The organism is Sporosarcina thermotolerans, from assembly GCF_042658975.1.
GTDB lineage: Bacteria > Bacillota > Bacilli > Bacillales_A > Planococcaceae > Sporosarcina > Sporosarcina thermotolerans.
Map to the genome: position 1 here is coordinate 1 of NZ_JBHSRM010000013.1, position 115343 is coordinate 115343.

At 40.4% G+C, this 115343-nt stretch carries 121 protein-coding genes and 2 pseudogenes (1 of these 123 running past the window's edge); 102 read left to right on the plus strand and 21 right to left on the minus strand.

Annotation, left to right across the window (positions count from 1 at the left end; genetic code table 11):
- Nucleotides 1–150 precede the first annotated feature (150 nt).
- From ACFPZG_RS07785 to ACFPZG_RS07840, 12 genes are all read left to right on the plus strand, one after another.
- Nucleotides 151–540 (plus strand): hypothetical protein, encoded by a 390-nt coding sequence (locus ACFPZG_RS07785; protein WP_283732009.1) that lies wholly within the window; start codon nt 151–153, stop codon nt 538–540.
- Nucleotides 541–643: 103 nt separating this feature from the next.
- A complete protein-coding gene (locus ACFPZG_RS07790; protein ID WP_317939955.1) occupies nt 644–1084 on the plus strand; it encodes a DUF3221 domain-containing protein in 441 nt (146 codons plus the stop codon).
- Between the two features lie 204 nt (nt 1085–1288).
- Complete coding sequence (locus ACFPZG_RS07795; protein ID WP_283732007.1) at nt 1289–1720, plus strand: hypothetical protein; 432 nt, start codon at nt 1289–1291, stop codon at nt 1718–1720.
- 85 nt (nt 1721–1805) lie between these two features.
- Nucleotides 1806–2756, plus strand: a complete 951-nt coding sequence (locus tag ACFPZG_RS07800) for a hypothetical protein (protein ID WP_317939956.1) — start codon at nt 1806–1808, stop codon at nt 2754–2756.
- A 29-nt stretch (nt 2757–2785) separates the two neighbouring features.
- A complete protein-coding gene (locus tag ACFPZG_RS07805) occupies nt 2786–2971 on the plus strand; it encodes a hypothetical protein (RefSeq protein WP_317939957.1) in 186 nt (61 codons plus the stop codon).
- Between the two features lie 79 nt (nt 2972–3050).
- Nucleotides 3051–3560, plus strand: coding sequence for a YfiT family bacillithiol transferase (locus ACFPZG_RS07810; protein WP_283732004.1), 510 nt, complete (start codon nt 3051–3053; stop codon nt 3558–3560).
- A gap of 447 nt (nt 3561–4007) precedes the next feature.
- Nucleotides 4008–4463: a hypothetical protein gene (locus tag ACFPZG_RS07815; protein WP_283732003.1), complete on the plus strand. Its 456-nt coding sequence runs from the start codon at nt 4008–4010 to the stop codon at nt 4461–4463.
- Nucleotides 4460–5074, plus strand: a complete 615-nt coding sequence (locus ACFPZG_RS07820) for a hypothetical protein (RefSeq protein WP_283732002.1) — start codon at nt 4460–4462, stop codon at nt 5072–5074. Before ACFPZG_RS07815 ends, ACFPZG_RS07820 begins: the two co-directional genes overlap by 4 nt.
- An 11-nt stretch (nt 5075–5085) precedes the next feature.
- Nucleotides 5086–5424: a hypothetical protein gene (locus tag ACFPZG_RS07825; RefSeq protein WP_283732001.1), complete on the plus strand. Its 339-nt coding sequence runs from the start codon at nt 5086–5088 to the stop codon at nt 5422–5424.
- 20 nt (nt 5425–5444) lie between these two features.
- Entirely contained in the window at nt 5445–5648 is a 204-nt protein-coding gene (locus ACFPZG_RS07830; protein WP_283732000.1) for a hypothetical protein, read from the plus strand.
- Nucleotides 5649–5731: 83 nt separating this feature from the next.
- The gene (locus tag ACFPZG_RS07835; RefSeq protein WP_283731999.1) at nt 5732–6358 is read left to right on the plus strand and encodes a Type 1 glutamine amidotransferase-like domain-containing protein; all 627 of its coding nucleotides are present in this window, start codon (nt 5732–5734) and stop codon (nt 6356–6358) included.
- Between the two features lie 503 nt (nt 6359–6861).
- Nucleotides 6862–7338, plus strand: a complete 477-nt coding sequence (locus ACFPZG_RS07840; RefSeq protein ID WP_283731998.1) for a GyrI-like domain-containing protein — start codon at nt 6862–6864, stop codon at nt 7336–7338.
- Between the two features lie 72 nt (nt 7339–7410).
- On the opposite strand, the gene ACFPZG_RS07845 is transcribed toward ACFPZG_RS07840, so the two are convergent.
- On the minus strand, nt 7411–7893 hold the full coding sequence (locus tag ACFPZG_RS07845; RefSeq protein WP_283731997.1) for a general stress protein: 483 nt from the start codon (nt 7891–7893) through the stop codon (nt 7411–7413).
- A 151-nt stretch (nt 7894–8044) separates the two neighbouring features.
- Here ACFPZG_RS07845 and ACFPZG_RS07850 point away from each other — a divergent pair, with 151 nt between their 5' ends.
- Entirely contained in the window at nt 8045–8755 is a 711-nt protein-coding gene (locus ACFPZG_RS07850) for a DUF421 domain-containing protein (protein ID WP_283731996.1), read from the plus strand.
- A gap of 77 nt (nt 8756–8832) precedes the next feature.
- Nucleotides 8833–10122: a purine/pyrimidine permease gene (locus ACFPZG_RS07855; RefSeq protein WP_317939958.1), complete on the plus strand. Its 1290-nt coding sequence runs from the start codon at nt 8833–8835 to the stop codon at nt 10120–10122.
- A 218-nt stretch (nt 10123–10340) separates the two neighbouring features.
- Here ACFPZG_RS07855 and mnmH read toward each other — a convergent pair whose 3' ends face one another.
- Nucleotides 10341–11390 (minus strand): tRNA 2-selenouridine(34) synthase MnmH, encoded by a 1050-nt coding sequence (gene mnmH / locus ACFPZG_RS07860; RefSeq protein WP_283731993.1) that lies wholly within the window; start codon nt 11388–11390, stop codon nt 10341–10343.
- A gap of 22 nt (nt 11391–11412) precedes the next feature.
- Complete coding sequence (selD, locus tag ACFPZG_RS07865; protein WP_283731992.1) at nt 11413–12462, minus strand: selenide, water dikinase SelD; 1050 nt, start codon at nt 12460–12462, stop codon at nt 11413–11415.
- Nucleotides 12463–12630: 168 nt separating this feature from the next.
- Here selD and ACFPZG_RS07870 point away from each other — a divergent pair, with 168 nt between their 5' ends.
- From ACFPZG_RS07870 to dacB, 5 genes are all read left to right on the plus strand, one after another.
- Nucleotides 12631–14052: an NAD-dependent succinate-semialdehyde dehydrogenase gene (locus tag ACFPZG_RS07870; RefSeq protein ID WP_317939959.1), complete on the plus strand. Its 1422-nt coding sequence runs from the start codon at nt 12631–12633 to the stop codon at nt 14050–14052.
- 110 nt (nt 14053–14162) lie between these two features.
- Complete coding sequence (locus tag ACFPZG_RS07875) at nt 14163–14525, plus strand: SMI1/KNR4 family protein (protein ID WP_317940236.1); 363 nt, start codon at nt 14163–14165, stop codon at nt 14523–14525.
- A 37-nt stretch (nt 14526–14562) separates the two neighbouring features.
- Nucleotides 14563–14754 carry a hypothetical protein gene (locus ACFPZG_RS07880; protein WP_283731990.1) on the plus strand — a complete coding sequence of 64 codons (192 nt, stop codon included), beginning with the start codon at nt 14563–14565 and terminating at the stop codon, nt 14752–14754.
- A 16-nt stretch (nt 14755–14770) separates the two neighbouring features.
- Entirely contained in the window at nt 14771–15286 is a 516-nt protein-coding gene (locus tag ACFPZG_RS07885; RefSeq protein ID WP_283731989.1) for a GNAT family N-acetyltransferase, read from the plus strand.
- 88 nt (nt 15287–15374) lie between these two features.
- A complete protein-coding gene (gene dacB / locus ACFPZG_RS07890) occupies nt 15375–16853 on the plus strand; it encodes a D-alanyl-D-alanine carboxypeptidase/D-alanyl-D-alanine endopeptidase (RefSeq protein ID WP_317939960.1) in 1479 nt (492 codons plus the stop codon).
- A gap of 250 nt (nt 16854–17103) precedes the next feature.
- On the opposite strand, the gene ilvA is transcribed toward dacB, so the two are convergent.
- Nucleotides 17104–18375 (minus strand): threonine ammonia-lyase IlvA, encoded by a 1272-nt coding sequence (gene ilvA, locus ACFPZG_RS07895; protein ID WP_283731986.1) that lies wholly within the window; start codon nt 18373–18375, stop codon nt 17104–17106.
- Between the two features lie 470 nt (nt 18376–18845).
- Between ilvA and ACFPZG_RS07900 the strand changes: the two genes are divergently transcribed.
- Complete coding sequence (locus ACFPZG_RS07900; RefSeq protein WP_317939961.1) at nt 18846–20279, plus strand: amidase; 1434 nt, start codon at nt 18846–18848, stop codon at nt 20277–20279.
- Between the two features lie 142 nt (nt 20280–20421).
- On the plus strand, nt 20422–21396 hold the full coding sequence (locus ACFPZG_RS07905; protein ID WP_283731984.1) for a proline dehydrogenase family protein: 975 nt from the start codon (nt 20422–20424) through the stop codon (nt 21394–21396).
- Nucleotides 21397–21451: 55 nt separating this feature from the next.
- On the opposite strand, the gene ACFPZG_RS07910 is transcribed toward ACFPZG_RS07905, so the two are convergent.
- The 3 genes from ACFPZG_RS07910 to ACFPZG_RS07920 all read right to left on the minus strand — a co-directional run bounded on the left by ACFPZG_RS07910 (nt 21452) and on the right by ACFPZG_RS07920 (nt 24486).
- Nucleotides 21452–22468, minus strand: a complete 1017-nt coding sequence (locus tag ACFPZG_RS07910; RefSeq protein WP_283731983.1) for a DUF1646 family protein — start codon at nt 22466–22468, stop codon at nt 21452–21454.
- Between the two features lie 156 nt (nt 22469–22624).
- Complete coding sequence (locus ACFPZG_RS07915; protein ID WP_283731982.1) at nt 22625–24115, minus strand: peptide MFS transporter; 1491 nt, start codon at nt 24113–24115, stop codon at nt 22625–22627.
- A 206-nt stretch (nt 24116–24321) separates the two neighbouring features.
- Nucleotides 24322–24486 carry a hypothetical protein gene (locus ACFPZG_RS07920; protein WP_381426606.1) on the minus strand — a complete coding sequence of 55 codons (165 nt, stop codon included), beginning with the start codon at nt 24484–24486 and terminating at the stop codon, nt 24322–24324.
- Between ACFPZG_RS07920 and ACFPZG_RS07925 the strand changes: the two genes are divergently transcribed.
- The 19 genes and pseudogenes from ACFPZG_RS07925 (at nt 24485) to ACFPZG_RS08015 (ending at nt 41844) form a co-directional block, all read left to right on the plus strand.
- Entirely contained in the window at nt 24485–26374 is a 1890-nt protein-coding gene (locus ACFPZG_RS07925) for an ABC-F family ATP-binding cassette domain-containing protein (RefSeq protein ID WP_317939962.1), read from the plus strand. The two genes, ACFPZG_RS07920 and ACFPZG_RS07925, sit on opposite strands and share 2 nt — an antisense overlap.
- A 139-nt stretch (nt 26375–26513) precedes the next feature.
- Entirely contained in the window at nt 26514–27644 is a 1131-nt protein-coding gene (locus ACFPZG_RS07930; RefSeq protein WP_283731981.1) for a virulence factor, read from the plus strand.
- Nucleotides 27645–28018: 374 nt separating this feature from the next.
- A complete protein-coding gene (locus tag ACFPZG_RS07935; RefSeq protein WP_283731980.1) occupies nt 28019–29059 on the plus strand; it encodes an NAD(P)/FAD-dependent oxidoreductase in 1041 nt (346 codons plus the stop codon).
- Nucleotides 29060–29228: 169 nt separating this feature from the next.
- The gene (gene paaA / locus ACFPZG_RS07940) at nt 29229–30179 is read left to right on the plus strand and encodes a 1,2-phenylacetyl-CoA epoxidase subunit PaaA (protein WP_381426612.1); all 951 of its coding nucleotides are present in this window, start codon (nt 29229–29231) and stop codon (nt 30177–30179) included.
- 19 nt (nt 30180–30198) lie between these two features.
- Entirely contained in the window at nt 30199–30546 is a 348-nt protein-coding gene (gene paaB, locus ACFPZG_RS07945; RefSeq protein WP_283731979.1) for a 1,2-phenylacetyl-CoA epoxidase subunit PaaB, read from the plus strand.
- Nucleotides 30543–31361, plus strand: coding sequence for a 1,2-phenylacetyl-CoA epoxidase subunit PaaC (gene paaC, locus ACFPZG_RS07950; RefSeq protein WP_283731978.1), 819 nt, complete (start codon nt 30543–30545; stop codon nt 31359–31361). Before paaB ends, paaC begins: the two co-directional genes overlap by 4 nt.
- A gap of 24 nt (nt 31362–31385) precedes the next feature.
- The gene (paaD, locus tag ACFPZG_RS07955; RefSeq protein ID WP_317939964.1) at nt 31386–31886 is read left to right on the plus strand and encodes a 1,2-phenylacetyl-CoA epoxidase subunit PaaD; all 501 of its coding nucleotides are present in this window, start codon (nt 31386–31388) and stop codon (nt 31884–31886) included.
- A 17-nt stretch (nt 31887–31903) separates the two neighbouring features.
- Entirely contained in the window at nt 31904–32206 is a 303-nt protein-coding gene (locus ACFPZG_RS07960; protein ID WP_317939965.1) for an EthD family reductase, read from the plus strand.
- Nucleotides 32206–32985, plus strand: coding sequence for an enoyl-CoA hydratase/isomerase family protein (locus ACFPZG_RS07965; protein ID WP_317939966.1), 780 nt, complete (start codon nt 32206–32208; stop codon nt 32983–32985). The genes ACFPZG_RS07960 and ACFPZG_RS07965 overlap by 1 nt, the downstream gene beginning before the upstream one ends.
- A 12-nt stretch (nt 32986–32997) precedes the next feature.
- Nucleotides 32998–33771: an enoyl-CoA hydratase-related protein gene (locus tag ACFPZG_RS07970; protein WP_283731977.1), complete on the plus strand. Its 774-nt coding sequence runs from the start codon at nt 32998–33000 to the stop codon at nt 33769–33771.
- Nucleotides 33772–33784: 13 nt separating this feature from the next.
- The gene (locus tag ACFPZG_RS07975; RefSeq protein WP_317939967.1) at nt 33785–35302 is read left to right on the plus strand and encodes an aldehyde dehydrogenase family protein; all 1518 of its coding nucleotides are present in this window, start codon (nt 33785–33787) and stop codon (nt 35300–35302) included.
- Between the two features lie 105 nt (nt 35303–35407).
- Nucleotides 35408–36280, plus strand: coding sequence for a 3-hydroxyacyl-CoA dehydrogenase (locus tag ACFPZG_RS07980; RefSeq protein WP_317939968.1), 873 nt, complete (start codon nt 35408–35410; stop codon nt 36278–36280).
- Nucleotides 36277–37482 (plus strand): acetyl-CoA C-acyltransferase, encoded by a 1206-nt coding sequence (locus tag ACFPZG_RS07985; RefSeq protein WP_317939969.1) that lies wholly within the window; start codon nt 36277–36279, stop codon nt 37480–37482. Before ACFPZG_RS07980 ends, ACFPZG_RS07985 begins: the two co-directional genes overlap by 4 nt.
- Before the next feature lie 13 nt (nt 37483–37495).
- Nucleotides 37496–38272 carry an enoyl-CoA hydratase-related protein gene (locus ACFPZG_RS07990; protein ID WP_317939970.1) on the plus strand — a complete coding sequence of 259 codons (777 nt, stop codon included), beginning with the start codon at nt 37496–37498 and terminating at the stop codon, nt 38270–38272.
- A gap of 105 nt (nt 38273–38377) precedes the next feature.
- A complete protein-coding gene (paaX, locus tag ACFPZG_RS07995; protein ID WP_283734646.1) occupies nt 38378–39238 on the plus strand; it encodes a phenylacetic acid degradation operon negative regulatory protein PaaX in 861 nt (286 codons plus the stop codon).
- A gap of 208 nt (nt 39239–39446) precedes the next feature.
- Nucleotides 39447–39632: a hypothetical protein gene (locus ACFPZG_RS08000; protein ID WP_381426622.1), complete on the plus strand. Its 186-nt coding sequence runs from the start codon at nt 39447–39449 to the stop codon at nt 39630–39632.
- Between the two features lie 94 nt (nt 39633–39726).
- Nucleotides 39727–40077 (plus strand): VOC family protein, encoded by a 351-nt coding sequence (locus tag ACFPZG_RS08005; protein WP_283731975.1) that lies wholly within the window; start codon nt 39727–39729, stop codon nt 40075–40077.
- A gap of 195 nt (nt 40078–40272) precedes the next feature.
- Nucleotides 40273–40758: pseudogene (locus tag ACFPZG_RS08010) on the plus strand (hypothetical protein); the annotation flags it as partial.
- Nucleotides 40759–41268: 510 nt separating this feature from the next.
- A complete protein-coding gene (locus tag ACFPZG_RS08015) occupies nt 41269–41844 on the plus strand; it encodes a BclA C-terminal domain-containing protein (RefSeq protein ID WP_283731974.1) in 576 nt (191 codons plus the stop codon).
- 442 nt (nt 41845–42286) lie between these two features.
- On the opposite strand, the gene ACFPZG_RS08020 is transcribed toward ACFPZG_RS08015, so the two are convergent.
- Nucleotides 42287–42814 (minus strand): gamma carbonic anhydrase family protein, encoded by a 528-nt coding sequence (locus ACFPZG_RS08020; protein WP_317939971.1) that lies wholly within the window; start codon nt 42812–42814, stop codon nt 42287–42289.
- Between the two features lie 135 nt (nt 42815–42949).
- On the opposite strand from ACFPZG_RS08020, the gene ACFPZG_RS08025 reads away from it, so the two are divergent.
- From ACFPZG_RS08025 to ACFPZG_RS08135, 23 genes are all read left to right on the plus strand, one after another.
- Nucleotides 42950–43924, plus strand: coding sequence for an NAD(P)H-dependent flavin oxidoreductase (locus ACFPZG_RS08025; RefSeq protein ID WP_283731973.1), 975 nt, complete (start codon nt 42950–42952; stop codon nt 43922–43924).
- A 256-nt stretch (nt 43925–44180) separates the two neighbouring features.
- Nucleotides 44181–44576: a thioesterase family protein gene (locus ACFPZG_RS08030; RefSeq protein WP_283734645.1), complete on the plus strand. Its 396-nt coding sequence runs from the start codon at nt 44181–44183 to the stop codon at nt 44574–44576.
- A gap of 40 nt (nt 44577–44616) precedes the next feature.
- Nucleotides 44617–45765, plus strand: coding sequence for a Leu/Phe/Val dehydrogenase (locus tag ACFPZG_RS08035; RefSeq protein WP_283731972.1), 1149 nt, complete (start codon nt 44617–44619; stop codon nt 45763–45765).
- 14 nt (nt 45766–45779) lie between these two features.
- Nucleotides 45780–46835, plus strand: coding sequence for a pyruvate dehydrogenase (acetyl-transferring) E1 component subunit alpha (gene pdhA / locus ACFPZG_RS08040; RefSeq protein WP_317939972.1), 1056 nt, complete (start codon nt 45780–45782; stop codon nt 46833–46835).
- Nucleotides 46836–46838: 3 nt separating this feature from the next.
- The gene (locus tag ACFPZG_RS08045) at nt 46839–47855 is read left to right on the plus strand and encodes an alpha-ketoacid dehydrogenase subunit beta (protein WP_283731971.1); all 1017 of its coding nucleotides are present in this window, start codon (nt 46839–46841) and stop codon (nt 47853–47855) included.
- A 12-nt stretch (nt 47856–47867) separates the two neighbouring features.
- A complete protein-coding gene (locus ACFPZG_RS08050; RefSeq protein ID WP_283731970.1) occupies nt 47868–49091 on the plus strand; it encodes a dihydrolipoamide acetyltransferase family protein in 1224 nt (407 codons plus the stop codon).
- Nucleotides 49091–50548, plus strand: coding sequence for a dihydrolipoyl dehydrogenase family protein (locus ACFPZG_RS08055; protein ID WP_317939973.1), 1458 nt, complete (start codon nt 49091–49093; stop codon nt 50546–50548). Before ACFPZG_RS08050 ends, ACFPZG_RS08055 begins: the two co-directional genes overlap by 1 nt.
- A gap of 25 nt (nt 50549–50573) precedes the next feature.
- Nucleotides 50574–51560, plus strand: a complete 987-nt coding sequence (locus tag ACFPZG_RS08060) for an ABC transporter substrate-binding protein (RefSeq protein ID WP_283731968.1) — start codon at nt 50574–50576, stop codon at nt 51558–51560.
- A 17-nt stretch (nt 51561–51577) separates the two neighbouring features.
- Nucleotides 51578–52597: an ABC transporter permease gene (locus ACFPZG_RS08065; RefSeq protein WP_317939974.1), complete on the plus strand. Its 1020-nt coding sequence runs from the start codon at nt 51578–51580 to the stop codon at nt 52595–52597.
- Nucleotides 52598–52602: 5 nt separating this feature from the next.
- A complete protein-coding gene (locus ACFPZG_RS08070; protein ID WP_317939975.1) occupies nt 52603–53400 on the plus strand; it encodes an ABC transporter ATP-binding protein in 798 nt (265 codons plus the stop codon).
- A gap of 36 nt (nt 53401–53436) precedes the next feature.
- Complete coding sequence (locus ACFPZG_RS08075) at nt 53437–54225, plus strand: fumarylacetoacetate hydrolase family protein (RefSeq protein WP_283731967.1); 789 nt, start codon at nt 53437–53439, stop codon at nt 54223–54225.
- Nucleotides 54222–54980 carry a fumarylacetoacetate hydrolase family protein gene (locus tag ACFPZG_RS08080; RefSeq protein ID WP_317939976.1) on the plus strand — a complete coding sequence of 253 codons (759 nt, stop codon included), beginning with the start codon at nt 54222–54224 and terminating at the stop codon, nt 54978–54980. Before ACFPZG_RS08075 ends, ACFPZG_RS08080 begins: the two co-directional genes overlap by 4 nt.
- Nucleotides 54981–55001: 21 nt before the next feature.
- Complete coding sequence (locus ACFPZG_RS08085; RefSeq protein ID WP_283731966.1) at nt 55002–55388, plus strand: 5-carboxymethyl-2-hydroxymuconate Delta-isomerase; 387 nt, start codon at nt 55002–55004, stop codon at nt 55386–55388.
- A gap of 30 nt (nt 55389–55418) precedes the next feature.
- On the plus strand, nt 55419–56900 hold the full coding sequence (gene hpaB / locus ACFPZG_RS08090) for a 4-hydroxyphenylacetate 3-monooxygenase, oxygenase component (RefSeq protein ID WP_317939977.1): 1482 nt from the start codon (nt 55419–55421) through the stop codon (nt 56898–56900).
- A 37-nt stretch (nt 56901–56937) separates the two neighbouring features.
- Nucleotides 56938–57429 carry a flavin reductase family protein gene (locus ACFPZG_RS08095; RefSeq protein WP_283731965.1) on the plus strand — a complete coding sequence of 164 codons (492 nt, stop codon included), beginning with the start codon at nt 56938–56940 and terminating at the stop codon, nt 57427–57429.
- 66 nt (nt 57430–57495) lie between these two features.
- Nucleotides 57496–58419 (plus strand): 2,4-dihydroxyhept-2-ene-1,7-dioic acid aldolase, encoded by a 924-nt coding sequence (hpaI, locus tag ACFPZG_RS08100; protein WP_283731964.1) that lies wholly within the window; start codon nt 57496–57498, stop codon nt 58417–58419.
- Between the two features lie 24 nt (nt 58420–58443).
- Nucleotides 58444–59961 (plus strand): 5-carboxymethyl-2-hydroxymuconate semialdehyde dehydrogenase, encoded by a 1518-nt coding sequence (gene hpaE, locus ACFPZG_RS08105; RefSeq protein ID WP_381427183.1) that lies wholly within the window; start codon nt 58444–58446, stop codon nt 59959–59961.
- A 21-nt stretch (nt 59962–59982) separates the two neighbouring features.
- Nucleotides 59983–60966 (plus strand): 3,4-dihydroxyphenylacetate 2,3-dioxygenase, encoded by a 984-nt coding sequence (gene hpaD, locus ACFPZG_RS08110; protein ID WP_283731962.1) that lies wholly within the window; start codon nt 59983–59985, stop codon nt 60964–60966.
- Between the two features lie 242 nt (nt 60967–61208).
- A complete protein-coding gene (locus ACFPZG_RS08115) occupies nt 61209–61646 on the plus strand; it encodes a BrxA/BrxB family bacilliredoxin (RefSeq protein ID WP_283731961.1) in 438 nt (145 codons plus the stop codon).
- The gene (locus ACFPZG_RS08120) at nt 61643–62422 is read left to right on the plus strand and encodes a class I SAM-dependent methyltransferase (protein WP_317940237.1); all 780 of its coding nucleotides are present in this window, start codon (nt 61643–61645) and stop codon (nt 62420–62422) included. Before ACFPZG_RS08115 ends, ACFPZG_RS08120 begins: the two co-directional genes overlap by 4 nt.
- Before the next feature lie 471 nt (nt 62423–62893).
- A complete protein-coding gene (locus tag ACFPZG_RS08125) occupies nt 62894–63493 on the plus strand; it encodes a YpjP family protein (protein ID WP_283731958.1) in 600 nt (199 codons plus the stop codon).
- Nucleotides 63494–63572: 79 nt separating this feature from the next.
- Nucleotides 63573–64517, plus strand: coding sequence for a thymidylate synthase (locus ACFPZG_RS08130; protein ID WP_317939978.1), 945 nt, complete (start codon nt 63573–63575; stop codon nt 64515–64517).
- Nucleotides 64518–64541: 24 nt separating this feature from the next.
- Entirely contained in the window at nt 64542–65027 is a 486-nt protein-coding gene (locus ACFPZG_RS08135) for a dihydrofolate reductase (RefSeq protein WP_283731956.1), read from the plus strand.
- 187 nt (nt 65028–65214) lie between these two features.
- Here ACFPZG_RS08135 and trhA read toward each other — a convergent pair.
- A pseudogene (gene trhA, locus ACFPZG_RS08140) lies at nt 65215–65850 on the minus strand (PAQR family membrane homeostasis protein TrhA).
- Between the two features lie 80 nt (nt 65851–65930).
- Between trhA and ACFPZG_RS08145 the strand changes: the two are divergent.
- The 13 genes from ACFPZG_RS08145 (at nt 65931) to ACFPZG_RS08205 (ending at nt 77427) form a co-directional block, all read left to right on the plus strand.
- On the plus strand, nt 65931–66770 hold the full coding sequence (locus tag ACFPZG_RS08145) for a DegV family protein (RefSeq protein WP_317939979.1): 840 nt from the start codon (nt 65931–65933) through the stop codon (nt 66768–66770).
- Between the two features lie 44 nt (nt 66771–66814).
- Nucleotides 66815–67627, plus strand: coding sequence for a GDSL-type esterase/lipase family protein (locus ACFPZG_RS08150; protein WP_317939980.1), 813 nt, complete (start codon nt 66815–66817; stop codon nt 67625–67627).
- Between the two features lie 12 nt (nt 67628–67639).
- Nucleotides 67640–68212: a YpmS family protein gene (locus ACFPZG_RS08155; RefSeq protein WP_283731953.1), complete on the plus strand. Its 573-nt coding sequence runs from the start codon at nt 67640–67642 to the stop codon at nt 68210–68212.
- A gap of 12 nt (nt 68213–68224) precedes the next feature.
- Nucleotides 68225–68755, plus strand: coding sequence for a peptide-methionine (S)-S-oxide reductase MsrA (gene msrA, locus ACFPZG_RS08160; RefSeq protein ID WP_283731952.1), 531 nt, complete (start codon nt 68225–68227; stop codon nt 68753–68755).
- Complete coding sequence (msrB, locus tag ACFPZG_RS08165) at nt 68752–69177, plus strand: peptide-methionine (R)-S-oxide reductase MsrB (RefSeq protein WP_283731951.1); 426 nt, start codon at nt 68752–68754, stop codon at nt 69175–69177. The genes msrA (ACFPZG_RS08160) and msrB overlap by 4 nt, the downstream gene beginning before the upstream one ends.
- Nucleotides 69178–69191: 14 nt before the next feature.
- Nucleotides 69192–69413 (plus strand): YozE family protein, encoded by a 222-nt coding sequence (locus ACFPZG_RS08170; protein ID WP_283731950.1) that lies wholly within the window; start codon nt 69192–69194, stop codon nt 69411–69413.
- Nucleotides 69414–69485: 72 nt separating this feature from the next.
- Nucleotides 69486–70187 (plus strand): purine-nucleoside phosphorylase, encoded by a 702-nt coding sequence (deoD, locus tag ACFPZG_RS08175; RefSeq protein WP_317939981.1) that lies wholly within the window; start codon nt 69486–69488, stop codon nt 70185–70187.
- Nucleotides 70188–70268: 81 nt separating this feature from the next.
- Complete coding sequence (locus ACFPZG_RS08180) at nt 70269–71768, plus strand: lmo1851 family serine protease (RefSeq protein ID WP_283731949.1); 1500 nt, start codon at nt 70269–70271, stop codon at nt 71766–71768.
- A 78-nt stretch (nt 71769–71846) separates the two neighbouring features.
- Entirely contained in the window at nt 71847–72740 is an 894-nt protein-coding gene (locus tag ACFPZG_RS08185; protein WP_317939982.1) for a CobW family GTP-binding protein, read from the plus strand.
- Between the two features lie 196 nt (nt 72741–72936).
- Nucleotides 72937–73812, plus strand: coding sequence for a CAP domain-containing protein (locus tag ACFPZG_RS08190; RefSeq protein WP_283731948.1), 876 nt, complete (start codon nt 72937–72939; stop codon nt 73810–73812).
- A 98-nt stretch (nt 73813–73910) separates the two neighbouring features.
- A complete protein-coding gene (locus ACFPZG_RS08195; protein WP_317939983.1) occupies nt 73911–75341 on the plus strand; it encodes a spore germination protein in 1431 nt (476 codons plus the stop codon).
- A complete protein-coding gene (locus ACFPZG_RS08200; protein ID WP_283731945.1) occupies nt 75341–76351 on the plus strand; it encodes a GerAB/ArcD/ProY family transporter in 1011 nt (336 codons plus the stop codon). The genes ACFPZG_RS08195 and ACFPZG_RS08200 overlap by 1 nt, the downstream gene beginning before the upstream one ends.
- Entirely contained in the window at nt 76348–77427 is a 1080-nt protein-coding gene (locus tag ACFPZG_RS08205) for a Ger(x)C family spore germination protein (protein WP_317939984.1), read from the plus strand. The genes ACFPZG_RS08200 and ACFPZG_RS08205 overlap by 4 nt, the downstream gene beginning before the upstream one ends.
- Nucleotides 77428–77443: 16 nt before the next feature.
- Here ACFPZG_RS08205 and ACFPZG_RS08210 read toward each other — a convergent pair whose 3' ends face one another.
- On the minus strand, nt 77444–78811 hold the full coding sequence (locus tag ACFPZG_RS08210) for an MATE family efflux transporter (RefSeq protein WP_283731941.1): 1368 nt from the start codon (nt 78809–78811) through the stop codon (nt 77444–77446).
- A 176-nt stretch (nt 78812–78987) separates the two neighbouring features.
- On the opposite strand from ACFPZG_RS08210, the gene ACFPZG_RS08215 reads away from it, so the two are divergent.
- The 8 genes from ACFPZG_RS08215 to ACFPZG_RS08250 all read left to right on the plus strand — a co-directional run bounded on the left by ACFPZG_RS08215 (nt 78988) and on the right by ACFPZG_RS08250 (nt 88446).
- Entirely contained in the window at nt 78988–80064 is a 1077-nt protein-coding gene (locus tag ACFPZG_RS08215) for an undecaprenyldiphospho-muramoylpentapeptide beta-N-acetylglucosaminyltransferase (RefSeq protein ID WP_283731940.1), read from the plus strand.
- Between the two features lie 196 nt (nt 80065–80260).
- On the plus strand, nt 80261–83077 hold the full coding sequence (locus ACFPZG_RS08220) for a 2-oxoglutarate dehydrogenase E1 component (protein ID WP_317939985.1): 2817 nt from the start codon (nt 80261–80263) through the stop codon (nt 83075–83077).
- 71 nt (nt 83078–83148) lie between these two features.
- Complete coding sequence (gene odhB / locus ACFPZG_RS08225; protein WP_283731939.1) at nt 83149–84384, plus strand: 2-oxoglutarate dehydrogenase complex dihydrolipoyllysine-residue succinyltransferase; 1236 nt, start codon at nt 83149–83151, stop codon at nt 84382–84384.
- 202 nt (nt 84385–84586) lie between these two features.
- Nucleotides 84587–84784 carry a DUF6501 family protein gene (locus ACFPZG_RS08230; protein WP_283731938.1) on the plus strand — a complete coding sequence of 66 codons (198 nt, stop codon included), beginning with the start codon at nt 84587–84589 and terminating at the stop codon, nt 84782–84784.
- A gap of 60 nt (nt 84785–84844) precedes the next feature.
- On the plus strand, nt 84845–85708 hold the full coding sequence (locus ACFPZG_RS08235) for an AAA family ATPase (RefSeq protein ID WP_283731937.1): 864 nt from the start codon (nt 84845–84847) through the stop codon (nt 85706–85708).
- A 10-nt stretch (nt 85709–85718) separates the two neighbouring features.
- The gene (locus ACFPZG_RS08240) at nt 85719–87611 is read left to right on the plus strand and encodes a vWA domain-containing protein (RefSeq protein ID WP_317939986.1); all 1893 of its coding nucleotides are present in this window, start codon (nt 85719–85721) and stop codon (nt 87609–87611) included.
- A gap of 122 nt (nt 87612–87733) precedes the next feature.
- Nucleotides 87734–87880, plus strand: a complete 147-nt coding sequence (locus ACFPZG_RS08245) for a hypothetical protein (protein WP_283731935.1) — start codon at nt 87734–87736, stop codon at nt 87878–87880.
- A 68-nt stretch (nt 87881–87948) separates the two neighbouring features.
- A complete protein-coding gene (locus ACFPZG_RS08250) occupies nt 87949–88446 on the plus strand; it encodes a hypothetical protein (protein ID WP_381426667.1) in 498 nt (165 codons plus the stop codon).
- A 57-nt stretch (nt 88447–88503) separates the two neighbouring features.
- Here ACFPZG_RS08250 and ACFPZG_RS08255 read toward each other — a convergent pair whose 3' ends face one another.
- The gene (locus ACFPZG_RS08255) at nt 88504–89706 is read right to left on the minus strand and encodes a toxic anion resistance protein (protein ID WP_283731934.1); all 1203 of its coding nucleotides are present in this window, start codon (nt 89704–89706) and stop codon (nt 88504–88506) included.
- The gene (locus ACFPZG_RS08260; protein WP_283731933.1) at nt 89693–90355 is read right to left on the minus strand and encodes a 5-bromo-4-chloroindolyl phosphate hydrolysis family protein; all 663 of its coding nucleotides are present in this window, start codon (nt 90353–90355) and stop codon (nt 89693–89695) included. Before ACFPZG_RS08260 ends, ACFPZG_RS08255 begins: the two co-directional genes overlap by 14 nt.
- 198 nt (nt 90356–90553) lie before the next feature.
- On the opposite strand from ACFPZG_RS08260, the gene ACFPZG_RS08265 reads away from it, so the two are divergent.
- Together ACFPZG_RS08265 and ACFPZG_RS08270 are read left to right on the plus strand one after the other, a co-directional pair.
- Nucleotides 90554–90859: a DUF1033 family protein gene (locus tag ACFPZG_RS08265; protein ID WP_283731932.1), complete on the plus strand. Its 306-nt coding sequence runs from the start codon at nt 90554–90556 to the stop codon at nt 90857–90859.
- A 184-nt stretch (nt 90860–91043) separates the two neighbouring features.
- The gene (locus tag ACFPZG_RS08270; RefSeq protein ID WP_060210432.1) at nt 91044–91244 is read left to right on the plus strand and encodes a cold-shock protein; all 201 of its coding nucleotides are present in this window, start codon (nt 91044–91046) and stop codon (nt 91242–91244) included.
- 77 nt (nt 91245–91321) lie between these two features.
- Here the strand turns inward: ACFPZG_RS08270 and ACFPZG_RS08275 are convergent, their stop codons facing one another.
- The 4 genes from ACFPZG_RS08275 to ACFPZG_RS08290 all read right to left on the minus strand — a co-directional run bounded on the left by ACFPZG_RS08275 (nt 91322) and on the right by ACFPZG_RS08290 (nt 94847).
- Nucleotides 91322–92002: a hypothetical protein gene (locus ACFPZG_RS08275; protein ID WP_317939987.1), complete on the minus strand. Its 681-nt coding sequence runs from the start codon at nt 92000–92002 to the stop codon at nt 91322–91324.
- 295 nt (nt 92003–92297) lie between these two features.
- Nucleotides 92298–93905: an ABC-F family ATP-binding cassette domain-containing protein gene (locus tag ACFPZG_RS08280; RefSeq protein ID WP_283731929.1), complete on the minus strand. Its 1608-nt coding sequence runs from the start codon at nt 93903–93905 to the stop codon at nt 92298–92300.
- Nucleotides 93906–94068: 163 nt separating this feature from the next.
- Nucleotides 94069–94599, minus strand: coding sequence for a peptide-methionine (S)-S-oxide reductase MsrA (gene msrA, locus ACFPZG_RS08285; protein ID WP_283734642.1), 531 nt, complete (start codon nt 94597–94599; stop codon nt 94069–94071).
- Between the two features lie 149 nt (nt 94600–94748).
- Entirely contained in the window at nt 94749–94847 is a 99-nt protein-coding gene (locus ACFPZG_RS08290; RefSeq protein ID WP_283731928.1) for a YjcZ family sporulation protein, read from the minus strand.
- Nucleotides 94848–95010: 163 nt separating this feature from the next.
- Between ACFPZG_RS08290 and ACFPZG_RS08295 the strand changes: the two genes are divergently transcribed.
- The 5 genes from ACFPZG_RS08295 (at nt 95011) to ACFPZG_RS08315 (ending at nt 99374) form a co-directional block, all read left to right on the plus strand.
- Nucleotides 95011–95970, plus strand: a complete 960-nt coding sequence (locus ACFPZG_RS08295; protein WP_317939988.1) for an LCP family protein — start codon at nt 95011–95013, stop codon at nt 95968–95970.
- Between the two features lie 64 nt (nt 95971–96034).
- Nucleotides 96035–97204 carry an AI-2E family transporter gene (locus tag ACFPZG_RS08300; protein WP_283734641.1) on the plus strand — a complete coding sequence of 390 codons (1170 nt, stop codon included), beginning with the start codon at nt 96035–96037 and terminating at the stop codon, nt 97202–97204.
- Nucleotides 97205–97256: 52 nt separating this feature from the next.
- On the plus strand, nt 97257–98021 hold the full coding sequence (modA, locus tag ACFPZG_RS08305) for a molybdate ABC transporter substrate-binding protein (RefSeq protein ID WP_317939989.1): 765 nt from the start codon (nt 97257–97259) through the stop codon (nt 98019–98021).
- Between the two features lie 56 nt (nt 98022–98077).
- The gene (modB, locus tag ACFPZG_RS08310; protein WP_381427186.1) at nt 98078–98734 is read left to right on the plus strand and encodes a molybdate ABC transporter permease subunit; all 657 of its coding nucleotides are present in this window, start codon (nt 98078–98080) and stop codon (nt 98732–98734) included.
- Between the two features lie 4 nt (nt 98735–98738).
- A complete protein-coding gene (locus ACFPZG_RS08315) occupies nt 98739–99374 on the plus strand; it encodes an ATP-binding cassette domain-containing protein (RefSeq protein WP_283731925.1) in 636 nt (211 codons plus the stop codon).
- A 38-nt stretch (nt 99375–99412) separates the two neighbouring features.
- Here ACFPZG_RS08315 and ACFPZG_RS08320 read toward each other — a convergent pair whose 3' ends face one another.
- On the minus strand, nt 99413–100030 hold the full coding sequence (locus ACFPZG_RS08320) for a nucleotidyltransferase family protein (protein WP_283731924.1): 618 nt from the start codon (nt 100028–100030) through the stop codon (nt 99413–99415).
- A complete protein-coding gene (locus tag ACFPZG_RS08325; protein WP_317939991.1) occupies nt 100006–101016 on the minus strand; it encodes an XdhC family protein in 1011 nt (336 codons plus the stop codon). The genes ACFPZG_RS08320 and ACFPZG_RS08325 overlap by 25 nt, the downstream gene beginning before the upstream one ends.
- Nucleotides 101017–101165: 149 nt before the next feature.
- Between ACFPZG_RS08325 and ACFPZG_RS08330 the strand changes: the two genes are divergently transcribed.
- The 11 genes from ACFPZG_RS08330 to ACFPZG_RS08380 all read left to right on the plus strand — a co-directional run bounded on the left by ACFPZG_RS08330 (nt 101166) and on the right by ACFPZG_RS08380 (nt 110094).
- Entirely contained in the window at nt 101166–102584 is a 1419-nt protein-coding gene (locus tag ACFPZG_RS08330) for a xanthine dehydrogenase family protein molybdopterin-binding subunit (protein ID WP_317939992.1), read from the plus strand.
- Nucleotides 102577–103143 carry a molybdopterin cofactor-binding domain-containing protein gene (locus tag ACFPZG_RS08335; protein WP_317939993.1) on the plus strand — a complete coding sequence of 189 codons (567 nt, stop codon included), beginning with the start codon at nt 102577–102579 and terminating at the stop codon, nt 103141–103143. The genes ACFPZG_RS08330 and ACFPZG_RS08335 overlap by 8 nt, the downstream gene beginning before the upstream one ends.
- Nucleotides 103127–103366 carry a (2Fe-2S)-binding protein gene (locus tag ACFPZG_RS08340; RefSeq protein WP_317939994.1) on the plus strand — a complete coding sequence of 80 codons (240 nt, stop codon included), beginning with the start codon at nt 103127–103129 and terminating at the stop codon, nt 103364–103366. The genes ACFPZG_RS08335 and ACFPZG_RS08340 overlap by 17 nt, the downstream gene beginning before the upstream one ends.
- A 122-nt stretch (nt 103367–103488) precedes the next feature.
- Entirely contained in the window at nt 103489–104196 is a 708-nt protein-coding gene (locus tag ACFPZG_RS08345) for a YwaF family protein (protein WP_283731921.1), read from the plus strand.
- Nucleotides 104197–104274: 78 nt separating this feature from the next.
- Nucleotides 104275–104451 (plus strand): hypothetical protein, encoded by a 177-nt coding sequence (locus ACFPZG_RS08350; RefSeq protein WP_283731920.1) that lies wholly within the window; start codon nt 104275–104277, stop codon nt 104449–104451.
- Nucleotides 104452–104652: 201 nt separating this feature from the next.
- Complete coding sequence (mvk, locus tag ACFPZG_RS08355) at nt 104653–105588, plus strand: mevalonate kinase (protein ID WP_283731919.1); 936 nt, start codon at nt 104653–104655, stop codon at nt 105586–105588.
- Nucleotides 105589–105620: 32 nt separating this feature from the next.
- Nucleotides 105621–106601 (plus strand): diphosphomevalonate decarboxylase, encoded by a 981-nt coding sequence (gene mvaD, locus ACFPZG_RS08360; protein ID WP_283731918.1) that lies wholly within the window; start codon nt 105621–105623, stop codon nt 106599–106601.
- Nucleotides 106591–107748 (plus strand): phosphomevalonate kinase, encoded by a 1158-nt coding sequence (locus ACFPZG_RS08365; RefSeq protein WP_317939995.1) that lies wholly within the window; start codon nt 106591–106593, stop codon nt 107746–107748. The genes mvaD and ACFPZG_RS08365 overlap by 11 nt, the downstream gene beginning before the upstream one ends.
- The gene (fni, locus tag ACFPZG_RS08370; protein WP_317939996.1) at nt 107732–108766 is read left to right on the plus strand and encodes a type 2 isopentenyl-diphosphate Delta-isomerase; all 1035 of its coding nucleotides are present in this window, start codon (nt 107732–107734) and stop codon (nt 108764–108766) included. The genes ACFPZG_RS08365 and fni overlap by 17 nt, the downstream gene beginning before the upstream one ends.
- A gap of 144 nt (nt 108767–108910) precedes the next feature.
- Complete coding sequence (locus ACFPZG_RS08375; protein WP_283731916.1) at nt 108911–109711, plus strand: LAGLIDADG family homing endonuclease; 801 nt, start codon at nt 108911–108913, stop codon at nt 109709–109711.
- 5 nt (nt 109712–109716) lie between these two features.
- The gene (locus ACFPZG_RS08380; protein WP_283731915.1) at nt 109717–110094 is read left to right on the plus strand and encodes an rRNA methyltransferase; all 378 of its coding nucleotides are present in this window, start codon (nt 109717–109719) and stop codon (nt 110092–110094) included.
- 140 nt (nt 110095–110234) lie between these two features.
- Here ACFPZG_RS08380 and ACFPZG_RS08385 read toward each other — a convergent pair whose 3' ends face one another.
- The 3 genes from ACFPZG_RS08385 to parE form a co-directional block, all read right to left on the minus strand.
- Entirely contained in the window at nt 110235–111461 is a 1227-nt protein-coding gene (locus ACFPZG_RS08385) for an MFS transporter (protein WP_317940238.1), read from the minus strand.
- 134 nt (nt 111462–111595) lie between these two features.
- A complete protein-coding gene (parC, locus tag ACFPZG_RS08390) occupies nt 111596–114028 on the minus strand; it encodes a DNA topoisomerase IV subunit A (RefSeq protein ID WP_317939997.1) in 2433 nt (810 codons plus the stop codon).
- Nucleotides 114025–115343 carry the 3' portion of a DNA topoisomerase IV subunit B gene (gene parE, locus ACFPZG_RS08395; protein ID WP_317939998.1) on the minus strand. The gene runs 655 nt beyond the window's last position, so 1319 of the gene's 1974 nt are visible here — the last part of the coding sequence; its start codon lies beyond the right edge, outside the window; it ends in the stop codon at nt 114025–114027. The genes parC and parE overlap by 4 nt, the downstream gene beginning before the upstream one ends.

The window sequence follows — 115343 nt, forward strand, 5'->3', positions numbered from 1 at the left end:
GAGGGTTAATGAATTTTCCTATATTCCGAAACGGGCGCAATTGTCGTTTATTTAACTAACGGGTGCTTTACTTCAGGAAGGAGTAAAGCCTTTTTTCTTATTGAACCAACGTAGCAGACTAGGAATGTCTAATATATCGGAGGTGTGCCTATGCAAAGGATTTTAATAGTAACAATTCTTGGAGTTGTTATATTAGCAGGTTGTTCTTTGGTTGATGGAAAATCAGAGAATGAAATACAAACTGTTTCGAGTGCAAGCTGGGTAACTGAATTCGTTACATGGGGGAATGAATCTTATGTTGTTACAGAAGAGGAAGTTAATGAAGAGGAAATAGGTGCTGAAATTGGCGAAGTTACTTTCTATTCTCAACAAGAAATTTCTGACACTAGTGGGAACTTCTCAAATAAATATAAAGAAGGAACAAAGTATTATGAGATAACCGATATTAATAAAAAGGAAGCAATAGCTATCGAAGTCAAAGAGGGAAAGTTTCTTAAAGCTGTTATATTTGAAATATGGAAAGAAGAAACTTTTAATTAGATAGGATTTCTTCTTCAACTAACGAGGTGCTTTAGTAAAATAGAGAAACGCCTTCTGTTGATTCTTAATATTGGTACTCATAACCAGGAGAAAAGATATCCTCGTGAATAAAAATGGTGAAAGGGGTGTTTTCTTGGTTACGTATCGGTATCCATCATATAAAAGGTTATTAGTTACCTGTTTACTTGTTTTGGCATTATCATTCCTCTTCAACGGACTCTTATCCAATCAAAGATCTTCAGTTGATGTAATCGATATGCCAGATGATTATATAACCATAGAGGGTTATGTGGTTTCCAAAAGAATTGATACTGTATGGTTAGCGAAAGAACCAGTAAGCGTATGGGGGAGATTAACAGGATACTTTACCTCGAACTATGGAATGGATAGTATCATCGTGTCAAAACACAATGTTGCTGAGAATCACAACATATTTGATGACCTGAAGATAAACCAAGAAGTACGTGTTTATGGTGACAACCTAAGAGAATCGCTTCCAGGTAAAATTGCAGCTTATTACATTGAAATTATCAGTAATGATTAGATATGGCTATCAACAAGTATCAATTTATATTGGAAATCATTAAGCTATCGGAACAGGATATTTGAAATACAATGATGAGCAGGTGCAACGGAGTGTACTCTTTCTTCTTCAACTAAAGCAGAATAATTATGAAAATATGGATTTAAAAAGGGGATGTGTCTGTGATCTATCTAACCGTTCAGAGTTCTGAGCGTAAAAGGAGGCATGAATTTTAAGACGTTAAAATTACTCATTAGCTTAATCGGGATATTTTCAATTTTATTAGTAGGTTGTTCAAACGATTTACAAAACACGGAACTAAGTATAGTAGTCGAAAAGCGTATTGGCGATGAAAATAACTATGAAGACTTTAGAGAGGTCACTGATAATGAGCAGGTTCAAAAATTGAAAGAAATCTTAAAAGATGCAAATTGGATAAATGCAAAAGCAGAAATGGTAACCCCACCTGATTACAGATTTGCATTTCGTTTTAAAAATCCTAACATTGAAGCCAAAGCGGTATTATATGAACTATGGATCACTCCAAACATAGATAAAGTAGTACTCATTGGAGGAAATCAATATGTCAAATTAGACATAGACAAGTCAGCAGAGCTATTTAAAATCGTTACAGGAGAAGAATTAACGGACCAGTGAAGCATCAGCAAATTGAACTTGTATTAGCTATTCCACTAACGGGTTTAGTTAAATAAGGACATCTATACAATGAGCTCAAAAAAGTATGACGTCAATCCATGAAGGGCAGCTGAATATGATGAAACCAATACTTAATATACCGGTGACCCCTATAGCAAATCTGCACGAAGAGTTGAAACAGTTGATTCCACGTTCAATCGCAATCGGACATCATAATGATGTATTCGTCTTACTGGCGGAAGAAATTCCTCCTTTAATTAATGGTAGTTTCCCCTCAACGGTTACGGAGAAGAGCTACAGTTATCATGTCGTACATTTGAAGGACGGAAAGAAGAATGTGATCCAATTGCCAGAAGAAACGTGGAATTATCATTTTATACAGCCGATTGATGACGAGCATTTCATGCTTGTCTGTGCTCGTTCGTATTATCACGATGCGCAGAATATTGAAGAAAATGCAAGGGTGTATGATTTGAATGGACGTTTTATCCGATCTTTTTGTTTAGGCGATGGGATTGAGCATGTGTATGTGACAAGGAATCAGGAGATTTGGACCGGATACTTTGATGAAGGGGTTTTTGGCAATTACGGCTGGGAGAAACCGGTCGGCAGGAGCGGGCTCGTTGGCTGGGATTCTATGGGTCGTAAGTTAGATTCCCTTGAGGAGGATAAGGAATATCACATTTTTGAGTGTCTTGCGCTGAATGGTGATTCTAACGGTGGGATTTGGTTTTTCTTCAGTATTGAATCGAAAATTGGAATGCGAAAAGAAGGGCAGTCAGTGTATTATTCACCCGAAGATATAAGTTTCAACTCGTTTGCGGTAAGCGGAGAGAAGATTGTTGCATATTTGAATAGATGGGGGCAGCAGGCAATGATTGAGCTGCAGCGCGAAGGAGAAATCTTTAAGAAAATCCATAAAATCGAGTTGATTAAACCGAATGGAATGGTTGTTGAGGCACAATTAGTCAGTAACCGGGAAAATATGCTGCTGTTTTTAGACCGTGATGAATTGTATATGTATGAAGCGAAATAGGGAAAATAATAGGACGAAGGAGTGGGAAAATGACTCTATTGTATATGTTAATAGGAGCATTACCGGGATTACTCTTTCTTGGGATTCCGGGTGCAGTGATCGGTGGGCTGATAGGGTTTGTGTATGGAGCCACTCAATCAAATCATAGAAGAATTGTAGAATTGGAAAAGGAAGTAAATGAGCTGAAAGAAAATAAAAATAAATCGGGAAATTGAATTGATAGGAACAAATATATTGAAATATTTGTTATAATAAATATATGAAAAATATTAAAGTGGAAGAGGGGTAGTGAAAATGGACGTAAGATTTCCAATTGGGGAGTTGCAAGTTCCTGAAAATGTAACTTTAGAGAATGTACAAGAATGGTTAAAGGATATCGAATCTTATACGACTCGGTTAAGGGAAACTGTTGACCATTTGGGTGACGAGGATTTAAATAAAACATATCGCGATGGTGCTTGGACAGTACTGCAACTTGTACATCATATAGCGGATTCACAGCTAAACATGTATCAACGTCTAAAGCTTGCATTAACAGATGAAAATCCAACAGTACCAGGATTTGATGAGGAAAAGTGGGCTATCCAACCGGATACGCAGCTTCCTGCTGAAAGCTCCATTAAAATGCTTGAAGGTATAAACGAGCGTATCGTATATTTAGGAAATCATCTAACTGAAGATCAATTAGATCGGACTTTCACCCATGGGAAGAACGGGAAAATTACCGTTGCTACAAAACTTAGGAAATTAGCTTGGCACGAAGAGCACCACTTGGCGCATATAAAAATAGCTTTATCTAAATGATTTTATTCGCTTTTACCGACTAAAAATCCAAATACACCTTTTCTACAGAGGTGTATTTTTTATTGGAATGAATTTTTTGAAAAGTATTAATATCTTCATGGTATAATAGATTAAATGGAATAATCAGGGTTTTTGGACGTTCAAAAGAAAGTTGTCAATCAGATTAGATTCGGCATTAAAAAAGGGGATGTTAATTTTGTTCAATAGAAGAAGGTCAGTGGTATTAATATTCACGTTAGGTGTTCTAACATCAATATTAACACTTCCGTTTCTGTATGCTTTAGGTGTCCCTTCCTTTGACGTTGTTCTCACGTGGGCCTTTGGAGAGGTGAATATCTGGGCAATAATTCTCTCTATATTGCTGTTCATCGCGGTCTTGTTTGGCGTAGGAAAGGCACTAAAAACTTCAAACTAATAGCGTCGGTATGTAAAGAGGGGTTGGAATAAATGAAAAAAACAATAATGTGTTTATTGATAATCACCCTTTTAGTTAATTCGTCTGCTCACGCGTTGAGTTGGGCTATTGAGTTTGTCGTTTGGAATGGAAAGGTATATGAGGTCACGGATGAAAAAGTAATTGATAGTTTGATTGGCAAGCGAATAGGAGAGGTCAAAACAAAGCCCAATGATATGACGGGTAGCCATTATGGGAATGCATCCAATTATTATCCTATTGGGACAGGGTATTTTAAAATAAGTGGTATATCTCCGAGGGATGCTATTGCAGTCGAAGAAAGTGCGGGTAAATGGGTAAAAGCAGTCTATGCCCATAAGGCGCCTTTTCATTGGATGAATGTATTCAATGGTATCTTCCCGTTTTTAGTTTTATTTGCAATAGTATTGCTTTTTGTATTGTGGAAACGAAAAGTGAGAAGACACGAGGGGGATAATGGGGAGTTATGATAACCTCAACAATGATTTTGGGTTGGATAGGCGTTTTATTGTTTTTGATCATAATCTTAACATTTAAGTCGATGACAAAGAAAAATGAGTATGCTTTCCTCCATTTGTTGATGGCAATTATGTACGCCATGTGGTTTCCTTTGCCATTGGCATTAAACCATCTAATCGAATCCGATATAGTATTAGTAGGAACCGTATTTGGCTTTGCCTATTTGTTTTTGTTAGTGAGCTCCATGGTACTTCAAACTGGTCATATTGCATTTATCGAAAAGCATGACAAGGAACATTCCATTCCCGAAAAACATGCGGAATATATGATGGCAACATTGACGAAGCCTTTTGAGAGTTTCCTTGGTGTGTTTAAAAGTATATGGGCCATTTTTTTAGGAATTTCCTTCTGGCAAAGTGGAGAATTGTTGATGGCGGGTTTGATGCTCCTATTTGGTTTATTTATTTTTTATTATTTATTTATTTCGATAGACGCCAGTTTGATGAAGCGAGTAAAACTGTTCTCAAAAGTGAAGCCTAATATATTTATAGTAAACCTTGAAACATTGGCTTTCTTCATAACTTTGATGTGTTACGTCACGTACAGGTCTTTTTCATTGTGAGGAGTGAACTTGTGAAGGTTAAATCATTCGTATTCAGTATATGCATTTTTTCATTCATTTTAGTTGCGGGCTGTTCTTCAAGTGCTGACTGGAATTCAAGATTTGTTGTATGGAACGGCTATTTGTATGATGTGAGCGAAGAGTATATAACTGAAACTGATGATGAGATTGGTCGGGTTACAAAGTATTCAGATAAGGAAGGAACATATTCTGGAACCTATTCGAACAAGTATAAAAAAGGTACTAAGCTTTATTCAATAAAAGGTGTTCATACGGATGAAGCGATTGCGGTTGAGGAAGATGGTAAGTACCGAAAATTAATTAATAATGGAAAGTATGGGGAAAAGTGATTTTTTTAGGGGATGAATAAATGAGTGATGAAATTTTAGAACAAAGAAAAGCAGAGCTAGCAGAAAAATTGGGGTTAGGCAAAACAGAACCGTTGAAAAGCACGTTTTTTAAAGGAGATTTTGGTTACAGTATTAATCTCACAGAACTGCTTTCGATATTGATACTTTTTATATTGGTCGTTTTTCTTTTTGTTTATCGAAAAAAGAAAAAGAAACAATTATAAACAGGTGAGTAATGAGTATAAAACAGAACCGATGATGTGGTTGGTCGGGTTATAAAGTATTCGGATAAGGATAGGTGAAGAATATGAAATTATACTTATCGTCCTATAAGATTGGGAACGAGGAAGAAAAACTGAAAGAAATGACGAAAAATGGGAACCGAAAAGTTGCATATATCAATAATGCTTTGGACTTTGCAACCGATTTAGAACGGAAAAATAAAAGCGACTCACTGGATATATTGGATCTTGAAAGATTGGGTTTTACTGTTGATATCTTGGACCTGAAACAGTATTTCGGTAACAAAGAAGGATTAAAAGAAAAACTTGATCGGTATGATGTTCTCTGGGTAAGAGGTGGAAACACTTTTGTTCTTGCGCAAGCCATGAAGTTAAGCGGATTTGATGAAATTATAAAGAAGTATTACATTGAAAAGAAGGATATTTTATATGGAGGATATAGTGCAGGTGCTTGTATCCTTGGGCCAACATTAAAAGGCATTCACTTGGCGGATAATCCGAATCAGAAACCATATGGGGAAGAGCATCAAACCATTTGGGAGGGATTACACCTAATTGATTATGTAATTGCCCCTCATTATAAATCAGACCATCCTGAATCCGAAGATATAGATAGATCTATCGAATATATGATTGAAAATAAAATACTTTTTAAAGCGCTGAAGGATGGGGAAGTAATTGTCATCGAATGAATAGAGAGAGGTATTGTATTCAGATGCGTAACTGGACGTATACGTTTTATATGCTTTGATTTTAGGTATTGTGGCATTTTTTACAGGTGAAATTGTTACTTTCATTATGCTTGGTTTTATTTTGATTGCTCTTATTAATATCAATACAACGCTTAAAAGAATTTATGAAAGAAATGACGAGCGCGATATTTAGAGGGTGCCAAGGAGGTTGTTAATCTGATTTTTATCACGATTTTATTTTCTTTATTTACTTTATTTACTTCGTCCATTGTATCAATTCATTTAAGAAAAAAGACGAATCGAAATTTATTAAGTATGCTGTCAGCCTTTTTTGGTAAACGGATTTATTTTAACAATAGCTATGTTGTTATCTTACCAATTGAATGAGGAAGCACGTATTTTTGGAACTGGTTATTCTGATCTATATTTTTTGATATTTTCTATTCCAGTTATAACGTGGATTAACTTTTTAATGCTGCAATTTGTAAAAAGGGGGAATTGACATGACATTAATACCCAGTCCAGATAAGGTAGTTAGGGAACTTGATGAATTAAAATTGGTGGGTTATCGTGTTTTGTGTTCCGGTGATGACTATTTAGCCGAAATACCGAAAGCATCACTTAGGTTAAATGAGCGTCTAAGTGAAATTAAACATGTGGTTAACTCAAGTGAACAAATTGGTGCGTTTGTTGTGGAAAGTGAAACTGAATGTATGGATGGTTACTGGGTTTGTGTTGAAGTAAAGGTGTTTGAGGATATTCCTGCTGGGATGGTAACTCTAACAGTACCTTCACAGCGATATGCTTCTTTCAGGCATAAAGGTTCGAATTTTGAAATCGTACAATCGTATAATGAGTTGCACAGATGGATTGAAGATAATAACTTTAATAGGCTGAAAAATAAATGGCATTTAGAAAAGTTTTATAAATGGGGAAATGCCGAAAAACTAGATGTAGAGTTATTGGATACTATTGAGTAATTCAGGTTTTTGTAGAAAAGACACTTGATACTAAAAAAAGGCTATCCCGGATAAGGGACAGCCTTTTCGCATTTAAATTAGAGGATTATCCGGATAGTCCATTCGAACATCACGGTACGTATACTCCCCGTCAATTAAAACAAGAATCTTCCCTTCATTGAAGTAATCATTATATCGATTTGCTTCATCTTCCGGAATACCCGCACCAATCAATGCTCCCGCAAGACCTCCGACCCCAGCACCTGCCGCAGCACCTGTTATGCCTGCAACAATTGGGCCTGCTGCTATAATTGGTCCAACTCCCGGTATGGCGAGTGCACCAAGACCTGCGAGTACGCCGCCAAGACCTCCAAGTACTCCTCCAGTGGCCGCCCCTGTAGCAGCACCGTCAGCAGCATGTGTTCCGGTCTGATCTTCAATGTTTTCTACGTGGTCCCTATCTTTACTTATTATTGAAATGTCATGTGAACGATACCCTTGTCTCTTCAATTCTTCGATTGCCGCCACGGCTTCAGCTTCAGTATCATAGTAACCTACTACATGTCGTTGTACCAAATTCAAACGCCTCCTGAGTAAAGTTATTGTTCTATCGATTACTACTCTTAAATTACCCCAACCATTCATTCTCAAACATTCATAAAAAATCGATTGGTTGAAGTTAGTGATTAACGGGTATTTTTATCGATAGAATTTGGAGGTGTTTGTTATGGATTATTTAATTATAGGATCAAAACTCATTGTCGGACTTATTGCCTTAATGGTGGTCATTAGGCTATTAGGGAAAAAACATTTGGCTGAGATGACTCCGTACGACATCATCTATTTGATCATATTTGGCGGCATCCTTGAAGAAAGCATCTATGATAGTGAAGTTTCCATATGGATGTTCCTCTTTTCACTTGCTGTATGGGCTGCGTCTATTTACTTTATAGAAAAATTAGTGGCCCGATGCAATCCTTTACGAATACTCCTGAAGGGGGAACCCGATCAATTAATAGATGACGGAAAGGTCAATATCAAAGCCTTTAAGAGAAATCAATTGGAGATGGAACAGGTACGAACAATGCTCCGTCAACAAGGTGTTTTTTCACTAAGAGAGGTTCGTGATATGTATATTGAACCAGGCGGACAAATTTCCATCAATTCCTTTGCAAAGTACAAATCTGTTACGGCAGGTGACTTGGAGCTTGAGAAGGAGGAGGAGGCACCGAGCGTGCTATTAGTCGACGAGGGAGAAGTGAAGCGGGAGGTCTTGAATGCGATCGGTAAATCAGAACAATGGTTAAGAGAGGGGCTAATAGATGAGGGATTTGATGAAATAGAAAAGATTCTATACTGCGAATGGTCGAAAGCTGATGGGTTTTTCATACGAAGCTATGCAGATACTATAAATACTAACAAACATAAACCCAGTTGACTGAAAACAGCTCGTTTACTGCAATTGTCGTGATATACTTGAAATCTAAAAGCTGAATTGGAATTTGAGGTGTTTTCATGAAACATATAATTGGGGGCATTCAGTGGGCGGTTTTTTTACTTGCATCCTCGATTGCAGCACCAATCGCCATAGCGCATGTGTTTGGTATGGATACAGTGGAAACTACACTGTTCATTCAACGAACAATGTTTGTGCTTGGTTTGGCTTGTCTCATTCAAGCATTTGTCGGTCATCGTCTGCCGATCAATGAAGGGCCGGCCGGACTTTGGTGGGGCATTTTCGTTGTGTATGCTGGCATGGTGGGCGTCATGTATCCATCAAGCGGGGATGCATTACAAGCATTGCAAAGTGGCATGATTGTTAGCGGAATCCTATTTATTCTGTTAGCCATCACCGGATTAATCTCTAAAATGAAAACACTTTTCACGCCTGCCGTTACATTTACATACCTTATGCTTCTCATCTTACAATTGAGCGGAACGTTTTTAAAAGGAATGGTTGGAGTAGAAACTCATAGTGACCGAATTGATGGGTTATTGTTCTTGGGTAGCCTTTTGGTAGTCTTAGTCACATTCTTTACAATGAATCATAAAGTTCCATGGGTGAAAAGATATTCTGTCCTTTTGTCAATCGGGATTGGTTGGATCCTTTTTTTAGTCATCGGAAAAGCGGGGTTTGTTCATTCTGAATTTGACGGATGGATTCAATTTCCGCAAGTTCTTGTCTATGGAATGCCGGTATGGGATAGTGGAATGTTTATTACTGCGGGATTTATAACACTGTTGCTCATCGCAAATATGATGGCATCCATTCGGGTTATGGAAAGTTTATTGAAGCAATCATTTTCGATTACCCCGCCAGATCGTATGAAACAGGGGTCGATTGCATCCGGCTTGAACCATTTGTTTGCAGGTTTATTTTCCGCAATTGGTCCGGTTCCAATTTCCGGGGCAGCCGGGTTTGTCGGTGCAACAAGGATCGCTTCTATAAAACCGTTTATCGTAGGAAGTATCATCGTAATCGTCATTACCATTTTTCCTGCAATCATGTCGGTATTTGCTGCATTGCCAGCCCCGGTTGCTTATGCTGTCACATTTGCGATATTCACGAAAATGGTGGAAATGGCATTTCGTGAGTTATCAGTAGAGCCGAATCAGGAACGTGGCTACAAAGTTGCGGCAGTTGGATTGATGATCGGTGTTGGTATCATGTTCATCCCGCAAGAAAGCATGTCCGATTTGCCAAATGCCATTTCTGCGGTCTTGTCGAATGGGCTTATAACGGGAACAGTAATTGCGATTTTAATCGAACAGTTTTATCTGTGGAGGGAACGGCGTCGAACTTGAAATACTTCAAGATTCGGGTAGGTCCAAAGTAATGAAACGACGATAACTTTGTGAAATTGACCGATAAGATCATAATAGTGACCGATAACTCGCGCTGAGTGACCGATAACTCCAGAGAAATGACCGATAATTCTCAGTAAGTGACCGATAACATCCAAAACAAAAGGGCTGCCCCGAAAAGTCATTTTAAATGACGATTTGGGACAGCCCTTGCTTGTTCATTTTGTAATTAATTTCTCGTTGGTGTAATTCAACTTTACTAACTGATCATAAGCATCATCAACTGAACTTGCATGGATGACAAAGTTGTTTTCATGCGGACGTTTTGTCGTTGAATATTCGTAACGGGGATCATAATAATGCTCAAGCAATAATTTTACTGCTGACTCAAAATGCCCCTCATTCAAGCTTTCTTCAATCTCTTTCGCAATTGGCACATGGATTCGGCGTTGTATTAATCGGAATGCCTCGATGAACTGCTCCTGAGATTCCCATGGATTATAGTCGGATAAAATGTTGTGAACACGTTCTTCAATAGGAAGATGGATGAAAACATGTATTCCATTTTCTTTTTTATCAAATAGGTAAGAGGGGACTAACACCTTGCCGATTCGTTTGCTTTCACCTTCGATAAAAACATATGGCTTTTGCTTAACTTTTTGAATTTGCTGGACTAACAATGAGTCGAACTTCTTTTGGTTATTCGGTTCAAGTCCAATTTGGCCGAAAATGGATCCTCGATGTCCAGCAAATTGTTCTAAATCGATCACCGGATGACCTTCATCCGCAAGTCTTTGTAGTAGTAAGGTTTTGCCGGTACCCGTATATCCGTTCAATACGATCAGTTTTGGTGGAAAATCTTCTTTTTCCAATTCCTTCACGACCCATTGGCGATATGTGCGAATTCCGCCACTAAGACGGTTTGCGTTTATGCCCATTAGGTCAAGTACAGTTGCGGCTGTCTTGCTTCGCATGCCGCCACGCCAGCAAAAGACGGTCATCGGTGTTTCAATCGTTTTGAATTGTCTGATGAAATCTGGTAGCTTCGCCGAGAAAATTTCAAGCCCACGTTCATTGGCTGCGTCTTTGCCGACTCGTTTATAAAGTGTCCCAATCTCAGCTCGCTCTTCATCGGAAAAGAAAGGGATGTTAATGCTCCCTGGGATTGTCGCTTCCTTATATTCAGAGGGCGACCTGACGTCGATCAATGTATGAGGTTCTCGTTCTTTTATGAATAACAGGTCTTGTATGCTAATATCTCGAAACATCTTTTTCACCTACTAATTTAAGTCATACTACGTTTATTTTGCCTTTATGTTCACCAGTCACTTCACCGATGATGGCAGCGTTGACGCCATTTGCTTTCATTGTATCGACAAGTTCAGTTGCATGGTCGGAAGAAACAGATATAAGCAGACCGCCTGAAGTTACCGCGTCACATAAGATGTAACGGTCCAATTGATCAAGATGATCGGCGTAAGTGACTGCATCAGCAACATGTGCATAGTTGCTTTTTGTCCCGCCAGGAATTCTACCTGCTTCCGCAAGTTCCTTCGTGCGCGGGAGGATAGGCACTTGTTCGGCAAAGATTCGAATTCCTGCATTGCTTGCTTTGGCCATCTCAGTTGCATGCCCAAGCAAACCGAATCCAGTTACATCTGTAGCCGCATGGACGTCAAAGTCAGACATCACTTCGGATGCTGTCTTATTCAATGTGGTCATAATTGAAGTCACTTGTTCTATTTCATCAGTTGTCAGTGCGCCATTTTTCAATGAAGTTGTGTAAATCCCAACCCCGATCGGCTTCGTCAAAACAAGTTTGTCGTTAGGCTTTGCACCTGCATTCGTACGTACCTTATCGGGATGAACAGTTCCTGTCACTGATAGGCCGAACTTTGGCTCCTGATCGTCAATGGAATGTCCGCCGACAAGTGTGACACCCGCCTCTTTCAACTTGTCTCCAGCCCCACGTAAAATATCGGCAAGAATGCTTTTGTCCAATTTTGCTATCGGGAACGCGACGATATTAAGAGCAGTTATCGGCTTTCCGCCCATTGCATATACATCGCTAATTGCATTTGTTGCTGCAATTTGCCCAAAATCATATGGATCGTCCACAATCGGGGTGAAAAAGTCGAGTGTCTGCACGATTGCGAGATCGTCCGTTAATTTGTAAACTCCCGCATCATCACTCGTATCAAGGCCGACTAAAAGATTTGGGTCAAATGGAGCTTGTGGAAGTGATTGCAGGACTTGTGATAAATCAGCCGGTCCTATTTTACAGCCGCAGCCTCCTTTTGTTGTTAGGGATGTCAATTTTACAGAGTTTGATGTAGTCATCCGGTGAACCACCTTTCAAATTTTTAAGTTAAAAATAGTGTAGCACACTAATTGCTTGCTAATGTATTATCAAGTTTTGAAAAGAAAGAATGTTTAACTCTTAAATCAAGAAAAATAGAAAAAAGAGTGGTACATTGGTTAAGAAAATACAATTTGGGAGGTATGGAGATGAGTACTTCTTTTTCAATGTTGATCAACGGAAAAGAAACCGGGGGAGACCGTCCTTCAATTGAAGTCGTTAATCCAGCGACAGGAAAAACAATTGCAACTGTTCCAGATGGTGGGGCAGAAGAGGCGAGATTGGCAGTGGATGCTGCTACTGATGCATTTCAAAAATGGTCCATGCTTTCTGCGTATGAAAGAAGCAGCTATTTAGTCAAATGGCATGTATTAATCAATGAAAATTTAGAAGATCTTGCTCAAACAATGACCGAAGAACAAGGTAAGCCTTTGGCAGAAGCCCGAGGGGAAATGAATTATGCAAATGGTTTCATCTCCTGGTATGCGGAAGAAGCAAAGCGGATTTACGGTGAAACGATTCCCGCAAGCGGTGCAGGCAAGCGGATTTTCATCCATAAACAACCTGTAGGAGTAACAGCAGTAATCACCCCTTGGAATTTCCCTGCGGCAATGATTACGCGAAAAGTCGGCCCTGCACTCGCTGCGGGATGTACTGTCGTTATCAAACCGGCCGAACAAACGCCGTTGACTGCGATTAAATTGGCTCAACTTGCAATGGAAGCAGGGATTCCGGATGGTGTCATTAATGTTGTGACGGGTGACGCAAAGGCAATAGGGGAGACTTGGCTTCAGGATCAACGTGTTAGGAAACTGACATTTACAGGATCGACGGAAGTTGGAAAGCTGCTGATGCGTGGAGCGGCCGATACGGTCAAGAAGATTTCGCTTGAACTTGGGGGGCATGCGCCTGCAATTGTCATGGATGATTGTGATCTCGATAAGGCAGTGGAAGGTGTAGTCGCGGCGAAATTCAGAAATGCCGGGCAGACTTGTGTTTGCGCGAATCGAATTTACGTTCATGAGACGATAGTGGATGAGTTTTCCGAAAGGTTGGCCGAACGAGTTAAGCAATTGAAGGTAGGAAATGGCAAGGAAGAAGGGGTTACGATAGGCCCTCTTATCGATGAAAATGCTATTCAAAAAGTACAACGACATGTCGACGATGCGGTTAAGAAAGGTGCAAAGGTCGTAGCTGGTGGGAAACGTCAAAATGGACTTTTTTATGAACCGACGATTTTGACAGGAGTAAACGATGAGATGATTTGTATGAAGGAAGAGACATTCGGCCCCGTAACACCTATAACAACATTCTCTTCTGAAGAGGAGGTTATTGCCCGGGCGAACGATTCAATCTATGGATTGGCGGCATATGTATTCACTGAGAATTTATCAAGAGGGATCAGGATGAGTGAGAAGTTGGAATATGGTATCGTCGGTCTGAATGATGGTTTACCATCCACTCCTCAAGCACCATTTGGCGGATTCAAGCAAAGTGGGTTAGGCAGGGAAGGCGGACATTATGGGCTGGATGAGTACATTGAAGTGAAATATATTTCTGTTGGTTTGTGACTCTTAGGTAAAGGAGAATTACTATGGAGCATATCTTCTTAAAAGAAACTCTGAATAAACCTGCAACAAGCGAAGAAATAACACGTGTCGAACAAACGCTCTGAAGAAAACTGCCGACTGATTTCGTACAACTGTTGAAAAAAGTAAATGGTGGAACTGTAAAAGAAACGCATCGAGCATTTCCTGTGGATTTTCCTATTGAAAGCGGAGATGGATTCATTATGGTAGAAGAAATCATGGGAGCAAACGAAGAAGGTTTGTTGTTAAGTGATTATTTCATACTGGAATGTGGCCTGCCCGAGGGGCTTGTCCTATTCTCCGGTAGCGGACATGCTTGGGTCGGTTTTAATTATAAAAATCGAGAGGTTCCAAATGTTGTCTATGTAGAGTCGGATGAAGGAAGTGGGAATAATCTCCATGTGATTGCGGACACTTTTACCGAATTCATCAATATGCTGACAGTGGTAGGGTGATAGTGAGTAATAAGTTTAATCTGGAGGTAAATAAGCTATGGATATGATCTTTGCAGTTATTGGTTTTTATTTTATGCCCATATTGGCCATCATTTTTTGTGTCAATCTTGTAGAAATAATAAAAAAAGTAAAGAATGAACAACAAACTACTACTAATACTTTTTGGATGACAACAGCATTTATGTTGATTGTATGGACGATCTCAGTATTGGTTATTGCGACTTCCTAAAGAAAAGGGTGGGAATTTGGATATAAAAATAAAGTTTAGACACGATATTAAACTTAGGCCTATAACGATGGAAGATTTCAGTTGTGTTGCAAAATGGAGTAAGGACAATGTATTTTGCATAGCGAATGGATGGGATTTGAATAGGGATGAGCAAGAATTGTTTAACTGGTGGGGGCGTTGCGTAAACAATGACTCAGAAGGTTTTTTTCGAATCGGTATTGAATTGGAAAGCAAGTTAATTGGATATGCGGATTTGGCTTGCATAAATGGGAATTCTGCTGAAATAGGCATTGCAATTGGAGACAGTACTCTTTGGGGGAAAGGTATAGGATCTGATTCCTGTAAACTTCTGATGAATTATGCCTTTAAGCATTTTGGAATTACGATTTTCAATGCGGAAACCCATGAAACGAATCTTCGCTCAAGGAAAATGCTTGAGAGCATAGGATTCCAAGAAGCAAGCAGAATTGGAACAGAGGAATATTTAGGTACGGATAGCAAGTTGATTCAATATAAATTCATATTCAATTAAATCTGCAGATACTATCTTTAAAACTATTTCTCTCTTAAACATAAAATGGTAGACTGAAAACGACAACTTAGATGAAGGGGGAAACAGTTTGATTTTCAGAAAAGCCGCTATGGTCATTGTCGCCATAGTGATGTCGTTTGCTGCTGTGTTCACGGTCACCCTAAAAGATTCTGTAGTACAAGCTTCAAGTCACTACCAGTCAATGGAAAAAAGCTTAAATGCGATTATGAACGATTCCATTATGAAATCCGCCAATAGTAGCGTCACTGTCCGAAAGGCTTCAACAGGGGAGATTATTTATCAGTCGAACGCCGGAAAGAAAGTAACACCAGCCTCTACACTAAAACTATTAACCTCTGCCGCTGCATTGGAAACACTAAGTGAGGAATATCGATTCCGTACGGATTTACTTACGGATGGCACTATTTCAAAAGGGGTCTTAAAAGGAAATCTTTATCTACGTGGGCAAGGCGATCCGACGCTTTTGAAGACTGATTTGGATCAGTTTGCTGCGACCCTATCGAAAATGGGGATAAAGCAAATAACTGGCGATTTAGTCGGTGATGATACTTGGTTCGATTCTATTAGACTATCACCAGGTATTGATAAAGAGGACGAAACGCATTATTACGCTGCACAAATATCTGGTTTGACGCTCTCGCCGAATACCGATTATGATGCCGGAACGGTAATCGTGGATGCAAAACCGGCTAAAAATGGCTATAAGGCGAACGTTACGTTGAGCCCAGCTACGAAAATTGTCACTGTCGTCAATAAATCAAAAACTGTCCCAAAAGGATATAAAAATACGTTGTCTATTAAACGACAACCCGGAACGAACACAATTCTTATTTCAGGCAATGTGCCGGTGGGTAGTGCTGGGAGTAAACAATGGGTTACCGTATCAAATCCCACGGCCTATACGCTTGATGTCTTTAAACAATCATTGGCATCCAAAGGGATTAAATTTGCGGCCACTTCGAAAACAGTCAGCAGACAAGTTCCGGCAAATGTTTCAATTATCACATCTAAACAATCGATGCCATTGAAAAACTTAATGAAACCATTTATGAAGTTAAGCAATAATACGCATGCGGAAATTTTAGCGAAAACAATGGGGCGGAAAGTTTATGGGACAGGCAGTTGGAATTCAGGATTACGAGTTATGCGCGAATACGCGGAATCCATCGGTCTAAATCCTTCTGAGTGGGTCTTTGAAGATGCTTCGGGATTCTCCCATAATAACAAAGTGACGTCCGAACAATTGACGGAATTGCTTTACCAAGTTCGGCGTGCACCATGGTACGGCAGTTTTGTACAAGGACTTCCAATTGCAGGGGTAAATGACAGATTTGTCGGTGGGACGTTGAGAAACAGATTAACTACTGCCCCCGTTAAAGGAAAAGTCGTTGCGAAAACAGGAAACTTAAACAGTGTGAGTTCACTGGCCGGTTATGTAGAAACGAAAAAAGGGGAGACGCTCATTTTCACCGTTCTAACTCAAGGACAAACGAAAAGTACAATCCCTACAATTGATAGAATCGCAATGATTCTTGCAAATTCATAAATCGAAAAAGAAATGAAAACGCACCCTGTCCGAATGGATAGGGTGTTTTCATGTTTGCCCGGCGAATTGTTAAGGTGCCTGTGCAGCACACAATCGAGAATATTCATCGAATATACATGAAAAGGTTGACTAATTACAATAATTCATACGAATTTTTTATATTTAAGCATAACTGCGAATTGTCATAAATGTGTCGTGCACAGGTACCTTTACAATCATAAATGTACCATGCACAGGTACCTTTACAATTTTATATCAACAGTTCAAACAAAGTACTGTCCTTATTTACTTCTGTGAAGGGGAAGCCACTTTGTTTCATGCGTTGCAAGAGGCCGGCGTGATCTTCTTTTCTTTTTAATTCAATTCCGACGAGTCCCGGTCCGTTTTCTTTGTTATGCTTCTTTGTATATTCAAAGGTAGTGATATCATCATCCGGTCCTAATACGGTATCGAGAAACTGTCTTAAAGCACCTGCCCGTTGTGGGAAATTGATGATGAAATAATGGAGTAGGCCTTCATGCAAAAGAGATTTCTCTTTAATTTCCTGCATACGGCCAATATCATTATTCCCGCCACTGATCACACAAACTACTGACTTTCCTTTTATTTGATCTTTAAAGTAATCGAGTGCTGCAATTGGAAGTGCGCCAGCCGGTTCAGCGATAATTGCGTGTTCGTTATAAAGAGTTAAAATGGAGGTGCATACTTTGCCTTCAGGTATAGCTACAATCTCATCAACGTATTTCCTGCAAATTTCAAAGTTATGAGTGCCGACACATTGTACAGCTGCTCCATCTACAAATTTATCAATATGGTTGAGAGTTGTAATTTCGTCGTTTTCAATGGAGGTTTTCATACTGGCGGCTCCCTCGGGCTCTACTCCAATCATTTTTGTTGCAGGGGAAAGGTTCTTAATATATGTACTGATACCTGACATCAAACCGCCTCCACCGATACTTGCAAAAACGAAATCGATTGGTTCCTCGATGTCATTCATCACTTCAAGAGCGACTGTTCCTTGACCAGCGATGATATCTAAATCATCGAATGGATGGATGAAGATTCGGCTTTCATCTTCTGCACAAATTTTCGCGTGCTTTGATGAATCGTCAAAGGTATCTCCGACAAGAATAATCTCGACAAAGTCTTTTCCGAACATCGCCACTTGATTGACCTTTTGTTTTGGTGTTGTCTGCGGCATGAAGATTTTTCCGCTGATGCCTAATTGGGCACATGCATATGCTACGCCTTGTGCATGGTTGCCTGCACTTGCGCAAACGATCCCTTTTTCTCTGGCTTGACTTTCAATACGTTTGATTTTATAAAATGCCCCTCGTAATTTGAATGAACGGACATGTTGTAAATCTTCACGTTTTATATAGACATGGCAACCATATTTCTCTGAAAGTCGTTTGTTCTTTTGTAAAGGTGTATGTACAACGACATCTTTGAGGAATTGGTTAGCAATCAAGATATCCTCCACTTGTACAGTTTTAGAGTCGCTAATAGCGGTCTTGGTCATAAACTTTTTCCTCCCATTTTCATTATGTAGATTTAGTTATAATTATGAGAATAACATAGAGTAGTCCGTAATTGATAGTTAATTTTAACGAATCCCAAAACAATTTTTATTCAGTTAAATATGTAAGCGTTTTCTTTATAAGAAAATCAAATGACTAAAAACCATTGACGATTAATGAAAATTGGCGCATCCGTTTAGGACTTAAAAGAGTAGGGAATTTATAGTATGGAGTAGGATCTACCGAAGGGAGTTGGAGTCATGCAAAAATGGGATAGTAGGCCAGAAAAACCAGATCGTATGCAATGGGCAGCATTAGGTGGGGCATTCGTTATTATTCTTATCGTCATCTTTATGAATTTAGTCTAACAAACAGAGGCTTCTTACCTGAAAAGGGAGGGAGCCTCTGTTGTTAATATTGCCTATATTAACTATAATGAATAGAATGACAATTTGGAATGGGGAGCTGGGGGATGATGGAGGCGGTTGTTGAAAAGGTTGGCATCCTAGATGCCGATGCGGTTCAAATAGGTGAAATGATTCAGAGAAAAGAAGTTTCTGCTGTATCTATAACTGAAATTTTTATTGAACGGATGAAAGAGAAAAATCCGACCGTCAATTTTCTGACGGAAGATCGTTTTGCTGCTGCGTTAAATGAGGCGAAAATGGCGGATGAAAACTTGTCAGGTGGGCAGGTAAAGGGAGCTTTATACGGCGTTCCAATTACTATGAAAGAATGTTTTGATGTGGAAGGAATGCAAACAACTGGTGGCTTGAAAAGTAGGAAAGGACAGGTGCAAAATCAGGATGCAGATGTTGTTTCCAAGTTAAGGGCAGAAGGTGCGATCATACTTGGCAAAACCAATACACCTGAATTATGTTTTTGCCAAGAGACGGACAATAAATTATATGGAAGAACGAATAACCCATGGGATATTAAACGTACAGCGGGTGGCTCGAGTGGCGGGGAAGGGGCCGCTATTGCACTTGGCGCAGCCGCGGTTGGCCTTGGGTCGGACATTGGTGGTTCAATCCGTTTTCCAAGTCATTTTAATGGTGTGATAGGTTTTAAGTCAGGAAAAGGGCAAGTGTCCCAAGTCGGTAGTTTTCCATATGTAGAAAACGAATTGCAGCAACGAATGTTAGGAATTGGACCGATGGCCAAATCTGTTCGGGATGCAAAATTGGTATATGGCATTATTGCCGACAGGAAGCCGGAAGATCGAAATCTAAAAGATTTTTCGGTTAATGTATTCAGGACGATGTCGCAACCTATTTCAAGTGAAACAATAATGCTGTTAAACACAATCTATTTGAAGCTGAAAAATACGAATTTTAGAATTGACACCGAACCGCTTCCACTCCTTGATGAGTCAGCACTTCTTTGGCAGGAAATCATGTCGATCGATGGCGGTGAATCCACAAGGAAGATTGCATTTGATCAAAAATCTGGAAATCCTTACACTGCTTATCTGAAAGAAAAAACGACTAAAAATTCGACTATTCACCGCTATTTATCATGGGCTTTAATAGGGGCATCGCTTTTCAAGCCATCCGCCAAGCGAATTAATGAAATTCATCATCTTATAAAAACTGGTGATGCAATTTTAGAAGAATACTTGGAAGGTCGATTGGTAATTATGCCAGTCTATCATACGGCTGCTCCGCTGCACGGAACTGTCTATAAAGAGATATTTTCAATTAGAAAAACGTTTTTGAAATACATGCCTTTCGTTGCCTATGCAAATACTTGGGGACTTCCCGCTTTAACAGTTCCGGTAGGCTCTGACAACGACGGGATGCCTATTGCCATTCAAATCATTGGAAAGAATGGTAATGAAGATGCGATATTTAAACTCGGATCCTTTATTGAAAAGGAATTTGGCGGGTATAAAAGGGTTGACTGATGAAAAACGTGTCCAAGGTTATTTGGACACGTTTTTTGTTGTGAATAATTGTACCTTTCACTATACTTAATTAGTGTTGAAGAAAGAATGCTATGTTATAATTCAGATTGGAAAAAATAATTATTCTAGAGGAGTAATGGATATGATTTTAAAAGACTTCTTTATGGGACTTTCTCAAAACCAGTTTTTGAATAGTGCAGCGAAAAAATACGGCTTAAAATTAGGTGCTCAAAATGTAGTGGCAGGAACGAATATTGCCGAGACGATTGAAAGCATCAAAGAATTGAACAAACATGGTATTTCTTGTACTGTCGATAATTTAGGCGAGTTTGTCTATGAAAGAGGGGAAGCGACAGCTGCGAAAAACCAAATCATAGCTGTCATTGAAGCTATCCATGAAAACGGCGTAGATGCTCATATTTCATTAAAGCCATCTCAATTAGGCATGGACATCGATTATGATTTTTGTAAAGAGAACATTGAGGCGATTGTTTCAGTGGCGAAAAATTATGGAATCTTCGTTAACTTCGATATGGAAGATTATGCACGTCTGCAACCATCGTTTAACTTACTGGACGAGCTATCCGTTACGTATGATAACATCGGAACTGTCATTCAAGCATACTTTTTCCGTGCGGAAGATGATTTGCATAAACATAAAAATTATCGTCTAAGAATTGTTAAAGGGGCTTACAAAGAGTCTCCAGAGAATGCATACCAAGACAAACAAGATATTGATACGAACTACATTAAACTGATCGAATGGCATTTACTGAACGGTAAATTCACTTCAATTGCAACCCATGATCATAATGTCATCAATCATGTAAAACAATTTGTTAAAGATAATAATATTCCAAATGACAAATTCGAATTCCAAATGCTTTACGGTTTTAGAAAGGAAATGCAATTGGAATTGGCGAAAGAAGGCTATAACTTCTGTACATATGTGCCGTTTGGACAAGATTGGTATGGCTATTTCATGCGTCGACTTGCTGAAAGACCTCAAAATATGAACCTTGTTGTTAAACAAGTATTCACTAAAGAAACAAATACGATGATTGGTCTCGCGGCAGGTGCTTTCTTGTTAGGACGTTTAACTAAAAAGAGAAAATAAAATTAACGTAAAAAAGCGGGTTGTCACAAAAAATCGTGACAGCCCGCTTTTTAATTTAACCAAAAATAACAATTACAACGAAGTAAATAACCATAGCGATAAGACCGACCGGTACACCGAATTTGGCCCACTCGCCACTTTTAATGTTTAACTTTCCCGCAGCGATGATATTCGGTATATTACCAGGGATGAGCATACCTCCACTAATCAGAAGTCCTAAAAGAATCGCTTTAATTGTTGGTTCATCCATCTCTTGGCTGATTTCCGCGGCGGCAAGCGTTGCATTGTCAAGCACAGCTGAAATCATATTAATCCAGTAAAGGACGTATGGACTAAGGCCTAACAAGAACCTTTCGATGAATGGTTCAAAACCTGCACCTAACAAAGTCAAAGCCATGACAAACAGATAAATCTTAAATCCACGAATCAGAATCTCAATGAATGATTCTTGTCCTTGTTTTGCCTTCAATCCGATACCTTTTTTGGAAGGTTTAATCATGAAGGCCGCGAGAATTCCGAAAGCTATAACCCCGGGAATTACATCTGGACCTATTAATCGTAATAAATAAAAGAAATCCTCATTCAATTTACTTGTAGCAATCGTGGAAAGAGGTTCACCGACCGGTGTCAAAACAGCCCCCATTCCAATTGAATAACATGCAAGGATAACAAGTCGTACTTCGGATTTACGGTCGAGTTGCAAGACACCTACAATCGCCACTAAAACAATTGCAGCGATGATTGCTGTAATTAGACTGGAAACGATTCCAAGTACAATTACGACGAGGGCGAGAAATAGCCTATAAGGGATTGTTCGGCTAATTCCCCTAATCCCTTTTTCAAAGGGTCTTTGAAGCCATTTGAATAACAACCCTGCAATAATGACTGCAAGGGTAATATGTATTGGATCTTCAAGAGCTTTAAGTAGTAAAGCCTTGTCCAAGACACCGCTCACTATGACTGCAGCGATACCCATTATGAATAGGAATGCTTCCAAATTGCGTTCAACAAATGGAACTGTGAAAGGCAAAAATAAAACCAATATCAAAATAATCGATAAACCTACAATCAAGTATTTTCCCTCTTTTCTATAAATTTAATTAATACGCCTATCATAACACTCAAGATCCTCTGTAGAAATACTTTTCCTTAAAAAACCCGGATTTTTTACCAAAGGAAAAAAGCATAACCGCGAATGGGTCATGCTTTTCTTCATGCGACAGCCTGCCTAATGCACACCTTTCATGAATCTTTGAATGACAGGAGACGCTGCAAAAAGGATTATGCTTAATACGATTGCAACGCCACCAATGATACCGAAGTATAACATTTCGGTTTTATCAGAATAGAGCTTCACGAGCTGAGCGTTTAATGCTTGAGCGGCGGCATTAGATAAGAACCAGAGGCTCATTGTTTGTGCAGAGAAAGCTGCGGGCGCCAATTTAGTAGTTGCAGATAATCCAACAGGAGAGAGACATAATTCACCTATAACAAGAATGAAAATGCTTAAGGCGAGCCACAATGGGTTCACTAATTTGTCGGTTCCACCAAAATAAGCTGGTAAAAGAATGACGATGAAAGAAAGCCCGGCGAACAAAATCCCTAATGAAAACTTTTGTGGGATCGAAGGTTGCCGTTTACCTAATTTTATCCAGAGCCAAGCAAATACCGGTGCCATAGTAATGATGAATAACGGATTTAACGATTGAAACCACGCAGGTGATATATGAAACCCGAATGCATCTAAATTAGTTCGTTTGTCTGCATAAAGGGCAAGGATAGTAGATCCTTGTTCCGCAATTGCCCAAAACATGACAGCGGCAAGGAATAACGGAATATAAGCAATAATTCTCGATTTCTCATCTGCCGTTGTTTTTGGACTTCTGTACATTAAAAAGAAGTAAGAGAAAGGTATCACAAAGCCCAAAATACCAACGAGAGCAATGAATGAGTTAAATGTTAACCACCCATTAGGAATGGTAATGAACAGTAAAGCAACTAAAACAACTACTCCTATAACAAGATTTTTGACAAAACGCTTTCGCTCAGTAGGGCTAAGTGGATTTGCAATTTGCGTGCCAGCTAAACCAAGATTCTTTTTTGTAATAAGGAACGTAATAAGTCCAACGAACATACCGATAGCCGCAAGACTGAATCCAAGGTGGAAGTTATAGTCCAATCCAATTGTCCCAACAGTTAAAGGCGCTAAAAAACCACCCATATTGATACCCATGTAGAAGACGCTGAAACCGGAATCGCGACGATTATCGTGAGTTGCATAAATGTCACCAACAATACTTGAAATGTTTGGCTTTAAAAGACCTGTCCCTAAGACGATCAATACCATAGAAGTGAAAAACATTGTTAGATTGCCGGGAAACGCTAAGACGATATGTCCAAGCATTATGAAAATACCGCCGTAAAATACGGCTTTCGATGTGCCAAATATGCGGTCTGCCAGCCATCCTCCGATAATTCCGGACATATAAACGAGCGAGCCGTAAATCGACATGATTGCCAATGCGGTTGGTTCGCTTAGGCCTAAACCGCCTTTAGAAACTTCGTAGTACATATAGAAGACAAGAATTGCCCTCATTCCGTAGTATGAAAAACGTTCCCAAAATTCAGTGAAAAACAGAGTGAACAATCCTTTTGGATGTCCGAAAAAACCTTTTTGAGGTACGCTTTCGACAATTTGTTCTTTGGATAGTTGAGCCATTTGGGATTTACCTCCTTTACGTTTAATTATTATATAAACAATTTAATTGTATTGTCAAAATAAAAATCGTTATCTTAAAATGTGTTTTAAGCATGATAATGGTGTGTTTTCAGATATATAAATGTCGGAATAAAACTATAATTATATATTGATTAATTTAGTTTTTGTTCTAAATAATTTACCTTTCCACTCTCTTATCATCTCCATCACGGTGAAGGTGATACCGTTTGTTTTTTAGATTCAATTCGAATGAATGTGTAAACCACTTTTTTTTGACGTTCATTTCGATACACAAGGCGATCGTATTCAAAAATCCACGAAAATGAGCTATCATTAGAGTAAGCAGTTTGTAGAAATGGATGTGTTGTCATGAGCCAATTAATAGTTGAAAAGCTTACAAAAAGCGTGGGTGAGAAGACGTTGTTCCGGGATGTCTCCTTTACAATAGTCCAGGGTGAGAAAGTAGGTTTGATCGGGATCAATGGAACCGGTAAGTCGACGCTACTTTCTATTATTGCTGGTACAGAAGAATCGGATTCAATGAAGAAGGAACATCCGAATAACTATACGATTTCTTATTTACCCCAAGTTCCGAATATCAATCATGATAAGACTGTCATGGAAACTGTTTTTATGTCAGATGCGCCAATCATTAAATTGAATTTGGAGTATGAGCATGCACTTGCTGCGTTGACGGATGATCCCTCATCAGAAGAGAAACTACAACGTTTTTCCCGTATGCAAAATGAGATGGATGCACGCTCGGCATGGGATTTAAATACTAAGGCCAGAATGGTGCTGACAAAATTAGGGATTGAAACATTTAATAAAAGGATGGGAGAGCTATCCGGGGGTCAACAGAAGCGGGTATCGTTGGCTAAAGTACTTATAGAACCTGCTGATCTATTGTTATTGGATGAACCTACGAACCATCTTGATGTCCAGTCGATCACTTGGTTGCAGGATTATTTGAAAAACGAAAAAGCTGCAGTCGTTTTCATCACGCATGATCGTTATTTCTTGGATGCTGTTCCCACTCATATCTACGAGTTGGCGGATAAGACGCTTTACGCACATTCCGGCAATTTCGCTGATTATTTGGAGTCGAAAGCGATTCGAGAGGAAATGGCAGAGGCGACTGATGCGAAAAATCGAAACCGATATCGCAATGAATTGAAATGGATCAGACGGGGAGCAAAGGCAAGATCCACAAAACAGAAAGCACGCATTGGCCGTTTTGAAGATCTTGAAGAAAAAGTTAAGAAGGATAATTCTTCAACCAATATGGATGTTGCGTTGAAAACCTCCCGTCTTGGTCGAAAAGTGATTGAGCTTCATGAAGTTTCCAAATCTTATGGAGACAGGAAAGTAATTGATGGATTTAATTGTCTATTGCAATCGGGCGATCGTATTGCAATGGTAGGACCGAACGGGGCCGGTAAAACGACATTGATGAAATTGATTGCAAAAGAATTGGAACCGGATAGTGGCTACCTTGAAATGGGGACCACTGTGAAAATTGCACATTTCCATCAACAGCTTCCCGAAATGGATGGGAGTAAGCGTATAATCGAGTACATACGCGAGACATCTAATGATATCGAGGATAGCAACGGAATTCGAATTTCGGCGACACAAATGTTGGAAAGATTCCTTTTTCCGACTTCATCACATGGTACGCCAATCGGAAAGCTTTCTGGTGGTGAAAGGAAGCGCCTATATCTATTGAAATTACTAATGGAACAGCCGAATGTTCTTTTATTAGATGAACCGACGAATGATTTGGATATTGAAACACTATCGGTACTTGAATCCTTTATCGATACATTTCCTGGAGTGGTTCTTACGATATCCCATGACCGATTTTTCTTGGACAGGACGTCGACGAAATTATGGGTACTCGACGGTTCGGGAAATATCGAAACTTTATACAGCATCTATACCGATTATTTAGAGGAAAAAGCATTACAAAAAACGGAAGAGCCAAAAATTGAAAAAAGTGTGCCAACCCGTACAGCAATTGAACCAGAAAAACCGAAAAAACGAATGACGTATAGCGAGAAAATGGAATGGGAAACGATTGAATCTGATATTGAAAAGAAAGAAGAGGAAATTGCTGCAACTGAGGCAGAAATGATGTCGTCGGGTGCTAATTACGATCGTGTGAGTGAGTTGACTAAGCAATTGGATAAGCTGAATGCAGAATATGAACATCTGATAGAACGGTGGACGTATTTGCAGGAAATCGCTGAATCATAACAAAAGCGGAGGGCGCCTGATTAGAGGCGACAGGCATAAGGCGAAGATGCGGCGTGGCGGTTTTTGCCACAAAGCAGCTTTGACTTATGACCCCGAGACTCTGGCGCCCGAAGCTAGATGATAAGAGGAGTGGGAGAACATGAAAATCGTTACGATTGAACCGACACCAAGCCCAAATTCCATGAAAATCATTGTGGATGAAGAATTGCCAATGGGAATAAGCCATAACTATAAAAAAGAGGATGCTGAAACCGCGCCACATCCAGTGTCAGATATCCTGGGCATCAAAGGGGTCAAGGGAATCTATCATGTCATGAACTTCATGGCGGTTGAACGGATTGGCAACGTAGCATGGGAGGATATTCTTGCTGAAGTGCGACGTGTTTTTAATGAAGAAAATGTTGAGGCCGACACTGCTGAGCAAGCCCCGGATGAAAATTACGGCGAAGTCTATGTTCATGTCCAAACATATAAAGACATTCCCCTCCAAGTGAAGGTCTTTGATAGTGGCTCGGAGTTGCGGTTCGGTTTAAGTGAACGTTTTAAAAATGCTATGGAAAAAGTGCATAGTACGGAAGTGGAAAACTATATCCTTCTTCGTAAATGGGCCGACTATGGAATCCGTTATGGTGAAAAGCAGGAAATCGGGGAAACAGTTGTTGCAGAAGTTGAAGCAGCTTATCCTGATGAACGGTTACAGGATATTATTGAACAGTCTCTAAACAGCGGAGAAACGAAAGAAAATCGACGAACCAAAGTAACACTTGAACAATTCAACGTGGATGAATGGGAAAAACGCTTCCAGTTAATTGACCAAATGCCGGATCCGGAAGTTTCTGATTTACCTTTGCTTGACAAAGCATTGGATGATGAAAAAATGTCCATACGTCGCCTAGCAACTGTTTATCTTGGAATGATTGAAGATGAAGCTGTTATTCCTTATGTTGAAAAAGCATTGAAGGACAAAAGCTGGGCCGTCAGAAGGACTGCTGGTGATTGTATGAGTGATCTTGGATTTGAAGGGTTTGAAAATGCAGCAATTGAATCACTTCGGGATAAAAACAAGTTAGTACGCTGGCGTGCCGCGATGTTCCTTTATGAAACTGGAACTGAAACAGCATTGGATGCACTTCACGCTGCCGAGGATGATCCGGAATTTGAAGTGAAACTTCAGGTTCGTATGGCAATTGCTCGAATCGAAGAAGGGGAAGAAGCTAAAGGTTCCATTTGGAAACAAATGACGGAAGCTCGAGTGAATTCTGTCGAATAACAAATGAAAAGAATGTCATTAAATGTCTAACATCAGCAGCGCTTGTCATTAAGCGTTTGCTGATGTTTTTTTATTGGTGAATATAATATTGTTATGTAAACCTGTTAGTCGCGAATCCCACTGGGGAAATTCATTGAATTAATCGTAAGACTGGGAATCTTCAATAGATTTATTGACACTGTATGTATAAAGTATTAAAGTACTTTTCATAACATATTATTACTGCGTCGTTTATATAAAGTTATATTGGAGATGCGATAGAAGTAGCATCGATAAGTTGAATCTGTATATAAATGCGCAAAAAACGAATAGAACACCTTTAAAACGCGCCGGCAAGTGAAATTCAAATAATGATCGAAAAGAGGAGAGTATGTATGAGTAATGATCGAAATGTCTTTGATGTAACCATTATCGGTGGTGGGCCTGTGGGATTATTTACTGCATTTTATGCCGGCATGAGAAAAATGTCTGTGAACATTATTGAAAGCCTGCCACAACTTGGTGGACAGCTCACAGCTTTATATCCTGAAAAGTATATTTACGATATTGCTGGATTTCCGAAAATCAGTGGTCAGGAATTAGTCGATAATCTTATGGATCAAATGGCCCAATTCAATCCTACAATCACACTGGAGCAAGATGTTCAACAAGTGGAAAAAATGGAAGATGGTATTTTTAAACTGACTACGAATTGCGCAATCCATTTTTCAAAGGCGATTATTATTACGGCGGGTAATGGTGCATTTCAGCCGAAAAAAATTGGTCTTGAAACTGCTGAGAAATATGAAGGGAAGAACTTGCATTATTTCATAAAAGATTTAAACCACTTTGCTGGTAGGAATGTACAAATTTTCGGAGGAGGAGACTCGGCAGTTGACTGGTCGTTGATGCTTGAACCAATTGCTAAAAAAGTGACACTCATACACAGAAGGGAGAAATTCCGTGCTCATGAGGCCAGTGTGGAAAGGGTAATGAACTCATCTGTGGAGGTCAAGACTCCGTTCATACCAATTGAATTTATCGGTGAGGATCAGATAGAACAAGTTGTACTTGAAAAAGTGAAGGGTGATCATGAAGAAGTCATCGATGTGGATGATGTTATCGTAAACTATGGATTCGTTTCCTCGCTTGGTTCAATTAGTGAGTGGGGGCTTCACATAGTGAAAAATAGTATTGTCGTCAATTCCAAAATGGAATCGTCCATTGAAGGCATTTATGCAGCAGGTGATATATGCACATATGAAGGAAAAGTGAAACTGATTGCCAGTGGGTTTGGCGAGGCTACAACAGCAGTTAGTAATGCGAAGGTGTATATCGATCCAACAGCGAAAGTTCAAGCGGTTCACAGTACGACACTTATGGAACAAGCGGAAAATAAGAAAGTGGAAGTTAGACATAAAAACAGTGGATTATAATCAATCTATAAGGCGTGAAATAGAATTTTAATTTATTAGAATACATTTGCATTTCACAAGTTAATACACTATACTGTTTTCAAGTATAACATTTTGTTATTAAATCGTTATATTTCTGTTATACACAATGGAGAAATGACATATCTTCAATTAAGGGAGGGTTTAGATGATGGCTCTACACAATATGGCTAATGAGGATTTATTGGCCCGCTTTATGGAACGTATCGAGGCGGGGGTTAAGATTGAGGCAGATGACTGGATGCCTGAAGAATACAGACTGACACTGATTAAATTGATTTCCATGCATGGGATGAGCGAAATAATGGGAGCGCTTCCAGAGAAGGAGTGGGTACCGAAAGCTCCATCCCTCAATCGTAAACTTGGCATTATGGCTAAAGTGCAGGATGAAATGGGTCATGGTCAGCTTCTGCTTCGAGTTACGGAGGACTTGCTAAAACCTTACGGTAAAAGTCGTGGAGATTTAATGCAAGACTTATTCAATGGGGACTTGAAATTCCATAACGTGTTCCATATGGAAACGAAAACATGGGCGGATGCTGGAATCATAGGTTGGCTCGTTGACGGAGCAGCTATTATTACACAGACGGATATGCTTGGGGCTTCGTATGGACCTTATGCAAGGGCGTTGCAACGCATTTGTGCGGAAGAAGTGTTTCATGCCCAACATGGAGAGTCAATCATCATGGCGTTAGCAGAAGGGACAGATGAACAAAAAGCGATGATCCAAGAAGCTTTGGATCGCTGGTGGGAAGCATTGCTCATGTTCTTTGGACCGGCAAGCAAAGAAACAACGGGGTCATCGAAGCAAGACGTAACGATTAAATATAAAATCCGTACGAAAACAAATGAAGACTTCAGGCAAATCTTTTTTGACAAATACATTCCACGTATTTTATCGCTTGGATTAACAATTCCGGATCCGACTTTCCACTACGATAAAGAAAGTGGATTATGGTCGTACAAACAACCAGACTGGGAAGAGTTTAAGAGAATCATTAAAAACAAAGGACCCCGCTCACAAGCGCGCCTGAACTTACGCCGGTCTTCTTATGAAAATAATGCATGGGTGCGTGATGCATTGAGTGCGACAGTAAATTAAAGGAAGGAGTCTAAAGGAAATGGCTGAAGAGCAAACATTTTACCAAGAATATGAAGTTTTTAGCAAACGGACGCCGACTTCGACATTCCAGTACCAATTCAGCTTACTGGCTCCAAACGAAGATATGGCACTCGTTTTGGCCCAGGAAAATTTCATGCGTCGCGAGCCGGTTACAGACATTTGGATCGTGAATCGAAAGCATATTCGAAAAATGAATGCCGAAGAGAAACTGACACTTAGCAGACTGGACAACAAAGATTATCGTACGACAAAAGGCTACGGGTACTTGAAGAAAAAATGGCGTCACTATGAACAGGAAATCTTGGATGAAAAAGAAATCTTGTCATGGGGAGGAAAACGGAAATGAGCGAAATTGAAAACGGAGTGACCGAGGCCGCGGAAAACAAAGAAGCAATAACGAGTTTGTTATTCCAATTGGCGGATGACGATTTCTTATATGCCTATCGTGGATCTGAATGGCTCGGACTCGCTCCTCATATTGAGGAAGATGTCGCTTCTTCATCGATTAGCCAAGACAGTATGGGCCATGCAGCGATGTATTATAAACTTCTTGAAGAGTTAGAGGCGGGAAATGCAGATGATTTAGCCCATTTGCGCCCGGCGCAAGATAGAAGAAACAGCATTTTAACAGAGCGGGTAAACGGTGAGGGCTTTTATATGGAAACACCGAAATATGATTGGGCCTATCAAGTTGTCAGAAGTTATTTTTACACACAAGCCAAAAAAGTTAAAGTCGATTCGCTATGCCAGAGCACGTATAAACCACTTGCTGAAGCTGCAGTAAAAGTGAGGATGGAACTTTATTATCACAGATTGCATTGGGAAACTTGGTTTAAGCAGTTATTGAGCTCTACCGATGTGGCAAAAAAGCGAATGAATGAAGCCATTACGCTTGTTATGAATGACTTTGGAGATATGTTCTCTTTTGGCAATCAAAAACAGGCAATTGAAAAATATAAACTGATAGACAGTGAGGAAAAATTGAAAGATAACTGGATAGATAGCATTAAGCCGGTGTTTGCCGCTCTTCAAATGGATATACCAACGATTCCGGTAAACCCTGCGAATAATGGAAGGAATGGCGAGCATACAGTAGACCTAAATGAAGCTCTGCTAACGCTTTCTGAAGTTTACAAGGTAGATCCGGTAGCTTCCTGGTAACGGAAAGAAAAAGAGGTGAAGAGCATGGCTATTTCTGAAAGCGTTTCCATTGATCGTGTCTATGAAGTCCTTGTGACTGTGAAAGACCCTGAAATTGACTCGGTCAGCATTATTGACCTTGGCATGGTTGAAGAAGTCACGAACTCGGGAAATATCGTAAAAGTAGTTTTACTTCCAACATTTTTAGGATGCCCGGCTTTAGAGATTATAAAGAAGAATACGATAGATGCAATTAAACAACTGCCCGAAGTGGAAGATGTTGAAGTGGAATTCGTTTTTCATCCACCGTGGACATCAGATCGTATTACTGAAGAAGGGCATGTGAATCTGCGGGCGTTTGGAATAGCCCCACCTCCCCGGCATATTGAAGAAGACGGCTCCTATCATGTGGATTGTGCCTATTGTGGTTCCACATATGTGACAATGGAAAACATCTTCGGGCCGACAGCATGCAGAAGTATTTTGTATTGTAAGAGCTGTAAAAACGTATTTGAGGCAATGAAACCTGTTTCAACACTACTATAAAGTGAGGAGAATGCTAAATGGCTAAATTAATCGCGTTATACAAACACCCTGAAAACAAAGAGGAATTTGACAACCATTACTTCAATGTTCATGCGCCGATCACAGCGGAAATTCCAGGACTTCGTGAAATGAAAGTGACGAAATTCACAGGATCTCCGATGGGAGGAGAGGGCAAATACTATCTCATGTGTGAGATGTATTATGACAGTTTGGAAGACTTGCAACAGGGGTTGCGTTCACCTGAAGGAAAAGCGTCCGGGAAGGACTTGATGGGGTTTGCACGTGATCTTGTTACATTAATGATCGGTGAAGATGCGTAATGAAACGTTTCGTTTTTCTTGAAACGTCCATGGAGGAAAACGGGGTAGCGGTCATCTGTCTGAATCGCCCCCGCCAGTTAAACTCATTGAATCGAAAAATGGTCAGTGAAATCGTCGCAGCGATGGAAGACTATGATCGTGATGAAAACGTACGTGTCATTGTGCTGACTGGCGAGGGCCGTGCTTTTTCAGCGGGAGCAGATATTGATGAAATGACTGGTGATGATCCGATCAGCCTTGAATTATTAAACCAATTTGCGGATTGGGACCGTCTAACACTTATTAAAAAACCGATCATCGGTGCTGTCAAAGGGTTCGTTTTCGGAGGGGGATTCGAGCTTGCCCTTTCTTGTGACCTATTAATCTCAGCTAGCGGAACACAGTTTTCATTTCCCGAAGTAGGCCTTGGCGTCATGCCAGGAGCAGGGGGTACGCAGCGGTTGACGAAACTGGCGGGACGAACAAAAGCGATTGAATGGCTGTGGACTGGGGAGAGGATCTCTGCGGAAACGGCTCTTACACACGGAGTCATTAACAAAATCGTGGCACCTGAACTCTTAATGGAGGAAACATTGAAATTCGCCAAACGGCTTGCGAAACAACCGCCGCTCTCGCTGCGCCTCATTAAAGATTCGGTGAACAAGGCGGTGGATTATCCGTTGTATGAAGGAATGCAATATGAACGGAAAAATTTCTATCTACTTTTCGCTTCGCAGGATCAAAAAGAAGGCATGAATGCTTTTGTGGAAAAAAGAAAACCGGATTACCGGGGAAAGTAGGGAGGTCGCGGAATGTTTGAAATGATTCGCTATGAAGTTGCAGATGGAATTGCTTGGCTCTATTTAAATAGGCCCGACAAACTGAATGCATTTATCGCACAGATGAACCGAGAAGTGGGTGTTGCTGTCAAAGCCGCTTCCAATGATGAGGAAGTTCGTTGTATCGTCATAACGGGCGAAGGCCGTGCATTTTGTTCTGGACAGGATTTAGCAGAAGTAGATGAAAACATGGATCACGGGCAAGTGTTACGAGACCATTATGGGCCCATGATCAAGCAACTTAGAGAATGTGAGAAACCGATAATCGCTGCGGTAAATGGAGTTGCCGCTGGAGCTGGATTCAGTCTTGCACTTGCATGCGACTTCAGACTTGTTTCAGAACGGGCAAGTTTTGTAAACGCCTTCATACATGTTGGCCTTATTCCGGATTCTGGCAATCTCTATTATCTGACACAACTTGTAGGACATGCTAAAGCAACGGAACTAGCCATGTTAGGAGAAAAAGTGACTGCTGCTGAGGCGTTGGAAATGGGCCTTGCGAATCGACTAATTCCGGTAGATACATGGGAAGAGGATGTTAACGCATTCGCAGCCCGGCTTGCCGCTTTGCCGACAAAAGCAATTGGGCTAATCAAACGCTCATTGAAGGCGATTTCCACACTTTCTTTCGAAGACTATCTTGAACAAGAAGCCCAAGGACAGCGGATCGCGGGTCTAACAAAAGACCATCGTGAAGGTGTCAACGCATTCATGCAAAAGAGAAAACCTGTCTATTCAGGGCAATAGGAGGAATCAACCAATGACGACAATTCAAGAAGGAACAACAGACCGAGAATCAATGAAGCGTGACTACTATAAACTTTTTATCAACGGTGAACAAGTCGATAGCAGCAATGGGGAGCGCACAAAAATTTATAATCCTGCGACTGGCGAACTGTTAGCTGAAGTGGCGAAAGCGACGAAAGAAGACGCTGAAAAAGCTGTTCGGGCTGCGAGAGATTCTTTTGATAAAGGAAAGTGGAAAATAACGCCTGCGGGACGTCGTGCCCGTGTATTGAACAAAATTGCGGAAATTATGGGCGCTCGCTTTAATGAACTTGTGGAACTGGAAATTTTGAATACAGGAAAATCACTTGCAGCTGCGAAAGGACAGATCGCACAAGCAATCGAAGACTTTGAATTTTACGCAGGCGCTATCGTCGGACATGGTGGATCTGTCAACAACGTACCTGGGCAATTTCATAACTACACAGAAAAAGAGCCGCTTGGTGTATGTGCACAAATCATTCCATGGAACTATCCACTCATGATGGCAGCTTGGAAGATTGCACCTGCGATTGCAGCAGGATGCTCGGTCGTGATTAAGCCGGCGTCTCTAACGCCGCTTACAGCTATTATTCTTGGAGAAATTTGTCATGAAGCAGGCGTGCCAGCAGGCGTTGTTAACATTGTGCCAGGATCTGGTTCAGAGATTGGCAACTACTTAGTAGAACATGAATTAGTGAATAAAGTAGCGTTTACGGGGTCAACTGCAATTGGAAAAGACATTATGGCAAGAGCGGCTGGAACAGTAAAACGCGTAACATTAGAACTAGGCGGGAAATCCCCAAGCCTTGTTTTTGAGGATGCAGATATTGATGCAGCTGTCGATGGTTCTCTCTACGGTGCGTTCAATAACACGGGGCAATCTTGTGATGCACGTTCACGCATTTATATTCATGAAAATGTGTACGACGAGTTCGTTGAGAAATTTATCGCGAAAACTGAAAAACTCGCAGTCGGGGATCCATTCAGTAAGGCAACACATATGGGTGCAATTATCGATCAAGCCCAGTTGGACACAGTGAAAATGTATGTGCAATCTGCAATCGATGAAGGCGCTGAAATCCTGACGGGCGGCAAAGAGTTGAAACCGGAAGGCTATGAAAATGGTTTTTGGTATGCGCCGACAATTATCGGAAACGTAACACAAGATATGAAAGTTGTTCGTGAAGAAATCTTTGGACCAGTTGTTGTCGTGTCGAAGTTTAAAGACGAAAAAGAAGCGATTTTCTTAGCGAATGATTCGGATTATGGTTTAGCCTCATCTATTTGGTCAACAAATACGGCAACTACAACACGTGTCGCCAACCAAATTCAAGCGGGAATCGTAATGATCAACACGCCATTCTCTGCCTTCCCAGGCACGCCATTCGGCGGCTTCAAACAATCCGGGTTCGGACGTGAACTGTCAGCCGGCTCGCTTGACCTATACACGGAAACGAAAAGCATCATGTCGTACTTTGGAAGCCGACCAGTAAATCCGTTTGGATTATAAGATAACTAAAAGGCATATTGGTTTCACACTTAATATTAATAAACAACGGACAGGGATGTATGATCTCCTGTCCGTATTCTTTCATTATAAAAAGGAGGAATACTCATGATTAAGCGTATCGTCGTGGTCGGTTCCGGTGTGATGGGGAGAGGGATTGCCTATGTCGGTGCCCTTGGCGGGTACTCAGTTACACTTGTCGATATTAACGAAACTGCACTTCAAAATGCAAAGGATGAAATAGAATCTATTTTTGATAAAGGAATAAAGTATGGAAAAATTTCAGCAGACGCAGTGAAGAATGCGAGTCAAAAATTAGGCTATGAAAATGATTTAACAAAAGCAGCAGGAAACGCTGATTTAATTATTGAAGCAGTACCTGAAATGGCATCGATTAAAAAGCAGGTATTTGAGGAAATTGAGAAACACGCTTCAAAAGAGTGTTATTTCGCAACGAATACTTCTACGATGAGTCCAACGGAAATTGCTTCCTTTGGTAAACGTCCTACTAAAACAATTGCCATGCATTTTTTCAATCCAGTACATAAAATGCCACTTGTAGAAATTGTCAAGGGATTGGAAACGAGTGATGAGACGGTTGAAGTAATCAGGGAAGTGGCCGTGAGAATGGGTAAAGAAACTGTTGTCATCAATGAATTTCCCGGGTTCATCACTAGCAGGATTAGTGCACTTGTAGGTAACGAAGCATTTTTCATGCTACAAGAGGGACTTGGAACACCGGAAGAAATTGATAAGGCGATTAAACTTGGCTTAAATTATCCCATGGGCCCATTTGAACTTGGTGATTTGGTGGGACTTGATACGCGCTTAAATAACTTGAAATATTTGCATGAAAAGCTTGGTGAAAAGTACAGACCAGCGCCTCTATTAGAACAATATGTTAAAGCGGGCCGACTTGGTCGAAAAAGTGGCAAGGGCGTATATGACTATGCACTTGAGGAAGAGTTGGTTAGGAAATGAGAGAAGTCGTCATAGTGGATGCTGTCCGTACACCTATCGGAAGATACAATGGCGCTCTAAGAGAAGTGCGCCCGGATGATTTAGGAGCAGTCGTTATTAAAGCGCTTGTCGAAAGGAATCCAAATCTTCCGGTAGAGAAGATTGAAGAAGTCATTTTCGGCAACGCCAATCAAGCTGGCGAAGATAACCGGAATGTGGCGCGAATGGCCGGCCTTTTGGCGGGGCTTCCAGTTGAAGTGGCGGGCACGACGATCAACCGCTTATGTGGTTCAGGACTAGACGCTGTTCTCTACGCCGCGAGAGCAATCGCAGTCGGGGACGGAGATATTTACATTGCAGGCGGGACAGAAAGTATGACGCGTGCACCATTTGTTATGGCAAAGCCCGATAAAGCAAACCCCCGTGGCGATATGGAATTGTTAGATACTACAATTGGTTGGCGTTTCACGAATAATAGTTTGAAAAAAATGTATGGCGCAGATTCAATGCCGCAAACTGCTGAAAATGTTGCACAGCGGTATAAGATAACGCGCGAAAGTCAGGATTTATTTGCATTTGAAAGCCAGCAACGTGCAAAAAAAGCAATGGAAGAAAATCGGTTCGCTGAAGAAATAGTTCCCGTAGTTTATCAAGACCGTAAGGGGAACGGAATCACTGTGGATCGGGATGAGCACCCGCGGCCAGATACAACTCTAAAAGATCTCGCTAAACTACGACCCATAGTTGATGGAGGCACTGTTACCGCAGGCAATGCTTCCGGTGTTAATGATGGTGCATCTGCATTGCTTCTGATGAGTTCTGAAAAAGCGAAAGAACTCAACCTTACACCACTTGCGCGATATGTGATCGGAGCAACGGCTGGACTTGAACCTGCTGTAATGGGGCTTGGTCCAATTTACGCTTCGAGAAAAGCATTGGAACGGGCAGGACTTACGATAAATGACATTGGGCTTGTTGAATTGAACGAAGCCTTTGCCTCTCAATCCATCGAGTGTATACGTCAGTTGGAGGTAGATGACAGTAAAGTGAATGTCAACGGCGGGGCAATCGCTTTTGGGCATCCTTTAGGGGCTAGTGGCGCGCGAATTCTTACTACACTTCTGCATGAAATGAAAAAACAGAACGTTAAATATGGGCTGGCGACGATGTGTGTCGGGGTAGGGCAGGGAATTGCAGCAATCATTGAAAATGTAATGGACTAAAGGAGAAGGGAAAATGACAACTGTTTTATATGAAAAAAAGAACAATATTGCCTATGTGACCATTAACCGGGAAGACATGTTAAATTGCTTTGATTATGAAACCCTTCATAAGCTTCAGGAAGTGACGGATTCGATTTCACTCGATCGAGAGGCGCGGGTGGTCATTTTTACTGGAGCAGGCGACAAATCATTTTCTGCAGGAGCCGATTTGAAAGAACGAAAAACATTGAATGAGATGGAAGTTAAAAGAAATGTCAAGGCAATTAGAGATGCATTCAAAGCAATCGCAAACCTTCCGCAGCCAACAATAGCAGCGGTGAACGGCTATGCTTTAGGTGGTGGTTTTGAATTGATGATTGCTTGCGACTTTTCCATTGCAGCAGAAGGAGTAAAAATGGGACTGACTGAAACGAGTTGGGCGATCATCCCAGGGGCAGGCGGGACACAAAGGCTTCCACGACTTGTAGGGGAGATGAAAGCGAAGGAGCTAATCTTCACCGCAAGAAAGTTCACGGCAGAAGAAGGTTTGCAATTAGGTGTCATTCTGAAGGTGGTTAAACGGGAAAACCTTCTTGCTGCTTGTGAAGAACTCGCCTTTGATATGATGAAAAATGGCCCGGTTGCGATTCAGCAAGCTAAATATGCTATCACACAAGGGATGAATACGGATTTGCAGACGGGACTTGCGATTGAATCGAAAGCGTACGAATTAATAATCCCAACCGAAGATCGAATGGAAGCTCTACTTGCATTTAGCGAAAAAAGAAGTCCGGTATTTACCGGGAAATGAGTTTTCTTTTAGTAATATAACGATATAATGGAAGAAGGGGAAGTTATGATATATCTTTAATGAGTGAAAAAGAAAGAGTGAGCTTAATTGGCCAATACACAGTCAATGATTTTTACCATATACGGAGACTATATCCGTCATTACGGAAATAAGATTTGGATAGGCAGTCTGATTCGATTATTGAAGGAATTCGGCCATAATGAACAATCAGTTCGTGTAGCCGTCTCTAGAATGATGAAGCAAGGCTGGCTTAACTCTGAAAAAAAAGGGAATAAAAGCTATTACTTTCTGACACACCGCGGAGAATTAAGAATTGAAGAAGCGGCTACTCGTATTTTTAAATTGGCACCACACGAGTGGGATGGAAAATGGCGTATGCTTATGTATACGATTCCCGAAGAGAAAAGGCAGATACGTGATGAACTGCGTAAAGAGCTTTTATGGAGCGGATTTGGAAGTTTTTCCAATGGTTGCTGGATAACACCGAATGACCTAGCGAAAGAAGTGAGTCTGCTTATTGATAAATATGAGATCCAACCTTACGCAGATCTATTCTTATCCGAATATGAAGGGCCGCAGGCGAATCGAGCGCTCGTTGAGAAAAGTTGGCCGCTTGAAGAAATCGAAGGGAAGTACCAAGAATTCATTTCCACGTATAGCAATAACTATATCATCCATCAAAGTATGATGAACAATGGGCAGATGACAGATGCTGAGTGTTTCGTAGAGAGGACAAAACTTGTTCATGAATACCGCAAGTTCCTCTTTATTGATCCCGGTTTGCCGAAAGAGTTGCTGCCAGAAATCTGGAAAGGCAACCATGCTGCCCATTTATTTGAACAATATTATAAGTTGTTGGCGCAATCAGCCAGCAGGTTTTTCGAAGATGTGTTTCAAGAAGATAATGACATGCGGCGAAAAGACAAATCGTATGATGCAGAAGTTCACCCGCTGATTATTGACTAATCGTCTATTGCAGCATATGTTCAGAGTTTACTTCATTTAAGCAAAATAATGGTCATTCCATCATATTCACTTCGTAAGACAAACAATTAGGTGCCTCAATGGCAACAGGTTCGGTTGATGGGGAGAAAATATTGAAAAACACTGCGTTCGGGGACACAATTCACATATGAATTGGTGTCCCTGTTTTTGTTGTTCCATCAACATTTAGATGCCTTCTATTGATGAATTGGTACCACAATTGGCACAGGAATTAGCACAGCGCATAAATTTAATTGCCTTTGTAAATTCCGTTGTTAAAACACTTGCTGATTGGATATTGGAAAGTAAATTATATAAGGAAGATGAGAAATCTATGGTGAAATATACCAAAGATTGTGAAATGTTATTTGACTAACGGGGCAGTTTCTCGAATAAGGAGTTATGAAGGATTCTTTTTATCAATGTAGAAGGTAATAAAGAAATATTTTTAAGAGGAGCGTTGATAAAAAATGAGTTTATTTGAAAGAATTGACACGATTTGTTTAAATGTCAGTAATGTTGAAGAAGCAAGTATCTGGTATCAAGATGTATTAGGATTCAATGAGTCTTTTAAAGGTGACAATTATCGGATTTTAACTATTGGAACCAGTGAAGTCCCCTTGACTATTGAAAGTGGCATTGTGAAATCTTCGCATAGTCAGGTTTATCCAATTTTTTTTACTAAAGATATTGAGAATACTTATGAGATTTTAAAAGGAAATAGTGTAACTGTTAGCGAACTACAAAATGACGGTATGAATAAATTTTTTGACTTATATGATTTAGATGGTAACAAGTTGCAGGTTTGTTATTGGGAGTAGAGTTAACGCAGCAGGTTAGTTCAATAAGAACCTGAGTAGGTTTTAATCCACTCCTATATTTCTTAAAAACATATGCTATAAGAAATGATAGGGTGAAACTATGTCCAAAAAAGAAAATTAGTAAAAATAGAACCTATCGGTTGTTGTCCACCAGTTAAGTACACAGCACTAAATAGTTGTTGTCTTCCAGACTTCTCGTCTTCGTGTCTTTGTGACTGTTGTGTTACTCCACTTCAGTCCGTCTTACAACAACTTGTTGGGCAAACTGTAATCATTGCCACTATTGCAGACCCACCAAATGCCCAACCACTCGTTTTTTTATTCACAATTGTTGAAGTAAATGATTTTTTAGTTACTGTGACAGATGAAGTGACAACCTATGTGGTAAATATTTCTGATGTTATAGGGGTAGGATTTTTACCACCAGGGCCTACTATCAACTTGTTGTCACCTGTTACTTCTGGTTGCGAATGTGATTGTCGTGAACGACCAATTAGACAATTGCTAGATACACTTATCGGTTCTACAGTGAATCTTTTAGTAAGTAATGGTTCTACTGCAGTAAATTTTAACGTAGAACAAACAGGTCTTGGCATAGTGTTAGGTACTTTACCAATAGATACACTCATTAGATTTGCAATTTCAACTTGCAAAATCACGGCTGTAGGGCAGATTAATTGAATAAAGAATGATACTAAAAACAAATATTTAGTTAGTAAGTAGTTATTAATAATTGGTAACTATCTTGTTCAACGGGTGCTTTACTTGAAGAAAAAAAATAAATAAGAAGGGTCGATTTCTCTTATAGAAATCGACCTTTTTAAGTGTGTATGCTGCATGCATCTTAGTAGACATAAGACCCGTTCACGGAAGTAGTTACCTCTATTACTCAATAAGAAAAGTTACTCTGAAAAGGCAACCGACTCTTGTTTAACTAAGCACCCGTTAGTGATAGAAATAAATATAAAAAACTAGAATAAATAATGTTACCCCTAATGTCTTAACCATTTTAATCATACTACCGGACTCCCAGTATCCAATACTATCGTAAACAAAGCGGACGATAACTAATATGATTGCTTTTGGTGTAGTGATTTTTGATAATTTACTATTTTATGGTGATACAAGTAGTCGATTGCCCTTCACTCCATCTTTTTCACGAATAGAATACTATAGATGGAGGTGAAAAAAATGAATTATTACAACTCCCACTCTAATCGTGGATGTAATAAATGTAATAGCCATACTTGTTCTTGCAAAATAAAATGCGAAGTACCAAGAGTATCTATAGGCCCGTTTAGAGCTTCCGAATCTGCGGGATCGACTAGTACTACCACAGCCACATGTGGGCTATGCGAATACGGGTATATTTACAACCTAACTCCGCAAACGGTAGCTATAGAGGCTGATGTCCTTTTTGATTCAAATGGAATTATTACACCTGGAATTACACACACACCCGGAGCCTCTCAAATTACAGTTATTAATCCGGGAGATTACGAAGTTACTTTTTCGGTGTCGGGTACAGAACCCAACCAGTTCGGGTTATTTATAAATGGCTTACCTGTTGCGGGAACAATCTATGGCTCAGGTGCTGGCACTCAGCAAAACAATGGGCAGGCTATTATCTCCATAGCTGCTAACGATGTTCTTACACTTCGAAATCATTCTTCTGCTGCTGCAGTTGGACTTGCGTCTGTAATAGGTGGCACACAAGCAAACGTAAACGCTTCTATTGTCATTAAAATGTTAAATCGCAATGGATAAAAAGGAATACTCGGTAGTAACGATTTTTGTTTTTAATGAATTTTAATAGAGGCTTCAGAAACCGGAAAATGACATAAATAGTGAAATAAAAACAATGACGCCACCTTTATTAACTTACTTGTTATCCCAGATTATCTTTTTATTTAGCAACATTTCAACATTTTTTCTTGAACTAAAATGCCCGTTAGCCATCCATGTAGCGCTGATTTTGCGCTACATGGATGGCTAACGGGGGCTTATTTAAGATGACTACGGTTTTAAGCAATCGGGCGCGTTTGTTGCACAAAACAATTAAAGGGGTGGCGATCGCCATCTCTTTTTTATTTGGCCAGTGCAATCCTTATAGTAAGCACGGAAAGGGGTCTCATTTTTTCCATTTCAGGTTAGTTGCACTTTTCTCCCCATCAACCGAACCCGTTACCCAAATGGCAACCCAGTATTTTTACTTATTATCTTGATCGGAAAAAATATCACGATAATCATAGCCTTTTTGTACATATGAATCAATCGATAGCTGAATGATTTCAAAATCACTCTCGTTCAATTCCCTTACTACCTTCCCTGGTGTTCCGACAACGAGAGAGCGTGGTGGGATTTTTTTTCCTGGCGGAATCAACGTGTTGGCGCCAATAATACACTCTTCGCCAATTTCTGCATGGTCAAGGATGGTAGATCCCATTCCAATGATCGAACGTCTTCCGACCTTACAACCATGCAGGATTACGTTATGCCCGACGGTCACCTCATCTTCTACGACAACCGGGGCATCTTCATATAAATGAATTGTTGAATTATCCTGGATGCTGCATCGATTCCCAATTGTAATGGGCCCTTCATCTCCCCGTAAGACCGTATTAAACCAGATGGTCGACTCTGTTCCTACTTTGACGTCCCCAATGACTTTAGCGCCCGGGGCGACGAAAACCGTCGGGTCGAGTAACGGACTTTTCCCTTTATATGTGATTAACAAAACAAATCTCCTCCTCCTGTATTAGCCAGACTGACTAAACTGACACCCAATTAGGACAAGATAGAAATTTCTCTTAATCTTAATTGTTTTTTAACTTAGATTAGTATAACATATATTCATAGGGGTGAACAAAAAATGATATATGTTTGTGATATGCTTCAGATCGACTTTCCAATTATTCAGGGAGGGATGGGGAATATCAGTAATGCCCAGCTGACTGCGGCTGTATCAGAAGCAGGTGGCCTTGGCACTATCGGATGCGGAACGTTGCCTCCGGATGAAGTTGAAAAAATAATAATGGAAACAAAACGTCTGACGAACAGGAATTTCGCTATTAATATCGCAATCAGTGTTTCTCCTTATGTAAAAGAGTTGATCGGTCTTGTACTCAAACATAAGATACCTATTGTTTCCCTATCGGCAGGAAATCCAACACCGTATATCCCTGTGCTGCAAGAAAATGGTGTAACAGTCATTGCGCTTGTTGCTTCAGTGCAGCATGCACGTAAAGCGGAGGCGGCGGGAGCGGATATTCTTGTGGCGGAGGGGTTCGAGGCAGCTGGCATCAACTCCAATTTAGAACTGACGACCTTCACATTAATACCGCAGATTGTGAAGAACGTTACTGTACCGGTCATTGCTGCAGGTGGAATAGGTGACGGTAAAGGGTTGGCAGCTGCACTTATGTTAGGTGCCAGCGGTGTGCAAATTGGCACCCGCCTAATAGCGACAAAGGAAGCGCCATTCCATGACCGTTATAAACAGAACCTTGTCGATGCAAGTGACACGGAAACCATACTGATTGGGCGCAGTATAGGGAGGCTCAGACGAATCTTGAAGACACCTTATGCCATGAAACTTAAAGAATTGGAAGAATCGGGGATGTCACTGGAACAATATAGTGAATTGACTTCTGAACTAAAGCATATCAAAGGTGCAATCGAGGGCGATATGGAAAATGGATTCATCAATAGCGGACAAATAGCGGGCTTAATAGAAAACATCCCGTCTGTGAAAGAGTTATTCGCTTCTTTGATGGAAGAGGCGGAAAATCAGTTGAATCGAACGATGCAAGAATTCAAAAGCATGTTAACAGACAAACAAAATTGAATGCGTGATAAGTAAGAGGCAACCTATTAAAATACTTCTAATAAAGACTTATAGACATATATTTAATATGATAAGTGTCGAATAATTATTTGTAATATTTGCACTAAGTTGAAGAGGATTGCGTCCTTAAATATGAAAATGAAAAAGTGTATCAAAGTTTTGTAAGCGCTTGCAAATGAATTTTTTTCTTACAACAACACCTATTATTAACATCAAATTAATTACCTATCACTATACATTAAGTAGGGGATAAATGATGAGGTCAGGGATGAAAGTAGGAAGAGAGGAAACGATTGAAATAACTGTGACAGAGGATATGTTTGCTTCATTTGAAGGGCAAGTTGTTCATCCTGTCTATTCAACGGTCGCCATGACATACCATATGGAGTGGGTGTCCAGGAAAATCATCCTTCCATTTTTAGAAAAAGATGAGGAGGGGATGGGCGCTTCAGTCCAGTTGAAACATCTCGCAGCCTCACCTCTTGGAACCACTGTTACTTTGACGGCGACGCTTGTTGAATATCGGGATAATAAGGTAGTGACAAAAGTTACAGCATCCAATCATCTTGGATTAATCGGAAAAGGTGAAGTGGTGCAAGTCATATTGCCTAAAGAAAAGATTATGCAGAAGTTAAAAGAGGCTTCTATTTGAAACTGTTAAATTGGTTCGTACAATCCTAGGGGGGAATCACATGATGTTAGCTGAAAAACCATCAATAACAAAGGAATTTGAACTTTTTGATCGAATGAGTGAGCATGAACAGGTCGTTTTCTGTAACGACCCTTCCACAGGTTTGCGTGCAATCATCGCAATCCATAATACAACGCTTGGCCCAGCTTTAGGCGGATGCCGCATGCACCCTTATGCCAGTATGGAAGAAGCATTAGAAGATGTTCTTCGTCTTTCAAAAGGAATGACCTATAAATGCGCGGCTGCCGATGTCGATTTCGGAGGTGGGAAAGCAGTTATTATCGGTGATCCCAAAACAGATAAGTCACCTGAATTATTCCGGGCGTTCGGTCAATTTGTAAACTCATTGGGCGGCCGCTTCTATACAGGAACGGATATGGGAACTACGATGGATGATTTCATTCATGCGATGAAAGAGACCAACTTCATCAATGGTCTCCCTGAAGCGTACGGAGGTGGTGGCGATTCATCGATCCCGACTGCAGAAGGCGTTTTATACGGCATAAAAGCGACCAATCAGTTTGCTTTTGGACATGACGAGTTAGGCCAGCAAATCTATTCGATTCAAGGGCTTGGGAAAGTTGGTTTCAAAGTAGCAAGTGGATTGCTTGAAGCAGGCGCCCGCATTTACGTGACAGATATTAACGAAGAACGTTTGCGTGCAATTGAAGAAGTTGCAGGAAGAACGACAGGTAGCGTACAAATTGTTGCAAGTGAGGACATCTATTCGCAAGAAGCGGATCTATTCATACCGTGTGCATTTGGCGGGATTATAAATGATGCTACAATTCCCCAATTTAAAGTGAAAGCGATTGTAGGTTCCGCTAACAATCAGTTATTGGATGACAGGCATGGTAAACAATTGCGTGATAAAGGGATTTTATATGCACCGGATTATATCGTCAATTCAGGTGGACTTATCCAAGTGGCAGACGAATTGTATGGCATTAATCATGAACGGGTGCTTGCCAAAACAAAACATATATACGACGCAATTTTGGAAGTATATAAGGAAGCTGAGTACACCGGAAAAACAACAGAAGAATCTGCAAATGCGATGTGCGAAAGAAGAATAGCAGACCGGGGAAAACGGAATAACTTTTACTCAGCGCCAATGAAACCGAAGTGGGCGATTCGCAATCTATCATGAGTGGAGGCGTATTTGTGGAACATAACTATCCTATTAAAAGAATAATAGATGATAAAGGATTTTTCGTGGATGCGGATTATGAAGAGCGGATCGACGAAAAGTTGGTTAAAGAGTTGTATTACCATATGGTACGAATTCGGACCTTTGATAGGAAAGCGATAAACTTACAACGACAAGGACGCCTGGGAACCTATGCACCATTTGAAGGGCAGGAAGCTGCACAAGTCGGCAGCGCACTTGCATTGAATGACAATGACTGGGTTTTCCCGACCTATCGGGATCATGGTGCAACGCTTACGTTTGGAAAAAGTATGGCCACTACGTTTTTGTATTGGAATGGACGGATGGAAGGTTGTCTAACTCCGGCAGTCAGACAAATCTTCCCGCCAGCTGTTCCGATTGCGACTCAAATCCCACATGCGGCCGGCGCCGCTTGGGCTGAAAAGAAAAGGGGCACAAAAAATGCGGCAATTGCCTATTTCGGTGACGGAGCTACATCCGAAGGCGACTTTCACGAGGGATTGAATTTTGCAAGTGTATTCAAAGTGCCAGTTGTCTTTTTCAACCAAAATAATGGGTATGCAATTTCTGTTCCAATTGAAAAACAAATGAACTCAAAGACCATCGCACAAAAATCAGTTGCCTATGGTATGCCAGGAATCCGCGTAGATGGAAATGATTGTTTTGCAGTCTATTTTGAAACGAAAAAAGCATTTGACCATGCAAGAAGCGGTAACGGTCCGACATTAATAGAAGCAGTTACATGGCGAAAAGGGGCTCATACGACTGCGGATGATCCATCTAAGTACCGTACGGAAGAACGAGCGAAGGATTTCGTTGACCCGCTTATACGTTTAGAGTTATTTATGAAGAATTATGGCTACTGGGATGACGCTTGGAATGAGGACATTAAGGAAAAAACATCCCGGGAAGTCGAAGCAGCTGTCGAAGAAATGGAGAAGTTCCCCCCACCGAATGTTGAAGACGTTTTTGACCATGTATACGCTGAAATGCCAGCTCAACTAGCCAAGCAAAAAGAAGCGTATCTAGCACATTTAGGGAGGAAATGAGTGATGACACAAGTGAAAGAGTCGCATCAAAAAAGCGAGACGACTAAACAGATGACGTTAATTCAAGCAATCAATGACGCCATGCGTTTAATGCTTGAAGAAGATGATCGTACTGTCATTTTAGGTGAAGATATTGGTAAAAATGGCGGGGTGTTCCGCGCAACAGAAGGGCTCCAGGAAGCGTTCGGTGAAGAAAGGGTCGTTGACACGCCGTTGTCGGAAGCCGGAATAATTGGGACATCAATCGGTCTTGCTGTTAACGGTTTTAGACCGGTTGCAGAAATCCAGTTCCTTGGCTTTATCTATCCCGCGTACGAACAGATCATGACTCATGTCTCGAGGATCCGGATGAGATCGATGTCCCGTTTTACAGTGCCCATGGTCATTCGGGCTCCGTACGGTGCAGGCATCCGGGCGCCGGAGATTCATTCTGATAGTACTGAAACCCTATTCACGCATATGCCTGGCATCAAAGTGGTCTGCCCATCCAGTCCATACGATGCAAAGGGGTTATTGATTGCAGCAATGGAAGATCCAGATCCAGTGCTTGTCCTCGAACCGATGAAAAACTATCGTTCGAAAAGGGAAGAAGTGCCTGTTGGGAAATATACTGTGGAAATTGGTAAAGGGAAGTTAGTTCGTGAAGGTGAGGATGTAACACTCATATCTTGGGGAGCTATGGTTTCGGTAGCTGAAAAGGCGGCAGAGCAGGCCGAGAAAAAAGGGATTAGTTGTGAAATTATTGATCTACGGACATTGTATCCAATTGATAGCGAGATGATAGCTGAGTCTGTAAAAAAGACGACAAGAGCAGTCATCATTCATGAGGCGCATCATACAGGAGGGCTTGGCAACGATATTATTTCGATAATTAACGATACAGCTTTCCTTTATTTGCGCGCTCCAATTGAAAGAATTACAGGATTTGATGTCCCTGTTCCATTCTTTGCATTAGAAGAACATTATCTTCCAACACCTGCACGTATCGTGGAAGGAATAGAGAAAGTGCTTCATTTTTAAGGGGGAACTGTAATGCTTGAAATAAAGTTGCATGATATCGGGGAAGGCATGACTGAAGGGGAAGTGATCCATTATTTAGTCAAGGTTGGCGATACGGTTACGACCGACCAGCCGCTTGTCGAGGTGCAAACAGACAAAATGGTTGCTGAACTCACTTCACCATGTGCAGGTATCGTGAAAGAGATTCGTATCGAAGTTGGTGAAACAGTTAAGGTCGGAACAAGCTTGCTATCTATTGAAACGAATGAAGTTTTGGCGATAGGACAAAAATCGCAAACCGAAACAAAACAATCCATTGAGGAAAATGCAAATCCTACAATAAAAGCTGGTGAAAAATCATCAGCCTCAATTCCTTTTCATCGCGTGCTTGCGGCACCGTATACACGTAAAATTGCACGTGATAACAATATTAATATTGAAGATGTCCATGCTAGTGATCCTTCTGGAAGGATCACTGAAGATGATATCTTTCGATTCCTCGAAGGAAAAAAATTCACAATCGAACCAATTGCCGATAGGAAGCCGGCAGTGGCTGACCAAGCGATTCCTGATGAAATCCCTTTTAGGGGTATCCGGAAGAAAATTGCAGAAAAGATGACGAAATCGCTCTTTACAATACCTCATGTCACTCATTTCGACGAAGTGAATATGACGAATTTAGTTAAATTGAGAGAGCAATTGAAAACAGCGGGTGAATCGGTCAGTGTCCCGGCATTCCTGATCAAGGCGCTTGTTATTTCTTTGAAGGATTTCCCGATATTCAATGCTGAACTCGATGAAGAAAATAACCGGATCCTACTCAAGAAAAACTATCATATCGGAATTGCAACGAATACGGACAACGGACTACTTGTTCCTGTTGTCCATGATGCCGATAAAAAATCGATCAAGGAGATTAATGAAGACGTCAAAGCATTAACGGCAAAAGCGATTGCTGGTAAGTTACAACCGTTTGAAATGCAGAATAGCACGTTTACCGTGAGTAATGTCGGGCCTCTTGGCAGTACGGGTGCAACACCGATTATCAATTACCCGGAAACGGGACTTATTGCTTTTCACAAAACAAAAAAACAGCCAATCGTCAATGAGCATGATGAAATCGTTATAGGTCATATCATGACACTTTCTTTTGTCTTTGACCACCGTGTTGCTGATGGCGCAACAGCTGTTGCATTTACGAATCGCTTTGCAAGTCTAATTGAACAGCCTCACAAGCTGATGATGGAGATGGTTTAATGGTTGTCGGCGAAATCAGTCAGGAAAGAAATCTGATGATCATCGGGGGAGGGCCTGGTGGCTATTCTGCTGCCATCCGTGGCGCACAATTGGGTCTCTCGGTTACGTTGGTTGAACAGGCTGACATTGGCGGTGTCTGTTTGAATGAAGGATGTATTCCTTCAAAGATCATTACACATGCCGCCTCTAAACGTTCAGAATCTGCCCATTTACAGGAACTCGGAATTGGCGGTTCGGATTATCCATTCGATTTCCAGAAGCTGCTTGCATATAAAGGTAGGGTTATCAATCAGCTTAGGTCTGGTGTTGAACACCTTTGTAAGGAAAATAAAATTGAAATAATCCGTGGAAAAGCGACTTTCATCGCTGCTGACAAGATCGGTGTGGAAAATGGGCATCAATTCGATATATACGAATTTCAGCAAGTCATTATCGCTACTGGGAGTACAGCGGTTATGTCTTCTGATATGAAAGAAAAAGGGGAAAGAACCCTTTTGCCTCATGAACTTTTTGCATTGGAGGAAGTGCCTGAACACCTCATTGTAAGAGGCAGTGATTACATTGCACTTGAAGCCGCTTCAAGTTATGCAGCACTTGGCGTAAAAGTAAGTGTTGTGATTGATAACAAAGCAAGTTTTCCTTTTGATGAATCCATCAATAAAGAATTAGGTCGGCTGTTTAAAAAACGGAAAATCAAAGTGTATAAAGAACTTCAATTCATCTCAACAAATGAGACAAAAGACGGGATTACAATGACTTTTCTAACGGATAAAAACGTGGAGGAGACGATATGCGGGTCACATCTATTCGTGTCTGGAACGAGGATCCCGAATTTGGAGCCATTGGGCATAAGTCGTTTCGGGATTGACCGAACAGTCGGTGGTTTTATAAAGGTAGATGGAAATATGCAAACATCGCTGCCGGCTATATATGCAATTGGCGATGTGACGGAAGGTCCAATGCTTGCAATAAAAGCGATCAAACAAGGGAAAGCGGCTGTAGCCTCGATTGCAGGACAACAAACGGAAGTCGACCTGACGTTTATGCCAGTCGTTGCACAAACAATTCCGCCAGCCGTTTCCGTAGGGTTGACGGAGCAAAGTGCACGCGAGTTTGGATTGGCAGTTCGCACAAGTCAATTTGCTCTTGGCAGTAATGGGTATGCAACACTATCGGGTAAAAAAGATGGATTCATTAAAGTGATTTCAGATGCTACTACTGAAATCATACAAGGTATTCATATGATTGGTGAAGGGGCCATTGAGCTGTCAGGTTCCTTTGTACAATTGCTTGAAATGGCTGCGAGAGAAGAAGACTTAAAATTCCCACTTTACGCACATCCGGGTATCATTGAAGGTTTTCTTGAAGCGGTAGAGGGATTGGTCGGGCAGGCGATACATGCCGCGCCGGTTAAGCGAGATGTCGCTGTCAATCATTTTCAAATAAACACCAAATAAAACAACCTGTAAAGGGGGAAAAAAGATGAAGAATAAGTGGAAAAAAGTGTTGGCGGTTATTTTCAGTTCAGCTCTACTGCTTGCAGCGTGTGGTACGGGGGGAAGTGGAAGTAAGAATTCGGGAGCATCCTCTAAGACATACAAAATAGGTGTCACTCAAATCGTAGAACATCCATCACTCAATGCCGCATACGATGGTTTCAAAAAAGCTCTGGAAGATGCGGGGATTAAAGCGGAATTTGACGTGCAAATTGCTCAAGGCGACAATAGTGCCAACACAACAATCGCGACGAATCTCGTCAGCTCAGGTGTCGACCTGATATTCGCAAACTCTACTCCTAGTGCTCAAGCGGCTGCAAGTGCGACAACGGACATTCCTATTATTTTCACTTCGGTAACCGACGCAGTGGGGGCAGAACTTGTTGAATCAATGGAAGAACCCGGAGGCAACGTAACAGGTACGATCGATGCCCATCCGGACGCAATATCAGAAACGATGAAATTCCTCAAAGAGCAATTGGGAGCGAAAAAGGTTGGAATGGTGTTTAACTCTGGAGAACAAAACTCAAGAGCTCAAGTGGACTCAGTGAAGGAAATGCTGAAAGATATGGATATGACAGTTGTTGAAGCGTCAGTTGCGACGTCAGCGGATGTAAAATCAGCGGCTGAATCGTTGATCGGCAAAGTGGATGCTTTCTATATCATTACAGACAATACAGTCGTTAGTGCGTTAGAGTCCGTGATTTCGGTCGCTAATGATAATAAAATTCCGATGATGGTCGGTGAATTTGACTCAGTAAAGCGAGGCGGTTTAGCGGCATACGGATTTGAATACTTTGACATCGGTTATGAAGCAGGGCAAATGGCTGTCAAAGTATTGAAAGGTGAAAGTAAACCTTATGAATTGCCAGTTCAGATTCCACAAAAGTTGAAATTGATTATGAATAAAGAAACGGCAACTTTGCTTGGACTCGACATTAAAGACGAATGGAAAGCTGAATTCAGTGAATAAATAGGGGGCGATTCCATATGTTTTCAGCTATATTCGGCTCCGTAGAACAAGGAATCATCTATGCAATCATGGCACTCGGTGTGTATCTTTCATTCCGAGTGCTAGACTTTCCGGATTTGACAGTTGACGGTAGTTTTGTAACAGGGGCCGCAGTAGCTGCAACGATGATTATTTTCGGATATCATCCGGTGTTTGCAACGGTAGTCGCCATTGTTATAGGGTTCCTTGCTGGTTGTGTAACCGGCTTATTGCATACGAAAGGGAAAATCAATGCACTCCTTTCCGGGATATTAATGATGATTGCCTTGTATTCAATAAATTTACGCATAATGGGACTGACCTCGGAGAATTCCATAGGTAAACCGAATATCCCTTTATTGAAAGCTGAAACGATGTTTTCCCAGTTCAAATCGTTTTGGAGTCCTTTAGGCATCGATACCTCGATTAATAATTTTCTCGCCATGGTAGGATTCAAAAACTTGCCTTCAACCTACGGTACATTATTCATCATGATCATTATCGCCTTGATCATCAAATTTATCGTGGATTGGTTTTTGAAAACCGAGGTGGGCCTGGCGATAAGGGCTACCGGTGATAATAAAAAAATGATCAGAAGTTTATCAGCAAATACGGACACGCTCATTATTGTGGGGCTTGGCTTTTCGAACGCATTAGTAGCGTTTTCGGGTGCATTGATTGCTCAGTATTCCAAATTTGCCGACGTCGGAATGGGAATTGGAATGATTATCATTGGGTTGGCATCCGTTATTATCGGCGAAGCGATATTTGGTACTAAAACAATAGTGCGCACGACATTTGCCGTAATTGCTGGAGCCATCATTTATAGAATTGTACTGGCTCTTGCCCTTAGGGTGGACTTACTTGACCCAGGGGATATGAAGTTAATTACTGCTGTCATTGTAATTGGGGCATTAATTTTGCCGCAGTACCTTGAAAAGAGACGAGAAAAAAGAAGAAAAGCGAAACGCCATGCTGAACGATTACTGGAGCATGAGCAATTGCGTGAAGGAGCGTAATGCCCTTGCTAAAGATTAATCAGATTAATAAAATATTTAACGAATCGACACCCGATGAAAAAATTGCTTTGGATCAAATAAATCTTACATTGAATACCGGGGACTTTATGACTGTAATCGGCAGCAATGGCGCTGGAAAATCCACTATGCTGAATATGATTTCAGGCGCTCTATCTCCTGATTTCGGTATCATAGAAATAGCAGGTAAAGATGTTACAAGAATGCCTGAATACAAGCGTTCGCAAATGATTGGAAGAGTGTTTCAAGACCCGATGGCCGGTACTGCCCCATCGATGACGATTGAAGAGAACCTTGCCATGGCTTACTCCAGAAATAAAAAACGTGCGTTAAAAAAGGGAGTGGATAAAAAGCGGCGCGAATTTTTCCGTGAATCCCTTGAAACGCTTCATTTGAATTTAGAGAATCGTTTGAATGCAAAAGTAGGAATGCTTTCTGGAGGGGAAAGGCAAGCACTCTCCCTCTTGATGGCAACATTCACCCAACCGTCCATTTTGCTTTTAGATGAGCATACGGCTGCATTGGATCCTTCACGAGCAGAATTAATTACCAATCTAACAAAGCAACTTGTTGAAAAAGATAAGCTTACTACGTTGATGATCACACATAATATGCAACAGGCGTTAGACCTCGGCAACAGGCTCATCATGATGGATAAAGGACAAATTATCCTTGAAATAGAGACTGAGGAAAAGAAGAACTTGACGATTCCTAAGTTAATGGAAGAATTCCAGCGCATTCGGGGAGAAAAAATGACAAGCGACAAAGCATTGTTGTCTGTCTGAAAGTTCATACAAGTACTAACAAAAGGGGTGAAATGTATGAAGGCAAGACTTAAAGTATTAGGATCGCAAGTTCTATCTTCTGTGGATGTGAATCCGGCTACGAATTCCGTCACCCTTCTTGACGGAGAAGTAAGTCTTGATGATCATCAGATTGACAACCCGATTACCGGGACGGTTTTTGGAACGTTATTGAACTATATAGGAGAACTTGAAAGTTTGGGTGATGCTGTATATGACAAACCATATGGCTCGCCGCCAATCGCCCCCGTCCTTTATATCAAACCGGCAAATACGTATAACCGTAACGGCGGATCGATTCCCATGCCGAAAGGACTATCAAACCTGAGAATAGGCGCAGCGCTTGGGTTGGTTATCGGAAAGCAGGCAATCGCTTTGGATGAAGAAAACGCCCTGACGTATGTTGCGGGCTATACAATCGTCAATGATACAAGCGTTCCGCATGATAGTGTATACCGTCCAGCTGTTCAACATCAGGCACGCGATGGATTTTGCTCAATCGGACCATGGATTGTCGATCACCATGAGGTCAAAAACCCCGATGATTTAGTCATCCGTGTATTCATTAATGAAAAGCTTCAACAGGAAAATTCCACATCGAATCTGATTCGTCCAGTCTCTCGTTTGCTTGCAGATGTAACTGAGTTCATGACGTTAAGTCCTGGGGATGTGTTACTTGTGGGTGTTCCTGAGAATGCGCCATTGGTCCAAATAGGCGATAAGATCCGGATTGAGATAGAAGGTATAGGGAATCTCGAAAACGTGATTGTGGACGAAAAAGAAACAAAATGGAGAGAGCTGATATGAGGAAAGCAAGGACAGCTTATGGGGGTGCCATTCATGAAGCGGTTGAATGGGAAGGGAAACTCAAATTAGATGATGGTCGAATAGTGGATGAGCACGAGGTGATTTGGCTGACGCCAATAGAGCCGCGAACCGTGTTTGCATTAGGGTTGAATTATGCAGATCATGCAGCGGAACTTGCATTTTCCGCTCCATCAGAACCACTTGTTTTCTTAAAAAGTCCAAATACGTTTGTCGGGCATAATGCATATACCCGTCGACCCGTAGATGTAACCTATATGCATTATGAATGTGAATTGGCAGTCATCATCGGCAAAACAGCCCGGAATGTAAAAACTGAAGATGCCTACAATTATATTAAAGGCTATAGTGTCGCCAATGATTATGCAATCAGAGATTACTTGGAAAACTATTATCGTCCAAACTTGCGCGTGAAAAATCGTGATACCGGTACGCCATTCGGTCCATGGATTGTTGATGCTGTAGATGTGGCTGATCCCATGAATCTAAAATTGACGACGCATGTCAATGACAAACTCGTCCAGGAAGGTACAACCGCAGATATGATTTTCGATATCCCGACACTCATTTCCTATTTAAGCAGCTTTATGACATTGAGTGAAAACGATGTCATTCTGACAGGTACCCCGAAAGGATCTGTCGATACAGCAGTCGGTGACGTAGTCGTCACGGAAATTGAGGGAATCGGGCGTTTGGTCAATACAATAATCGGCGATGAATCATTTACAAATCGTTAGTACGAGAAAGGGTGGTTTTAGTTGCCGTTTTTTTTAGTCGAGTACACGGATAATATAAAAGAAGAAGTGGATATCAAAAAACTATTAGAAGAGAGTCATAAGGTTCTTATTGCAAGAGACACTGTTTTTCCGATAGGCGGTCTTCGTTCGAGAGCGATTGAGTTAAAAGAGTATCGCGTGGCAGATGGTGCTGAGGATGATGCTTTCGTCCATGCACAGCTGAAAATCGGAGCTGGTCGCTCTGAGGAAGTAAAAAAAGACGTTTGTGATGCGTTATTTGAAGTGATGAAAGAACATTTCCATCCTGTCATGTCCAAGCGTTATTTAGCATTGTCAATGGAATTAGTTGAATTTAGTGAAGCAGGTACTTATAAACAGAATAACATTCACAATCGATTTAAAAAGTAGATAAACTCATAACAAATAGGAGGGAATCGAATGGGTGCACGTACAGGGAAAGAATACATTGAAGGTATTAAAGAACGGAATACGGAAGTTTGGATCCACGGTGAGAAAGTGGACGACGTCACTACACATCCTGCATTTAAAAATGTAGTCGAGAGCGTTGCGGGTCTTTATGATTTACAACATGAGAAGCCAGAGAAAATGTTGTATACTTCACCGAAATCTGGCGAAAAGGTAGGACTTTCATTTATTGCACCTAAAACAAAAGAGGATTTATTCAAAAGGCGTGAAATGCATACAGAATGGGCTGCATTTTCTGGGGGCATGATGGGGCGATCGCCGGATTATTTGAACACAAGCATTATGGCATTCGGGACAGCCAACCAGTTTTTTGCGCAAGCAGGCGGCGGAAGTGATCAATTTGCTAAAAATGCAGCAGATTACTATGAATATGCACGGGAAAATGATATTAGCTTAACGCATACATTAATCCATCCGCAAGTAAACCGGTCAAAGCTAACGCAATCAGAACAAAAAGATCCATTCCTCTCCGCACGTATTACGAAAAAAACATCAGACGGAATTATTGTCAATGGTTGTCGCCTTTTGGCAACACTTGGCGGAATCACGGATGAGCTCGTCGTATTCCCATCCACCATTAATAGAACGCCTGGCACTACAGATGATCCATTCGCATTTGCATTTGCAATTCCGAATAATACGAAGGGTTTAAAATTCCTATCCCGTGAATCTTTCGACTATGGGAAAAGTAAATGGGATCACCCGTTAGGCGCAAGGTTCGATGAAAGCGATGCCATTATTTCGTTTGAAGATGTATTAGTCCCGTGGGAAAGAGTATTTGTATGTGAAAGTACAGATATCTGTAATCGTACGTATACCGAGACAAATGCGGTTATACATATGACGCATCAAGTTATTTGCAAAAGCATCGTGAAAACTGAATTCATCTTAGGCGTTGTCGTCAGCATGATGGAAGCAATCGGTATCGATCAATTCATGCATGTTAAAGAAAAAGCAAGCGAAATCATGGTCATCCTGGAAGTGATGCGTTCCCATTTATATAAAGCTGAACACAATGCAAAAATCGATCAATATGGTAATATGACGCCGGACTTTGAACCGTTAAATGCGGCACGCAACTGGTTCCCGAAAATGTACCAGCGTATGAATGAAATAATAAAGATCTTAGGTGCTTCAGGATTGATGGCACTCCCAACTGAAGCGGACTTCAGCAACACGGACGTCGGCCCATTAGTCCATCGTTACACGCAAGGTGCGAATATAAACGGTGAGGAAAGAGTACAGCTATTCCGCCTCGCATGGGATATTTCCATCAGCGCATTCGGAAACCGCCAAGCACTTTATGAATATTACTTTTTCGGAGATCCAGTAAGAATGTCGAATGCATATTATGATGGATTTGATAAACAACCGTATAAAGATATGGTGACAAACTTCTTGAATAAAGCAAAAAAAGAGGCCGGCATACTATAAGTGAAAGAATTGTTGAAAGTGGGAAGGAGATTGGAGTATGGAACATGTAGATCCCGAGATAGATGATCGGTTGTTCAGAAATGTCATGGGCAGTTTTGCGACAGGTGTAACGGTAATTACGACAAAGGTTGCTGAAGAAGTGCATGGCATGACAGCAAATGCTTTTATGTCCATTTCTCTTAACCCGAAACTTGTCGCAATCAGTATCGCAGAAAATGCGAAAATGCTTCAGCATATAAAAGATGTTAGACAATTTGCGATTAACATATTATCAACTGACCAACAACAAATATCGAAGCAATTTTCAGGTCAACTGCATCTGAAATCTGAAATTACGTTCGGATCCTATAAAGGTTTGCCAGTGTTAGAAGAATCGTTAGCGATTGTCACTTGTGTGCTGCATAGTGAATTTGTTGCGGGAGATCATACGATTTTCATCGGTCATGTTACGGGCGTTAAGCTTGAAGAAAAAGCCCCATTACTATATAGCCAGGGAAAGTATCGCGAACTAAAAGAGCTTGAGGGGTAATTTGTTTGATAAATAAGAAGTACCATGCAAAGGAAATGTGTAATCACCAGGGAGGAGTGGGTTTTAGTGGCATATGAGGAAGAAAAAAAGAAGTTAAGAGGTTCAATTTGTCCTGTCATTACCCCATTTACAGAAAGCGGGGATATTGATGAAAAAACGTTTGTCGAATTGATCAACTGGCAAATTGAAAGTGGCAGCCACGGGATTTCTGTTACGGGAACAAGTGGTGAACCAAGTTCATTAACAATCGCTGAGAGAAAACGTGTTATGAGTTTAGCAAAAGAAACGATTGATGGACGTGTGTTTTTCACTCCAGGCACTGGGTCAACCAATCATGATGAAACAATGGAACTTACAAAATATGCCGAGGAAATAGGTGCGGATGCCGCGATGGTTATAGTGCCTTACTATAACAAACCGAACCAAGAAGCACTTTATCAGCATTTTAAAACGGTAGCAGATTCCGTTGAGATACCCATCATCATTTACAATATACCCGGTCGATCCGCTGTCAATATGGAAGTCAGTACGATGAAACGTCTAAGTGAAGATTGTCCGAACATTATAGGTGTAAAAGAATCGAATAAAGACTTTGAACATGTTAATCGTGTACTGCTAAATTGCGGAAGGGACTTTCTATTGTACTCAGGAATCGAACTCCTTTGCTATCCGATGTTAGCAATCGGGGGTGCAGGATTTATCAGTGCAACAGCAAACGTGGAGCCGAAAAAAGTAGCAGAACTTTATAATGCATGGAATGATGGAGATATAAAAAAAGCACAGGACCTTCACTTCGAATTAATGCCATTAAATGACGTGCTTTTCAAAGATACAAATCCATCACCAGTTAAAGTGGCACTTGGCATGATGGGGAAAATTACACCGAAGCTCCGCTTACCTTTAGGATTGCCATCAGCAGAAATACAAGAAGAAGTTCGTAAAACACTTTTGGACCTATCTATTCTATCGGAGGAAACCGCTGTAGGATAATTGAAGAAAAATAGAAAATAGGTGATGAGGATGATAACAACGAACGAAACGGTTTCTTTGAAACATGAAATACAAAAGAATATATCACTCTATATAAATGGGGAATTCACTTCCTCTGTAAGTGGGAACACCATCAAAAACATGAACCCGTTTACCAATGAACAAATCAATGAAGTCGCCGAAGGACAATCAGCTGACATTGATAAAGCAGTGGCAGCTGCCAGGGAAGCCTTTGATCACGGTCCTTGGAAAACGATGAAACTGAATGAAAGAATGGCATACATTTACCGTATTGCAGATTTGATTGATGAAGAAATAGAAAAAATAGCTTTTTTGGAAGCACTTGATACGGGACTTCCGATTAGTCAAACAAGAAATATGGTAAGCCGTGCTTCAGAAAATTTCAGATTTTATGCCCGCATGGTGGAAAGTCGTCTTGTTGGAGATGCCTATCAAGTGGATGATGAATTTATCAACTATACAATCCATTCGCCAGTAGGGGTTGCAGGATTAATCACACCATGGAATGCTCCTTTCATGTTAGAAACTTGGAAAGTGGCTCCCGCGCTTGCGACTGGTAATACAGTTGTTTTAAAACCGGCAGAACTTTCCCCACTTTCTGCTAATCTATTAGCAGAAGTGATCCATAAAGCTGATCTTCCGAAAGGTGTCTTCAATGTCGTTCATGGCTATGGTGAGATTGCAGGGGATGCGCTTGTCAGACACCCTGATGTTCAGCTTATTTCATTTACAGGAGAAACAAAAACAGGTTCAACAATTATAAAAAATAGTGCTGATACACTGAAGAGCTGCTCGATGGAACTTGGTGGGAAATCACCGATCATCGTCTTCGAAGATGCCGATTTCGATCGGGCTTTAGATGCTTGCGTGTGGGGGATCTATTCCTTCAATGGGGAACGCTGCACAGCAAACTCACGCTTGTTTTTACAAGAGGGGATCAAAGATAAATTCATTGAAGCTTTAAAGATCCGTGTTGCTGCAATTAAAATCGGAGATCCGTTAGACGCGGGAACGGAAGTAGGTCCATTGATTGATAAAGGACATTACAATAAAGTTAAAAGCTACTTGGAAATAGCGAGAGATGAAGGTGCAGAAGTCATTACCGGTGATATTCCAGCCGAATTCGCCAGAGGGAATTTTGTTGCGCCTACCCTTATACTGAATGCCGAAAATCACATGCGCGTAGCACAAGAAGAGATCTTCGGACCTGTATTGACCGTCATGACATTTAAAGATGAAGATGAGGCCGTTAAGTTAGCGAACGACGTCGATTATGGACTCGCGGGTTATGTATGGACGAATGATATCAAACGTGGCCACCGAGTAGCACATAAAATTGAAGCCGGAATGCTTTGGGTCAATGCTCAGAACGTACGCGATTTAAGAACACCTTTCGGAGGATCTAAATACTCTGGAATTGGACGTGAAGGAGGCCATTACGGCTTCGATTTTTATACTGAACTTAAAGTTATACATGTATCGATTGATGAGCATCGTATTCAGCAATTCGGAAAGAAATAGGGAAAGGTAGGGGGGACATAAATGGATTTTTCAATCATTCGAATCGCTAGAACCGTGCTTCATGTAGTGGATTTGCAGGCATCCCGCAAATTTTATGTGGATGGATTAGGTATGATTGAAACGGAAAGTGACGAGAATCATATTTATTTGAGAGGTTTAGAGGAACATTCCCATCACAGTTTACTATTGAAAAAAGCGGAAAAAGCAGCTGTTGAAGTGCTTAGTTATAAGGTTCAGAAAGAACAGGATCTTGATGAAATCGAAAAGCTTTTCATCTCACAAGGATTGAAAACAAGATGGTTGGCGAAAGGCCAACAACATCAGATGGGAAGAACCCTTCGCGTACATGATATATCAGGTATCCCATTGGAGTTTTTTGCAGAAATGACTGTCGTTGATCGGATGCTGCAGCGATATGACCACTATCGTGGTGCAAAAATTCAACGGATTGATCACGTTAATTGTGCAGTACCTGATGTCCAAAAAGCCTATGATTTTTATGTTAATCAGTTAGGGTTTTCCTGTTCAGAGTATACGGATACTGAAGATGGAAACCTATGGGCGGCATGGCTTTACCGAAAGCCGACGGTTCATGATCAGGCCTTCATGAATGGCCCGGGACCCAAATTGCATCATTTCGCGTATTCACTAACTGATCGGCTGAGTATACTTGACTGTTGCGATTGTTTAGCGAGTATGGGGTATGCAACATCGATTGAACGCGGACCTGGTCGTCATGGCTTATCCAACGCGTTCTTCCTTTATCTGAGAGATCCGGATGGTCACCGAATTGAACTTTACACTGGTGATTATTTAACAAGCGATCCGGACTTGAAGCCAAAACGCTGGGATTTAAATGATCCGCTCCGGCAAACTTTCTGGGGACACGAAGCTCCGGATTGCTGGTTTACTGATACAAGTACGTTTATGGATATTGAAACGGGCGATGAAATTGAAAGTGAAGAGCCGTTATTGAAACAAAGAAAACCGGAAATTATGGCTTAGAGACAGAGTGCCATGTTCTCATTGAATTTTGAATTGTTCCAGAACCTTGAACGCGTGAATTCTGTCGAATAATGTTATTAAATGCCTAACATCAGCAACGCTTATCGTCGGCGCTTACTGATGTTTCTTTTGTTTACGTAACATAATATTATTATGTAAACCAGGTAATCGCGAATGAATGAAATTTATTTCAATTCCATGTAGAATGAAATCGATAGAAGTATTGAAAGGGGATTAAAAACATGAACGCATATGATGAGTATATGAGAGGCATTGTTAAACCAATGCGTGAGGAGCTAGTGCAAACTGGATTTACAGAATTGACAACAGCTGAAGAAGTGGAAGGGACGATGAAATCACTTCAAGGAACCGCTTTAGTCGTTATTAATTCAGTATGTGGATGTGCTGCTGGACTGGCGCGGCCGGCTGTCAGAGAAGCGCTTAATGCTTCCAATGCAAAACCGGATCATTTATTCACAGTGTTTGCTGGTCAAGACAAAGAAGCGACAGCAATGATGAGAGATTTCTTCCCAGAAGTTCCACCAAGCTCACCTTCTATTGCTATATGGAAAGATGGTGCTTTGGCAAGTTTCATTCCGAGGGAACAGATTGAGAACTCCGAAATGGAACAGATCAAGGCTCACCTAACTGAGGAACTTGAACAAGTTTGCAAAAAGTGACAACAATTATCACAACAGCAGGAAGACCCGATGAAACGACCTATAATCTTGCAAAAGTTGCAAGTGATGAATTAGCGTATCCGATTGTGGAAAGGAAAAAGCGATCAATCTTGAGAATGCAGAATGAATATGAAGCCGATATTCTTGTTGCAGGAAAAGATCGTTACGAACTTTTTCGCATAGGAATGGACCAACCTTTCTTCTTTCATCCTAATTCTGCTGCATTCCGGTTAAAAAGAATTGCTAAGGGCGAAACGGATCCACTTATTGACGCGAGTCAATTGGTGGGAGGAGATACATTTCTCGATTGTACACTTGGATTTGCGTCCGATAGTATAATTGCTTCCTATATAATAGATGAAAACGGAAAATGTACTGGATTGGAAGCAGATCCGTCCGTTGCGTTTCTCACAAAGACGGGACTTAAAAAATTCCCTACTGACTCTGAGAAGCTAAAACTTGCGATGAAAGGCATAGAAGTGATTCATTCCGAAGCGATAGCATTTCTTTGTACCCAGGAAGATTCTTCATGGGATGTAGTGTATATCGACCCGATGTTTCATGCCCCAATTGAGGAATCGTCCAATTTCACGCCACTACGTCAGGCTGGAGTTCATACTGCATTAACCGAAGAATGGATGAAAGAGGCGTTCAGAGTATGCAAGCGTCGTGTCGTCGTGAAAGAAAGATTTGATTCACCTGTTTTTGAACAGTTCAATCTTGAACGTATCATACGACCAAATACAAAAATCCACTTTGGATATCTCACAAAATGATTAAAGCCGTCAACTCTGGCAAGAGTTGACGGCTTTATTTTTACTTTACTTCAGCGACATTTTGGTGATCAATCCAGCTTCGGGCGCCAAAGGCTCGGGGTCATAAGTCAAATATACTTCGTGGCAAAGAGCGCCACTCCGTATATTTGTCTTATGCCTGTCGCCTCTAACACGACGCCCTCCGCTTTTATCAATGCGTAAAGTTTAACGAGCTTAAATAAAGGACGAGAACGAGCATTCCGATTCCCATTAGTAATTGAACATCCATTTATAAAAACCTCCTTCATAAAACCTCACAAATTAGTTCAGTTTTATTGTACAATGAAATTAAGAAATAAGAAACCTTTTCAAGACTTTTACGTATGTACTATTAGTAAATCTATTTCCCGATTTGACACAAGTTTATTAATTAACATTCAAAATCTCATTTTATTAATAATTATACCTATAACCAATAAGCAGGTGATGAAGATGAAAAAGTACTTCCAAAAATTATTCATTGCAATTGTTGCCGTCCTAACACTTGGCGTCATATCACCAAGCCATGAAATATGGACAACCCTTCAACCAAAAGATAACGCAAGAACCGATTTACCTTCCACAACGAAACATGAACTTCAGTTAGGGCTCGAGGATTCGATATTTGAGCGGGAGACCTTTGAAGAAACACCTTCAATAGAGGAGATGTTGTTTAACCCAGCCAAAGAGCTCGCCTATTTGAAATTCGGTTCACGAATTGGCCCTGTCATCCAACACGAATTCGATCAAGTCATCTTCCCGAAAATGTCAGAAGTCATTGAATCGACGGTCGCTTCTGCTGGCGGCCATGAATACGGAAGAATTTTAATAACAGAAACACCTTCAGGTAACTATGCCGAGAAGATATTTCATGTTTCCGACACAAGCGTAAACAAGGATCTTGTCCGATTCCATGTGAGAACAGAGAAAAGACCACAAGATGGGTATTTCTACAACTTCCACTACCACACTGCTGATGATGGCTTTACTGTCCATCATTCTTTAGGAGATATCTATTGGTCGAAAAACACACCGCCGAAATGGTTATCATAAAACCATTTCGGCGGTTTTTGTTATGCTGAGCCAGTGGTTTTTGTTATACTGTCAGTTAAGCGTAAGGAGGAAATGGTATATGAAACAATACTTGGAGCTTTGTGCTCATATCATTGAACATGGAACTGTAAAGGAAGATAGGACGGGGACTGGAACGATAAGTGTTTTCGGCTATCAAATGAGATACGACTTGCAAAAGGGTTTTCCCCTTATGACTACAAAGAAAACTGCTTTCCGATTAATCGCATCTGAGCTTCTCTGGTTCCTTAAAGGGGATACAAATGTGAAGACATTGATCGAAGACCGAAATCCGATTTGGGATGAATGGGGATTCGAGCGATGGGTAAAGAGTGAAGATTATAATGGCCCCGATATGACTGATTTCGGTAAGCGCAGTCAACAAGATGAACAATTCGCTTCCGTTTATAAAGAGCAAATGGAGTTATATAAAAAACAAATTATTGAGGATGAAAATTTCGCTAAGGAATTTGGCGATTTAGGACCGATTTACGGAAAACAATGGCGTTCGTGGACAACAGGGAATGATTCTATCGATCAAATTGCAGCTCTAATTGAGGGCATCAAAAAAAATCCAGACTCAAGAAGACATATTGTCAGTGGTTGGAACCCTTCGGAAGTGAATGAAATGGCTCTGCCGCCATGTCATGCACTCTTCCAATTTTACGTAGCGGACGGAAAGCTTTCCTGCCAACTGTATCAAAGAAGTGGGGATGTTTTCCTTGGTGTACCGTTTAACATTGCCTCCTATGCATTACTAATTCATTTGATCGCCATCGAATGCGGGTTGGAAGTCGGGGAATTCATCCACACACTTGGAGATGCCCACATCTATTTGAATCATATCGAGCAGGTAAAGGAGCAATTATCGAGGACTCCTAAGGAATTACCAATTGTACACATTGATATGAATGGAAAATCGTCAATATTTGACCTTACATACGATGACATATCTGTTGAGGGTTACAATCCATATCCGAAAATTAAAGCGCCGATAGCAGTATAACGACTAACTGAGAGGGAGAATACGATGATTTCATTGCTTGTAGCCGTTGACTTAAACCGTGTTATTGGAGTAGACAATAAAATGCCATGGCATATCCCTGAGGAATTGAAGTATTTTAAAGAAGTGACGATGGGGAAAGCGATTGTTATGGGACGCAAAACGTACGAATCGATTGGACGACCATTGCCGGGAAGATTGAATATAATCATTACAAGAAATGAAGGGTATTCAGTTGAAGGCGCCGAAGTCTTACATGATTTGAATGCAGCAATTGAACGAGGAAAAGAATATTCGGAGGAAGTCGTCATTATCGGCGGGGCTGAAATTTTCAATTTATCAATGCCAATGGCTGACCGTCTATATATAACTGTCATTCGAAACAGTTATGAAGGCGACACGTTCTTTCCTGAATACAACGACGGCAACTGGAAACTCATATCCGAATCCGAAGACCACCACACAGCAGAGGGCATTCCATACTCCTATCTAATTTACGATAGGGCTAAGTAAATAAAGTTATTTCTTTGTAATTGGAAAGTTCCGTTGCTTGAAGCGAAAGGCGGCGACTCTAAGGGAGTAGGAAGTAATTAGCCCCTGCCTTAATTTCTGCAAAAAACCGCAGAAATACGGCAAATCGAACTCTTCGTGGTTCGATTGGAAACCGTCCGCCCGAAACGGAAAGCAACAGTTAGCGTCTTCATACATAAAGGAGGACGCTGAAAAACATGCAAACACTACCTGCTATGACAAACATATGCCAAATGCCATGATTGTACGGAATCTTTCTCCAAGCATAAAAAATGGAACCAAACGTATAAAATACCCCTCCCGCACATAGGAGAATAATACCCTCAATTGGCAACTACTCATAAAGAGGTTTAAACGCAAACACGATTAACCAACCCATAACAATATAGAAAACAAGCGATAAAGCTTCATACCTATGAATAAAAAAGACCTTGAAAAGTACACCGACAATCGCAAGACCCCAAATAATACCAAATAGGGTCCAACCAAGCACACCCTTTATGGTGACCAACAAAAACGGCGTGTAGGTCCCCGCAATTAGGATGTAAATTGCCGAGTGGTCGAAAATCGAAAACAATTTCTTCACTTTGACGGGCATACTATGGAGTAATGTGCTCATCAGAAATAATAGAAGCGTGGACACACCGAAAATTGTGAAGCTGACAACCGCTATAGCCGTTCCGTGGTTGACACCAGCAATAATGAGCAGAACGAGAGCAGGAATGCTTAATAGAAATCCAAGACCATGGGTGATCGCGTTCCATAGCTCTTCTCTCAGATTTTTATAATCAAATGCTTCAGCCATACACACATTCTCCTTTCTGTTACCATTACTATACTAAAATAAATTGAATATCTCCAATTTGACGAGGGAAGTGCTTTAGAATGAAAAAAATACACATTGTCACAGATTCGACTGCAGATTTGATCGAAAACTATACAGACCAATACGATATTCATGTCGTTCCTCTTACTATTCATATAGATGGTGAAACGTACATAGACAAAATCGACCTGCAGCCTGAATCATTTATGGAAAAAATGAAAAGTAGCAAAGAACTTCCGAAAAGTTCACAACCCGCAACCGGAGTCTTTAAAGAACTATATGATCGCCTTGGACAAGATGGGAGCGAAATCATATCAATTCATATGACTGGCGGAATGAGTGGAACTGTAAAATCGGCAGAAGCCGCTGCACAAATGACAGATTCCAATGTGACAGTCATCGATTCAATGTATATCTCACATGCCTTAACATTTCAAGTTGTTGAAGCGGCAAAAATGGCGAGTGAAGGAAAAAGTGTTAAGGAAATCGTAGAACGGTTAAAAGATGTGAGGAAAAATACGAAGTTGTTTGTCGTTGTTGATACCCTTGACAATTTGGTAAAAGGAGGACGTGTGGGAAAAGGGAAAGCGATGATTGGTTCATTATTGAATATAAAACCTATCGCGACTCTTCAAGATGGAGTCTATACCCCTGTGGGTAAAGCTCGCAGTCATAGACAAGTAGTATCCCACCTTTTTAAGGCGTTCAAGGAAGAGACTGCAGGGAAAATCATTCGGTCAATTGGGATTTCGCACGCAAACGGAATGGCGATGGCGGGACCACTATTGCAACTAATTGAAGAATCCGGATGGAAAGACATTAAATTCTCATTCACTTCTCCGATTATTAGCACCCATACAGGAGAAGGTGCAATCGGATTCATGTATTATACGGAATAAAGAACTCGTACGGTTCAAAAAATAAATAAAGGAGAACTGTGTTTATGAGAAGAATATTCATAGTGATCATCTTCTCATTCGTTTTAACGGGATGCCAGGAAAAAAGCATTTCCCAACCGAATCCCTTTTTCGAAAGGGAAGAAATTGCGTTTGAGGAATATATGGTCCCTGATTACTTTATCCCTGAAAACATCAATGTCATTGGACTTGGTGATTCATTAACCCAAGGCGTCGGAGATGAACTGAAAAGGGATGGCTATTTCGGACGGGTGGCACTTGCAATGAATTACTGGAAAGGCGTAAAAGAACTTCGATCTGAAAACTTAGCTAAAAGAGGTAGACGAAGCGATCAACTTATCAAACAGCTTGAAGAGCCGGAAATTCAAGCATCTGTAAAAAAAGCAGATGTCATTTATATGACAATTGGTGGAAATGATATGATGAAAATCGTAAAAGAACACCTCTTTGATTTAAAGACGAAGCCTTTTTACGTCGAATTAGGCAAATTTGAAAATCGACTTGATGAAATATTCAAGATGATTCGGGGATTAAACGGCGATGCCATGATAGTTGTGGCGGGACTATACAATCCTTTGTCAATTGTCATCGCCGAAGCGAATGAATTTGATACGATTATAGAAGACTGGAATGAGGCAATAGAAATACAAGCGATCATGGATGGTAAAGCCTGTTTTGTGCCAGTGAGTGATCTATTTGTCAGCAATGAAAACATGGTTTACCATACCGATTTCTTTCATCCGAATGCCAAAGGATATGAAAATATGGCAAATCGCTTCATCGAAAAAATCGATAGTTGTGGTTTGAGTGAAATGTCGGATGGGAAATTGGATATGTAGGGGTGGTCATTTGTGAACATATGGAAAATTGCATTTTTCAGTCTGTTGGGATTAATCGTAGCAGGTGTAATAGCGTTAGTGCTATATATTAATAGCCCTAAAGACTCGGAGCCACTTCCTTCATATGTACAATCTTCAAGTGGAAGTGTTTTAAGTATTAAAGCAACCAAGAAAGACCTGGAGTCTTTGGCGAATACTTATATCCAAAAAGCGATGAAGGGGGAGCCCCTTCCTGTAACAATGATTATAAAGGAAGATGTCATTCTGTTTTCCAAGTTGACAGTATTTGGATTTACGTTGCCGGTCATCATGCATTTTGATCCGGTAGTTTTAGAGGATGGGAATTTACTACTAAAACAATCATCATTAGAAATCGGTGATTTTAATTTCCCCCCTTCCACCGTACTTGAAATATTACGTGACACCATTGATTTACCCGAATGGATGGTTGTAAGGGCGAAAGAAGAAGAAATTTTCATCAACTTATCAGAATTACCGGTTTCGGGAAACATATTGATAAAAGCGAAATCGTTCAATCTCAAAGAAGATAATATCGAGCTTGAAGTGACAATTCCAAATCAATAAGGAGTGATATCAATGGCTAATCAAAAAGCTATATTTGCCGGAGGTTGTTTTTGGTGTATGGTAAAACCGTTTGACCGTTATGATGGCGTGATTTCTGTTGTTTCAGGGTACACTGGAGGGGATGTCGAAAATCCGTCCTACGAACTTGTTTGTACAAATACTACGGGACATCGTGAAGCAGTTGAGATAACATTTGATGATGAAGTTATTACGTACGAGGAACTTCTTTCTATTTTTTGGCGGCAAATTGATCCAACTGATTCCGGTGGGCAATTTTTTGACCGCGGAGAATCCTATCAAACAGCTATTTTTACGAATTCACCCGAACAATACGAAAAGGCGCTTCATTCAAAGATAGAACTTGAAACATCAGGAAAATTCTCTAAGTCAATCCAAACTGAGATCCTTCCAGCAAAACCATTCTATCCGGCCGAAGAGGGGCATCAAGACTATTATTTGAAAAACCCTTCCCATTATAATCATTATGCAATTGGTTCCGGACGCGAATCATTCAAAATAAATCACTGGGGTGAAGATGAATGAAGGAAGAACTTAAAAACAAATTAACAGCCATACAGTATTACGTGACACAGGAAAGCGGTACTGAGCCGCCTTTTCAAAATGAATATGATAGCCACTATGAAGAAGGCATCTATGTAGATATCGTTTCAGGAAAACCTTTGTTCAGTTCGAAGGATAAATACGATGCAGGATGTGGTTGGCCAAGTTTTACCAAACCGATCGAAAGTGCGGAAGTAACCGAGCATTTCGATTCAAGCCATGGAATGCGTAGAACTGAAGTACGAAGTAAAACAGCTGATTCCCATCTCGGACATGTATTCCCGGATGGACCCGGTCAGGGGGGCTTAAGGTATTGCATAAACTCAGCCGCACTGCGTTTCATCCCATTCAGTAAGCTCGAAGAGGAAGGCTATGGCCAATATACATCCCTATTTACTGAGTGAAGGGAGGAATAGAGATGGATCGATCTTTTTATCAATTTGTACTATCTTTTCGAGGAGGAAAGAAAGACGATTCAATGAGCGTATTCGCTGAGGCTATGTTCTATGATCAAAGCTTTCCAAGAGATGAAAGGGGATTTGATCCACTCTCCAGATATTTGGAGGAAAAGGCAGATCCTGAAATGCCAAGTGTAGTATTTGATGAATTATTCGAATTGTATCAAGAACGGTTTAGGTAATGCTGTCATAATTGCATAAAACAGCGTTTAACTGTATGATGTATTAAGAATTTGAAAGTGAGGGCATAAAAAATGAGTATACATATTAATGCGAAAAAAGGCGATATAGCAGATACAATTCTTCTGCCGGGAGATCCATTACGTGCGAAATATATCGCAGAGACATTTTTAGAGGATGTCACTCAGTACAATGAAGTAAGGAATATGTTCGGGTATACGGGTACGTACAAAGGAAAGCGAATTTCCGTTCAAGGTACAGGGATGGGGGTACCATCCATCTCAATTTACATTAATGAATTGATGCAGGAATATGATGTGCAAAAGCTAATTCGTGTGGGAACTTGCGGAGCGATCCAAAAAGACGTTAAAGTACGTGATGTAATTCTCGCCCAGACTGCAACGACTAACTCACCTATCAACAGAACATTCTTTAATGGGGTTGACTATGCGCCAACCGCTGATTTCGATTTATTGTTGAAGGCTTATAACGCTGGAGTGGAAAAAGGATTGCATTTGAAAGTTGGAAATGTATTCACTGAAGACTTCTTCTACAACGAACACGCAGAGCATGAGAAGCTTGCTCAATATGGTGTTCTTGCTGTTGAAATGGAAACTGCAGCTCTTTACACATTAGCCGCTAAGTTCGGTAGACAGGCGTTATCAGTATTAACAGTAAGTGATCACATCTTAACAGGGGAAGTTACCACTGCGGAAGAACGCCAAACAACTTTCAACGATATGATCGTTGTTGCGTTGGACGCTTCAATTCAATAATCGAGCATCGGAGGACCGCTTGCTGCATCATTGCGGTCCTTTTTTTGAATGGACGATAAAAGAAAGAAAGTGGGGAATGGGATGGACGAGAAAGAGAATAACGTTGGCCAGGAAAATGAGAAAAACTACGAACCACCTGCAAAACGTTTTATAAAATTAAAGCCGTTCTCCTTAGTCATGCTCATATTTGGCCTTGTGTTAACGACAGCCGGAGTTACGTTTTTTGCATTGACTACGGGCGAGGATAAGGTCGTAGAAGTGGTCAGTCCACAAAATCCTACAATCGAGCGTAAGGAATTTAAAAAATTATTTGATGCCTATGATGAATTGAAAAAAACCTACTTCAATGATATTGATGATACAGCGGTCATCGATGGTGCCATTAATGGAATGATTGATGCACTTGGCGACCCCTTTTCTGATTATTTGAATGAAAAGGAAGCAAAACAACTGAATGAAAGCATTTCTTCAAGTTTTCAAGGAATCGGTGCAGAAATCCAGGAATTGAATGGATATATTAATATCGTATCTCCTATTAAAAATTCACCTGCAGAACGTGCGGGACTGCTGCCGAATGACTTGATCATTGCAGTAGACGGAAAAAGCATTCAAGGAATGTCTTCATCTGAAGCTGTCCTACTAATCCGCGGTGAAAAAGGGACGACAGTAACGTTAACGGTTCGTCGTGGTGAAATGAGTGAACCGTTTGATGTATTAATTGAAAGAGACGTCATCCCAATTGAAACGGTTTATACTGAAATGCTTGAGGACAATATAGCCCATATTCGAATTACTAGTTTCTCCGAACATACGTATGAAGAATTGCTGTCAGCGTTAGATGAGATGGAAGCTAAGGGTATGGAAGGGCTAATCGTTGATGTTCGCCAAAACCCTGGGGGGATGTTGAATACTGCAATTGATATCTCCGATTTATTCGTTGAGAAAAATAAGAATCTATTCCAATATCAAGGTAAAGGAAATAACCCTGAGGTTTATGTCGCATCTAATGGTCGTAAAGTAAAGGTGCCTGTTGCTATGATCATCGATGACGGAAGTGCGTCAGCATCTGAAATTTTGGCAGGTGCACTAAAGGAATCAGCAAATGTACCGTTAGTCGGTATTAAAACTTACGGTAAAGGAACTGTTCAAACACCTAAGAATTTATCAGATGGTTCCAATCTGAAACTGACTACTGCAAAATGGTTGACACCTGATGGTAATTGGATCCATGAAAAAGGTATTGAACCCGATATAGAAGTTCAGTACCCGACATACGCAATGCTTCCATTCCTTGATCCAACTATGGAGATGAAAGACGGAATGATCTCTCCGTTAGTGAAAACTGCAGAGGAAATGTTAAGTGCGGTTGGATTTGACCCAGGCGATGTTGACGGCCTATTTGATCAAAACACAGAGGAAGCGGTTAAATCACTGCAACGGGAATTGTCTATAGACGAAGATGGCATCCTTGTTGGAGATACGACTTTCGGTTTAATGAATCGTTTGAGAACCAAAATGCATGATGAAGATCCTCAACTGTTAAAAGCAAAAGAAATCTTATTAGAGACCATCAAAAAGTAAATCAACAATATAAGTAGAGGTGGAATTTCAGTTTTCCTCCTCTGCTTTTTTAGTTTGTAATAAAAATGAGGTGTAAAAATGATTGATGTCTATTTGTTAAGTGGTTTTTTAGGAAGCGGGAAAACATCTTTATTAATGAATTTAATCTCCGAATTGAAAGAGATCGGAAGAAAACCGGCAGTTCTAATGAATGAGTTCGGTTCTATCTCTATAGATTCGGATACCGTTGGGCAATCACAGGACGTTCCACTTAAGGAACTCCTTAACGGCTGTATTTGCTGCAGCGGATCAGAAAAAACGGAAGCACAATTGCAAGGGCTTTTGGAAGAGCATGATGTCGATGTTATTTTAATCGAAACTACTGGCGCAGCGCATCCAGTGGAAGCCTTGGATGCCGTCTATTCGCCTTTATTTGCCGAAAAGCTTCGTGTTAAGGGAATCGTCACAGTTGCTGATACTAAAAGATGGCTTGAACGTGACAAAATGTCTCCTCAAATCCGTTCCTTATTCATGGAACAGATTAGGCACGCCCACATCATACTTGCAAATAAAACAGATCTATTGACCGAAGGAGAATTGGCCACTGTTTCAATGGAGCTTTCTAATTTTAACAACACTGCGCCAGTTATACAGACAACGAAAGCACAGTTATCCTTTTCTTTTATCGAAGAAACGCTAGGAAATATTCAAAATGATGAAGTGAAAACCGTAATTTCTGGCAAACATCTTCCTTTGACATCTAAGCTGCTCACTTTTGAAAAAGCCGTTGACAAAGAAGAGTTTGAAATGTGGGTCCGCTCATTGCCGGATACTGTATATCGTATGAAAGGATATGTGCCCCTTAAAGGCGCTAAAAATCCATACCTGTTCCAATATGCATACGGAATGGTCAATTGGATGCCTGAATACGTTAAGATGGAAGCACGTTTAGTTATAATTGGTGAAGGTGTAAGTCAGCTAAAATACCAATAATCGTCTACTGGTCTAAGAACTGTCAACCCCCTTTCATATGAAATAATAGACGAGTTGCCCAACATTAGCCAATTTACTAGTTAGCGATTTCCCTTTCTAAGGGTATCTAAAAACCAATTGGACTTTTTGGCAAATCACGCCAACTCTTTATATTCTTCCTTACGTTATGATAGATTGCGAAGGGAGGAGTTAAGAGATGAAAAAAACGATGTCTGTCATCTTACTCGGCTCGGCGCTCTTACTATCGAACAACAATAGTGCTGAAGCTTCTTATCAAAATAATGATTATAAGGTTAATTTCGCTAAACCTACAATCGAGTATTATAGCTTCCAAGGGAAGGTAACTTTAAATAACAATCAAAATATTAACCAATACGAGGTATTGAATAAATATTTAAGCGAATTAGAAAAACAATTTGGTACAAAATTCATATGGAATTTACCAAACAATGTTGCGACACCTGTTGAACAACCTAAACCGGTTGAAAAGCCTGTAACGAAACCTAAACCAGTAGAGAAGCCGGTAGAAGTACAAAAACCGGTTGAAAAGCCAGTGGAAGCTTCAAAACCGGTCGAAAAGCCAGTTGAACAAGCAAAACCGCAAGAACCAGCAAGACCAAATGTACCAGAGCAACAAGAACAGCCTTCAACACCTGTTCAAAATGAAACATCCAATTCTGCACAAAATTCTTCAGCATCTGCTATTGAAAAAGCTGTACTTGACCTAACAAATGTCGAGCGACAAAAAGCAGGCTTAAAGCCTTTGCAAATGGATGAGAAAGTAATGGCATCTGCACGTCAAAAGTCAGCGGATATGTCTAAGAACAATTATTTCGATCATACTAGCCCAACGTACGGTTCTCCGTTCGATCAAATGAAAGCAAATGGCATTTCTTATCGTGCAGCTGCTGAAAACATTGCAATGGGTCAACGTTCTGCCGAAGAAGTTGTTAAAGCATGGATGGAGTCTCCAGGTCATAGACAAAACATTTTAACTCCAGAGTTCACACATATTGGTATCGGTTTTGACCAAAATGGTAATTACTGGACACAACAATTCATTCAAAAATAATATACGAAAGGAACATGGTCGGGATGTCTCCGGCCATGTTCTTTTTTTGCATAAAAGCTTATGATGGCGGCGATACTCAATGCAATGGGGTGATGTCATTGAGCAACACAAGCAAGCAGGTAGTCGATAAGAAATACTTGAAACAACTTTTTTTCAATTCAACAGATTGCGTTATAAACGATGTCGACTGGCCAATAGGCAAAGGGATATTATGCTATTATTCATCATTGGCTGACGGAGCCGAAGTAAACAAACAGATTAATATTATTCAGCAAAGAGCATCGGAGAAAATGAGTAACTGGGGCAAGACTGCCGCATCGAATGTCAAACCATATTCGGAAGATGAGTTAGTAAAGGCTGTTTGCAAAGGACTGACGGCTGTTATATTTCCTGAAGCCCAAGTGATGTTGACCATTTCAGCGCAAATCGATTTTAGCAGGGCACCTGCTGAACCCATCAGCGAGCAAATTGTCCGGGGTGCACATGATGGATTCGTTGAAAACGTACAGAAGAATCTCACCCTTGTTCGTCAAAAACTTGGGAGAAGGGACCTTATCGTCAAATCAATTCAGGTTGGTCAAAATACAATTACGGATATAACGTATCTTTATATTGATTCGTTTGCAGATAAAGAGGTAGTCGAACAATTTGAATCCCGCTTACGCGAGATTCAGAATGAAAACATTATGAATACCGGAGAAATTGAAGACTACTTGGAAGATGATGTTTTCTCACCTTTTCCACAACTCTTGAATACGGAAAGGCCAGACCGGGTCGTCTTCAATTTAATGGAAGGGAAAATCGCTATTTTCACCGATCAATCACCGACAGTATTGATTGCGCCGGTAACTTTTTTTTCATTTTACCAATCTCCGGATGATTTTAATGGTCGTGTCGTCGTCGGATCTTTTTTTCGGCTATTAAGGATTGCAAGTTTAGTGATTGCCATCTATCTTCCTTCATTTTATATCGCGGTTGTTAGCTTTCATTCAGAAATATTGCCAATAGAAATTAGTAAGAAAGTTAAATTAGCGATTAACGACATTCCTTATCGTCCCATTTTCGAAGCTATTATTATGGAGCTCTTTATTGAATTGATTAGAGAGGCGAGTATTCGGCTTCCGAAGCCGATTGGTCAAACAATAGGAGTTGTTGGCGGTTTGATCATCGGGGATGCAATTGTTAAAGCTGGATTAGTCTCGAATTTAATGGTAATTGTTGTAGCGTTGACGGCAATTTCAAGCTTTGTCGTACCGACTCTTGAGATGAATACATCCATTCGAATATTAAGATTTCCTTTCATGGCTGCCGCAGCAATCTTTGGTTTTTTTGGCATGGCAATCGGAACGATTGTATTACTTATTCATCTATTATCATTATCATCTTTGAGACAACCGTATTTTGCGCCGTTCATTCCGTTAGATACGTCTAGATTCATTGATGTATTTTTCCGGACTCCATATTTTAAGTTTCATAAACAGCAAAAGACGTTTTCATTCAGAATGAAAAAGAAAGGCCGGAAATCATAATGTTCACATTATCGAGGATCCAGTTTTTCTTGCTCCTTTTTGTTGTACAGACGGGGACTGTCTTCGTCTCTTTTCAACATCGGTTGATCAATATAGCAGGAACGACTTCATGGGTCGTATTCATCGCAGCTGGCTTAATGCATTACGTTCTATTATTGCTCTATGAAAAATTTTATAAGCGATTCAAGCCGGGGCGATTTGTTGCGGGATTATATATTGCGTATTGGTCTTTCGCGATCATTGCTTTTCTTTCCTATGTCAATTACACATTATCAGTATGGATATTCCCGAACACTCCACAAATTGTGACGATGGCAATAATCGTCGGAGTGTCGCTTTATGCAAACACAAGAAGAATCGAGGCGGTAATCAATTTACCTTCAATCATATTAGCGTTATTTCCGATTTTTATCGTCTTTTTATTTATGGCAATACCGGATCTTGTATGGACATGGTTGTTTCCAGTGAAACTAACGGAAATCAAACCACTATTGAGAGGCTTGTTCATGGCGCAGGCCACATTCATTGGTATAGAATTTTACTTGTTTTTCAGAAAGTACGTCATCCAAAAGGTTAAAGGCATGCCATTATTCATATATCAGTTAACTTGGTTCTTTTTTTTCTTTACAATTTTGGTTTTTATTCTTCTTTTTTTTCCTGTGCATGCAATCACATTCATACCGGAACCACTCCTTCACATTTTGAAAGCTCAAAAGGTTACATTCGTTGAACGGCTGGATTTGTTTTTCTTGTTCATATGGGTAATTTGGAGCGTCATTGCAATTACACTATATTTTTTCATGTGCGTCCAAGCTCGTCGAATCTATTTCAACAATGAAAATAAATTTTATACCGTCTTATTGCATTGTCTCATAATCATCGTTTCTTCGTATTTTGCAACGAAAGATCGATCCGATATGCTTCGGCAATTAATTGTCTATCCGCATATCCTTTTTACAATATTGATTCCTGCAGTAGTCATTTTGTTAAATAGGGGGAACAAGAATTGAATAAAAGAATGTTGCCGGTACTATTATTTGGGCTGTTTCTGCTTGGAGGATGTTGGGATGAAGCTCAATATAAGGACATTACAATCGTTCCAGTGATGGGATTGACAAATGGGGATAAGGTAGGAGAAGTAAAAGCGATATTTTCTTTTCCAACTTTTGATGAGGACACGATTACATACGCACAATCCGAAGGGACGGGGATTTCGACACGTGCCGCCCGTGAAGCTGCTGCCCATCATACAATGGAAGCACTTGACGTATCCCATCTTGAAGTATTGTTAATATCAAGTGAAATGGCAAAAAAAGACCTTTACCCTGAATTGGACATGTTTTTAAGAACACCAAGGAATCGCATTACAAGTTACATTGCCATTGTGGAGGGAGATATGAAACAATATTTCGATCCCCCGGGAGATCTAAAGAGCGAGGTTGCGAACTATTATCCTGAATTACTGCGTACTGCCGAACTGTATACATATATGACGGTAGGTACAATGGAAAATGCAGTGAAATTAATGCTTGAAGATTCGATGGACCTAAGTTTACCCTATTTGATCATTGATGATAGTGGAATTCCTACATTGGATGGAATTGCACTGTTCAGCAATAAAAAATTCACAGGGCAAATATTGAGAAAGCAAGATGCGGTTTTGACGGGCGTGATGCAAAGCAAACTTGGAAAATATACACGAGTCAGTTTTGAATGGAAGGAAAAAAAGAGTCCAATTACGATTCAAGTAATAAAGGTTCGTAGAAAGTTGAAAATTTCAAATGAGCAAGTCAAAATGAGTTTCGATATCGATGTTAGTGTTGAAGAATTCCCCATAAATGACTTGTACAAAAAACAAAGCCGAAAAGAGGCAGAAAAATTTCTGTCTACCGAGTTTAAAAAAAGTTTTGAAAAAATTATCGCCACAACCCAAGAAGCAAAAAGCGATATCCTCGGTGTTGGACGGAAAGTCCATGCATTCCATACGGAATTGTGGAAGAAAGGGGATTGGCAGGAAACGTATTCCACTTTATCCATCGAGGTTGATGTGAAAGTGAATATGAAAAGGACAAGTATATTGGATTGAAAAATCCCGAGCCGCATTAGCTGGCTTCGGGATTTATTCTCTTCACACTTTTCCTTTGGATATAGAATAGACGGATGCTCAAGGAAATTGCACCTATCGATAATCCCGCAATAAGGCCAACCCAGTATCCGTAAGGACCAAGTTCTGTGAAGTTTGCTGCTACATATCCAACGGGCAAACCGATCACCCAGAAAGAGATAATTGCCATTATAAACGTCATATTGACGTCCTTATAACCTCGTAATGAACCTTGAATCGGTGCCTGGATTGCATCAGATAATTGAAAGAACGCTGCAAAGATGAAAAATTGAATGGCCAGTTTAATAATAGCAGTGTCTTTCGTATACAGTGATGCAATGGGTTCTCTAAATGTCAATAAAATTATGATTGAAATAAAGCTGAAAAGAATAGCCACACCTACACCAAGGAAACTATAATGCTTTGCATCTATCGGTTTTTTCGCACCAATCGATTGTCCGACTAATATTGTGACGCCCATTGAAATACTTAGGGGCACCATATATAAGAGTGAGGTGAAATTTAAGGCAATCTGATGAGCGGAAATTGTAGCAGTTGTGTACCCACTCATTAGAAGTGTTACGACAGAAAAGATACTTATTTCCACGAATATTGATAGTCCAATCGGTACACCAATTTTCAAGATTGCTTTCCAACGCTTAAGTGAAACTGCTTCCCAATTTGAAAACAAAGAAAATGACTGAAAAGATTTCCGTTTCCATGCGAGTAAGAATGCAATGCAGAAAACCAACCAGTATGTAATTCCTGAAGCAAAGCCAGCCCCTGCACCACCCATTTCAGGGAAACCAAAATTTCCATAAATAAACAGGAAATTAAGAAAGACGTTAATGGGAGCTGATAATAGAATGATGAACATAGAAACACGGGTTGCACCAAGTGCATCAAAAAACGATCTAAATACTGTATAGGCGAATAGAGGAAGCAGCCCGATGCTCATTCCTTTTAAGTAATCAGCCGCGACAATCCTAACTTCACCTTCGAGCGGCATATGATTAAGAGAGGGGATTACGGCGAATATCATAATTGAGAATACGATTGCTGCAAGTACTATTGATAAATACAAACCTTGCTGAACAGATGGTCTAACCTCGTCCTTCTTACCGCCTCCGATAAGGTGAGCAATTATTGGCGTAAGTCCCATAATAATACCAGATAACCCCGTATAAACAGGCACCCAGAATGAGGATCCAATTGTGACACCTGCGAGGTCTTCCGTATTGTATCTACCAGTCATGAGAATATCGAAAAAAGTCATCAAGTATAGTGCGATTTGAGTAACAAGTATAGGGATAATAATTTTAAAAAGCATATTGATCTTCTGTTTTAAAGGTGTAACATCTTCCAAAATAGTTCTCCTTCCCCAACGGAATTCAGCTAAACGAGTTCCATTCGTCTTCAAGTAAAATTTACGGCTTTATGCAAATCAAACAACATTGTATCATGATTTCTTTGCTATAATAGCGAAGTGGTAAATAAGAAAATAATTAAGCATAAAAAAAGATGGATGAGGTGAATGGCCAAATGAAGCGGCCAGTGATTGTATTAACGGGTGGCGGTACAGCAGGGCATGTCTCCGTAAACGAGGCACTAATACCTGTTTTTGATGAAAAGGGATATGAAATTCATTATATCGGTTCCCATGATGGAATCGAAAAGGAATTGATAAATGGTGGTCACCCCGAGGTAACCTATCATGCGATTCAAAGCGGGAAATTGAGGCGCTATTTTTCCATGAAGAATTTTTCTGATCCATTCCGAGTTGGTACCGGCGTTTTACAAGCGTATATTATATTACAAAAGTTGAAGCCGGAAATCATTTTCTCGAAAGGTGGATTCGTTTCTGTTCCAGTCGTATTGGCAGCAAAACTTGCGAAAATCCCGGTTGTTGCTCATGAATCCGATGTTTCTCCTGGACTTGCAAATAAGTTAGCATTACCGTTTTCTAACCATATATTTACAGTTTTCGAAGAAACTTTGAATTATTTACCAAATGGTAAAGCAACTTGTACAGGAGCAGTCATCAGACCCGAAATTTTCAGCGGAATTCGTAAAGAGGGATTGCGTATTGCCGGCTTGCCTTGCGAAAAGCCAGTATTCATCGTCATGGGTGGAAGTCAAGGGTCTGCTGTACTGAACGATGCAGTGAGAAAAGAATTGGACTCTATCCTAAAGAGATTTGAAGTTATCCATCTCTGCGGTAAAGGAAATATTGATGAGTCTTTGGAACTTGTACCTGGATATTCGCAATTTGAATATGTAACTGAGGGGCTACCTCACTTGTTGGCAGCTGCTGATTTTGCTGTTTCAAGGGCGGGATCGAATGCTATATTCGAATTATTGTCTGTCCATAAGCCAATGTTACTTATTCCCCTATCGGCGGCTAAGAGTAGGGGGGACCAACTTTTGAATGCATCGCTTTTCAAGTCACTTGGAATAGCGCAAATAGTTCAAGAGGAGGAGTTGGATAATTTATCCATGATGGATCTATTTAACCAGTTGGTGAAAGAGAAAAGTGAGCTTGTAGAAAACATGAAAAAAGTTTCAAACACAAAATCTCCTGAAATGATGGCTGATTTGATACTGTCATACAAAAAATAGCTGGATTAGGTCTTAAGTAGATAGAAAATTGTCGAAAATTGTTGCATTTATCTAATAGTGAGTGTAATCTTGTTAACGGTATTACTGTCAAATAATTAGAACGAAACCCTTTCAGTTCTACTATTTGCATGGTAATATGAATACGGATAAAGAATTAACACAACAGGCCAATTGGCAAATGTGGAGGTCATTTTACATGTCGAACAATGTAGGTACCCAACGTTCTCCTTACTCAATATTTACTGGTCCGAATCTCGGGTATGTAATGGAAATGTATGAACAGTTTAAAATGTCACCTGAATCGGTGGACCCTGAGCTTGCTGAAATGTTTAGAAGCTTTGGTGCACCTTCGGTAGATGAAGCAGAACAAACTCAATCCATGGCTGCAACAGCCGTACCTGCTGTCAATTTTGGCAAGGTATTGGCCGCTTATACCTTAATCGATGCTATCCGTGCATACGGACATCTTGCTTCAGATATTTATCCACTAAACGATAGACCGAAAGACTCGACTCGCCTAGAACTTTCCTATTATGGGCTGACTGAAAGCGATTTATTGTCGATGCCAGCTTCTTTATTCCTGAAAACTCCACCGACGAACGTGGAGAATGGAATGGATGCTGTAAATTATTTGAAATCATTGTATACCGGGAAAATTGCTTATGAATTTGCCCATGTAATTGATGAAGAAGAACGTTCGTGGATTCAAACAAGAATCGAAAATGGAGAAGTTTCCATTAACCTATCGAATGAAGACAAAAAAGCAATGCTTGAAAGATTGACTAAGATTGAAGGTTTCGAAAAGTTCATACACCGCACATTTGTCGGGGCAAAACGATTCTCTATAGAAGGACTTGATTCTCTTGTTATCCTTCTTGATGAATTAGTTCGCCGCTCTGAATCACAAAGAATGAAAAAAGTATTAATTGGCATGGCTCACCGTGGCCGTTTAAATGTACTGACCCATATTTTGAATAAACCATATGAAATGATGTTTGCTGAATTTGCTGGTGTTCCTTCGGATCCTTTTATTCCTGAAGATGGAACACTAAAAACAACACGCGGTTGGTTCGGAGACGTTAAATACCATATGGGTGCTCTTTACAAAGCACCATCTGGCACTGAGCGTTTCCTTGCATATAATCCATCCCATTTGGAAGTAGTAAACCCTGTAGTTAACGGACAGACTCGCGCTGCCCAAGAAACGACGAATCATGCAGGTGCGCCTGAACAAGACATGAAGGCAGCTTACTCAATTATAATTCACGGGGATGCAGCGTTCCCTGGTCAAGGTATTGTGCCTGAAACGTTCAACTATAGCCGCGTTCGAGGATACAAGACGGGTGGTTCCATTCATATTATTGCGAATAATACGATTGGATTCACTACTGAATATTATGATTCACGCTCCACTCACTACTCTTCGGATCCTGCCAAAGGTTTTGAGGTGCCAATTGTGCACGTCAACGCAGATAGCCCAGAGGACGTAATGGTGGTAGCAGCTTTTGCATTTGAATATCGTCAAAAATTTGGTAAAGATATTCTAATAGACCTAATTGGTTACCGTAGATATGGCCATAATGAAATGGATGAGCCATTGGTTACAAACCCAATGATGTATCATCAAATCCATAAACATCCAACTGCAAGGCAGCTGTACGGAACTGAACTTGTAAATTCCGGCATTATTTCAGATACGGATGTTGAAAAATTAGATGCTGATATTTTCGCGATGATGCAATCTGCATATGACAAAGTAAAAGAAAATAAATCTGACGTTAAAAAACTTTCCGATGCAACACCTGATTACGTTATGGCAGGATATCCTGAGAATCTTGAGACAGGCGTAGAACAGGAAAGACTTGAACGTATGAATGAAGAACTTCTTACGTACCCAGAAGACTTTACTGTGTTCGGCAAGTTGGATCGTATTTTAAAACGCCGCGAAGAACCTTTTAAAGGTAAAGGGAAAATTGACTGGGCACACGCGGAACAATTGGCTTTCGGATCTATCCTTCAAGATGGTAAGCCAATTCGTATTACGGGGCAGGACGTCCAACGGGGTACATTTGCTCACCGCCATCTTGTATTGCATGATGAAAAAACGGGTGAAGAGTTAGTACCACTTCATCATATCAGTGGATCGAATGCTTCCTTTGTTGCCTATAACAGTCCTTTGACAGAATTTGCTGTAGTTGGGTATGAGTTTGGTTATAACCTTGAAAAAGACCAGGCATTATCAATCTGGGAAGCACAGTATGGTGACTTTGCAAATATGGCGCAAGTCATGTTTGACCAATTCATCTCTTCCAGCCATTCAAAATGGGGACAGCAATCAGGAATGGTAATCCTGCTGCCGCATGCATATGAAGGTCAAGGTCCAGAGCACTCCAGTGCGCGCCTTGAAAGGTATTTACAACTTTGCGCTGAAAATAACTGGACGGTTGCCAACATTTCAAGTGCAGCGAACTATTTCCACGTATTACGTAGACAGGCAAAAATGCTTGGGACTGAAGTGGAACGTCCGTTAGTCATCGTATCTCCTAAATCACTGCTTCGTCATCCACTTGTTGGTGCAGATCCAAGTGATTTAGCAAATGGTCATTTCCAAACAGTTCTTGAGCAACCCGGAACAGGTCAGGAACCTAAAAAGGTAAAGAAAGTTCTATTTGCAAGCGGAAAAATGGCAATCGATCTTGCTGAAGCAGTTAAAGACGGAGAAGGATTTGAACACTTGCACATCGTTCGCGTTGAGCAATTGTATCCATTCCCATCTGAGAAAATTGCTGATATCGTTGCACGTTTCCCTAACGTGGAAGAACTTGTCTGGGTCCAGGAAGAGCCGAAAAACATGGGCTCATGGTCATTTGCTTTACCATATCTGCAAGAAATCGCCGAAGAGAAAAAAGTTTCTTATGCAGGCCGAATTCACCGCGCAAGCCCTTCAGAGGGAAGCGGAGATGCACATAAAATTGCACAACAACGTATTATTGATGAAGCTTTGAAAAAGTAATAGCTTAATAACTATAGAAATTGATAAGTGTTACAAACCGTCGTTACGGTACAATAGAGGAGGAATTTATTGTGGCTGAGATCAGAGTACCAGAACTTGCAGAATCGATTACTGAAGGAACTATTGCAAAGTGGTTAAAACAAATAGGTGAAAGTGTTGAAAAAGGCGAATTCATCGTTGAGTTGGAAACAGATAAAGTCAACGTCGAAGTAATTTCCGAAGAAGCTGGGGTAGTTCAAGAACTTCTTGCTGCAGAAGGCGACACAGTTGAAGTCGGCCAAGTTATTGCAGTAGTCGGAGAAGGTTCTGGAGCACCTTCAGCACCAGCTGCTCCTGCTGCTCCAGAAGCGAAAGTGGAAGAAGCTCCTAAAGCTGCCGCTGCACCAGTTGCTGCGCAAACTACGGAACAAACTTCAACAGATCGCACTATCGCAAGCCCAGCAGCTAGAAAATTAGCTCGTGAAAAAGGAATCGACCTTGCCGCGGTTTCACCGGTTGACCCAATGGGCCGAGTACGTGCACAAGACGTTGCTGCTCATGGTAATGCTCCTACGGCACCAGCCGCTGCACCTGCTGCAAAATCAGCAGCGCTAACACCTGTGCAAGACGGACGTGAAACACGTGAAAAAATGACACGTCGCCGCCAAACTATTGCAAAACGTTTACTTGAAGTAAGACAGTCTACAGCTATGTTGACAACTTTCAATGAAATCGATATGTCTGCAGTGATGGAACTTCGTTCACGCAAAAAAGATGAATTCTATGATAAGAATGATGTACGTCTTGGTTTCATGTCATTCTTCACAAAAGCAGTTGTTGCAGCACTTAAAAAATATCCATACGTCAACTCAGAAATCGACGGCGATGAAATCATCTTGAAGCACTATTATGATGTAGGTATTGCCGTTTCCACTGAAGGTGGTCTTGTTGTTCCAATCGTACGTGATGCGGATCGTAAAAACTTTGCCGAGATCGAATCCAACATTGGCGAATTGGCGCTAAAAGCAAGAGACAATAAATTGACGATTGCTGATATGTCAGGTGGATCATTCACAATCACAAACGGTGGTGTATTCGGATCCCTATTCTCTACACCAATCCTTAACGGAACTCAAGTTGGTATTCTTGGAATGCACACAATTCAAAAACGCCCAGTTGCAGTTGGTGACAAAGTAGAAATCCGTCCGATGATGTACATCGCATTGTCATACGACCACCGCGTCATCGATGGAAAAGATTCTGTTGGTTTCTTGAAAATGGTTAAGGAACTAATCGAAAATCCTGAAGATTTACTTCTTGGATCTTAACAAAAGCGGAGGGCGCCTGAATAGAGGTGACGGGCATAAGACGAAGATGCGGCGTGGCGTCTTTTGCCACAGAGCAGCTTTGACTTATGACCCCGAACCTCTGGCGACCGAAGTCTGGACGTAGCTAGTAATAAGAAATACAAAGAAAGGCCCGATGTTATATCGGGCCCTTTTTCGAATTGAAGCAAGGAAGGTGATTTATATGTCATTTAAAGATTGGACAACTGCTCCAACAATCCGTAAAGTCGTCTGTAAACATGCCAATGCTGAAAAATATGTTGTCACGAATGTCCTAACTTTAGGTAAGGAATATGACGTAAAAAATGAAACAGAAGAGTTCATTTTCATCGTAGATAATTCAGGCAAAGTCGGCGGCTATTATAAAACGTATTTCGAATGAAAATTCGCTCGATGCCAAACCTAAAGGCATTGGGCGTTTTTATTGGGAGGAAGAATAGCGATGAGTTCAATTATAGTTGCTAAACAGGAACAACGACAAATAAGAACATATGAAAAGAATGAGAAGTTATTGATTCAGGAAGGCGGGTATATTTCACCCATACCTAATCTATGGGAAGATATTTTAATTGGCGTCGTCTTAAAAAAACCGATTCTATTAAAAGGCCCATCCGGTTCAGGAAAAACAAAACTTGCCCAAAGTATTTCTGAGTTTTTCCAACAGCCGATGCATAGCGTGAACTGTTCAGTCGATTTGGATGCTGAATCCCTATTAGGATTTAAGACGATAATTTCGAAAGAAGGTCAGACCGTAATCGAATTTGTGGAAGGTCCTGTTGTCCAGGCGATGAAAGAGGGACATATCCTCTATATTGATGAAATCAATATGGCAAAACCTGAAACATTGCCTATTCTACATAGTGTATTAGATCATCGTCGTATGTTAACAAATCCTTTCACGGGCGAAGTGATACATGCTCATGAGGATTTTACGGTTATCGCTGCCATAAATGAAGGATATGTTGGAACATCACCAATGAACGAAGCATTGAAAAATCGTTTTGTTTCATTCACTATTCCGTACCTTGCTGGTGTTCAGCTTAGGGAAATCATTCAAAACCTATTTCCTCAAGCAGGCGTAAGTTTGGTTGAGTCGATAATGAATATTAATGAGGATTTAAAGAAACAAGTGATGAATGGTCTTTTATCAGAAGAGGCAGCTTCAGTTAGAAGTTTATTGGATGCAATGGCACTCGCTGAGCATATTCCGGTAAGACGAGCAATTCAGTATGCAATCGCGGAGAAGTTGGATGATAAGATGGAACAGAAGCTCGTTATGGAATTAGTGGATACCTGGGTGAAATGAGGCGAATAGAGTGGTGAAGTTAAATCGGTTCATCCAATTCAATGATGAAACAATCGATGCCAACCAGCTTTTGCTTTATGAACGGCTTGGAAGGGCGCTTGCGGATGCACCGTATCTTGAATTAACCGAACGAAAACTGTTTGAACTTCAGCCGAAAGAAGGAGGAATTTCATTAAGCGTATTTTGGAGACATCGGCCGGAGGAAATTACCCATATGGGGAGACTTTCTGATGTTTATTTAATGACCGCTGGGTTTTGGAAGAATTTTTCTGTAAGTGATTGGCTAAAGTTCAGACAGCAGTATGAAAGACATCATTTAAGAAAATTCGCAGAAGAACTATTACTCATGCTGGAAGAGTTTAGATTGATGGATCTTGTTGAGAAGCAACGACCAGGTACAAGTAGGGCATTTTCTGTGAGAAGGCAATTACTGCTTCAATTCCATTATGACAGGCTCGTTTCAAATTTCAAAAAGGGATTTTATGCAGACGCCTTGATGGATCAGCTATTCATTACACTTCATGATAGTATGTTCGCACAATCGACTGTGGAATGGGAATTGCCGATCGAACAGATTCATTTAATTGCTTCATACGCAACCGATGCGACATCAACGTCCCAAATGATGAATGTCGTTGACCGTATAATTTTCATGATTGAAGAAGTTATCGAGCAGGATCTTATCCATCAGTATTATGCAATTGGCGATTCGATTTCGGAAGAGACTGCGGCGTTTCATTTTCATGATGGTATGAAGGAAGCAGAAAAAGGGGAGCCGGAAGTCAAAGAAACAATTGACGAGGTGTTCCGCACATGGCATCGGGAAAATGAAAGTGAGTCTGGCGTCCATCTTGAATATGAACTTGAACATGGCAGAGCGGGTAGGGGAGACGGCAGCAACGTGGCAGAAGGAAATGAAAATGCCGAAATCCAAGAAACCGGGACTGGTGAATCAGAGGGCAACGAAAGCGGGCAATGGTCCGATGAAGAGCATGAACAAACTGACAAGAAAATTGCGCAGAAAAAAGCCGGGAAAGAATTCGGGAAAGAGCATGCGCATGTAGTTTTCGAGGAAAAAGTGGTCGAAGCGGTAAGTAATGAAGCGAATAAGATTAAATTGTTAAAATGGCGTGAAGAACATAAGCCCTATATCCGTTCATTTGTTGAAGAGATGAAGAAACGGATTGAAATGAAAGAGGATGCACGAAGAACTGGGTTGCCCAAAGGCCGATTATCGCCAAAGCTAACGACGATACTTGTTGATGAACGCCCAAGACCATTTTATCGAAAAAACATTCCTTCCGATAAGTTAGATGCAGTTTTCGGTCTGTTAGTTGATGGATCTGCTTCCATGATGGACAAACTGGATGAAACGAAGAAGGCGGTCTTGATGTTTCATGACGTGTTACGTCAGCTTGCCGTACCGCATGAAATCTCATCGTATTATGAGGATGCCAACCATGCGACAAAGGAGCTCCAACCAAATGTATTTGGTCTGATGCATACGTTCATGGAACAACGTCAGGATAATGGGTTGTCAATCCTTTCATTTGAGACGAACGAAGATAACCGAGATGGTTTTGCGATTAGGTGGATGACGCGAAGACTTTTGGCGAGACCTGAAAAAAATAAGTTTTTACTTGTTTTCTCGGATGGTGAACCCTCCGCATTCGGCTATGATCGAAATGGTATTTTGGATACGAGGGAAGCTGTGATGGAAGCGGAGAAGCAAGGAATTTCCGTCATTCATTTATTCTTGGCGTCTGAAGAACCAACCGATGACCAACGTGCGTTGTTTTCAATGATGTTCGGGAATAAATCAGCGGCTTCTCATTCGGTTGAAAACTTTACGGATCAGACGTTGAGGATTTTAAGAAAGTTGCTGGCTATTGCGATTGGGTGAGTGAAGGTCCATTCTTCCGCGGTTAGGGTCCGTTCTTTCTAACAAGGGCCCATTCTTTTGCTGGCAAGGTCCGTTCTTTCACTGCGCGGGTCCATTCTTTCTTACAAGGGCTCATTCTTTTGATGCCAAAGTCCATTCTTTTACGAATACTGGATAGTAGCGAAGAGTTCTCGTTTACCTTGGAAAAGTTCGCATTAATGGATGAAGAGTTCTCGATTACTATCGAGGAGTGCTCATTAATGTATAATGAGTTCTCATTTACTGCGTAAAAGTTCTCATTAATCGTGAAGAATTATCGTTTACTACGCTAAAATAATTATTTTACAAAAGGGGGTGCATGGATATTAAGTACAAACTAATTTCCTTACTCATTGCAGCGAGTTTAATTTTGTCGGCATGTTCGGCAGATGTCAAAGCAGACCAGAAGACAAATTCTGAACTTAAAAAGGACAATGCATTGTCCAAATACTCTTCCGAGGAAATCGAATACGCAAGGGTTTGGTTGCAACTTGGACCAAATCAAGAAATTGATGAACTAAATGTTTGGCATATTTCTGCTGGTGAACCACTCAATCCCGATGATGAAACGAGCGCAGTCTATCCGGAGAACGTTATTCAATTGGCCGGTTCACGACTGATCGATGGATCGGTTACATATAGTAGTAATGGGAATGGCACCATTAATATATATAACGTTCCGTTACGTTGGGATGGAAAATACCCTGCCGGTAAGAGCTTTTATGAGGATTTTATTAAAAATAAAAAGGTCGTATCCATCAATCTGGGTGACGATGAAAAAGTTATAAGGCTTATCAAATTACTTCATATTCACTAAGTTAAATAAAAACAGGTGAGGGGAGCTAAAATAGCTTCCTTCACCTGTTTTAGGATCTTAATACGGCCGCTGTGGGGATTGTGTTTTTTCGTGCACAGCAAGAAGACGTTGTTTCAATTCTTCCTCCATACGAGCAATCTCCACTTCAGCAGCTTTTCGTTTAGCACGACCATCCGCTTGAATAACAAGCGTTTCTTCAATCGTTTGTATCAAATTCTCTTGTGTCTTTTTCAACGTATCGATTTCAATAATGCCACGTTCGTTTTCTTTTGCAGTTTCAATTGAATTGACCTTCAACATCTCTGAATTCTTCAAGAGCAGATCATTCGTTGTTTTTGTCACTAATTTTTGCGACTCCACTGCTTTTCTCTGGCGATTCAATGTCAGAGCAATGGCAATTTGGTTTTTCCATAATGGAATGGAAGTCATGATGGATGATTGAATCTTCTCCGCAAGAGTCTGGTTTGTTTGTTGAATCATCCTAATTTGTGGAGCACTTTGGATTGTAATCTGTCTTGATAGTTGCAAATCATACAACCGTTTTTCCAACCGGTCGAGGAACTGACCCATGTCATTCACTTCCTGGAATGCCATCTGATCATTTGACAGTTCAGCTTCTCTCTTCATTTCCGGTATAATGACATTGGCAATCTCATCCCGCTTCAACTCAGCTGCTGCAATATAGACATTCAAAGCTTGGAAGTATGTCTTGTTTTGTTCGTATAAGCTGTCGAGCATTTGGACATCTTCAAGCAAGCCTCGTTTTGAATGCTCAAGCTGAACACCAATACGATCTATTTGTGTGCTTAGTTTTTGATACTTTGTCATCATCTCTTGAATGGAGCGGGTAGCTTTTTTAAATAGACGGGCTAAGCCAGATTTCTTCTTCTCGGATAAATCTTCAGGATCAATTTCCGAAAGCTTGCTCATTAAGTCACTCAGTACATCTCCAACAGGCCCGATATCTTTGCTTTGCACATGGTCTAACATTTTATGAGAAAAACGGGATAATTCATTTTGGGCATTTGCACCATATGTTATGATTGCTTCGTAATTCCCAACAGGGATCTGCTCCGCAAGTTGCTTTGCTTTTTCCTGTTCTTCGGGAGTCAAGCGGTCCATAAGCTTAACGGCTACCTGCCCATTACTTTGTTCCGTTTGCATTTCTTTAGGTAATAAAGGTTCATTTACATTAAATGGATTGTCCAATAGGTCATCCATGGTCTTTACCTCATTATTTGTCATATTATTCCCTGTCATTACGCATTTCTCCTTTCATCTCAAGCAACGGCTTATTCTTTTTCATTGTAACATCCACATAGTCCAATTCGAGTTGAAGTTGTTCAATATCTGTAGCAAGTGCACCTCTTAAATCCTGCTCCAACTGTCTATTCACATCATTTAGTGTTTCCCTTGTATGTTGAAGAGCAACTCTGATTTCCTGATCTTTTAAAGGTTGGTTCACAAGGATTGCATATTTGGAAGTCAGTTCGACTGCAGAATCAAGATGGGAGTAGAAAAATTTTTCTACATGGTAGAACTTTTTAGGGTTTTTGCGTACTATGGTTAGAATCCTTTTCGCTAAATTATTTATCTCGTAAACCTGTTTGAACGCTTGGACAGAACGGACTTGACCATAGAGCCCATTCAGTTTATTAATTTTAGTCTTTGCTTCATTCATTTGAGATTTGATGTGTTTAAATTCTGATCTTGACATTCCAAGTTCTTTAACATTTGAGGAAAGTTGTATTTGTTTAATCGTGAAATTACCGCCCAGGTAAATTGCAATCATTAGGCCTGTCGCAGCGAGTGGATTCATGCCTGCTGCCAAGGTCATTGTTAACCAAGAGCCGAAACTGATAGGTGCTGTTATTAAGTGTCTTTGGAAAAACTGTTTGACTTCTTTCAATATCTCCAGGCCTCCTTGCTTTTCTCTTCATATTACTTTATACGTTTAACGTGGCTTTAAGTTTCATGTCTCTAGTGCAATTATACCTGATTTGTAGTTGAATTACAGTGTTATTAACGCCGAATCCAATTACTTGGATAGTTCCAATAGATTTGATAAAATAAATCCACTCACATTCGAATAATGGGGGGAAGAAAAATGGATTATGAAATTATTTATATGAAAGCGGATTATGAGCCATGGTGGATGTTCGAAGACTGGGAAACCACGATCCAGTCCAGAAGAAAATTTGATACGGCAACGGATGCCGAATTATACCTTGATGAATTAAAAAAAGAATTTGAAGCAAAATATAAGTATAAAGAAGAGCGAGATAGCTGTTTTTTTGCTTATTGGTCTGAAACGGAACGTTGTTTCTGTGATGGTTGCGACGAGGATCTACAAATTTTTCACGGACTTCTCTCCTTGGTTGATGGTAAACCATCCACAATGATAGATAAATAATTCGAATATTTGATATTGTTATATTGACAAATATTATGGGTATGTTATAGTATCAGTAACTAAAAGCAATACCGAAGAAAACGTATTCACGTATTACAAAAGGTGATCGGCGTTGTCGGTACTTTTTGTAATATGTGAATTTTTTTCATGTATTAGTAAGTAAATTATTTGGAGGTAGTCACACATGAAACAAGGTACTGTAAAGTGGTTCAACTCTGAAAAAGGCTTCGGATTCATCGAAGTTGAAGGGGAAGACGATGTATTCGTACACTTCTCTGCTATTCAGGGAGACGGATTTAAAACTTTGGATGAAGGTCAACAAGTTGAATTCGAAGTTGTAGAAGGCAATCGTGGTCTTCAAGCTGCTAACGTAGTGAAACTATAATTCGTCAGATAAAAGAGGCCCTTCACCGGAGCCTCTTTTTTATTTATTTCCGTGGAAAATGTCCCATGCAACGGAAATTAAGGTTTAGTTACCGACTCTAATGTGGAAGTAACAATGAATTTCTCATTATTTTCGACTTCCATAATCGCTTCTCGTTTAACCTCACCGTATCCTTCAACAAAATATTTTCTATTTACTGCATTATTTTCTTTTGATTCAATTACGAATGCATTATCGAATTTTTGGTAAGGGGTTTCAACTGTAACACCGGTTTCAGTAATCTTCCACTTGCCGAAAGTAGTGCCGACTTCAAATGGTTTTTTCAAATAAATACCTTCCGGTTCCATTGCCTCAATTTCCGAGAGGGAAGGGAAGTCCTCATTCATATCTACTGGAGTATGATTAATTATTGTAATCTGATTCTCCTCGATCTTATAAATATGCCTAATGGTGACTCCGCCATTATTTTCATGAACCCCTACGATATTTTCATATGGCATGGCAAACGTAAGATCTAATTCTGCAAATTCATTTCCTTCACCAAGGAAATGCGCTTTTGAACCATCTGGCATAAAGTAATCCTTCAGCGACTTATCGACAGTCTCTTTCACTTGATTATTGCCATTTTCCGTAACTTGGTCCGGATCGTTTGACTCCCCGCTATTGCCTGAATTATTTAATGTAGTTGTTTTGCTTGAGCATCCCATGATTAATAGGGTTGAAAATACCAGCAAAATGAGCAGACGATACATCCTCATGAAAAACACTCTCCTTTTCAAATAATATACCCGAAATAAAATTGATTATCCTATTTGAAAGTAAAGTAAAATCAGCTACAGGCGGCATTCAAAGCCGTTACGAAGAACGGCTTTTGCGAGTAAAAGCGAAGCGTTAGGAGCACATCTTTGTCCTCTCAGGTCGCTTCGGTCTTGAAAGAAAAGGTAAAAACCACCTATTTTCAAGACCTCCACCGCCTGTCGAGGCTAAACGCCGCCTTCCGCTTTATATTAAAAAACCGCTTTTCCCAAATGAGAAAAGCGGTACGGTTAGAGATTAGTTGGATACAGCTTGTTGTTCCTTCCACTCCAAGTATTCATCATATTGCATCATTTTATCAAAAATTGTACCGTCTTCACGGATTTCAATAATTCTGTTCGCAACAGTTTGGATAAATTGCTGGTCATGTGAAGTAAATAACATAGCACCTTTAAATGCCATCAAGCCATTATTCAGCGCTTGGATAGACTCCAAATCCAAGTGGTTCATTGGCTCATCCAATAGAAGGACGTTTGCATTTGTTAACATCATCTTGGAAAGCATGCAACGGACTTTTTCTCCACCAGATAGGACAGATGGTTTCTTTTTAACTTCTTCACCAGAGAAGAGCATACGACCAAGGAAACCACGTAAGAATGTTTCAGTCTGATCTTCAGGAGAATACTGGCGAAGCCACTCAACTAAAGATGCCTCGTTTCCTTCGAAAAATTCACTGTTATCGAGAGGGAAGTATGCATTTGTTGTTGTTACACCCCATTTGTATGAACCTTCATCTGCTTCTGATTCACCAGCAAGGATTTCCAATAATGCTGTTTTCGCTAATGGATTACCTAAAAGTATAATTTTATCTTCTTTATTCATCGTAAAGGTTGCGTCTTTTATCATCACTTTACCGTCTTGCGATTTTGAAAGACCTTGAACAGTAAGGACATCGTTCCCGATTTCACGTCCGATTTGGAAGTTGACGAATGGATAACGACGGGAAGATGGGCGAATATCATCCAATTCGATTTTTTCGAGAGCTTTTTTCCTTGAAGTGGCTTGTTTCGATTTTGATGCATTCGCACTGAAACGTGCAACGAATGCTTGTAATTCTTTGATCTTCTCTTCTTTTTTCTTGTTTTGATCTTGAGCCATTTTCAATGCCAATTGGCTGGACTCATACCAGAAATCATAGTTTCCTGGGTAAAGTTGAATTTTAGAGAAATCAAGATCCGCGATTTGTGTACAAACTTTATTCAAGAAGTGGCGGTCATGGGATACAACGATAACAGTGTTATCGAAGTTGATTAGAAACTCTTCAAGCCATTGGATCGCTTTTAAGTCCAAATGGTTCGTAGGCTCGTCAAGAAGCAAAACGTCAGGTTTTCCGAATAGCGCTTGTGCTAGAAGGACCTTAACTTTATCTGAACCTGTGAGCTCCGCCATTTTCACATTGTGAAGGGATTCGCCTATTCCAAGTCCTTGTAGCAAGATGGCTGCTTCTGATTCAGCTTCCCATCCATTCAACTCACCGAATTCGCCTTCAAGTTCAGCTGCACGCATGCCGTCCTCATCAGAGAAATCCTCTTTCATATAGATTGCATTTTTTTCGGTCATGATATCATATAGACGTTTATGCCCCATGATGACCGTATTAAGTACTTCGCTTTCTTCATACTCGAAGTGGTTTTGCTTTAGGACGGCAAGACGCTCATCCTTGTTCATGATGACATTACCTGTTTGCGGTTCTATTTCACCTGACAAAATTTTAAGGAATGTCGATTTTCCGGCACCGTTTGCACCGATTAAACCATAGCAATGACCCGGGTTAAACTGTATATTTACATCTTCAAACAGTTTACGGTCACCGAATTGAAGACTTACATTACTGACTGCTATCATAAAAATCCTCCTAAATTCACAATGCTCCTATTATAGCATGAATCCACACAATAATGGTATTGTGTTCAGTCCGTTATCCGCACTTTTTGATCAATGATCATTGATCAAAAAGTTGTCTGATATATAAAAACTGGACTCCAATGTAATCCGGTTTTGAATTGGTTCATTTCCAGTTTTCAGTTATGAATTCATCTCGTCCGGATTTTGCACGATCTTCTTCATAATGAGTCTTTTCTTTTAAATAATAATCCTGATGGTATTCCTCCGCACGGTAAAACGTTTCCGCAGGCCTGATAACTGTTACAATTGGCTTTGAGAATCTTCCACTTTGTTCAAGTTTGACTTTCGAAAGTTCTGCAGCCTTTTTTTGTACTTCGGTATAGTAGAAAATAGCAGTGGAATACGAATGTCCACGGTCTTGGAATTGACCATCTGCATCAGTCGGATCAATTTGTGGCCAATATAAGTCAAGCAATTCGTTATAGTTGAAAAGGGAAGGGTCATATGTAATTTCTACAACTTCCAAATGTCCTGAATCTCCACGCTTTACATCTTCGTATGTAGGATTCTCTACATGGCCACCCATATATCCCGATACAACATCATGGATGCCTTCCCAATCCTTAAACGGCTTTACCATGCACCAGAAACAACCTCCAGCAAAAGTGGCCTTCTCTAATTTTTTCTCTGTCATCATGCACAACCCCTTTCGAGGAAATTGTATCATAGTCTCTTATGATTTTGTTTATATAAAACAAAAGAAAGATTGTTTTTCTGTTTGCAAGCAAACAGAAGCACAATCTTTCCGTAAGGTGCCAATGAGTGGTAATGCGTTTTAGGAAATCAATAGCAAATAAAGCTAGCACCAATAATGATTAACAGGATGAAAAGCACTACAATTAAAGCAAAGGAGGAATTATTTCTCCCGAATTCACGTCCCATTTATACCACCACCTTCAACATATCTTATGCTGTGGATGGACTCATGATTGGGGAATCAGCCGCTACAAACACAAATTAACATGGTATACTTATGAGTAAAACGGAACCCGTGCTTGACACGAGTCGTCCCTATAGGTGACTTGAATTTTTGGAGGAATCGGATTTGAAAGAAGACCAATACGAAGGGCCAGTTCGTAGACGAAGAAGAAGGAAATTACGGGTTGGTAGATTATTTATGACGATTTTGTTCATCGCTTTCATTGCAATCGGCCTTTTTTCATATTTTCAATATAAAGAGGGGAAAAAGTTAGCAAGTGGCAATGAAATCGATCCAGGTTCTTTTACGGGAGATGTTGTTGACCCGAAAAAACCATCAGTCGAAAACTTCTTATTATTAGGCATTGATAATGATGGAACCGGCAAATCACGAACCGATACAATGATGGTTTTGTCATGGGATAAAAAATCGGGTTCCATCCGACTCGTTTCGTTCATGCGTGATATCTATGCAGATATACCCGGGTTTAAGTCATACAAACTGAATACGGCATATTATTTAAATGGGGTACAATCGACAAAGGACACAATCACAGGAATGTTCGGGATTCCAATCCATCATTATGCAATCGTTGACTTTGACAATTTCGAATCGATTATCGATATTGCGTTTCCTAAAGGTATTGAAATCAATGTGCAAAAAGAAATGCATGAAAAAATCGGGGTTACTTTAATGCCTGGTAAACAGAACCTTAATGGAAAAGAGCTCCTTGGATACGCGAGATTTCGTGCAGATGCTGAAGGGGATTTCGGAAGAGTTGCAAGACAGCAGGAGGTCATATCAGCTGTAAAAGAAGAAGCACTCCGTCCGAGAATGATTCGCCATGTTCCTAAATTATCCGGTGCGATTTCAGGCTTCATCCAAACAGATTTGACAGCAAAAGATGAAATCTCAAAGGCGCTCAATCTTCTTATGAAAGGAAAGGTCGACTTAAAGACCATGACAATCCCTGTTGAAGGAACGTATAGTTTTAACTACTATCCACATGCGGGATCTGTAATTGAAGTTGACGTGGAAAAGAACAAGGAAGCGATTTCCGCTTTTTTAAATATGAAAATTGATTGAGGGAGGGGAGAATTTGGAACAACCTAATAAGTCTAAAACAACGGGACAAGCAGTACCTGAAAACATAGGGACACCATGGATTATTCGTTTCTTAGGTGGAAAGGCAACAATGTTCATCCTCCTTTCCATTCTTTTAATCGGCCTTATCATTTTAGTGTACAGTAAAGTTGATTTTATCTTTTATCCAATCAAAGTGTTTTTTTCTACTGTTGTATTGCCGATCATACTTGCGACAATCGCCTACTATTTGTTAAGACCGATACTGCGCTTTTTGGAGCGTTTAAAAATACCACGAGTATGGGGAATTTTTATCATTTTTATTGGATTGATAGGTTTACTTACATTATTAGTCTTTCTTGTATTTCCCTTTTTGAAGGGCCAGTTTTCTAATTTGATTGAAGAGTTTCCGACATATTTTAAGCAGATGCTTATTAATATCGATTCCTTTTTAAGGACATCCATATTCTCATCCTATTATCTTGAAATGGATATTAATATTAATAAGTTTTTAGATAATGGATTAGGGAATATCGGACAATTTTTTGCCGACACAGTCGGTGGAATTGCCTCAGGTATTACTTCGTTCATCTCTGCTTTGACTGGATTCGTTTTAGCTATTATTACAGTACCTTTCATCCTCTTTTACTTACTAAAAGACGGGGATAAGTTGCCAATCATGATTAAAAGAATGCTGCCCCCACGTCTCCGGGATGACGCTGAAGATATTATGAAAGATGCCGATCATCAGATAAGTGCGTATATTCAAGGACAAATCCTTGTTGCCATCTGTATCGGCATAATGGTTTCGATTGGATTTCTTATTATTGGCATGAAATATGCATTATTATTAGGGGCACTTGCAATGTTTACGAGCGTTGTACCGTATTTGGGACCTATTATTGCAATTACTCCAGCGGCTATCATCGCTATTGTCGCTTCTCCATTTATGTTAGTGAAATTGGCTGTAGTATGGACAATTGTTCAATTTGTTGAAGGGAAATTCATATCACCGCAAATAATGGGTAAATCATTGCATGTTCATCCCATTACGATTATTTTCGTTTTATTGACAGCGGGTTCACTGTTTGGAGTAGTCGGAGTGGTTCTTGGGATACCAGGATACGCGCTATTGAAAGTAGTATTTACACATATGTTCGATTTGTTGAAACTGAGATACGATAAGCATGAGCCAGACCCAACCATGCATTACGAGAATCCTGAAGAAAAGTATTGAGTTGCTCATAATATGATTATGTAAACTGATTAGCTTAAAAGGAGCTATTGTATTGAAAAAAGTTATTTATTGTTTACTGATTCTGTTAATTATCACGATTTTGACCAGCTGCTCCAATGAAAGGGACAAGCCTGTCGAGATTATGATATCCGCAGCAGTCAGCTTAACAGATGCCCTGAATGAAGTGAAAGAGAATTATGAAACAACAAATCAGAATGTACAATTGACATTCAATCTCGGCAGTTCCGGTAAATTGGCAAACCAAATCGACCGAGGCGCCCCAGTAGATATGTTTTTATCCGCAAGCTCAAAAGACATGGATACCATTGCCGCCAAAGGGCTTATTGATGAATCTACTAAGGTGGAGTTTGCTTCCAACTCTCTTGTATTAATCACCCATAGAGATAATTCAACAACTATAAATTCATTCGAACAGATTCAACCAGAAAAAATTGCACATTTTTCTATTGGAGAGCCTAATAGTGTTCCAGTAGGTAGATATACGAAGCAAGTTTTCGAACGTCTTGGTATTTGGGACCCATTACAAAGTAAACTGGTCATGGGTTCAGACGCCCGTCAAGTTTTGACGTATGTTGAAATGGGTAATGTGGATTTTGGTGTCGTCTATTCCAGTGATACGGTAATAACTGATAAAGTAAAAGTTCTTGCTGAAGCGGACGATGAATGGCATGAATCGATTACTTATCCGGGAGCAATTATTAATGATTCCTTACATAAAAAAGAAGCACAAGCATTCCTTGACTATTTAACAAGTGAAGAAGGGAAAGCCGTTTTAAAGAAATATGGATTCAAGTAATCAAATAGGGAGGTATCAATGTGAATGGCGTAGACTACACACCATTACTTTTATCAATGAAAGTGGCGGCCATTTCGACCTCCATCGTATTTTTGACAGGTGTTTATTTTGCTCATTTATTTACACGAAAAAGCTTTTTCGGTAAAAGTATCATCGAATCTTTCTTCATGCTCCCACTTGTCCTCCCCCCAACCGTTGTAGGATTTGCCCTTCTTGTTTTATTCGGGAAAAAGGGATGGATAGGTAGTTGGCTTCTTGAATGGTTCGACTTACAAGTTGTATTCACTTGGATAGGGGCTGTTATCGCCTCGATTGTCGTTTCATTTCCATTAATGTATCAAAGTGCTTCCGCCGCTTTTAGTAGTCTTGATAGTCGGCTTGAAAACGCTGCAAGAACGATGGGGGCTTCTGAATGGCGTGTGTTTTGGACAGTCGCATTTCCTCTTGCTTGGCCAGGTTTATTAGCCGGCCTTGTATTGTCATTTGCAAGAGGACTTGGAGAATTTGGCGCAACGCTTATGTTGGCTGGTTTTATTCCAGGTAAAACAGATACTATCCCGATGGCCATCTATTTCGCTGTCGAATCCGGACAAATGGAACAAGCAACTTTCTGGGTCGTAATTATTGTTGCCTTAGGTTTTAGTACGATCATGTGGCTAAATTGGTGGAGTAAAAGAAATATGAGACGTTTTTCGGCGGATAAGAGTAGGTGATTGAGTGTTAGATGTACAAATAAAAAAGCAACTATTTCATTATGACTTGGAAGTAGATTTTTCAGTAGGGAATGAAAAAGTGATCCTCTTTGGTCCATCTGGCTCCGGAAAAACAACAATACTGGATAGTATTGCAGGTCTTAACAAACCTGATTCCGGAAAAATATGTTTAGGTAACAATTTGTTTTTTGATCAAAAACAATGGATGCCTACTCGGGTTCGAAATGTTGGATATCTGTTCCAAGATTACGCCCTTTTTCCGCATATGACCGTTGAAAAGAATATTTATTATGGAATTCGAAAAAAAGAGCAAAATTCTGCTATCGAGAAGATTCTCGATGTCCTTCGAATCCATCATTTATGGACGAAGTTTCCTCATCAAATTTCCGGAGGGGAAAAACAGCGAGTGGCACTTGCGCGGGCGTTGGCGACGGAGCCGTCTGTTTTACTGCTTGATGAACCTTTATCCGCACTGGATAAACAGACACGCACCGAATGTCAGGATGAAATACTTCGAATCCATGAGTTCTGGAAAATCCCGTTTATAATCGTTACGCATGATATGGACGAAGCGGAAAAGCTTGGTAATAAAATTATTTTCCTTGAAGAAGGTAAAATTATAAAAACGACTACTGTTTGACAGATAATCCGTCAAATAGAGTCGTTTTTTAGTGGTATTCACGCCTCTTTGAAATGTGAAAGCAATGAATTATAATCTTCGGGTGTGTCTACATCGAATAAAAGTCTATGATCCTCACATGGCAGCCGTTTCCCCTGATTGTAAACGCGTCCCCGTATGATTTCTCTCGCTCCTTTATCCCCGCGTATATTCAGTAGAGCAGGGAAAAGGGAAGAGGAGAAGAGAATGGGTGGTTTCATTAACCCATCATATGAAGCTGTAGCTACATACTGACTGTTAGGATTCTGATTAAAACAATTAATCATTTCATTAATCATAAGTTTTGTAATGAAGGGCTGGTCCGCCAAAAGAACAATTGCTGCTGATGCCCCGTGTTCCATAGCATGCTTAATGCCGCATTGTAAAGACACGGATTGACCTTCATTGGAATTTGGACAAGGAAGTATCGTACATTTTTTGTGTGTCCTCATGCGGCTTGGAATCCAGTAAAGTTCATCGTCAGCATTTGTCACAACGAAGATTTGATCCAATGCTGAGTCAATCGCCGTATCAAGTGCAAGACTTCCAAGTGTCATCTTTCCAACCTGAAGTGCCAATTTATTCTCCCCCATACGACGGCTTTGACCGGCTGCTAAATAGATGCCAACGACGGCCATACCGCTGCACTCCTTCTGACGGATATCATTTCCGCAATAATACTAACTGCAATTTCTTCAGGCCCCTCTGCGCCAATTGATATACCGATTGGGGAATTAAGCCAATCAGGAATGTCTCCCCCTAATAACCGCGATGTTCGTTTTTTTGATCCCAATAAACCGGCATATAGTAACTGTTCATCTTGTATCCTCTTTAAAATAAGCTTATCGACTTGAAAATCATGTGTCATAATAACAACTGAATCAAGTTGAGTAAAAGTTATGTTCTTAAGTAATTCTTCAATACTGCCTATTTGGAAAGAGGCAGCTGATGGGAAGTGTTTTTCTGAACAAAGGGACGGTCTCCAATCACAAATGTGTACACTATAGCCAACTTTCGCGGCCAAAGCTGCAAACGGCCTTGCATCCACGCCTGCTCCGAATACGTATAGAACGGGTTCGGGCCAAATCGCTTGGTAATAGAAAGATTCATCTTCAATCCACCTGCGTCCAGCAGCTTGCTGATAAGGGTGCGGAGTTTCATTGATTTTATTAATAGGCAACGTACCGATTTGGTATGGTTCACTACTAAAATGGTAGTTGAAATCTCCTTCCAATTCCTGCAAGAAGGTAACACATTGCTTTTTTTGCAAATGATCATGCAGAAATAGTAAGCCTTTCCTAAATTCGTTGTCAACATCTCTTAACAGAACGGTAACAACCCCATTGCATCCCGCACCGCGCCCCCATCCAAGATCATCTTCGGAACTTAAGTCGAATTCACAAACCTGCACTTGGCCTGTATGAAAAAGTTCTCTTGCCCTGCTTTGTAAGTCAGCTTCAAGACATCCACCGCTAAGCATACCGATTTTTGAACCGCGTTCTGTAAAGAACATCCAAGCGCCTTCTCTTCGGTATGCAGATCCCTCAACGTGTACGATTTGTGCAAGGACAATGGCCTGATCGTTTTTGATAATTGTATCAATCATTTGTGGAATAAATCCCATTCATCTTCACCTCAACTATTCATTTTATAGAACAGTTTCATCCAATAACTGTCGGTTTATTCGAAATCCGGATTATAAATGAGGGTAATCTTGGCAAATATAACTACTAGTTGAGATTGCGTTGGTATTTAGTAAGGGAGGAAAAAGTTTTGCAGAATGGATTTCCAAAAATAGTTGGTACTGCTGAACAACGAATTGATGCGGTAGAAAAATCTACAGGAAATGTCAAATACCTTGGAGATAAATTGTTGAAGGGAATGTTACATGCAAAGATTGCCACGAGTACAGAGGCTCACGCACGTATTAAATCAGTTGATACAAGTGAGGCTTGGAAAGTGCCTGGTGTCCGAGCGATTGTGACGGGAGAGACTTTTCCTTTTCCGATTGGACCAATACTCGCAGATCGTCCTCCAATTGCTTTTGAGAAAGTTCGCTACTATGGCGAACCGGTTGCAATCGTTGTTGCAGATTATCCCTATCAAGCAAAACAGGCTGCAAATAAGATAGTCATTGAGTATGAGAAACTGCCTGTTGTAAATTCACTTGAACAAGCATTTCAAAGTGATGCACCTGTTATCCATGAACAATTGGGTCAGTATACTAAAATCATTGACAATGTCTATCCCGTTCCGGGTACCAACATTGCCAGTCATATTAAAATCAGAAAAGGCGAATTCGGCCAAGCATGGGCAAGTTGCAAAGATACAATTACGGCTACATATTCATTCAATCTTTCAGATCACGCGGCAATGGAAACACGCTCTGCGACTGTGGAGATTAATCCTGACGGACGCGTCATTGTCCATTCTACAAGTCAATCACCTTTTACAATCAAAAAGATATTAAACCAATTTTTCAATATCGAAGTTGGTAAAGTTGTCGTCCATATACCGATGTTAGGCGGTGCTTTTGGTGGAAAAGGTGCAGTTCAACTTGAACCACTTGCTTATTTAGCATCCAGTGCAGTTGGAGGAAAACTAGTAAAGCTGCATTATGAATGTGAAGAGGATATGATGACCGCGCCTTGTCATATTGGATTTAATGCAACTGTAAAATTGGGTGTCAATGAAGAAGGGAAACTGATAGCTGGCCAGTATACATTTTTGATAGAAGCAGGCGCCTATTCCGATCAGGCAGCAGGTATCACTCGTGCCGCTGCTATTGATTGTACGGGGCCTTACCATATCCCTAACGTTTGGTGCGATTCCTATTGCATGTATACGAATCATCCATATGCTACCTCATTTAGGGGATATGGCCATCCGGAGCTCACTTTTGCGATTGAACGGACGATGGATCAATTTGCGAAGCAATTGAATATGGATCCAATAGAATTCCGATTACTGAATGCTATTAAACTTGGACATTCTACACCAACGCAATCCGTATTGAATGAAAACAATATCGGGGATGCTGCGAAATGTATGACAAGGGCAAAAGAGTTGATTGAATGGAATCGATATAAAAACAATTGCCCTTGGATACAAATACCTGAACGGACATACGGTAGGCAGACAAATCATCGGAACAGGGGTTCATGTCCAAAAACAATTAACAGAAATGGATAAAGAAACAGGGTTCGGCGACCCAGGGCCATGGTGGTCTGTCGGTGCACAAGCAGTGGAAATTGAATGGGATGAACAGAATTTCACTTATGAAATCGTGAAAGCGGTAACTGTAATGGATGGCGGAACAATCATAAATCCAATGACTGCTACCCAGCAAATGCGTGGTGGGATTTTCTTAGGGTTAAGCATAGCAAGTGGTGAATCATTCGAGTTCAATGATAAAGGTGTCATCCAAAATCCGGATTTCCGAACGTACCAGCTAATGCGGTTTGGTGAACAGCCTAAAGAATATATCGTTGAGTTCGTTGAGACACCCTCAGCGGATGGACCTTATGGCGCAAGAGGAATTGGGGAATATGGAGTAATTGGAGCTGCTTCAGCATTGGCAAACAGTCTCTCATCAGCAACTAAGACAGAGCTGAACAAACTCCCATTAACACCGGAAATGATATGGCGTACAAGGAGGGCAAGCTATGATAAATTCAAATACAAGCAAATATACTATTGTTTCTTTACTTGTAAATGGGTCTTCCCACGACGTAATGATTCGATCCGCTGATACACTGTTAGAAACGTTACGGGAACAAGTAGGACTGACAGGCGCCAAACTTTCATGTGGTAATGGAGATTGTGGTGCATGTACAGTATTAGTTAATGGAAAACCAATGCATTCGTGTTTGACACTAGCGATAGAGTCAGTAAACGATGAAATCACGACAATTGAAGGAATGAGGCACTCTGAAATTAGGGAAGCCTTTGTGGAACAATGGGCTATTCAATGAAAAGATGCCGTCAAGTCAGTTTTACAGGCTGTGTTGATAATACATACATTAGTCTGAAGGTTAACTAATATTAATCTGTTTTGTGGTATAATTGCATAACAAATACTGGAAGGAGAGTTATATTGGGGGGAATATCCAACTCTTTCGAACTGTTTTCTACTATCCATCTTGCTACGATTATTGTTTTGTTCTGTTTAATAGTCTATCTATTTTGGCAACGTAGGAATTTAAGCAGCAGGCATACTGAGCAGTTGAAAACCTATGAGCGAATCGTTGCTGGATCACTTTTAGCTATGGAGATCACCTATCATATATGGTTGGTTACAAGTGGCAGATGGGCTGCGGACGATTCATTACCATTAGAGTTATGTAGCATTTCACTATTTGTCGCAATTGCTCTGCTTTGGACAGGAAATAGGTATTTAGTTGACTTTGTTGTTTTTGCTGGGATTGGAGGAGCCATTCAAGCGATTGCTACTCCTGTTTTAGACATGAATTTTCCTCACTTTCGTTTTTTTCACTTTTTCTATACACATGCTGGTATTATCTTGACTGGCCTATATTTCGTTTGGGTGAAAGGTTATGTACCAACATTTAAAGGTGTTATAAAAACAATGATGTTTCTTAATATAATTTTGCCAGTCATTATGGTAGTTAATTGGCTATTCGATGGAAATTATATGTTCCTACGAATGAAACCGCAAAATGGCAGCATACTTGACTTTCTTGGTCCGTATCCATGGTATATTCTGTCCCTTGAAATGGTGGCATTTACAACATTCGTCCTCATTTGGTTAATACTGGTAAAAGATAAAAGAAACGGAATATAAATGACATCTTTTATAGACAGAAATTTGCCCCGAGTGGTACAATTTAATAACTAAAACTCTTTTTGTAGGAGGATATCTATGACAACCGATAAGAAAAAAATTAGTTTAAAGGATGCTGTAAAGCAACAGCTAGAAGCAAAGAAAAATAATAACGCCTCACTTAAGGCAACTAATTCTTCTAATCAGCAAACACCTAAGATGAAAAGCCAGCAAGCGAAAAAAGTAAGCCAGAATAGAAGAAAAATGGGCGTTTGATCATTTACGGAAACTAAAATAAAGCCAAAAAGCAAGCCTTTCTAATAGGGCTTGCTTTTTCATATTTATCATGAGTATTTATATTCATGAATTCATTTCGAAAATAAGCTTAAAAAGCTGAAAATCAAAGGCCTGTATTCTATAATGATAAAAGTAAATATAATTTACTTTAACTTAGAAGACAAGAAGTGAGGAACATCCATGTTCAGACAAGCAATAGGGAAGGCGCATGGCAAATTGATTTTGATAGGGGAGCATTCGGTTGTCTATGATAAACCGGCAATCGCACTCCCATTTTCTGATGTTGGCGTAACAGCGTTGATAAAAGAACAGAATAAGGATAACGATATAATGTTTAATAGCGGATATTTCAGTGGACCTTTATCAAAGGCGCCAGAAGAACTATCTGGCATTAAAGCATGCGTAAAAGAAACATTGCATTTGCTGAACACTATACAAACAAAAATATGTATTTCTATTGAGTCAACAATTCCTTCCGGACGGGGATTGGGGTCCAGCGCTGCAGTGGCCCACTCAATTGTAAAAGGAATTTTCAACTACTTCGATACTCCATTACGGCATGATGTACAAATGCATCTTGTCCAAATCGCTGAGACACATGCCCATGGAAATCCAAGTGGAATCGATATGGAGGCAACTTCAAACGATTGTCCAATATGGTTCCAAAAAGGCAGACCAGTAAAAAGGCTTGAGATTCATCAACCGCTATATTTGGTTGTTGCTGACTCAGGTAAGTTCGGTGATACAAAGAGTGCAGTTGATGGGATTCGCAATCTTTATTTGAAAACCCCGGAAATTGCCCGGAAATCCATCGATTTACTTGAAGACTATACATATAAATGTGAGCGCTATTTATCATCGGGAAAAATAACCGAGGTGGGGAAGTGTCTCGACCTCGCCCAAATCGAACTAACACGATTAGGTGTAAGTGATGAAACACTGGATCATCTAATAGAAACTTCAAAAAGACACGGCGCGTTAGGAGCCAAGTTGACAGGTGGCGGACGTGGCGGCTGTATTTTAGCATTGGCTCAAGACCAACAACATGCAGCCAATCTTTCAGATGCACTAACCGAAGCAGGTGCATTTCAAATTTGGACAAATGTGATTAGCTAACCGCCTCTTAGTGAGTGAAAGGAAGGACTTAAATGAAAATAACAGCAAGGGCTCATACTAATATAGCCTTAATAAAATATTGGGGAAAACGAAACGAACAATTGTTCTTACCGATGAATAATAGCATTTCGATTACACTGGATCAGTTTTATACGACCACATCTGTTACTTTCCGTGACGATTTAAAGGCTGATTCATTTATTTTGAATGGAAGCGAAATGGGAGGGCAAGAGACTGATAAAATATCCGGATTTCTTGATTTGATTCGAGAAAAGGCGAGACGAAATGAATATGCAGTCATAGACTCCATAAATAATGTTCCGACAGCCGCTGGTTTTGCATCTTCTGCATCGGGGTTTGCCGCTTTGGCAGCAGCCGCTACAAAGGCAATTGGATTAAACTACAGCGGTGCCGACCTTTCAAGAATTTCAAGATTCGGCTCCGGCTCTGCCTGCAGATCAATCTATGGTGGGTTTGTGGAGTGGAACAAAGGTGTTCGGGCAGACGGAACAGATTCATTTGCCGAGCAGATTATTGATGAATCGGAATGGGATTTAAGCATCCTTTCTGTCATGGTGGAATCGAAGCCGAAGAAAGTGTTAAGTAGGGAAGGGATGCAGCGTACAGTAAAGACGTCTGCTTTTTATTCAGGATGGTTGGAAACAATTGATGCTGATTTGAATTTTACAAGAGAGGCGATCCAAGAACGGGATTTCGAGAAATTAGGAACGGTTCTTGAACATAATGCACTTAAAATGCATGCGACGATGTTAGGTGCGAATCCACCTTTCTTTTATTGGACGGGATCCACATTAGATGTCATGCATAAGGTTCAAGAGCTAAGGGATTCAGGAATCCAAGCATACTTTACAATTGATGCTGGCCCGAATGTCAAAGTGATTTGCCAACCGGAGGATGAACGGATTGTTAAAGAGAGTATGCAGCAAATTCAAAGTGTGCGCGATGTGTTTGTTTGTCATCCTGGACCAGGAGTAAGTTATATTGGCGAATGAAAGGCGTGTTCAGATGGACACTTTGTCTAATAAAATCCGCGTACCCGGAAAATTGTTTATCGCCGGTGAATTTGCAGTTCTCGAACCCGATGGACAATGCATCGTTGTTGCTGTTGACAGGTATGTGTTCGCCGAAGTAAAAAGAAGTGAAGAAAATCGAATTGATCTTCCGCAAATAGGTTATTCGGATATTACATGGAATGCTGAAGGTAATAAATTAACCTTTAATGTGACGGGACCTAAACTAAACTTTATTCAAAATACGATCGAAATTTGTCACCAATATATCCTTGAATCAGGCGTTAGTCCACTGCCATTCAATTTGTCAATTACAAGTGAATTGGATGATGCATCAGGTAAAAAATATGGCCTTGGATCAAGTGCGGCGGTTGTCGTTGCTGTTGTAACTGCGATTTTGCAAAGTCAAAAGGAAGTCGGTATTCATTCATCAAAAGAACTTATCTTCAAATTGGCCGCAATGGCTCATTTTAAGACGCAAGGAAATGGTTCATGCGCCGATATTGCTGCATCCACGTATGGAGGTTGGCTGCTTTATAGCCCTTTCTATGGAGAGTGGTTAAATAAGCGTCTGCAAAAGAAAATGAACGCGTATACACTTGTCAATGAACATTGGCCAGGTCTTATCATCCAAGCGATTACACCACCTAAAGACTTAAGACTGTATATCGGATGGACTGGTAGTGAGATGAGGACTGCCGGGATGATTCGACGGGTTCAGGATTTTAAAAATACGCACCCCGATGCCTATCAAGATTTTTTAGAGACGAGTGGGGCTGCAGTATCCTCTTTGGTTAAGAGCTTTACCGAAGGGGACATCGATCGATCACTCTTAAGCCTTATGATGAACCGTAATGCTTTGATGCAGATAAGTGATCAAGCGGATGCCGGAATAGAAACATTGGAGTTAAAACAGTTAATCGAAATTGCCAATAAATATGGTGTCGGAAAGACATCTGGTGCAGGTGGCGGAGATTGTGGAATTGCATTCATTAAAAATGGACAAGATACCGAGTCCTTAAAAAATGATTGGAAAGAAGCATTAATCGAACCGTTGGATCTCAGAGTTTCGACTGAAGGTGCAACAGTTATAGGAAAGGGGGAAGAAGTGAATGACGGATTCAATTAACAAACGGAAAGCGGAACATATACAAATAACGCTTAACGAAAAAGTGACTGGTAATGAAATAACTACTGGATTAGAGAGAGTGCATTTCATACATAATGCACTTCCGGAAATAAATTTTCCCGATATTGCAATCGAGAGCAAGTTTGTAGGACAAACACGACCTACACCTTTTATGATCAGTTCAATGACTGGAGGGGCTGCGTTCGCTGAAACGATAAATCGAAATTTAGCGATTGCAGCGGAAGAGAAAGGTTGGATCTTCGCACTTGGATCAATGCGAGCACTTATTGAAAGTGACGAACATCGCGCCTCGTTCCAAGTTAGGGAATATGCACCATCCGTTCCAATTATCGCGAATTTAGGAGCTGTCCAGTTAAATTACGGTTTTGGAGTCGACAAATGCCGTCAGATTATCGAAATGTCGGATGCAAACATGTTAGTGTTGCATTTGAATAGCATTCAGGAAGTTATTCAACCGAACGGCGACTTGAATTTCAAGGATTTATTAGTGAAAATCGAAGAACTTACAAGAACATTAGCTGTACCGGTAGGTGTGAAAGAAGTCGGTTGGGGCATAGACGGTCATACTGCAAGAAAGCTATGTGATGTTGGTGTGTCATTTATTGACGTAGCAGGAGCCGGTGGAACTTCATGGAGCCAAGTTGAAAAATACCGTTCAAATGATCCGGTAAAACGTGTTGCGGCTGAAACATTTAGCGTTTGGGGCAATCCAACGGTGGATTGTATTGTTTCCGTCCGTGAAGAGATTGGGAATGAGTCGATTGTAGCAAGTGGCGGCATGTATACAGGCCTCGATGCAGCAAAATCGATTGCATTGGGCGCAGATGTCGTAGGATTTGGAAGATCCATCTTGAAAGAAGCAACTCAATCCGTTGAAGATGTTATCCAAGTCATGGAGACAAAGGAACTTGAGCTACGATTAGCGATGTTCGGTGTCGGTGCTGCTACATTACCTGAATTACAAGCGAGCGATAGGGTTCGTTATACGAAAATATAGTATCCGTTATGACCACTGGTTAAAACTGGTGGTCTTTTTCTTAGTAAAAGCAGATTGGATGTTCTCCTATGCATTATCAAACTAATTTGTATTTATTGAAAGTGGGAACGTTAGTTTGTATAATGTGGATAGGGGGGATGGAAAATGTCAAGAAATCCGGGTATGACAGATGAAAAGATCATTGAATTGTACAAAAGTGAGTTGTCATATGCTGAACTATGTTCGATTGTCGGTTTGTCTGCGAGTGGAATTAAGAATGTAATTAAAAAGCATGGTGTTGAGCTAAAACATACTGCGGGCCGTCCACGTATTCATAAAGTGAATGAGGATTATTTTAAAGTTTGGAGTCATGAAATGACCTGGGTATTGGGATTAATTATTACTGATGGTACTATTAACAAAAAGATGCATAGTGTTTATCTATCCCAAAAAGATGAGGAGATACTGCGCAAAGTTGCTCTGCTTATGGGGGCAGAACCAAGAATAACAGCGCCGACTGGTACCAGGACAACTCCAATGTTAATCATTAATTCAAAAATTATCAAAGATGACTTGGAACAAATTGGTATTAAACCAAACAAATCACATTCTGTACCTTTTCCCGTAGTGCCCACTGAGTATTTACCTGCGTTTGTCAGGGGTGTAATTGATGGCGATGGATGGGTTCAGGACCGCGGATATGTCATGAACATAACTACAGCAAGTAAGTTGTTTGCAAAAGGGCTTTATCAAGTATTTAAAGAATGGAATTTAAGAACAGAAATTACGAGTGAAAAAACTAAATCAAATAATATTGTATATAGGGTTTGGGTAAAAGGAAAACACGAGCTTCCAAAACTTGCAACTATCATTTACGATGGTTCAGAAGGTCTATTTATACAACATAAAAAGGATAGAATGTCTCAACACTCTATCACTGGTCAACAAAACTTAGAATTGGAGTGACATATATGTGGAAACTTGTTAATGGTAAATTACAGCAAACTACAGATATGAGTAGGGTTAAATTTAGAACAACGATAAGTAAAGCATTGATTAATGAATTATCGATTTTAGCGAAGAAGAATAATACACACGTTAATTATCTAATAGAAAGCGGTTTTGTAAACTTCTTAGATAACGGTGAGGAGATATCCTTTAATAAGGATCAAAGGCCAAAGGATCGAGCACATTATAAAACAACGTATGATAAAGAGTTATTGGAAGCAATTAAAGAAGTAGCAAAAGAGAATGAGTTATATATAAATGATGTTATCGAATACAGCACAAAATTCATCGATGTTGAAAGCAGCAAAAATAGTAACTACCGATACAGAATAGAGGTATGAGAAGACCACTATACTTAACACCTTCTTTAGTGCCCCCGTCATAATATAAATTATAGAGAGTTACATTTCACTTGGAAGTATACTTGGAACAGTGAGATGAAATGGATTTTCAGCCTAAAAAAAATACCTGCTACGGATTATCAGATGATTTCCGCTGCAGGTTCGGCTTTGACTTGGTGTTCTAAAATTATATTCCTTCGTTTCATTTGAATAAAAAATAACAACGTCAGACTTAAACTGATCATCCCAAAAATGATCACCATTGTCTGCAATCCTAATATGTCTAAAAATGCTCCTGCACTTAGTAAGACAATTTGGAACATGACTCTTTCCAACATATTTCGGAATGAGAAAAAACGTCCGTGATATGCTTTTGGCATTTGTTTTTGAAAAATAACCATTGCTGTTGGAAAAAAACATCCCAACGAAAAACCTAAAACCGCAAATGCTGCCAAAGTTATCACAATATTATCTGCAAAATAAAGCATGAATTCTGCTACTGCTACCATGGATGCAAAGAAAAATAAAATAACTGTTGTTTTCCATTTTTTCGTTATTAATTTAACTACAAAAGAACCAATCATGAAAGCAATACCTTCAAAAGTATAAATCAACCCTTTTATTGATGAAGAATCCTGGATTTCACTAATATTAATGACAATCAGGTTGAAAGATCCAAGGAATAATAAAGGAATCATCGTCATAACAAGTGTCATTCCGACAGCTGGGAATGCCTTTAAGACGGGAAATACTTCTATAAATCCTCCCCTTTTCTCTTTTTGGCCATTCTCTCCCCTTCCCTTTTTCTCCTCATCAATTCGTAAGAACATCGTGAAGCCTAATAACAAGGCATACGCCAACATTGAGACCCAATAGAGTGATGCTAATGACCAATAAACGAGCATGACACCAGCAAGGGCTGTTCCGGCAACACGTGCAATCGTAGCAACATTCATATGCATTCCGTTCATCGTTAAAAGATCATCGTCTTTTACAATCAAAGGAATTGTTGATTGTAATGCTGGAAAATAGAAAGTTGCTGATAGTTGTATTGTAATGATGAATGCGACCATCCACCAGACAGATCCTGTTGATATGGCTAATAGCATAAATACGACACTAAACAGTCTACCAAAACCTGCTACGATTAATATTGTTTTCTTTTTTGATTGGTCTATGATTCTTCCCGCGAGTGGTCCAGCAATAATACCTGCCAATAAACCGATGGAAAGGATCAATGCTTTTACAAAATCGGAAGGAACTTTTTCTTGTAAAAACTCCAGATTTCCAATTATCCCTGTCCATAATCCAAGACCTGCTATCATTTCCCCACTAAGGATAATCCAAACATTCCGATTTCTCCACATACCATTCACCGTTCCCTCAACTTATTTCGACTTCCGAATTATTATACGGTAAAAAATGAAAAATGTCACTATCGATATTTCGACAACAAAAAAAGCGTCTGTCAACAGATTAACAATTGTTGACAGACACCGGATCAGGATTTCATTTCTGCTTTTAATTCTTTATAAACCGAAACAACAGTTCCCTCTTTACTTTCATCAAACAGAGAACTTCCGTTCGATAAGCGTTCGACAAGTCTCAAACTTCCTGATTCAACAGTTACTTTGTGATCTTTGTCTGTCGCTACTATGATATTTTCACTTGGTTTTACAGGTTTAGTTCCTACAATTCGATGTGGGTTTGTTTTTAATTCTTTCAATACAACTAAACCACGTTGTGCCCTTGCGGCTATTTCAAATTCTTTTAAGCCCATTCGTTTGACTGATCCACGCTGTGTAGCGATGAATATGGATTCCGATTCATCCCGAATGACAATCATTGAGACAAGCTTATCTTCCGTCTTCAAATTCATGCCACGGACACCCGCTGTTCGTATGCCAGTAATCGTCAGTTCAGTAAGTGAAAAACGTAACGCATATGCCTGTTCACTAAATAAAATAACCTCTTCTTCACCTGTGACCAGCTGCGCATCAACCATATAATTGCCCTTTTTAATATTCATTGCTTTAAAGGTTCTTGAATATCGTTGAACTTGGAAATCAGAGAGCTTTGAAAGCTTAATATTTCCGTTATCCGATACAGTTAGAATTGATTTTTCATCATCAAATTTATCTACGCCAATTGCTGCAATGATCTCCTCATTCGGTTCTAACGAAATTATGCTTGAGATATGCTGTCCTAAATCACGCCATCTAATATCAGGTAATTCATGAACTGGTTGATACATATAGTTGCCGAATGATGTGAATAGAAGAATATGATGCTGTGTATTCATAACGGATTCCAGTAGGACATAGTCAGATTCCTTTATATCCATACCAGTGCCGTTTGAAGCACTGTACGAACGAATGCTCGTCCTCTTTACATATCCATCCTTCGTAACTGAAACAACAACTTCTTCACTTGGAACAAGGATATCAAGATCTACCTTGATCGCTTCAATCATCTCTTCGATAACCGATCTTCTTTGTTCGGAAAACTGTTTACGAATATCCATTAATTCTTTTTTGATGACTGCAGAGAGTTTTTTATCACTTTTCAAGATAGCATCAAGATGCTCAATCAATTTCCTAAGCTCAGCATCCTCTCTCTTCAATTCAGTTATATCTGTATTCGTAAGTCTATATAACTGGAGAGATACGATTGCTTCTGCCTGTACCTCAGTAAAACCGAATTTAGAAATGATGTTAGTTTTGGCATCACGTTTGTCTTTTGATGCGCGTATTGCCTTAATCACTTCATCTAAAATTGACAAAGCCTTCATAAGACCTTCAACAATATGCAAACGATCCTTCGCTTTTTGAATATCGTATTTCGATCTTCTTGTAACAACTTCCTTTTGATGATCGATATAGGCATCCAATAACATCGGTAGAGACATTAGTGTTGGTCTTCTGTTTGATATTGCGACCATATTAAAGTTATAGGTAACTTGGAGGTCTGTATTTTTTAAGAGATATTGTAAAATGGCATTGCCATCCATATCTTTTTTCAACTCAATAACAATTCGAAGGCCTGTACGGTCGGATTCATCCCTTACATCAGCAATTCCATCCATTTTCCGATCCAAACGCAACTCATCAATCTTCTTCACTAAATTCGCCTTATTAACATCATATGGAATTTCGGTGATGACGATTTGAGATTTGCCTGCCTTTAACGGTTCAATTTCGGATTTTGCCCGAATGATAAATCGGCCTTTACCCGTCTCATAAGCGGTTTTAATACCACCAGTGCCTTGGATAATTGCACCTGTCGGGAAATCCGGTCCCTTAATAACAGTCATCAATTCATCGACTGTAACATTCGGATTATCCATCCTCATCAGGACTGCATCAATTACCTCATGAAGAGCATGTGGTGGAATATCCGTCGCATACCCTGCAGAAATCCCAGTTGATCCGTTTACTAACAAGTTGGGAAAACGAGCTGGTAGAACGGTCGGTTCTGGCTCTGTATCATCGAAGTTCGGAACAAACTCAACAGTTTCCTTTCCGATATCCCGCAACATTTCCGAAGCAATCGCTGAGAGTCTTGCCTCTGTATAACGCATTGCAGCTGCTGAATCACCGTCCACGGAACCATTGTTCCCATGCATCTCGACCATTAGGTGACGAAGCTTCCAATCCTGGCTCATCCTTACCATTGCCTCATAAACGGATGAATCGCCATGAGGGTGATAGTTCCCAATAACATTTCCGACCGTTTTCGCGGATTTCCGGAATGCTTTATCATGCGTATTCCCTTCATGGAACATCGCGTATAAAATACGTCTTTGTACAGGCTTTAATCCATCCCGTGCATCGGGTAGAGCGCGGTCTTGGATGATATATTTACTGTAACGGCCAAAACGATCACCAATTACTTCTTCAAGGGGCAGATCTTGATAACGCTCAGTTGAAGTCATTTATAATCCCCCTCATCAACATGCAAATGTTCATTTTCCAATATATTATGTTCTTCCGTACCAAAATCCACGTTGTTTTCTATCCATTTCCTTCTTGGTTCTACTTTATCGCCCATTAGTGTAGTGACACGTCTTTCTGATTGTGCGCCATCCTCAATCGTGACTCGGATTAGTGTCCTCGTTTCGGGATTCATTGTCGTATCCCAAAGTTGGTCAGCGTTCATTTCCCCGAGTCCTTTATAACGTTGCAACATATAGCCACGTCCGACCTTTTTGATTGCAGCGTCAAGATCCGATTCAGTCCAAGCGTATTCAACTATTTCTTTTTTGCCGGCACCTTTGAAGACTTTATATAATGGGGGCAAAGCGATATACACTTTTCCAGCCTCAATCAAAGGCTTCATATAGCGGTAAAAGAATGTCAGAAGAAGCACTTGGATATGTGCTCCATCAGTATCCGCATCGGTCATGATAATCACTTTATCATACGCAATATCGTCTATTTGGAAATCCGATCCGACTCCTCCACCAATTGCATGGATGATCGTGTTAATTTCCTCGTTCTTCATTATATCTTCTAATTTTGCTTTTTCGGTATTAATTACTTTTCCTCGAAGTGGCAAAATCGCTTGGAATGTTCGATCCCTTCCTTGTTTTGCGGAGCCTCCTGCAGAATCCCCTTCGACAAGATATAGCTCATTCTTTGCTGCGTTTCTTGATTGGGCTGGAGTTAGCTTCCCTGTTAACAAATTATCGGAACGTCTACGTTTTTTTCCAGAACGTGCGTCTTCCCTTGCTTTACGTGCCGCTTCTCTCGCTTGATGTGCCCGTACCGCTTTTCGGATCAAATTGGCACTCAACTCGGCATTCTCTTCGAGGAAATATAGAAGATGCTGGGAAATGATTGCATCTGTTGCTGTTCTTGCCTCGCTCGTCCCTAACTTCCCTTTTGTTTGACCTTCAAACTGAAGTATTTCCTCGGGGATCCGGACAGAAACGATTGCAGATACCCCTTCACGAATATCAGATCCATCAAGGTTTTTATCCTTCTCTTTCAACAAACCAGTTTTTCTTGCATATTCATTGAAAACGCGCGTCATTGCAGTCTTTGCACCGGTTTCATGTGTTCCCCCGTCTCTTGTCCGTACATTATTTACGAAGGAAAGGATTGTTTCCGAATAGCCATCCGTAAACTGAAATGCAAATTCCACTTCAATTCCTTCGGATTCCCCTTCAAGGTATGCAACCTCATGCAGTACATCCTTTTCTTCATTTAAATAATCAATGAAAGCTTTAATACCGGTTTCATAATGAA

What these genes read in the sequence shown, in the direction of transcription:
- paaB (WP_283731979.1), top strand. Translation starts at nt 30,199, where the DNA reads ATGGCTGAAGAGCAAACATTTTACCAAGAATATGAAGTTTTTAGCAAA.
- ACFPZG_RS08235 (WP_283731937.1), top strand. Translation starts at nt 84,845, where the DNA reads ATGAGTTCAATTATAGTTGCTAAACAGGAACAACGACAAATAAGAACA.
- paaX (WP_283734646.1), top strand. Translation starts at nt 38,378, where the DNA reads ATGATTTTTACCATATACGGAGACTATATCCGTCATTACGGAAATAAG.
- ACFPZG_RS07960 (WP_317939965.1), top strand. Translation starts at nt 31,904, where the DNA reads ATGGCTAAATTAATCGCGTTATACAAACACCCTGAAAACAAAGAGGAA.
- ACFPZG_RS08005 (WP_283731975.1), top strand. Translation starts at nt 39,727, where the DNA reads ATGAGTTTATTTGAAAGAATTGACACGATTTGTTTAAATGTCAGTAAT.
- ACFPZG_RS08045 (WP_283731971.1), top strand. Translation starts at nt 46,839, where the DNA reads ATGACACAAGTGAAAGAGTCGCATCAAAAAAGCGAGACGACTAAACAG.
- ACFPZG_RS07905 (WP_283731984.1), top strand. Translation starts at nt 20,422, where the DNA reads ATGATTTTAAAAGACTTCTTTATGGGACTTTCTCAAAACCAGTTTTTG.
- ACFPZG_RS07795 (WP_283732007.1), top strand. Translation starts at nt 1,289, where the DNA reads ATGAATTTTAAGACGTTAAAATTACTCATTAGCTTAATCGGGATATTT.
- ACFPZG_RS07870 (WP_317939959.1), top strand. Translation starts at nt 12,631, where the DNA reads ATGAGTACTTCTTTTTCAATGTTGATCAACGGAAAAGAAACCGGGGGA.
- msrA (WP_283731952.1), top strand. Translation starts at nt 68,225, where the DNA reads ATGGCTAATCAAAAAGCTATATTTGCCGGAGGTTGTTTTTGGTGTATG.
- ACFPZG_RS07975 (WP_317939967.1), top strand. Translation starts at nt 33,785, where the DNA reads ATGACGACAATTCAAGAAGGAACAACAGACCGAGAATCAATGAAGCGT.
- ACFPZG_RS08150 (WP_317939980.1), top strand. Translation starts at nt 66,815, where the DNA reads ATGAGAAGAATATTCATAGTGATCATCTTCTCATTCGTTTTAACGGGA.
- ACFPZG_RS07840 (WP_283731998.1), top strand. Translation starts at nt 6,862, where the DNA reads ATGACATTAATACCCAGTCCAGATAAGGTAGTTAGGGAACTTGATGAA.
- ACFPZG_RS08325 (WP_317939991.1), bottom strand. Translation starts at nt 101,016, where the DNA reads ATGGGATTTATTCCACAAATGATTGATACAATTATCAAAAACGATCAG.
- ACFPZG_RS07810 (WP_283732004.1), top strand. Translation starts at nt 3,051, where the DNA reads ATGGACGTAAGATTTCCAATTGGGGAGTTGCAAGTTCCTGAAAATGTA.
- ACFPZG_RS07990 (WP_317939970.1), top strand. Translation starts at nt 37,496, where the DNA reads ATGACAACTGTTTTATATGAAAAAAAGAACAATATTGCCTATGTGACC.
- ACFPZG_RS07970 (WP_283731977.1), top strand. Translation starts at nt 32,998, where the DNA reads ATGTTTGAAATGATTCGCTATGAAGTTGCAGATGGAATTGCTTGGCTC.
- ACFPZG_RS08340 (WP_317939994.1), top strand. Translation starts at nt 103,127, where the DNA reads ATGATTCGATCCGCTGATACACTGTTAGAAACGTTACGGGAACAAGTA.
- ACFPZG_RS08125 (WP_283731958.1), top strand. Translation starts at nt 62,894, where the DNA reads ATGAAAAAGTACTTCCAAAAATTATTCATTGCAATTGTTGCCGTCCTA.
- ACFPZG_RS07830 (WP_283732000.1), top strand. Translation starts at nt 5,445, where the DNA reads ATGAGTGATGAAATTTTAGAACAAAGAAAAGCAGAGCTAGCAGAAAAA.
- ACFPZG_RS07855 (WP_317939958.1), top strand. Translation starts at nt 8,833, where the DNA reads ATGAAACATATAATTGGGGGCATTCAGTGGGCGGTTTTTTTACTTGCA.
- ACFPZG_RS08250 (WP_381426667.1), top strand. Translation starts at nt 87,949, where the DNA reads ATGGATATTAAGTACAAACTAATTTCCTTACTCATTGCAGCGAGTTTA.
- ACFPZG_RS07930 (WP_283731981.1), top strand. Translation starts at nt 26,514, where the DNA reads ATGAAAATCGTTACGATTGAACCGACACCAAGCCCAAATTCCATGAAA.
- ACFPZG_RS08115 (WP_283731961.1), top strand. Translation starts at nt 61,209, where the DNA reads ATGAACGCATATGATGAGTATATGAGAGGCATTGTTAAACCAATGCGT.
- ACFPZG_RS08075 (WP_283731967.1), top strand. Translation starts at nt 53,437, where the DNA reads ATGAAGGCAAGACTTAAAGTATTAGGATCGCAAGTTCTATCTTCTGTG.
- mnmH (WP_283731993.1), bottom strand. Translation starts at nt 11,390, where the DNA reads ATGTTTCGAGATATTAGCATACAAGACCTGTTATTCATAAAAGAACGA.
- ACFPZG_RS08280 (WP_283731929.1), bottom strand. Translation starts at nt 93,905, where the DNA reads ATGATAGCAGTCAGTAATGTAAGTCTTCAATTCGGTGACCGTAAACTG.
- ACFPZG_RS08270 (WP_060210432.1), top strand. Translation starts at nt 91,044, where the DNA reads ATGAAACAAGGTACTGTAAAGTGGTTCAACTCTGAAAAAGGCTTCGGA.
- ACFPZG_RS08200 (WP_283731945.1), top strand. Translation starts at nt 75,341, where the DNA reads ATGTTCACATTATCGAGGATCCAGTTTTTCTTGCTCCTTTTTGTTGTA.
- ACFPZG_RS08215 (WP_283731940.1), top strand. Translation starts at nt 78,988, where the DNA reads ATGAAGCGGCCAGTGATTGTATTAACGGGTGGCGGTACAGCAGGGCAT.
- ACFPZG_RS07915 (WP_283731982.1), bottom strand. Translation starts at nt 24,115, where the DNA reads ATGGCTCAACTATCCAAAGAACAAATTGTCGAAAGCGTACCTCAAAAA.
- ACFPZG_RS08255 (WP_283731934.1), bottom strand. Translation starts at nt 89,706, where the DNA reads ATGACAGGGAATAATATGACAAATAATGAGGTAAAGACCATGGATGAC.
- ACFPZG_RS07815 (WP_283732003.1), top strand. Translation starts at nt 4,008, where the DNA reads ATGAAAAAAACAATAATGTGTTTATTGATAATCACCCTTTTAGTTAAT.
- ACFPZG_RS08170 (WP_283731950.1), top strand. Translation starts at nt 69,192, where the DNA reads ATGGATCGATCTTTTTATCAATTTGTACTATCTTTTCGAGGAGGAAAG.
- msrB (WP_283731951.1), top strand. Translation starts at nt 68,752, where the DNA reads ATGAAGGAAGAACTTAAAAACAAATTAACAGCCATACAGTATTACGTG.
- deoD (WP_317939981.1), top strand. Translation starts at nt 69,486, where the DNA reads ATGAGTATACATATTAATGCGAAAAAAGGCGATATAGCAGATACAATT.
- ACFPZG_RS08335 (WP_317939993.1), top strand. Translation starts at nt 102,577, where the DNA reads ATGGATAAAGAAACAGGGTTCGGCGACCCAGGGCCATGGTGGTCTGTC.
- ACFPZG_RS07920 (WP_381426606.1), bottom strand. Translation starts at nt 24,486, where the DNA reads ATGACAACACATCCATTTCTACAAACTGCTTACTCTAATGATAGCTCA.
- ACFPZG_RS08385 (WP_317940238.1), bottom strand. Translation starts at nt 111,461, where the DNA reads ATGTGGAGAAATCGGAATGTTTGGATTATCCTTAGTGGGGAAATGATA.
- ACFPZG_RS08130 (WP_317939978.1), top strand. Translation starts at nt 63,573, where the DNA reads ATGAAACAATACTTGGAGCTTTGTGCTCATATCATTGAACATGGAACT.
- ACFPZG_RS07965 (WP_317939966.1), top strand. Translation starts at nt 32,206, where the DNA reads ATGAAACGTTTCGTTTTTCTTGAAACGTCCATGGAGGAAAACGGGGTA.
- ACFPZG_RS08015 (WP_283731974.1), top strand. Translation starts at nt 41,269, where the DNA reads ATGAATTATTACAACTCCCACTCTAATCGTGGATGTAATAAATGTAAT.
- ACFPZG_RS08290 (WP_283731928.1), bottom strand. Translation starts at nt 94,847, where the DNA reads ATGGGACGTGAATTCGGGAGAAATAATTCCTCCTTTGCTTTAATTGTA.
- ACFPZG_RS07850 (WP_283731996.1), top strand. Translation starts at nt 8,045, where the DNA reads ATGGATTATTTAATTATAGGATCAAAACTCATTGTCGGACTTATTGCC.
- ACFPZG_RS08185 (WP_317939982.1), top strand. Translation starts at nt 71,847, where the DNA reads ATGATTGATGTCTATTTGTTAAGTGGTTTTTTAGGAAGCGGGAAAACA.
- ACFPZG_RS08035 (WP_283731972.1), top strand. Translation starts at nt 44,617, where the DNA reads ATGATGTTAGCTGAAAAACCATCAATAACAAAGGAATTTGAACTTTTT.
- ACFPZG_RS08025 (WP_283731973.1), top strand. Translation starts at nt 42,950, where the DNA reads ATGATATATGTTTGTGATATGCTTCAGATCGACTTTCCAATTATTCAG.
- fni (WP_317939996.1), top strand. Translation starts at nt 107,732, where the DNA reads ATGACGGATTCAATTAACAAACGGAAAGCGGAACATATACAAATAACG.
- ACFPZG_RS08275 (WP_317939987.1), bottom strand. Translation starts at nt 92,002, where the DNA reads ATGAGGATGTATCGTCTGCTCATTTTGCTGGTATTTTCAACCCTATTA.
- ACFPZG_RS08190 (WP_283731948.1), top strand. Translation starts at nt 72,937, where the DNA reads ATGAAAAAAACGATGTCTGTCATCTTACTCGGCTCGGCGCTCTTACTA.
- ACFPZG_RS08055 (WP_317939973.1), top strand. Translation starts at nt 49,091, where the DNA reads ATGGTTGTCGGCGAAATCAGTCAGGAAAGAAATCTGATGATCATCGGG.
- ACFPZG_RS08095 (WP_283731965.1), top strand. Translation starts at nt 56,938, where the DNA reads ATGGAACATGTAGATCCCGAGATAGATGATCGGTTGTTCAGAAATGTC.
- ACFPZG_RS08030 (WP_283734645.1), top strand. Translation starts at nt 44,181, where the DNA reads ATGAGGTCAGGGATGAAAGTAGGAAGAGAGGAAACGATTGAAATAACT.
- ACFPZG_RS08145 (WP_317939979.1), top strand. Translation starts at nt 65,931, where the DNA reads ATGAAAAAAATACACATTGTCACAGATTCGACTGCAGATTTGATCGAA.
- ACFPZG_RS08380 (WP_283731915.1), top strand. Translation starts at nt 109,717, where the DNA reads ATGTGGAAACTTGTTAATGGTAAATTACAGCAAACTACAGATATGAGT.
- ACFPZG_RS07805 (WP_317939957.1), top strand. Translation starts at nt 2,786, where the DNA reads ATGACTCTATTGTATATGTTAATAGGAGCATTACCGGGATTACTCTTT.
- paaC (WP_283731978.1), top strand. Translation starts at nt 30,543, where the DNA reads ATGAGCGAAATTGAAAACGGAGTGACCGAGGCCGCGGAAAACAAAGAA.
- ACFPZG_RS08375 (WP_283731916.1), top strand. Translation starts at nt 108,911, where the DNA reads ATGTCAAGAAATCCGGGTATGACAGATGAAAAGATCATTGAATTGTAC.
- ACFPZG_RS08320 (WP_283731924.1), bottom strand. Translation starts at nt 100,030, where the DNA reads ATGGCCGTCGTTGGCATCTATTTAGCAGCCGGTCAAAGCCGTCGTATG.
- ACFPZG_RS08000 (WP_381426622.1), top strand. Translation starts at nt 39,447, where the DNA reads ATGCCTTCTATTGATGAATTGGTACCACAATTGGCACAGGAATTAGCA.
- ACFPZG_RS08050 (WP_283731970.1), top strand. Translation starts at nt 47,868, where the DNA reads ATGCTTGAAATAAAGTTGCATGATATCGGGGAAGGCATGACTGAAGGG.
- ACFPZG_RS07835 (WP_283731999.1), top strand. Translation starts at nt 5,732, where the DNA reads ATGAAATTATACTTATCGTCCTATAAGATTGGGAACGAGGAAGAAAAA.
- ACFPZG_RS07925 (WP_317939962.1), top strand. Translation starts at nt 24,485, where the DNA reads ATGAGCCAATTAATAGTTGAAAAGCTTACAAAAAGCGTGGGTGAGAAG.
- hpaE (WP_381427183.1), top strand. Translation starts at nt 58,444, where the DNA reads ATGAGGATGATAACAACGAACGAAACGGTTTCTTTGAAACATGAAATA.
- msrA (WP_283734642.1), bottom strand. Translation starts at nt 94,599, where the DNA reads ATGACAGAGAAAAAATTAGAGAAGGCCACTTTTGCTGGAGGTTGTTTC.
- ACFPZG_RS08265 (WP_283731932.1), top strand. Translation starts at nt 90,554, where the DNA reads ATGGATTATGAAATTATTTATATGAAAGCGGATTATGAGCCATGGTGG.
- ACFPZG_RS07820 (WP_283732002.1), top strand. Translation starts at nt 4,460, where the DNA reads ATGATAACCTCAACAATGATTTTGGGTTGGATAGGCGTTTTATTGTTT.
- mvaD (WP_283731918.1), top strand. Translation starts at nt 105,621, where the DNA reads ATGAAAATAACAGCAAGGGCTCATACTAATATAGCCTTAATAAAATAT.
- hpaB (WP_317939977.1), top strand. Translation starts at nt 55,419, where the DNA reads ATGGGTGCACGTACAGGGAAAGAATACATTGAAGGTATTAAAGAACGG.
- ACFPZG_RS07880 (WP_283731990.1), top strand. Translation starts at nt 14,563, where the DNA reads ATGGATATGATCTTTGCAGTTATTGGTTTTTATTTTATGCCCATATTG.
- ACFPZG_RS07935 (WP_283731980.1), top strand. Translation starts at nt 28,019, where the DNA reads ATGAGTAATGATCGAAATGTCTTTGATGTAACCATTATCGGTGGTGGG.
- ACFPZG_RS08230 (WP_283731938.1), top strand. Translation starts at nt 84,587, where the DNA reads ATGTCATTTAAAGATTGGACAACTGCTCCAACAATCCGTAAAGTCGTC.
- ACFPZG_RS07785 (WP_283732009.1), top strand. Translation starts at nt 151, where the DNA reads ATGCAAAGGATTTTAATAGTAACAATTCTTGGAGTTGTTATATTAGCA.
- ACFPZG_RS08220 (WP_317939985.1), top strand. Translation starts at nt 80,261, where the DNA reads ATGTCGAACAATGTAGGTACCCAACGTTCTCCTTACTCAATATTTACT.
- ACFPZG_RS08135 (WP_283731956.1), top strand. Translation starts at nt 64,542, where the DNA reads ATGATTTCATTGCTTGTAGCCGTTGACTTAAACCGTGTTATTGGAGTA.
- ACFPZG_RS07985 (WP_317939969.1), top strand. Translation starts at nt 36,277, where the DNA reads ATGAGAGAAGTCGTCATAGTGGATGCTGTCCGTACACCTATCGGAAGA.
- modB (WP_381427186.1), top strand. Translation starts at nt 98,078, where the DNA reads ATGAAAGTGGCGGCCATTTCGACCTCCATCGTATTTTTGACAGGTGTT.
- ACFPZG_RS07800 (WP_317939956.1), top strand. Translation starts at nt 1,806, where the DNA reads ATGACGTCAATCCATGAAGGGCAGCTGAATATGATGAAACCAATACTT.
- paaD (WP_317939964.1), top strand. Translation starts at nt 31,386, where the DNA reads ATGGCTATTTCTGAAAGCGTTTCCATTGATCGTGTCTATGAAGTCCTT.
- ACFPZG_RS08245 (WP_283731935.1), top strand. Translation starts at nt 87,734, where the DNA reads ATGCCAAAGTCCATTCTTTTACGAATACTGGATAGTAGCGAAGAGTTC.
- paaA (WP_381426612.1), top strand. Translation starts at nt 29,229, where the DNA reads ATGGCTCTACACAATATGGCTAATGAGGATTTATTGGCCCGCTTTATG.
- parC (WP_317939997.1), bottom strand. Translation starts at nt 114,028, where the DNA reads ATGACTTCAACTGAGCGTTATCAAGATCTGCCCCTTGAAGAAGTAATT.
- ACFPZG_RS08065 (WP_317939974.1), top strand. Translation starts at nt 51,578, where the DNA reads ATGTTTTCAGCTATATTCGGCTCCGTAGAACAAGGAATCATCTATGCA.
- ACFPZG_RS08060 (WP_283731968.1), top strand. Translation starts at nt 50,574, where the DNA reads ATGAAGAATAAGTGGAAAAAAGTGTTGGCGGTTATTTTCAGTTCAGCT.
- hpaD (WP_283731962.1), top strand. Translation starts at nt 59,983, where the DNA reads ATGGATTTTTCAATCATTCGAATCGCTAGAACCGTGCTTCATGTAGTG.
- ACFPZG_RS08080 (WP_317939976.1), top strand. Translation starts at nt 54,222, where the DNA reads ATGAGGAAAGCAAGGACAGCTTATGGGGGTGCCATTCATGAAGCGGTT.
- selD (WP_283731992.1), bottom strand. Translation starts at nt 12,462, where the DNA reads ATGACTACATCAAACTCTGTAAAATTGACATCCCTAACAACAAAAGGA.
- ACFPZG_RS07980 (WP_317939968.1), top strand. Translation starts at nt 35,408, where the DNA reads ATGATTAAGCGTATCGTCGTGGTCGGTTCCGGTGTGATGGGGAGAGGG.
- ilvA (WP_283731986.1), bottom strand. Translation starts at nt 18,375, where the DNA reads ATGACCAAGACCGCTATTAGCGACTCTAAAACTGTACAAGTGGAGGAT.
- mvk (WP_283731919.1), top strand. Translation starts at nt 104,653, where the DNA reads ATGTTCAGACAAGCAATAGGGAAGGCGCATGGCAAATTGATTTTGATA.
- ACFPZG_RS08350 (WP_283731920.1), top strand. Translation starts at nt 104,275, where the DNA reads ATGACAACCGATAAGAAAAAAATTAGTTTAAAGGATGCTGTAAAGCAA.
- ACFPZG_RS07900 (WP_317939961.1), top strand. Translation starts at nt 18,846, where the DNA reads ATGATGGAGGCGGTTGTTGAAAAGGTTGGCATCCTAGATGCCGATGCG.
- ACFPZG_RS08180 (WP_283731949.1), top strand. Translation starts at nt 70,269, where the DNA reads ATGGACGAGAAAGAGAATAACGTTGGCCAGGAAAATGAGAAAAACTAC.